At 47.2% G+C, this 115,343-nt stretch carries 95 protein-coding genes, 3 pseudogenes and 1 riboswitch (2 of these 99 running past the window's edge); of the genes and pseudogenes, 24 read left to right on the forward strand and 74 right to left on the reverse strand.

All coding sequences use genetic code 11. The annotated features are described in order from the left end of the window. From isdE to isdC, 5 genes are all read right to left on the reverse strand, one after another. A protein-coding gene (gene isdE / locus NST83_RS20900) for a heme ABC transporter substrate-binding protein IsdE (RefSeq protein ID WP_342415532.1) crosses the window boundary here: on the reverse strand, window positions 1-763 show its 5' portion. The gene continues 173 nt to the left of window position 1, outside the view; the window shows 763 of its 936 coding nt (coding positions 1-763); the start codon lies at window positions 761-763; the stop codon falls past the left edge of the window. Window positions 764-921: 158 nt separating this feature from the next. Continuing rightward, the gene (locus NST83_RS20905; RefSeq protein ID WP_342415533.1) at window positions 922-4,914 is read right to left on the reverse strand and encodes an NEAT domain-containing protein; all 3,993 of its coding nucleotides are present in this window, start codon (window positions 4,912-4,914) and stop codon (window positions 922-924) included. An 87-nt stretch (window positions 4,915-5,001) separates the two neighbouring features. Then, window positions 5,002-5,493 carry an NEAT domain-containing protein gene (locus tag NST83_RS20910; protein ID WP_342415534.1) on the reverse strand — a complete coding sequence of 164 codons (492 nt, stop codon included), beginning with the start codon at window positions 5,491-5,493 and terminating at the stop codon, window positions 5,002-5,004. Window positions 5,494-5,525: 32 nt separating this feature from the next. After that, window positions 5,526-5,993 (reverse strand): NEAT domain-containing protein, encoded by a 468-nt coding sequence (locus NST83_RS20915; RefSeq protein WP_342415535.1) that lies wholly within the window; start codon window positions 5,991-5,993, stop codon window positions 5,526-5,528. A gap of 71 nt (window positions 5,994-6,064) precedes the next feature. Beyond that, complete coding sequence (gene isdC, locus NST83_RS20920; RefSeq protein WP_342415536.1) at window positions 6,065-6,580, reverse strand: heme uptake protein IsdC; 516 nt, start codon at window positions 6,578-6,580, stop codon at window positions 6,065-6,067. A 399-nt stretch (window positions 6,581-6,979) separates the two neighbouring features. On the opposite strand from isdC, the gene NST83_RS20925 reads away from it, so the two are divergent. The 4 genes from NST83_RS20925 to isdG are packed head-to-tail and all read left to right on the forward strand — an operon-like array spanning window position 6,980 to window position 10,108. Further along, entirely contained in the window at window positions 6,980-7,960 is a 981-nt protein-coding gene (locus tag NST83_RS20925; RefSeq protein ID WP_342415537.1) for an ABC transporter substrate-binding protein, read from the forward strand. 3 nt (window positions 7,961-7,963) lie between these two features. After that, the gene (locus tag NST83_RS20930; RefSeq protein WP_342415538.1) at window positions 7,964-8,962 is read left to right on the forward strand and encodes an iron ABC transporter permease; all 999 of its coding nucleotides are present in this window, start codon (window positions 7,964-7,966) and stop codon (window positions 8,960-8,962) included. Then, window positions 8,959-9,750, forward strand: a complete 792-nt coding sequence (locus NST83_RS20935) for an ABC transporter ATP-binding protein (RefSeq protein ID WP_342415539.1) — start codon at window positions 8,959-8,961, stop codon at window positions 9,748-9,750. Before NST83_RS20930 ends, NST83_RS20935 begins: the two co-directional genes overlap by 4 nt. Before the next feature lies 1 nt (window position 9,751). Beyond that, window positions 9,752-10,108: a heme oxygenase gene (gene isdG, locus NST83_RS20940; RefSeq protein ID WP_283653308.1), complete on the forward strand. Its 357-nt coding sequence runs from the start codon at window positions 9,752-9,754 to the stop codon at window positions 10,106-10,108. A gap of 113 nt (window positions 10,109-10,221) precedes the next feature. Here the strand turns inward: isdG and NST83_RS20945 are convergent, their stop codons facing one another. The 3 genes from NST83_RS20945 to NST83_RS20955 form a co-directional block, all read right to left on the reverse strand. Next, a complete protein-coding gene (locus NST83_RS20945) occupies window positions 10,222-11,232 on the reverse strand; it encodes an MBL fold metallo-hydrolase (protein WP_342415540.1) in 1,011 nt (336 codons plus the stop codon). Between the two features lie 310 nt (window positions 11,233-11,542). Beyond that, window positions 11,543-12,574: a cytochrome d ubiquinol oxidase subunit II gene (locus tag NST83_RS20950; RefSeq protein ID WP_342415541.1), complete on the reverse strand. Its 1,032-nt coding sequence runs from the start codon at window positions 12,572-12,574 to the stop codon at window positions 11,543-11,545. Then, the gene (locus NST83_RS20955) at window positions 12,571-13,917 is read right to left on the reverse strand and encodes a cytochrome ubiquinol oxidase subunit I (RefSeq protein ID WP_342415542.1); all 1,347 of its coding nucleotides are present in this window, start codon (window positions 13,915-13,917) and stop codon (window positions 12,571-12,573) included. The genes NST83_RS20950 and NST83_RS20955 overlap by 4 nt, the downstream gene beginning before the upstream one ends. A gap of 464 nt (window positions 13,918-14,381) precedes the next feature. Between NST83_RS20955 and NST83_RS20960 the strand changes: the two genes are divergently transcribed. After that, entirely contained in the window at window positions 14,382-15,515 is a 1,134-nt protein-coding gene (locus NST83_RS20960; RefSeq protein WP_342415543.1) for a virulence factor, read from the forward strand. 122 nt (window positions 15,516-15,637) lie between these two features. Beyond that, a riboswitch (Lysine riboswitch) is annotated at window positions 15,638-15,839 on the forward strand. Between the two features lie 134 nt (window positions 15,840-15,973). Beyond that, entirely contained in the window at window positions 15,974-17,440 is a 1,467-nt protein-coding gene (locus NST83_RS20965; protein WP_342415544.1) for an amino acid permease, read from the forward strand. Between the two features lie 121 nt (window positions 17,441-17,561). Here the strand turns inward: NST83_RS20965 and NST83_RS20970 are convergent, their stop codons facing one another. Together NST83_RS20970 and NST83_RS20975 are read right to left on the reverse strand one after the other, a co-directional pair. Then, complete coding sequence (locus NST83_RS20970) at window positions 17,562-18,902, reverse strand: MFS transporter (RefSeq protein ID WP_342415545.1); 1,341 nt, start codon at window positions 18,900-18,902, stop codon at window positions 17,562-17,564. 52 nt (window positions 18,903-18,954) lie between these two features. Then, a complete protein-coding gene (locus tag NST83_RS20975; RefSeq protein WP_342415546.1) occupies window positions 18,955-20,082 on the reverse strand; it encodes a transglutaminase domain-containing protein in 1,128 nt (375 codons plus the stop codon). Between the two features lie 281 nt (window positions 20,083-20,363). Here NST83_RS20975 and NST83_RS20980 point away from each other — a divergent pair, with 281 nt between their 5' ends. Genes NST83_RS20980 through NST83_RS20990 form a run of 3 tightly spaced genes read left to right on the forward strand, consistent with a single transcriptional unit; the run spans window position 20,364 to window position 22,823 of the window. Next, window positions 20,364-20,609: a FeoA family protein gene (locus NST83_RS20980; RefSeq protein WP_137060284.1), complete on the forward strand. Its 246-nt coding sequence runs from the start codon at window positions 20,364-20,366 to the stop codon at window positions 20,607-20,609. Beyond that, window positions 20,600-22,609 carry a ferrous iron transport protein B gene (feoB, locus tag NST83_RS20985; RefSeq protein WP_342415547.1) on the forward strand — a complete coding sequence of 670 codons (2,010 nt, stop codon included), beginning with the start codon at window positions 20,600-20,602 and terminating at the stop codon, window positions 22,607-22,609. Before NST83_RS20980 ends, feoB begins: the two co-directional genes overlap by 10 nt. A gap of 37 nt (window positions 22,610-22,646) precedes the next feature. Continuing rightward, on the forward strand, window positions 22,647-22,823 hold the full coding sequence (locus NST83_RS20990) for a FeoB-associated Cys-rich membrane protein (RefSeq protein ID WP_342415548.1): 177 nt from the start codon (window positions 22,647-22,649) through the stop codon (window positions 22,821-22,823). 116 nt (window positions 22,824-22,939) lie between these two features. Here NST83_RS20990 and NST83_RS20995 read toward each other — a convergent pair whose 3' ends face one another. The 3 genes from NST83_RS20995 to xylA all read right to left on the reverse strand — a co-directional run bounded on the left by NST83_RS20995 (window position 22,940) and on the right by xylA (window position 27,154). Then, window positions 22,940-24,064, reverse strand: a complete 1,125-nt coding sequence (locus tag NST83_RS20995; RefSeq protein WP_342415549.1) for a transglutaminase domain-containing protein — start codon at window positions 24,062-24,064, stop codon at window positions 22,940-22,942. 192 nt (window positions 24,065-24,256) lie between these two features. Beyond that, a complete protein-coding gene (gene xylB / locus NST83_RS21000; RefSeq protein WP_342415550.1) occupies window positions 24,257-25,780 on the reverse strand; it encodes a xylulokinase in 1,524 nt (507 codons plus the stop codon). A gap of 57 nt (window positions 25,781-25,837) precedes the next feature. After that, window positions 25,838-27,154 carry a xylose isomerase gene (gene xylA / locus NST83_RS21005; protein WP_342415551.1) on the reverse strand — a complete coding sequence of 439 codons (1,317 nt, stop codon included), beginning with the start codon at window positions 27,152-27,154 and terminating at the stop codon, window positions 25,838-25,840. 134 nt (window positions 27,155-27,288) lie between these two features. On the opposite strand from xylA, the gene NST83_RS21010 reads away from it, so the two are divergent. Continuing rightward, window positions 27,289-28,461, forward strand: a complete 1,173-nt coding sequence (locus tag NST83_RS21010) for an ROK family transcriptional regulator (RefSeq protein ID WP_342415552.1) — start codon at window positions 27,289-27,291, stop codon at window positions 28,459-28,461. Window positions 28,462-28,508: 47 nt separating this feature from the next. On the opposite strand, the gene NST83_RS21015 is transcribed toward NST83_RS21010, so the two are convergent. The 5 genes from NST83_RS21015 to trxB all read right to left on the reverse strand — a co-directional run bounded on the left by NST83_RS21015 (window position 28,509) and on the right by trxB (window position 34,403). Further along, on the reverse strand, window positions 28,509-29,966 hold the full coding sequence (locus NST83_RS21015) for a 6-phospho-beta-glucosidase (protein WP_342415553.1): 1,458 nt from the start codon (window positions 29,964-29,966) through the stop codon (window positions 28,509-28,511). A 16-nt stretch (window positions 29,967-29,982) separates the two neighbouring features. After that, complete coding sequence (locus tag NST83_RS21020) at window positions 29,983-30,819, reverse strand: PRD domain-containing protein (protein ID WP_342415554.1); 837 nt, start codon at window positions 30,817-30,819, stop codon at window positions 29,983-29,985. Between the two features lie 50 nt (window positions 30,820-30,869). After that, entirely contained in the window at window positions 30,870-32,753 is a 1,884-nt protein-coding gene (locus NST83_RS21025; protein ID WP_342415555.1) for a beta-glucoside-specific PTS transporter subunit IIABC, read from the reverse strand. Window positions 32,754-33,170: 417 nt separating this feature from the next. After that, window positions 33,171-33,401 carry a glutaredoxin family protein gene (locus NST83_RS21030; RefSeq protein ID WP_044644494.1) on the reverse strand — a complete coding sequence of 77 codons (231 nt, stop codon included), beginning with the start codon at window positions 33,399-33,401 and terminating at the stop codon, window positions 33,171-33,173. Window positions 33,402-33,461: 60 nt separating this feature from the next. Beyond that, window positions 33,462-34,403, reverse strand: coding sequence for a thioredoxin-disulfide reductase (trxB, locus tag NST83_RS21035; RefSeq protein ID WP_137060294.1), 942 nt, complete (start codon window positions 34,401-34,403; stop codon window positions 33,462-33,464). A gap of 281 nt (window positions 34,404-34,684) precedes the next feature. Between trxB and NST83_RS21040 the strand changes: the two genes are divergently transcribed. Further along, window positions 34,685-35,416 (forward strand): ZIP family metal transporter, encoded by a 732-nt coding sequence (locus NST83_RS21040; protein ID WP_137060295.1) that lies wholly within the window; start codon window positions 34,685-34,687, stop codon window positions 35,414-35,416. Window positions 35,417-35,493: 77 nt separating this feature from the next. On the opposite strand, the gene NST83_RS21045 is transcribed toward NST83_RS21040, so the two are convergent. Together NST83_RS21045 and NST83_RS21050 are read right to left on the reverse strand one after the other, a co-directional pair. Beyond that, window positions 35,494-35,952 (reverse strand): MscL family protein, encoded by a 459-nt coding sequence (locus NST83_RS21045; RefSeq protein ID WP_137060296.1) that lies wholly within the window; start codon window positions 35,950-35,952, stop codon window positions 35,494-35,496. 10 nt (window positions 35,953-35,962) lie between these two features. Beyond that, entirely contained in the window at window positions 35,963-36,517 is a 555-nt protein-coding gene (locus NST83_RS21050) for an NAD(P)H-dependent oxidoreductase (RefSeq protein WP_342415556.1), read from the reverse strand. A 134-nt stretch (window positions 36,518-36,651) separates the two neighbouring features. Here NST83_RS21050 and NST83_RS21055 point away from each other — a divergent pair, with 134 nt between their 5' ends. Next, window positions 36,652-37,287, forward strand: a complete 636-nt coding sequence (locus NST83_RS21055) for an HlyD family efflux transporter periplasmic adaptor subunit (protein WP_342415557.1) — start codon at window positions 36,652-36,654, stop codon at window positions 37,285-37,287. 9 nt (window positions 37,288-37,296) lie between these two features. Continuing rightward, window positions 37,297-38,820: a DHA2 family efflux MFS transporter permease subunit gene (locus NST83_RS21060; protein WP_342415558.1), complete on the forward strand. Its 1,524-nt coding sequence runs from the start codon at window positions 37,297-37,299 to the stop codon at window positions 38,818-38,820. Window positions 38,821-38,992: 172 nt separating this feature from the next. On the opposite strand, the gene NST83_RS21065 is transcribed toward NST83_RS21060, so the two are convergent. The 4 genes from NST83_RS21065 to NST83_RS21080 form a co-directional block, all read right to left on the reverse strand. After that, window positions 38,993-40,954, reverse strand: a complete 1,962-nt coding sequence (locus NST83_RS21065; RefSeq protein ID WP_342418014.1) for a heavy metal translocating P-type ATPase — start codon at window positions 40,952-40,954, stop codon at window positions 38,993-38,995. Window positions 40,955-41,018: 64 nt separating this feature from the next. After that, window positions 41,019-41,405, reverse strand: a complete 387-nt coding sequence (locus tag NST83_RS21070) for a hypothetical protein (protein ID WP_342415559.1) — start codon at window positions 41,403-41,405, stop codon at window positions 41,019-41,021. 184 nt (window positions 41,406-41,589) lie between these two features. Continuing rightward, window positions 41,590-41,955 carry a cupin domain-containing protein gene (locus NST83_RS21075; protein ID WP_137060304.1) on the reverse strand — a complete coding sequence of 122 codons (366 nt, stop codon included), beginning with the start codon at window positions 41,953-41,955 and terminating at the stop codon, window positions 41,590-41,592. A 239-nt stretch (window positions 41,956-42,194) separates the two neighbouring features. Further along, window positions 42,195-42,557 carry a cupin domain-containing protein gene (locus NST83_RS21080; RefSeq protein ID WP_137060305.1) on the reverse strand — a complete coding sequence of 121 codons (363 nt, stop codon included), beginning with the start codon at window positions 42,555-42,557 and terminating at the stop codon, window positions 42,195-42,197. A 225-nt stretch (window positions 42,558-42,782) separates the two neighbouring features. On the opposite strand from NST83_RS21080, the gene NST83_RS21085 reads away from it, so the two are divergent. Then, on the forward strand, window positions 42,783-43,646 hold the full coding sequence (locus tag NST83_RS21085) for a LysR family transcriptional regulator (RefSeq protein ID WP_342415560.1): 864 nt from the start codon (window positions 42,783-42,785) through the stop codon (window positions 43,644-43,646). A 477-nt stretch (window positions 43,647-44,123) separates the two neighbouring features. Here NST83_RS21085 and NST83_RS21090 read toward each other — a convergent pair. Continuing rightward, window positions 44,124-44,324 (reverse strand): annotated as a pseudogene (locus tag NST83_RS21090) (tRNA-binding protein); the annotation flags it as partial. Between the two features lie 146 nt (window positions 44,325-44,470). Then, window positions 44,471-44,815 (reverse strand): helix-turn-helix domain-containing protein, encoded by a 345-nt coding sequence (locus tag NST83_RS21095; RefSeq protein WP_250273257.1) that lies wholly within the window; start codon window positions 44,813-44,815, stop codon window positions 44,471-44,473. A gap of 198 nt (window positions 44,816-45,013) precedes the next feature. Between NST83_RS21095 and NST83_RS21100 the strand changes: the two genes are divergently transcribed. After that, window positions 45,014-45,742 carry an SDR family oxidoreductase gene (locus NST83_RS21100; protein ID WP_342415561.1) on the forward strand — a complete coding sequence of 243 codons (729 nt, stop codon included), beginning with the start codon at window positions 45,014-45,016 and terminating at the stop codon, window positions 45,740-45,742. A 179-nt stretch (window positions 45,743-45,921) separates the two neighbouring features. On the opposite strand, the gene NST83_RS21105 is transcribed toward NST83_RS21100, so the two are convergent. From NST83_RS21105 to NST83_RS21115, 3 genes are all read right to left on the reverse strand, one after another. Then, the gene (locus NST83_RS21105) at window positions 45,922-46,071 is read right to left on the reverse strand and encodes a hypothetical protein (RefSeq protein ID WP_158309127.1); all 150 of its coding nucleotides are present in this window, start codon (window positions 46,069-46,071) and stop codon (window positions 45,922-45,924) included. A 264-nt stretch (window positions 46,072-46,335) separates the two neighbouring features. Further along, window positions 46,336-47,424: a DUF561 domain-containing protein gene (locus NST83_RS21110; RefSeq protein ID WP_342415562.1), complete on the reverse strand. Its 1,089-nt coding sequence runs from the start codon at window positions 47,422-47,424 to the stop codon at window positions 46,336-46,338. A gap of 202 nt (window positions 47,425-47,626) precedes the next feature. Beyond that, window positions 47,627-48,160: a DUF1572 family protein gene (locus NST83_RS21115; RefSeq protein WP_342415563.1), complete on the reverse strand. Its 534-nt coding sequence runs from the start codon at window positions 48,158-48,160 to the stop codon at window positions 47,627-47,629. A gap of 299 nt (window positions 48,161-48,459) precedes the next feature. Between NST83_RS21115 and NST83_RS21120 the strand changes: the two are divergent. Continuing rightward, window positions 48,460-49,077, forward strand: a pseudogene (locus tag NST83_RS21120) (aldo/keto reductase); the annotation flags it as partial. Between the two features lie 555 nt (window positions 49,078-49,632). Here the strand turns inward: NST83_RS21120 and NST83_RS21125 are convergent. The 34 genes from NST83_RS21125 to NST83_RS21290 all read right to left on the reverse strand — a co-directional run bounded on the left by NST83_RS21125 (window position 49,633) and on the right by NST83_RS21290 (window position 92,470). Further along, on the reverse strand, window positions 49,633-51,084 hold the full coding sequence (locus NST83_RS21125; RefSeq protein WP_342415564.1) for a PEP-utilizing protein: 1,452 nt from the start codon (window positions 51,082-51,084) through the stop codon (window positions 49,633-49,635). Window positions 51,085-51,357: 273 nt separating this feature from the next. Beyond that, window positions 51,358-53,790: a heavy metal translocating P-type ATPase gene (locus NST83_RS21130; protein WP_342415565.1), complete on the reverse strand. Its 2,433-nt coding sequence runs from the start codon at window positions 53,788-53,790 to the stop codon at window positions 51,358-51,360. A gap of 187 nt (window positions 53,791-53,977) precedes the next feature. Next, complete coding sequence (locus NST83_RS21135; RefSeq protein WP_014278144.1) at window positions 53,978-54,346, reverse strand: metalloregulator ArsR/SmtB family transcription factor; 369 nt, start codon at window positions 54,344-54,346, stop codon at window positions 53,978-53,980. 152 nt (window positions 54,347-54,498) lie between these two features. After that, on the reverse strand, window positions 54,499-55,623 hold the full coding sequence (locus NST83_RS21140; protein ID WP_342415566.1) for an NADH:flavin oxidoreductase: 1,125 nt from the start codon (window positions 55,621-55,623) through the stop codon (window positions 54,499-54,501). Window positions 55,624-55,804: 181 nt separating this feature from the next. Then, complete coding sequence (gene cyoD, locus NST83_RS21145) at window positions 55,805-56,140, reverse strand: cytochrome o ubiquinol oxidase subunit IV (protein WP_137060314.1); 336 nt, start codon at window positions 56,138-56,140, stop codon at window positions 55,805-55,807. After that, window positions 56,141-56,749: a cytochrome o ubiquinol oxidase subunit III gene (gene cyoC / locus NST83_RS21150; RefSeq protein ID WP_137060315.1), complete on the reverse strand. Its 609-nt coding sequence runs from the start codon at window positions 56,747-56,749 to the stop codon at window positions 56,141-56,143. It lies immediately after the preceding gene. Next, on the reverse strand, window positions 56,749-58,725 hold the full coding sequence (locus tag NST83_RS21155) for a cbb3-type cytochrome c oxidase subunit I (RefSeq protein ID WP_342415567.1): 1,977 nt from the start codon (window positions 58,723-58,725) through the stop codon (window positions 56,749-56,751). The genes cyoC and NST83_RS21155 overlap by 1 nt, the downstream gene beginning before the upstream one ends. Before the next feature lie 25 nt (window positions 58,726-58,750). Then, complete coding sequence (gene cyoA, locus NST83_RS21160; protein ID WP_342415568.1) at window positions 58,751-59,725, reverse strand: ubiquinol oxidase subunit II; 975 nt, start codon at window positions 59,723-59,725, stop codon at window positions 58,751-58,753. Between the two features lie 368 nt (window positions 59,726-60,093). Next, window positions 60,094-60,342, reverse strand: a complete 249-nt coding sequence (locus tag NST83_RS21165; protein WP_342415569.1) for a hypothetical protein — start codon at window positions 60,340-60,342, stop codon at window positions 60,094-60,096. Between the two features lie 217 nt (window positions 60,343-60,559). Beyond that, a complete protein-coding gene (locus tag NST83_RS21170; protein ID WP_342415570.1) occupies window positions 60,560-61,906 on the reverse strand; it encodes a GH1 family beta-glucosidase in 1,347 nt (448 codons plus the stop codon). Beyond that, on the reverse strand, window positions 61,903-64,392 hold the full coding sequence (locus NST83_RS21175) for a glycoside hydrolase family 95 protein (protein ID WP_342415571.1): 2,490 nt from the start codon (window positions 64,390-64,392) through the stop codon (window positions 61,903-61,905). The genes NST83_RS21170 and NST83_RS21175 overlap by 4 nt, the downstream gene beginning before the upstream one ends. Before the next feature lie 116 nt (window positions 64,393-64,508). Continuing rightward, complete coding sequence (locus NST83_RS21180; RefSeq protein ID WP_342415572.1) at window positions 64,509-66,203, reverse strand: ABC transporter substrate-binding protein; 1,695 nt, start codon at window positions 66,201-66,203, stop codon at window positions 64,509-64,511. Between the two features lie 75 nt (window positions 66,204-66,278). Beyond that, window positions 66,279-67,181 (reverse strand): carbohydrate ABC transporter permease, encoded by a 903-nt coding sequence (locus NST83_RS21185; protein ID WP_342415573.1) that lies wholly within the window; start codon window positions 67,179-67,181, stop codon window positions 66,279-66,281. A gap of 15 nt (window positions 67,182-67,196) precedes the next feature. Further along, window positions 67,197-68,210, reverse strand: coding sequence for a sugar ABC transporter permease (locus tag NST83_RS21190; RefSeq protein ID WP_137060323.1), 1,014 nt, complete (start codon window positions 68,208-68,210; stop codon window positions 67,197-67,199). A 262-nt stretch (window positions 68,211-68,472) separates the two neighbouring features. Then, window positions 68,473-69,258, reverse strand: coding sequence for a dipeptide/oligopeptide/nickel ABC transporter ATP-binding protein (locus NST83_RS21195; RefSeq protein WP_342415574.1), 786 nt, complete (start codon window positions 69,256-69,258; stop codon window positions 68,473-68,475). Window positions 69,259-69,277: 19 nt separating this feature from the next. Continuing rightward, window positions 69,278-70,078 carry an ABC transporter ATP-binding protein gene (locus NST83_RS21200; RefSeq protein WP_342415575.1) on the reverse strand — a complete coding sequence of 267 codons (801 nt, stop codon included), beginning with the start codon at window positions 70,076-70,078 and terminating at the stop codon, window positions 69,278-69,280. A gap of 1 nt (window position 70,079) precedes the next feature. Continuing rightward, complete coding sequence (nikC, locus tag NST83_RS21205) at window positions 70,080-70,883, reverse strand: nickel transporter permease (RefSeq protein ID WP_342415576.1); 804 nt, start codon at window positions 70,881-70,883, stop codon at window positions 70,080-70,082. Then, on the reverse strand, window positions 70,880-71,821 hold the full coding sequence (gene nikB, locus NST83_RS21210; protein WP_342415577.1) for a nickel ABC transporter permease: 942 nt from the start codon (window positions 71,819-71,821) through the stop codon (window positions 70,880-70,882). The genes nikC and nikB overlap by 4 nt, the downstream gene beginning before the upstream one ends. Further along, window positions 71,818-73,329, reverse strand: coding sequence for a nickel ABC transporter substrate-binding protein (gene nikA / locus NST83_RS21215; protein ID WP_342418015.1), 1,512 nt, complete (start codon window positions 73,327-73,329; stop codon window positions 71,818-71,820). The genes nikB and nikA overlap by 4 nt, the downstream gene beginning before the upstream one ends. 208 nt (window positions 73,330-73,537) lie before the next feature. Next, window positions 73,538-73,954 (reverse strand): cupredoxin domain-containing protein, encoded by a 417-nt coding sequence (locus tag NST83_RS21220; protein ID WP_283653342.1) that lies wholly within the window; start codon window positions 73,952-73,954, stop codon window positions 73,538-73,540. A 134-nt stretch (window positions 73,955-74,088) separates the two neighbouring features. After that, window positions 74,089-74,748: a response regulator transcription factor gene (locus tag NST83_RS21225; protein WP_137060328.1), complete on the reverse strand. Its 660-nt coding sequence runs from the start codon at window positions 74,746-74,748 to the stop codon at window positions 74,089-74,091. Further along, window positions 74,745-75,584, reverse strand: a complete 840-nt coding sequence (locus tag NST83_RS21230) for a histidine kinase (protein WP_342415578.1) — start codon at window positions 75,582-75,584, stop codon at window positions 74,745-74,747. The genes NST83_RS21225 and NST83_RS21230 overlap by 4 nt, the downstream gene beginning before the upstream one ends. A 213-nt stretch (window positions 75,585-75,797) precedes the next feature. After that, window positions 75,798-77,618 (reverse strand): thiol reductant ABC exporter subunit CydC, encoded by a 1,821-nt coding sequence (cydC, locus tag NST83_RS21235; protein ID WP_342415579.1) that lies wholly within the window; start codon window positions 77,616-77,618, stop codon window positions 75,798-75,800. Then, complete coding sequence (gene cydD, locus NST83_RS21240; RefSeq protein WP_342415580.1) at window positions 77,599-79,398, reverse strand: thiol reductant ABC exporter subunit CydD; 1,800 nt, start codon at window positions 79,396-79,398, stop codon at window positions 77,599-77,601. Before cydD ends, cydC begins: the two co-directional genes overlap by 20 nt. After that, a complete protein-coding gene (gene cydB / locus NST83_RS21245; RefSeq protein ID WP_342415581.1) occupies window positions 79,398-80,411 on the reverse strand; it encodes a cytochrome d ubiquinol oxidase subunit II in 1,014 nt (337 codons plus the stop codon). Before cydB ends, cydD begins: the two co-directional genes overlap by 1 nt. Next, window positions 80,398-81,804: a cytochrome ubiquinol oxidase subunit I gene (locus NST83_RS21250; RefSeq protein ID WP_342415582.1), complete on the reverse strand. Its 1,407-nt coding sequence runs from the start codon at window positions 81,802-81,804 to the stop codon at window positions 80,398-80,400. The genes cydB and NST83_RS21250 overlap by 14 nt, the downstream gene beginning before the upstream one ends. A gap of 407 nt (window positions 81,805-82,211) precedes the next feature. Continuing rightward, complete coding sequence (locus NST83_RS21255; RefSeq protein WP_342415583.1) at window positions 82,212-83,852, reverse strand: response regulator transcription factor; 1,641 nt, start codon at window positions 83,850-83,852, stop codon at window positions 82,212-82,214. Beyond that, the gene (locus NST83_RS21260) at window positions 83,845-85,635 is read right to left on the reverse strand and encodes a sensor histidine kinase (RefSeq protein ID WP_342415584.1); all 1,791 of its coding nucleotides are present in this window, start codon (window positions 85,633-85,635) and stop codon (window positions 83,845-83,847) included. The genes NST83_RS21255 and NST83_RS21260 overlap by 8 nt, the downstream gene beginning before the upstream one ends. A gap of 161 nt (window positions 85,636-85,796) precedes the next feature. Next, window positions 85,797-86,378, reverse strand: coding sequence for a peptide deformylase (def, locus tag NST83_RS21265; protein ID WP_342415585.1), 582 nt, complete (start codon window positions 86,376-86,378; stop codon window positions 85,797-85,799). Between the two features lie 750 nt (window positions 86,379-87,128). Next, window positions 87,129-88,103 carry a polysaccharide pyruvyl transferase family protein gene (locus tag NST83_RS21270; protein WP_342415586.1) on the reverse strand — a complete coding sequence of 325 codons (975 nt, stop codon included), beginning with the start codon at window positions 88,101-88,103 and terminating at the stop codon, window positions 87,129-87,131. Continuing rightward, window positions 88,078-89,457: an oligosaccharide flippase family protein gene (locus NST83_RS21275; protein WP_342415587.1), complete on the reverse strand. Its 1,380-nt coding sequence runs from the start codon at window positions 89,455-89,457 to the stop codon at window positions 88,078-88,080. Before NST83_RS21275 ends, NST83_RS21270 begins: the two co-directional genes overlap by 26 nt. A 73-nt stretch (window positions 89,458-89,530) precedes the next feature. After that, window positions 89,531-90,484: a glycosyltransferase gene (locus NST83_RS21280; RefSeq protein ID WP_137060340.1), complete on the reverse strand. Its 954-nt coding sequence runs from the start codon at window positions 90,482-90,484 to the stop codon at window positions 89,531-89,533. A 40-nt stretch (window positions 90,485-90,524) separates the two neighbouring features. Next, window positions 90,525-91,466, reverse strand: coding sequence for a glycosyltransferase (locus tag NST83_RS21285; RefSeq protein ID WP_342415588.1), 942 nt, complete (start codon window positions 91,464-91,466; stop codon window positions 90,525-90,527). A gap of 203 nt (window positions 91,467-91,669) precedes the next feature. Continuing rightward, on the reverse strand, window positions 91,670-92,470 hold the full coding sequence (locus NST83_RS21290; RefSeq protein WP_137060342.1) for a DUF1836 domain-containing protein: 801 nt from the start codon (window positions 92,468-92,470) through the stop codon (window positions 91,670-91,672). A 223-nt stretch (window positions 92,471-92,693) separates the two neighbouring features. On the opposite strand from NST83_RS21290, the gene NST83_RS21295 reads away from it, so the two are divergent. After that, window positions 92,694-94,064, forward strand: coding sequence for a hemolysin family protein (locus NST83_RS21295; protein ID WP_342415589.1), 1,371 nt, complete (start codon window positions 92,694-92,696; stop codon window positions 94,062-94,064). 128 nt (window positions 94,065-94,192) lie between these two features. Continuing rightward, entirely contained in the window at window positions 94,193-94,990 is a 798-nt protein-coding gene (gene bacA, locus NST83_RS21300; protein ID WP_342415590.1) for an undecaprenyl-diphosphate phosphatase, read from the forward strand. Between the two features lie 139 nt (window positions 94,991-95,129). Here the strand turns inward: bacA and NST83_RS21305 are convergent, their stop codons facing one another. The 6 genes from NST83_RS21305 to NST83_RS21330 form a co-directional block, all read right to left on the reverse strand. Next, window positions 95,130-95,456, reverse strand: coding sequence for a thioredoxin family protein (locus tag NST83_RS21305; RefSeq protein WP_044644532.1), 327 nt, complete (start codon window positions 95,454-95,456; stop codon window positions 95,130-95,132). A gap of 207 nt (window positions 95,457-95,663) precedes the next feature. Beyond that, window positions 95,664-96,575, reverse strand: a complete 912-nt coding sequence (locus tag NST83_RS21310; RefSeq protein ID WP_342415591.1) for an aldo/keto reductase — start codon at window positions 96,573-96,575, stop codon at window positions 95,664-95,666. A 211-nt stretch (window positions 96,576-96,786) separates the two neighbouring features. Then, the gene (locus tag NST83_RS21315) at window positions 96,787-97,770 is read right to left on the reverse strand and encodes a siderophore ABC transporter substrate-binding protein (protein WP_342415592.1); all 984 of its coding nucleotides are present in this window, start codon (window positions 97,768-97,770) and stop codon (window positions 96,787-96,789) included. Between the two features lie 12 nt (window positions 97,771-97,782). Further along, a complete protein-coding gene (locus NST83_RS21320; protein WP_342415593.1) occupies window positions 97,783-98,541 on the reverse strand; it encodes an ATP-binding cassette domain-containing protein in 759 nt (252 codons plus the stop codon). After that, window positions 98,535-99,485 carry an iron chelate uptake ABC transporter family permease subunit gene (locus NST83_RS21325; protein ID WP_342415594.1) on the reverse strand — a complete coding sequence of 317 codons (951 nt, stop codon included), beginning with the start codon at window positions 99,483-99,485 and terminating at the stop codon, window positions 98,535-98,537. Before NST83_RS21325 ends, NST83_RS21320 begins: the two co-directional genes overlap by 7 nt. After that, on the reverse strand, window positions 99,475-100,428 hold the full coding sequence (locus NST83_RS21330; RefSeq protein WP_342415595.1) for an ABC transporter permease: 954 nt from the start codon (window positions 100,426-100,428) through the stop codon (window positions 99,475-99,477). Before NST83_RS21330 ends, NST83_RS21325 begins: the two co-directional genes overlap by 11 nt. Window positions 100,429-100,997: 569 nt before the next feature. Here NST83_RS21330 and NST83_RS21335 point away from each other — a divergent pair. From NST83_RS21335 to NST83_RS21350, 4 genes are all read left to right on the forward strand, one after another. Further along, a complete protein-coding gene (locus NST83_RS21335) occupies window positions 100,998-101,675 on the forward strand; it encodes a response regulator transcription factor (RefSeq protein ID WP_137060350.1) in 678 nt (225 codons plus the stop codon). Further along, window positions 101,676-102,593 (forward strand): HAMP domain-containing sensor histidine kinase, encoded by a 918-nt coding sequence (locus NST83_RS21340; RefSeq protein ID WP_342415596.1) that lies wholly within the window; start codon window positions 101,676-101,678, stop codon window positions 102,591-102,593. 110 nt (window positions 102,594-102,703) lie between these two features. Further along, window positions 102,704-103,381, forward strand: a complete 678-nt coding sequence (locus NST83_RS21345; RefSeq protein ID WP_342415597.1) for an ABC transporter ATP-binding protein — start codon at window positions 102,704-102,706, stop codon at window positions 103,379-103,381. Next, window positions 103,378-105,912 carry an ABC transporter permease gene (locus tag NST83_RS21350; protein WP_342415598.1) on the forward strand — a complete coding sequence of 845 codons (2,535 nt, stop codon included), beginning with the start codon at window positions 103,378-103,380 and terminating at the stop codon, window positions 105,910-105,912. Before NST83_RS21345 ends, NST83_RS21350 begins: the two co-directional genes overlap by 4 nt. 110 nt (window positions 105,913-106,022) lie before the next feature. On the opposite strand, the pseudogene NST83_RS21355 reads toward NST83_RS21350, so the two are convergent. Continuing rightward, window positions 106,023-106,474 (reverse strand): annotated as a pseudogene (locus NST83_RS21355) (GNAT family protein). A 236-nt stretch (window positions 106,475-106,710) separates the two neighbouring features. Here NST83_RS21355 and NST83_RS21360 point away from each other — a divergent pair. After that, the gene (locus tag NST83_RS21360; protein WP_342415599.1) at window positions 106,711-107,682 is read left to right on the forward strand and encodes a ring-cleaving dioxygenase; all 972 of its coding nucleotides are present in this window, start codon (window positions 106,711-106,713) and stop codon (window positions 107,680-107,682) included. Window positions 107,683-107,844: 162 nt separating this feature from the next. On the opposite strand, the gene NST83_RS21365 is transcribed toward NST83_RS21360, so the two are convergent. From NST83_RS21365 to NST83_RS21380, 4 genes are all read right to left on the reverse strand, one after another. Beyond that, the gene (locus tag NST83_RS21365; protein ID WP_342415600.1) at window positions 107,845-109,542 is read right to left on the reverse strand and encodes a M3 family oligoendopeptidase; all 1,698 of its coding nucleotides are present in this window, start codon (window positions 109,540-109,542) and stop codon (window positions 107,845-107,847) included. A 223-nt stretch (window positions 109,543-109,765) separates the two neighbouring features. Continuing rightward, on the reverse strand, window positions 109,766-110,575 hold the full coding sequence (gene thiD / locus NST83_RS21370) for a bifunctional hydroxymethylpyrimidine kinase/phosphomethylpyrimidine kinase (protein ID WP_342415601.1): 810 nt from the start codon (window positions 110,573-110,575) through the stop codon (window positions 109,766-109,768). A gap of 163 nt (window positions 110,576-110,738) precedes the next feature. Then, a complete protein-coding gene (locus tag NST83_RS21375) occupies window positions 110,739-112,145 on the reverse strand; it encodes a DNA-binding protein (protein WP_342415602.1) in 1,407 nt (468 codons plus the stop codon). A gap of 284 nt (window positions 112,146-112,429) precedes the next feature. Further along, window positions 112,430-114,373 (reverse strand): bifunctional 2',3'-cyclic-nucleotide 2'-phosphodiesterase/3'-nucleotidase, encoded by a 1,944-nt coding sequence (locus NST83_RS21380; protein ID WP_342415603.1) that lies wholly within the window; start codon window positions 114,371-114,373, stop codon window positions 112,430-112,432. A 239-nt stretch (window positions 114,374-114,612) separates the two neighbouring features. On the opposite strand from NST83_RS21380, the gene NST83_RS21385 reads away from it, so the two are divergent. Next, on the forward strand, window positions 114,613-115,343 hold the 5' portion of the coding sequence (locus NST83_RS21385; RefSeq protein ID WP_342415604.1) for a phosphate/phosphite/phosphonate ABC transporter substrate-binding protein. 238 nt of this gene lie beyond the right edge of the window; 731 of the gene's 969 nt are visible here — the first part of the coding sequence; its start codon is at window positions 114,613-114,615; its stop codon lies beyond the right edge, outside the window.

The following is a 115,343-nucleotide window of genomic DNA, read 5'->3' on the forward strand; positions in this document are numbered from 1 at the left end:
CTTCATCCGGCATCCCGTGTGCAGCACGCAAAATAATATCCGGATTGGACTGTTGCAAAGCTTCTGTATTGTGGGCAATAAATTCAACCTTCTCACCCTGGACTACGTTCGTCCCGCCTGCAATTTTAACCAGATCCCCAATGTAGGAATGCTCGGTAGCCACCAGATAGCTTCCCGGTACTCCCAGCAAGATCAATACTTTAGGGGATTTCTTCCCTTTGATCTTTTGTTGAATCTCGGCTACTTTAGCGTCCAAAGCTCCATTAATCTCCTTTGCCTTTTCGGCTTTGCCGAACGTATCTCCCAGCTTTTGAATTTCTTTTTGCATGTTGGCTAGACTTTCAAAATTCAAAAATTCGGCATTGATCTTCAAATCTTTAAATTTAGGCTCCAGATCATATTTTAGTGTCGTAACCGACAGTACGTCTGTCGGCTTCAACGACATCACCTTTTCCATATCAGGACTCATCGGATTGCCCACATCAGGGACATCCTTATAACGATCAGGCAGCACTTTCGTGCTTGTCGGCTTGCCTGCCAAATCCAGACCCAGCGCATCCGTAATTTCCGTAATGGCTACCGTTGTAGCAACAATACGTGATTGTGCTTTATCGCCGGACGTTGCCACTGATTTCGCACCTTCATGATCGTTCTGTTCGGCCGTCGCCCCTCCCGAGCATCCGGCGAGCAACAAAACCACCAGACCCATCAGCATATAAAAGCAGAACGATTTCCCTTGTACCAAAGCTGTATATCGTTTCATGAAAGCTAAATCACCTCAATTCAAAATATAGAAGCAGCCTGAGCCTCAACTTTTCGGGTAATGAAATGCTGACAAGTCTTGATGCCAGGGCACCAAGACTTGCTTGCATACAAGCTATTCTGTTATTGGAGCAGGTTTGATGCTACTGCGACCTGATATTATTTTGCTTTCAGACTCGCTTCATCAAACTGGAATTGAACTGTATACCAGTGATCATATGGCACGCCGCCAAGAACTAAACCAGGTACAATGACGTGTGTGTAGGCACTGATTTTCTGAGACAAGTCCCCTGCTTCAAATTGAACGACACGCGTATCGCCAGATGTCGAGATGACCTCTACATCTTTCAGGCTACCATTCTGCTCCACTTGTAGAACAGGCATCCAGGAGCTATTTTTCAAAGTAACTTGAATATAACGCTTGTCTCCCTTTTCAATCAATGTAGCAGGCTTGTCGAGGTACCCATCCATGACGGAAGCTTCGCTTGTTTTATCTTTAAAAACGTTGTAATTGATCGTGTATTGCTTCTCGGAAGTGACTGTTTGAGCTGTTTGCTCCACTACAGGTTCCGTTTCAGCCACAGGTGTTGGCGCTTCTGCTGTCTGCTCAGTAGCTGGTGCGGTTGTAGCTGCATTGACTCCCTCACCTTTAAGCGATGCACGGTCAAATTGAATTTGTCCGCCGAACTTCTCATTCACAATAAATTTCTCAGGCAAGTATACCTGTGTGTACACGCTCAGCTTTTGATCCAGATCAGGCACTTCAAAAGCGATGGTGCGCGTGTCACCTTTCGTGTCGGAACCAACAACGGTCGGATTGGCATAACGGCCTTCAAAGTCCGTTTGGAACAACTTCAAAGCCTGATTGTCCGTCACGGTGAGATGAGCCTGCACCTTACCATTCTTCACAATCAGCTTCGCCAGACTCTGTACAAAAGGAGCCACAAGAGAGTCCTTGTCCGTTCCATTCGCCAGCACACGGAAGTTCGCTGTGTACTCTCCATCGGCTAAATTATTTTTCCCTTGTTCTACTTTGTCTGTCTTTTTATCTTTGTAATATGTTACATCGCTAGTATCGAATTTGAATTCAAAATCATATACCTTCTCCACTCGATCCTCAGCCTTGAAGACCATCGGAGCAGCACTCGCTACCTTCGGAGCTTCGTAAACAACCAATTGGCCTTCTACGTTGTTCTTAAAGTCGCTTACGCTAAAACGAACGTTCCTTGTATTACTTGCTGCATCTTCCTGGGTCACTTCTGCGTCTTTGTAGCCTCCGCTTGCCGTATCCCAAATGCGCAATGCCTTCACTTCGTTACTGTTTTGCAGCTTCAGACCTACAAACCGTTTGTCGCCTTCCACGACCAATTGCGCTGGTTCATTGGCAATAAAGCGTTGAGCCGGAGAATTCTCTCCTGTTGTTCCATCCGCTAAAACAATACTGAATTTCAAAACATATTTACCATTAACGAGCTTGTCAAAATCCAATTTCACAATTGGATCTGCGGCTCCAGTAGAGGACGGTTCGACATAGCTGCGAATGGTAGCAGGCTCGAATTGATACTGCACATCATATACGTGGTCATAAGGGATGCCACCCAGTTCCAGACCCGGTACAATGACATGCGTATTTACTGTAACTTTATCCGATAAATCTGCGACTTCAAATTGGACGGTTCTTGTATCTGCCGAGGTCGATTGATCAATAACCTGAGCCTCTGCACCGTTTACCTTGAACGTTTTAATCCAGCTGCTCTTGTCCATTTTGATCTGGATCAAATTTTTGCCGGATTGCTTCAACAGAGTGGCTGGCTTTTGCATATAGCCATCCATTACAGATATTTCATTGCTTCCATTTTTGAGTACGGAGAAATCAATGCTATATTTGCCGTTCTCAGTCCCAGGAGTTGTACCGCCATCCGTTCCTTTCACTGCAATGCTGCTACGATCAAATTGAAGACGAATCTTATGGTCCATCTCATAAACGGTTCCGTTATAGCTGGTACTTACATGAACTTGCGCATTCAGAATAGCGTCCAAGTCTGCCACTTTGAACTTTACAACACGAGTGTCCGCTTTCTTGTCCACATTTACGACATCTGAATCCGTCAACGTTCCGTTTTGTTCCGTTTTAAACTCCGTCACCGTGGCGCTGTCTTTGATCGTAAAGGAAGCTTCATACTTACCCTTTGATACCGTCAGCGTTGCTGGAGACAACAAATATTGCGCCATTGATGATTTTTGATCTTTCGTTGCATGCAATGCATCGAAGTTGATGGAGTATGTGCCGTCCGCCAAAGTCGATGGTGTACCTGGATTTGTTGGTGTCGAATCTTTAAGTGCTACACTATTTCTATCAAATTTGAGACGGATCGTATGGTCCATTTCATAAGGGGTTCCGTTGTAGCTGGTACTAACATGAACCTGCGCATTTAAAATGGCATCCACATCAGCCAATGGGAACTTCACCATGCGAGTATCGGATGCTTTATCCTCACTCACAATGTCCACGTCCGTTAATGTTCCGTTTTGTTCGGTTTTGAACTTTGTAATCGTTGCGCTATCCTTGATCTGGAAGGACACTTCATACTTACCTTTCGTCGCTGTCAGTGTTGCTGGCGACACCAAGTACCGTGCCATCGAAGAGACTTGATCCTTGGTTGCGTGCAGCGCATCAAAGTTAATGGAATACGTACCATCTACCAAAGTCGAAGGTGTACCCGGATCAGGGGTAACATTGCCGTTAAATTGAATTTGAACATTGTACCAATGATCGTATGGTACTCCGCCCAATTCCAAACCAGGTACGATAACGTGAGTATAAGCATTTACTTTGTTAGACAGACTTCTTATTTCAAACTCCACTATGCGTTGGTCACCCTCAGTGGATACCGTAGCCGCTTCTTCATATTTTCCATTCTGCTCTGTTTGGAAGGAAGGAATCCAACTGCTGTTTTTAATCGTCAGTTGAACATACCATTTGTTTCCTTTTTGGACCACTTTAGCTGGCTTTAGAGTATAGCCGTCCATAACGGACATATCTTGCGACTTATCCTTTAAAACAGAGAAGTCAATACTTCCCAATTGCAGAGAAGAACCCGGATCAGGGGTAACACTGCCGTTAAACTGGATTTGAACATTGTACCAATGATCGTATGGTACTCCGCCCAATTCCAACCCAGGCACGATAATGTGGGCATAAGCATTTACTTTGTTAGACAGATTGCCTACTTCAAACTCGATTGTACGTTGGTCACCCTCAGTGGATACCGTAGTCGTTTCTTCATATTTTCCATTCTGTTCTGTTTGGAAAGATGGAATCCAACTGCTGTTTTTAATCGTCAGTTGAACATACCATTTGTTCGCTTTTTGAACCAGTTTAGCTGGTTTTACAACATAGCCGTCCATAACGGAAACATTTTGCGATTTATCTGTCAAAATCGTGAAGTCGAGGCTTCCTGGTTGTAAAGGAACTTCGGGTTCTGGCGATGTTACAGGCGGAGTCGTCTCCTCTGCAACCTTTATTGTAGATGGATCAAATTCAATCGAGTTTTCTCTTTTTATATTTTTGAAATTAAAATCCACATCAATTTTCTGAGTTAAATCATACACGTCAAATGTTACAGATCTTTGATTATACTTGTCTCCTGTTTGGATCAAATCTGAAACATGAGCAGAAATACCTTCTCCATTTTGTTTCAATTCAAAATCTGTTAATAATGGTTCTGTTGGATTATCAATATTCAAAGAAACATGATACGTAGCTTGTCCGACTGACGCATTATACTCTACTTTAAAAGTAGCTGGTTTCACAAAATAGAGAGCTTGTGGTGAATTGTTGCCTGTTTTTCTGTTCTTCACTGCATATTCAATTGAATATTTATTGGAGTCCTGAACGACGCTGGGGCTCTGTACCTCTGCAACTGAAACCACACCTACCGATGGTGCCGTTTCGTTCTCTGTCAGGGTTGTTTCCGCCATACTTGGTTCTGTCGAATATACATCCTCACTCACAGAAGTAGCAGACGCACCAGATTCAGTTGATGTGACAGTATCTTCGGCAGATACAACTGGTGCAGACGGGAACACAACCGAAAGCAGCATGGCAAAGGTCGCTAACATTATTAAGTATTTTCTAAATTGCCTCTTCAAGTGTATTAATCCCCCTACTTAAAATATACTCATTTGAAGCTCTCCCGAGCTTCAAATGAGTATTCAAATCAATACAATGTCTCTGTACTAATTAATCGTATCCTCATCAAAACCAAATTGAACGATGTAATCGTGATCGTATGGCACACCGCCAGTATATTCTTTCGGCACGCTTACGTGAAGTTTAGCGTTCAATAGCGCGGACAAATCGCTCACCGGAAACTCAACCACTCTAGTATCACCGGATGTGCTGACTACAGTTGCATTCACATATTGACCATTTTGTTGTGTTTTGAATTCAGTGACCCAAGCGCTTTTGGTAATCGTCACTCTAACCTTGTACTGACCATTAGCAGCAATCAAGGTAGCTGGCTTCGCCACATAACCGCCTGTATCCATGTAGGAAGGTGAAGTTGTACCATCTTTGTACACTGTGTAATCAATGGTATACGTACCATTAGGCAAAGCAGCATTCGCTTTATTTGCAGAAAACGGAGCTAGTACAACAAATACCAAAGCAGCCATCAATACAGTAAGCATTACTTTTTTCAAATTCATACGGTTCATGATCATGTTCATGTTCTCAGTCTCCTTTTACGTTTTATTGTGGATTAGATTTCGTCGAATTGCAGTTGTACATCATACTTGCCTGTGTAACCAATGACTGGAATCGTGATTTCAGCATAAGCGTTAACTTTGGCATTCAGGTCAGCAACTTCGAATTCCACTACGCGAGTGTTGCTGGCAGTATCAGTGCTTACCACAGTCGCATCTTGCAGTACACCGTTTTGTTCCACTTTGAACGTTGTGATCAGATTGCTGCTTTTCACAGTCAAACGAACAACATTTTTGCCATTAGCTACAATAACCTGAGCTGGTTTCGTTAAATAGCTATCCAGACGGGAGGTTTCATTCGTTTGATCTTTCAGAACGGTATAGTCTACTGCATACGTGCCGTCGGCTGCTGCCGCTTTAGCAGAGAACGGAGCAATAACTGCAAAAACAAGTGCTGTCATGATCAATGCAACGAGTACCTTTTTGAAAGAAAACTGCTCAAAGCGATTCATTACCATATTCATATCTACACACACTCCTCCATTTTTTATGCTTGAATTTATGTTGATTTCATGAACAATAAGATTGCTTGAATTTACTTCTTAGAAGATTTGGTTGATTTCGTTGACTGGACGGCCGCTACTTTTTTGACACTTTTGGAATCAAAAGCGAAGCGAATGGTATAGTCATGATCGTAGTTATACGCAGGGACGGTAACATGAATTTTAGAAATCAGCGGGCTGTTCACAGTTGTAATTGGAAATTGTACAGTACGGGTATCGGTTTTGGTGTCCTTGTGAATGACCTTTGTGTCGATAATTTTGCCTTTGTAATCCACTTTAAACCCGGTTGTCCATTCGCTGTGATTCAGCTTAATTTGCATGGTCATTTGGCCTTTTTTCACATACAGCTTGGCTGGCTTCTCAAAATAATCATTAGCCATGGATACAGAATCGTTTTCGGCCTTGAGAATATTGTATTTAAGCGTGTATGTACCATCCGCCAATTTTGTAGAAGCCATAGCGGCTACCACAGATGATGAAGTTGGCCAAAAGCTCAGCACACTGACCAGCAGAAACACAGCAATCATTGCAGAATAACCCTTCTTCATTTTGACAGCAGTCCCTCCCCACGAGAATATAAGTTAATTGATTATCATTCTCAATTGAATTTTTAAAAAAATAGCTCTTCCTGAGCTTTTCCTCCCCACCTTCCCATCCAGAAATTCGCAAAACCAAGTGAACCCATCACCAATATATCTTACACTTTTCGAAAATGTCAATATGTATTTTCGTGTACATAACCCCTTGATATATGCTATTTTTTAAGAAAAATTTAGGATACCTTCCTCTATACCATGAATCCCATCTACTCCATTTCAGTAAAAAAATTATTTAAAATTTTGGTTTTTTCAATTGACAATTCCTATTGATATTCATTATCATTCTCTTATGCATAAATGAAAATGATTATCATTATTATTTAACTTAAAAATCGCAGGAGGAATGACATGAAATCTTATGTGTTGTGGTCATCCGCAGCGCTTTTATTGGCAGTTACCGGATGTAGTAATGGTACTCCGGCCGCAGATCACAAACCAACCACTGCATCTGTAACTACCACTTCCGGCACAACAAGCGATGCGACAATTCAGGTTACTGATTTTTCAAAACGGACGTTGGCGTTCCAAGATGTCCCTCAACATATCATTGCGCTCAGCAATGGCGATCTGGATATCATATATGCTTTGGGCGGGACAGCCGTTGGCAGACCCAACTCGAATGGACCTTCCGTCGTACCTGCTGCTGAAAACGTTCAACAAGTAGGCTCTACTCATGAGGTCGATCTGGAGAAAATTACGATGCTCAAACCGGATGTCGTATTAGGCAATTACCCTATGAATGAGAAAGATATTCCAGCTATTGAAGGTGTCGGTTCGCAGTTGCTGCTGACAGGGGCCAATTCAGTCCAAGATATTCAGTCGCAAATTACACTCTTCGGGCAATTATTGCACAAGCAGGCTCCGGCCGTGAAGCTGAATCAGCAAATTGACCAACAGGTAGCCACATTACAAAAGGAAACAGCCTCTACCTCCAAACCTAAAGTGCTGCTTGTTTACGGAGCCCCGGCCACATATATGGCGGCATTGCCGAATTCATTAGGGGGAAATATTCTGGAAATGGCTGGTGGTGCTAATATTGCCGCTGATTTTCCGGGGCTGCAAAATTTCCCGCAATACGCGCAGCTAAATACGGAACGCATCGTACAGGCCGATCCTGACTACATCCTGATTATGACCCACGGCAATACGGAAGAGGTCAAAGCCGCATTTATCAAGGAAATGCAGGAAAATGCAGCTTGGAGCGGAATCAAGGCGGTCAAAAACAATCAGGTCGAGGTATTACCCTCCGATCTGTTCGGAACCAATCCGGGCACACGGGTTACTGAGGCACTGGATTTGATGCACCAAAAGCTGTATCCGGCGAAATAAGCGATGAACAAACTACAACGCGCCAGAAGACGCACCATCGCCTGGATTACGCTTCCGATCCTGCTGATAGCTGTATCCGTGTACGGCCTGGCTTACGGATCGGTGTCGATTCCACTACGAGAAATCAATCAGGTTTTGCTACATCATGATGACTCCACCTATCGCACGATCCTAATGGATCTCCGGCTGCCCAGAGTATTAGTGGGTCTGCTCGTAGGAGCCTGTCTGGCAGCTGCGGGAGCACTTCTTCAAGGAGTCATGAAAAATCCACTGGCTGATCCTGGCATTATTGGTGTATCGGCTGGTGGTGGACTCGCTGCGGTCATCACGATGGTCATGCTTCCACAGCTTAGCTACCTTCTTCCGGTAACTGCCTTTTCGGGAGCCTTCCTGACTGCTGTTGCAATTTACCTGCTGGCTTGGGATCGGGGAGCCTCTCCCGTCAAAATCGTATTAGCGGGTGTTGCGATCAACGCACTGCTGGGCGCGGTCATGAACGGCGTGATGGTCATGTACAGCGACCGCGTGCAAGCGGTTCTCCCTTGGCTATCCGGCGGATTGAACGGACGAAGCTGGCATCATCTGGAGTTCATGGCGCCTTACGCCATCATTGGCTTAATCGCCTCCCTGTTTGCGATCAAGCCTGCCAATTTGCTGCTGCTGGGCGACGATTCAGCGCAACTGCTCGGACAGCGTGTAGAGCTTCAGCGGCTGCTCATTATCTTGCTCTCTGCCCTGCTCGCCGGTACGGCAGTCAGTGTAGCGGGGCTGATCGGTTTTGTAGGACTGGTCGTTCCTCATGTTATCCGCCTGCTGATCGGGGAGGATTATCGCTTCCTCCTTCCCCTTTCCATTCTGGGCGGCGGGACACTGGTCGTACTGGCGGATACGGTGGCACGGTCCTGGTTTGATCCGATTGAACTGCCTGTAGGTATTTTGCTGGCCGTCATCGGAGCGCCGTTCTTCTTAATCCTGCTCAAGAAACGGGGGAATTTCGGATGACAGCCATTCAGGGTGAGCATATCTCCTTGCAGCGCGGGTATTTCAAGCTGGACGATGTAAACATTACCTTACCCACCGGACAGCTCACCGCAATTGTCGGGCCCAACGGTTCGGGCAAATCCACGCTTTTGCGGATTATTACACGGCTGCTCAGGCAGGATCAGGGACAGGTTTCTGTACTGGGCAAGCCCGTGCAGGAGTACAGGCGGCGTGATTTTGCCCAAACGATTACAATGCTGCCGCAAATGAAGGATATGCTGCCGTTATTAACGGTTCGTGAGCTGGTCGCTTACGGAAGATCCCCTCATGCCAAAGGCTTGAGGACACGGCATACCGGACAGGATCATCATATTGTGGACCATGTCATGGAAATCACAGGCATGAAGCCCTATGCGGATCGGATGTTCCATACTCTATCGGGAGGTGAACAACAAAAAGCGCGAATTGCAATGGCTTTGGCCCAACAAACGGGCATTCTTTTGCTCGATGAACCTACCACTTTTCTGGATATCGCCCATCAATTTGAGGTTATGGATATGCTGAGGCGTATTAATCACGAGTCCGGCTTAACGATTGTTATGGTACTGCATGATTTGCAGCAAGCTGCGGCCTATTGTCATCATATGATTGCGCTTAAAAGGGGACGAATCGCCATGGCTGGCGAACCCCGTCAGATTTTGACGTCTGCTTTTCTTCGCGACATTTATGAAATGAACGCTACTATCAAATTTGAGGATGGCTATCCGGTCATTATACCGACCATACCACATCATTCAGGAGGAATTTAATATGATTATTGTTACAAACACATCTAAAATCACCCCGGGCAATGCCCACCTGCTCATCGAACGCTTTAACAAAGAAGGTAAAGTGGAAAAAATGGAAGGCTTCCTCGGTCTGGAGGTACTGCTCACTGAAAACACAAAAGATTATGAGGAAGTAACGATTAGCACACGCTGGAAGGAAAAAGAAAACTTCCAAGGCTGGACCAAAAGCGAGGCCTTCCGTGAATCACACAGCCACCGCCAAATTCCGGACTATATTTTAGAAAATAAAATTACATTTTATGAAGTCAAAATCGTGCGGCATCCCATTACCAACACCGATTCCGATTCCTTTCTGGTGAACGATACCGAAGCGGTCTAAACCTGTAACACAGCGACAGACTTGTCTGCCCGCACCTTGTCACTCATTCAAACCAACCATAAAAAGCGACTCCGCAGACCATTGTCCGCAGAGTCGCTTTTTATATGGAATTCTCAGATTGCAGTTGAACAGCGGCTTTGAATTTTCAGCGTCTCACCGTGTCCCAGTATATGAATGCGCTCCTTGGCGATGCCCAAGCGTTCACGCTCCGCTTCGAGACGATCCAGCGCCTCTCTCGGCGTATCATCCGCCAGCTTAAAGGCTCCGTAATGCATCGGGATCATCTGATCCGCGCCGCAATCCACGAACCCCTGCAACGCCTCCTCCGGTGTCACATGCTGCGAGGTCATGAACCATTCCGGCTCATACGCGCCAATCGGCATAAAGGTCAGGTCAATGTCAAAGCGCTCGCCAATCTCCTTGAAGCCGCGGAAATACCCGGTATCTCCCACAAAGTACAACGTCGGTGCAGCTGCTGTATCTGAAATAGAATTAGTATGCGATTCGGTGACGGACGTGGCAGAGCCGATCACCTGCTGCTCACTTTGCAGCACATATCCACCCCAATGCGAAGTATTCGTATCAAACGGCGTACGCCGCGTCCAATGCTGAGCCGGGACAAACGTGAACCGCACCCCGCCTACCGTAACATGCTCCCACCATTTCAGCTCATGGCAGTTACGGAAGCCTTTGCGGACCATTTTCGACTTTAACCCCGAAGGTACGAGCATCAGCGTATCTGCACGATACAATTTGCGCAACGAATCCATATGCAAATGATCATAATGCGAATGAGACAGCAGAATGATGTCCAACGGCGGTACATCCTGAATGCGGATGCCGGGCGGAGCCAGTCTTTTGTCCAAAGCCATACGCTCAGCCCACACCGGATCCGTAACGATGTTCAGTCCGAGATATTGAATGAAAAAGGTTGAATGCCCTACCCAGGTCGCCGTCGTCGTGTCCCGGTTACTGTGCAAAAATTCCAGCTCCGGGGGATGGTTCGGAACAACGAACGTATAATCCTTCGTTTTGCTGCGGCGCTCCTGCCGCCATTGTCTGAATTGCTTGAGAGTTTTATCCGTATTGACATGATCCATGTTGTTAAAACGAACTTTGGGCATGATGTAACTCCTCCCCTGATGGACCCGTTCTCCAAAAAGCTCGAAGCGGCTCAATTCATTTATATATTACACGTGAGTGTGAACATCCAATGATGCAACATGCTGGTGTATGTAAAGTATAATTCAATCCGCCTTTTACATGCAAAAATGGACCCTCCCCATCAATCAGGAAGGGCCATCTCAGATGCTGCTGTCAGTCCTGTGGATTTTTAAAGCGTGCCGAGTACATAAACAGAAACACAATCGCCACCACAATAATAATAGGCGACTCATACATGATCGTAAAATGCTCGAAAGCAGCCATTTGTACTCACCCTTTCTTCCCCGCTTGTCCTCGCACATAATCCGCATCGAACAGGAACAGTCTCAAGATCAGGATCAGTGACGGGATGAGCACCAGCAGCCCCGCACTAAACGCCGTAATCAATGCATACGCCATGGCGGAGTTCGTAAAGCTGTGATGCACATTAATGTAGGGATACAAAACATACGGCAAATGCGAGCGACCATAACCATACCAAGCAAATGCAAATTGCAGCATGACCAGAATAAAGGAGGTTCCGAGATAACGCCGCCGCCATACCAGATAGACAGCTCCGACAAAGCAGACGAAGGAGGCGACAAACATCCATGCCATATTCAGCATATTGGCGAAATGGTCTGGATTTTGTTTGTTAATCTGAAAAAATGCGAGCAGACTCGCCACAATCGTAGGACCGCTCCAGAATAGCGCGTACCCGCGCACGATTTCAAAAGCAACCTTGTCTCCTGCCCTTTTGGCATAATAGGACAGAAACATCGCCGAGATATACAGCACACTCACCAGCGCCAGGAAAATAACCGCCCACGTATAGGAGTTGCTTAATAACTCACCCCATCGCAGATGAACACCTGTGCTGTTCTCCACAATAATACCGCCTTCCGAAATGGCGAGAACCGTCGACAGCGCCGCCGGAATGAGCAGCCCTGTCGCGCCGTACAATGCCATGTAGACGATATTATTTGTACCGGAATGCCCATACGTGTTGTACGCATAGTACACCCCGCGGATCGCGAGAAGCACAATGGCAATACTGCCGGGAACGAGCAACGCTGTGCCATAGTAATAAGCCGCATCCGGGAAGAAACCATTCAGTCCCACCACGAAAAAAATGAGAAATACGTTCGTTACCTCCCACACCGGCGATAAATACCGCTGTATAATGTTGTGGATTTTGTTCTGGTGACCTGTCAGCACACTGTAAAAGCTGAAAAAGCCTGCGCCAAAATCAATAGATGCCACAATCAAATAACCGAACAGGAAGGTCCACAAAATGGCGATACCGACAATTTCATAGCTCACTTCCCTTCAACCCCTTCCAGACCCAGCTGCTTTAGTTCTTCCACTGCATCTTTATTTCGGAACAGCTTGCTGAGAACCTTAATGGCTGAGAAGCACAACACGAGATACAAAATGATAAACATCACGAGCATCCATCCCACACTGGTGGAGGTGGTCGCTGCTTCGGACACCTTCATATAGCCGCGCAAAATCCACGGCTGCCTGCCAACCTCCGCGAACATCCAGCCCAGCTCAATGGCTACCATAGCCATCGGCCCCACCAGAATGAGCGCCAGCAGCAGCCATTTGGGGTATGGTTTACGACCTGGCAGACGCTTGCGAATCAGATACAACAGTGGAATGACGAGAATCAGCACCCCGGTGGTGATTTTGAGATCGAACATATAGTGGATAGACAACGGCGGTCGCTGATCCACAGGATAATCATTCAAACCCTTAACTTCTGTACTGGGCAGATTCCCGGCCAAAACACTAAGCGCATAAGGCACTTTCAAGGCGTACTTGATGTCTCCGTTCTTGTCCATATAACCGCCATATACGAAAGGAGCGTGCGTCATTGTATCAAAATGCCATTCGGCAGCAGCCAGCTTTTCCGGCTGATATTTGGCCAGAAATTTACCGGAAGCGTCTCCGATCATCACGGTGCTGATGGCAAATACAATGGTGCAGGTGGCGGTCAGCTTCAGCGCTTTTTTGAAATACGGGTGGTTGCGCCCCCGCAGCATACTATAGGCAGCTAATCCCATCAGCAGCCCAGCACTCAACGTATACGAGGAAGCCAGCACATGAGAAACTTTGGTCGGCGTGGCCGGATTCAGCATGGCCTGGATGGGATGAATATCTGTCATGACTCCATTTTTAAGTGTAAAGCCTTGAGGCTGGTTCATGAACGAGTTCACAGTTGTAATAAAAACCGCTGATGCAGATGAGGCAATCGCTACCGGAATAAGCAGCATCAGGTGAAAATATTTGCTTTTAAACCGATCCCAGGTGTACAAGTAGATACCCAGAAAAATGGCTTCAATGAAAAAAGCAAACGTCTCCAAAAACAGGGGCAGCGCAATCGCTTGTCCAGCCACCCTCATAAAGGTAGGCCAAAGCAAGCTGAGTTGCAATCCAATGGAAGTACCTGTGACGACACCTACGGCAACGGTGATGACAAACCCCCGCGCCCACCGTCGGGCCAACAGCGTATAGTGCGGATCACCAGTTCGCAGCCCGCGCCATTCCGCGAGCGCAATCATCAAAGGTACGCCAACGCCAATGGATGCAAATACAATATGAACAAACAGGGTAATTCCGGTCAACATCCGGCTTAGTAATACGGGGTCCAGTGAAGACAAATGGTACTCACTCCTTCATTTCACATTTTAAACAGAAAACACCTGCATATATTCCTTTGGATTATGATCTAGGGAGTCAGGCGGGCTATACTTTTAATGACTGCGTACAGCATAATAGCCGCTATCACAATACACACAATAATGAGCGTCCTTTCCTGCTTGCGGAACATGGGAACGCCTCCTTTACTCGTCGTTTGGAGCATGGGGAGAACACATCTTAGTCTAGCTAAATTTTGTTATTTTTAACCATGCTGCCGTTATAAATTTAGCAGGATTCCATTTTGGATATTGCTATGTGCAGTCCAATCGTTCTGGGCAGCTACTTTTTAGCCTCATTAGTGTGAGATTTATCATTGTATTTTCATCAAAATGACGAACTCTCTCTTTGGAGACATTCGTGGAATGAGGTACAATACAGATAAGCTATATATGGAGAACTTTTGAATAGGAGGCTGTACCGCGCTATGAAAATAACATCTATCGAGCCAACTCCCAGTCCGAACACCATGATGCTGCATCTGGATGAACGGCTGGAAGCGGGCATTCGCAGAACATATACACGGGATAATGAACGCTCCGCTCCCCCCTTTATCCGGCGTATGCTGGGCATTGAAGGAGTCAAAAGCGTGTTTCATACGACGGATTTTGTAGCCCTTGACCGCAAAGGGAACGCAGATTGGTCCACCATTCTGGGTCAGGTTCGGGACCAGCTAGGCGAGGAAGGCGCAGACGCCAATTGGGAATTGCCGGAGGAAACCTCCGGGGAAGCGTTTGGTGAGGCACAGGTGTTTGTGCAATTTTTCCGGGGCATTCCGATGCAAATCCGGGTCAAGGCGGGCCAGCAGGAGGAACGGATTTCCTTGTCCGACCGTTTCGTGCAGGCCGTAACCCGGGTAGCCAGCGCGACGCTGATCAAGGAGCGCAAGCTGAGCGATTACGGCGTCCGCTATGGAGAGCTACCGGATATCGCGCGCGAGGTGGAGCAGGAGCTGGAGGCAGCCTTTCCGCAGGAGCGGCTGGAGCAGATTATCCAGCAGGCGATTGCCCACGGCGCGGACAACAGCGAATTCGTGGAGGAACGCCGCGAATGGAGTGATGCCGAGCTGGAGCAGGCCCTACAGCACGAGGATTGGCGTACCCGCTACGCCGCGCTGGATCGGCTGGAGCCGACGCCCGAGCATTTGCCACTCATCCGCCAAGCGCTGCATGACGACAAAATGCAGCTACGGCGGCTGGGGGTCGTCTATTTGGGCGATCTGCGCACACCGGAGGCGATGGAGCTGCTGTTTGAGGCGCTGCGTGATCCTTCAGCGGCCGTACGCCGTACGGCGGGCGATACGCTGTCGGATATCGGCGACCCGGCGGCTACCGGAGCTATGATCGGAGCCTTGTCGGATAACAGCAAGCTGGTTCGCTGGCGGGCTGCCCGTTTTTTGTACGAGGTCGGCACCGAGGACGCGCGTGACGCGCTGGAGAAGGCTGTAGATGACCCCGAATTCGAGGTCAGTCTACAGGCCAAAATGGCGCTGGAGCGCATTGAGTCAGGCGAGCAAGCCGCAGGTACGGTTTGGCAGCAGATGGCCAAACGCAACTCTTGATTTATGATTTTAGGACTGGACCTTCAAAAAATTGTCGATTGTCAGAAGATGTACAGGTACGCTATACTTTAGTTTGCTATACAATAACATATCATGTCATACACCTCATCAACCCTGTTTTATGATGAGGTAGAGGTCGCGGATGTAATCAGTACACCGGAGGAGACGCCAAGAGCCGTCTGTGATTCCTGTGGAAAGGTACACCCGCCGAAGTATGCGGAGCCGACTCTTTGTAATACTCCGAATGCTGGGGCTGCTGACCGAAAGGAGCAGAACTGTCACGCGATGTCCTAACACAGACACGTGTGTTGAGCTATCTTGTTATAGAAGAAGGTATGGTGCGGAATGCATAGACAAGTCCGCAGGCGTATTCCCTGCGGTCTTTTGACGTTTGTAATCCCCCTCCTTCAGGCTCTTGCCCTGACATGAAATACCATTTCATGAAGGAGTGTTTGAACGTGCAACACAAAGCAACACCTGCCGCAACCTTGCGGAAAAGTCTCAAAGCCCGGCATATGACGATGATCGCCCTCGGGGGCTCCATCGGAACAGGCCTGTTCCTCGCCAGTGGAGGCGCGGTTGCAGAAGCCGGACCCGGAGGGGCCTTGCTGGCTTATGCAGCGGTCGGCCTCATGGTTTACTTCCTGATGACCAGCCTCGGTGAGTTGGCTACGTTTATGCCTGAATCCGGCTCTTTTAATACCTATGCTGGCCGCTTCGTCGATCCGGCCTTTGGTTTCGCCATGGGCTGGAACTTCTGGTACAACTGGGCCGTGACAATTGCCGCCGAGTTGGCAGCAGCGACCGTGCTGATCAAATACTGGTTTCCCGAAAGTCACTCCGCCTGGTGGAGTTTGTTATTTCTAGCCGTGATCTTCGCGCTGAACGCGCTGACGGTCAAAGGCTACGGTGAATCCGAATACTGGTTCGCCATGATTAAAATTGTGACCGTGGTTATCTTCCTGACCGTGGGTGTGCTGATGATCTTCGGCATTATGGGAGGTCCAGCGATTGGCTTCGCTAACTTTACTGTGGGCGATGCCCCGTTCCACGGCGGATTTTTCGCTGTATTGGGTGTGTTCATGGCCGCAGGCTTTTCCTTCCAGGGAACCGAACTGATCGGGGTAGCCGCCGGAGAGAGTGAAAATCCGCGTGAAAATGTGCCGCGCGCCATCCGTCAAATCTTTTGGCGTATCCTGTTCTTTTATATTCTGGCGATTCTCGTCATTGGCTTGATTATTCCGTACACCAATCCGAATTTGCTGCGGGGAGATATCAGTGACATCGGGGTCAGCCCGTTCACACTGGTATTTGAAAAAGCGGGGCTTGCCATTGCCGCCTCCGTCATGAACGCCGTTATTTTAACTTCTGTATTGTCGGCAGGTAATTCCGGAATGTACGCGGCAACACGTGTACTGTACGCTTTGGCACGGGAAGGCAAAGCCCCCCGTTTCCTCGGACGTATCAATCGGCGCGGCATTCCCATGAATGCACTACTGATCACGACCGCTGTCGGTATGCTGGCCTTCCTCGCCTCCCTGTATGGGGACGGTGTGGTCTACAACTGGCTGCTAAACGCTTCCGGGATGTGCGGATTTATTACATGGGTTGGTATTGCTGTCAGCCATTATCGTTTCCGCCGTGCCTTTACAGCACAGGGTCGCAGTCTGAGTGAGCTTCCGTACAAAGCCCGCTGGTTCCCGTTTGGTCCCTTGTTTGCCTTCGCACTGTGTATCATCGTGATTATCGGGCAAGGTGCCGATGCCTTTACCGGGCAAGCCATTGACTGGAAAACGATGATCGCTACGTATATGAGTGTGCCGCTGTTCCTTCTTCTGTGGCTCGGCTACAAATGGATCAAGCGTACCAAAATCGTTCCACTCAACGAGTGTGATTTGGACCCGGATGCGTCTTCCGGTAAATAAACAATAGTAAAAAAGCCCGTCTCCGGGCATATACAGGTGGAAATTCGGATGAACGGTCCTATGGATCGGATCAGGTTCATCAGCATCTTCTACCTGATATGTGGAGACGGGCTTTTTTCTGTTATTCGGAAGAAGAAGCTACCGGAGCTGTCAAAGACATAGACAAGGCACGACGGCTTAAAATGCCATAAATCACAGCAATCAACGTCAGCAGTGCAGAAAACAAATACAAATTAACGATGCCCAGATGATCTGCAATCCAGCCCATTAGCAATAGTGATATGCAGAACGTCATGCTCGTTAGTGTAGCCTGTGCGGACAGCACCTTGGGTAAATCGTGTACAGATACGCTCATTTGCATCATCGTGCGGCGGGATACGACGGACATTTCCGCAGGCAATCCCATCAACAGCACGATCAGCAGCGTCAGCGGCGGTAATGTGTTAAGCGCATACCAAGCCGTTAACAGTCCATAGCAAGCCATCCCTGCCAGCATCGCGGGCAGCAGTCTGCGCTGCAAATACTTGACACTAGCGAGAACAATGATCCCGCCGCCAATCGCGCCTGCAAAATACGCCGCATTAATGTATCCCCACCATGCCTCGCTTTTGTGCAACACCTGCTGAGCGAAGGCAAGCGTGAATGCTCCTACCCAAACCGAACCACCCAGCAGGTCGATCATATCCATAAAAATAAGAGCCTTGAGCCTTCGGCTGGCTCCGATGAGGCTCCAGCCTTCACGCAATATTTCCTTTTTGCGCTTGGGAGGTAACACCGGACTCTCCGACTCCGGGCCATACAGTGTATCTTCCAACTGTGCGGGGGATGTTGAAGCCAGTACGTCTCCGCTTTGCACCCGAGTTCCGGGTTGCAGTAAATAATGGGCTTTACCCTCTAGCGGATCACGGATCAAGCTGGTAAAGATCAGGGCCACCAAATATAGCCCACAAGCCACCAGCAGTGTTTTTTCCGAGCCTATCATGGCTACCAGTACACCGCTAAGCCCCCATCCAGCCAATTGCACGGTCTGATCGCTGACCGATACGAGACTGTTTGCCCGCATCAGCCCTTCCCCGGACGCAAGGCGCGGAATCAGCGCATTACGTGCAGGTGTGGTCCAACCGTCCAGAAAGGACATCGCTGCTACCAGTGTAAACACAAGCACCCATACCGGGTTTGTGCCCGCTGACCACAAATGCCCCAACAGGAGAGCGAAGAAAGCCAGTTGGCCAAATTGGGAAACGAACAGAATAAATGGAAGCTGGAACCGGGCCAATATCAGCGGTGCTAAAAAGCCGCTAATCATCTGTGCGGCCATTCGCAACAACGGAACGAGAACAGAGGAAAAAATCGAATCCGTTTCATGAAACACCAGAGAAACCAGTGCCATGATATAAAGAATATCTGCCGCATTCGACATCGTCTGCGTGCCGAGCAGATAAGTAAAGGAACGCTTATGCATATGAATAAAATACTCCCTTATAAATGTAGCTTTTTATATTGCAGCAAAATGATCAGGTCCATTTCAGAGTTACACGGAGATTTCCGGTGCTGCCTAAATCCGTGATCTGATAGGAGATGGTTTTTAACCCGAGCTGATACAACGATTGTAAATCTTCTTTGAGACTTCGCTCTGTCCCTTGATAGCCAAAGGTAAGCGTGGCCCCTCCCTTATTGATCTCTTTGCGAACCTGCTCCTTGATTTCGGCGGATGATTTAACCAGACCCTTGCCATCTTGCAGCGTATATTCCAGGTTATTGTACAGCTTTTGGTACACAGCAGCCTTGGGTCCGCCCGCAGCGACCAATCCCGACAATGTCTGCCGATACGATGTGTTCGCCTGAGGATACTGTTTAACCCAGGAGTGATCCCGGCGCATTTCGGCATCAGTCAGCAGATAATACGAAGTGCTTACCTCGTTGCCACGATCCGGGGTCGGATCATCCCATGTCGTATCCATGTGGTACCAATGTCCATCCAGTAAAACAAGATTCCATGCATGCAACTGGCCCCCTGCTCTTCCCTCTACAATCTGGTTGGTAATCCCGGAGCGTTCTAGCATTTTGTAGGCCAGCAAGGAATAGCCCTGACACACCGTGCTCCCGGTTTTCAGGCCATCGTATGCCGTGTACTTTTGCTGGGTTTCATCATATTTCAAACGAACCACGATCCAGTCATGAATGGCCTTCACCTTCTCATGATCCGTCATCCCCTTCGTAATGATGTCCCCCAGCACAGCTTTAACCGTGTTATCCACATATGCGGTCTGCTCCTTCGTCTCCCGGTAACTCAGACGAATCGTAACCTCGGCAGACGTGGTTGTGCCTGTATAGCTGAATGCGTAGCTTTTGATCGTATAATTCACATACGGATCACTCTCCATCGCCTGCTTGATGGCTGTCTGTAGCTGCTGCTTGAGACCGTTCACCCGCCCTTGATATGTAAAGGTCAGCGTTTCACTCCGCGTAGCCATTGCCTGTAAGAGCTTATTTTGAAGCTGCTGTGACGAAACGGATGGAGCTGGCTTGACCGACGCAGCATATACATTGTTCCCCCACTCCACAGCATGTGGCAGCAACACAGCCAGCACTGCACCTGCCGCCAGGCATTTTATAAGCCTAACCCCGATTTTTCTGTTCATACAGAGCGTTCCTGCCCTTCTTAGCATAATTGTAAACAGCTCTATCTTACCATAAAAACAGCTGATCCAAGCGCTCTAGTTTTGTCGGTTACAGGCGGGCAAGAATCTGGATAAAGACAGGTTTTGACACAATGCTTATCTCCCCGGCTGAATAGGCAACAGACAGGCTATACCGTTCACAGAGAATTTTATCACAGCAGCTTGGCACTCCTTATGATATGGTACTGGCATCGGAAATCATTGATATTGATTCTCATTCTATATTAGAAAGGCTGAGCACCATGCCAGAATGTATCTCGCTCCTTCGTACTCCACCGGGTCAACCCGTGCGGCTGCAATCCCTTGCCTCTCTTCACCCCTCATTGCGCCGACGCTTAACGGACATGGGGATTGACGAAGGTTCCATTATACGGTTAAAAAAAATCAGTCTGTTGGGCGGCCCTATTGTCATTGAATGCAACGGTCAACTGGTCGGCCTCCGTCAAAATCAGGTAAAACAACTGGAGGTCGCTCCTTCATGGACATGATCGCTCTATTCGGTAATCCCAACACGGGGAAAACCTCTTTATTCAACAAGCTGACTCGTACGTATGCAGAGGTAGGGAACTGGTCCGGGGTTACGGTGGAAAAGAAAACAGGTCTGCTGCGCGACAAGTCTGCCGTTTTGGTGGATTTGCCAGGGGCCTATTCCTTGCTTCCACTTTCGCTGGATGAAGGTATCGCTACCCGTTATTTGCTGGAAGAACCGCCTGCGGCTTTGATTAACATCGTGGATGCCTCCCAGCTCCAGCGTAATCTGTACCTGACTGTACAACTGCTGGAATATGGCCGTCCGCTCGTACTTGGCTTAAATATGACCGACGTAGCCGATGCCACGGGCCTTCTAGTGAACAAGGAATTGCTGGCTGATCAATTGAACGTTCCCATCATTCCCATGGTGGCACGCACGGGCAGCGGCAGTAAGCAAATGCTCGCATCACTTCGAGAGGTACGACGCTCGCCAAATTCCTTCCAGTTGGATTACGGCCCTGCCGTCGAAGCCGCCATCGCAGATATTTGCAGCTTGCTGACGAATACATCTGTGCCAAACCCTCGGTGGGTAGCTCTACAGTGTCTGGAAAACAATCCTGTCGTTATGGAATGGATGACAAATGAGGTACAGCGTGAAAAAGTAACGGATCGCATCCAGCGTTGCGAGAAAGAACTTCTCCGTGAAGGCTATTCGGCTACTCCCGCTCAGCATATCCGTTCTGTACGTACAGCGTGGATCGCTGATCTGTGTACAAAGGCGCTCGACACGTCCAAACTCAAACCGCACAGTCTGACAGACAAGCTGGACGCACTGCTAACCCATCGGTATCTGGGGATTCCGATCTTTTTGCTGCTGATGTACGCTACCTTCAAGTTCACCTTCGATTGGGCCGGTACTGTTCTTTCAGATATGCTGGACGGATTTTTTTCAGGGACACTAAGCAGTTGGATTTCTGAAGTGCTCGTTCACTTGAACGCGTCCGCTTTTACGCAAAGTCTAGTCGTGGACGGCATCGTGGCGGGAGTCGGGGGCGTGCTCGTTTTTCTGCCTCAGATCGCTATTTTATTCCTTATTATTTCGCTAATTGAAGACTCCGGGTATATGGCACGGGTCACGATATTAATGGATCGTCTCATGCAAGCTGTGGGCTTGAACGGGAAAAGCTTCATCCCCTTTATTATCGGCTTTGGCTGTAATGTTCCAGCCATTATGGCAGCACGCACGATTGAACAGCCTAGAGAACGCCTCATTACGACGTTGCTGGTACCCTTCATGTCCTGCTCTGCCCGCCTGCCAGTCTATGCCTTGTTCTCAGGTGTATTTTTCCCAACACACGCGGCAAGCATCATCATGCTAATGTACGTGCTAGGAATCACCGTGTCGCTCATACTAGCCAAAATTTTTTCCAAAGTATCCATTCTGTCGGGTGAGCCTTCCCTCTTCATCGTGGAGCTTCCCCCTTATCGAGTGCCGCAAGCTCTTACACTGTTTCGCAGCACGTGGGAAAAGGTCAAGGGCTTCGTCCGCAAAGCTGGAACCATTATTCTCGCAGGGTCCGTCGGCATCTGGCTTTTGTCCAATTTTGGTCCGCAGGGCTTCGGTGCAGAAATGAATGACAGCCTGCTCGCCACTATTGGAGGATGGTTTGCTCCACTGCTGGCCCCTCTCGGCTTTGGCACCTGGCAAGCAGGTGCGTCCCTGCTCACAGGCTTTATGGCGAAAGAAGTCGTCGTATCAACGATGAATATCATTTACCACGTTCCCGATATGCAGGGACTGGAACTGCAAGTCAGCCATGCCTTTACGCCATTGGCCTCTTTTAGCTTCATGGTGTTCATTCTGTTGTATGTGCCATGTTTGGCTACGGTAGCGGTCATTCGTAAAGAAACCCTTTCGTGGCGCTGGACCGGATTCTCCGTGATCTATCCTTTGACCGTTGCGTATCTCATTGCCGTTGTCATCTATCAGTGTGGCAGATTATTAGGTTGGGGTTAAGTTAGAGACTTATGAAAATAGAAGGAAGGTGGATTCCGTGATCAATATCATCATTTTACTGGTGATTCTCGGTTATAGCGCGTGGGTGTTGGTACGCTTTTTGCGAAAAAGCCGTCAAGGTGCCTGTGCGGGGTGCTCATCAAGTAAGTCATGTCCGGGCTGTACCGGAAGTTCTATGAATGAGGATCATACGAAAATCAAAAAAAATATCTAATCCCAACCCACATCAAATATAAAAGCTGCTTCGGATCATCCTGCAACCGAAGCAGCTTTTTTATATTTTATATCAGATAAAAGTAATATAATTCTTCGTTCTTGATATGCCCCTTCTTATCGTGTCCAAGTTATACTTACACGCAAGTTCCGTGTGCTTGGCACTACGGTATATTGATAATTCAGATTTCTGATACCTAGCTGATACAGTGGAGTCAAATCCTGTACTAATTTTCTTTCCGTCCCCTGATAGAGAAAGGATATCGTGGATTGCTCATTGAAGATAGCCTGTCGGGTCAATTCCAAAATCTCACGCGCAGATTTAGGGGCGCTATCACCAGACGATGCATATTTCAGGTCATCATACAGTTTTTGATACGCATCCGTCCTGCTACCACCCTCCGCGATCAGTCCTGCCAAGGTCTGCTGGTACGATGTGTTAGCGGCTGGATATTTGTGAACCCATATATGATCCTGACTCAATTCATCATCCGTCACCAAGTAGTAAGACGTATTTACCACATTAGCGCGATCTGGCACAGGATCATCCCAAGTCGTATCCAGATGGTACCACTGACCATCAAGTAAAACCAGATTCCATGTATGGTCCTGTCCACCTGCAACCCCTTGCACTATACGGTTCTCAATTCCTGCGCGCTCCAGCATTCTGTATGTGAGCAGCGAATAACCCTGACAAACCGTACTGCCGGTGGTCAACCCTTCGTAAGCTGTGTACTTTTGCTGTGGAACATCATATTTTAAATTTAAAACAAGCCAGTCATGAATAGCCTTCACCTTCTCATGATCAGTCATGTCATTCGTAATAATGTTACTGAGAACGTCCTGAACCGTATTGTCCACATAATCCGACTGCGCTTTGGACTCCCGGAAGTTCATACGTAGGGTCACATCAACGCCTGTAGATGTACCCGTATAATTGAATGTGTAGGTTTTGAGTATAAAATTTACATATGGGTCACTTTCCATCGCCCGATTGATCGTATTTTGTAATTGCTCTTGGAAGTCTCTCATGTCACCGGTGTATGTAAAAGTAAGTAATTCATTACGCGCAAGCATAGCTTGCAAGATTGTGCCCTCCAACTGCTGTACTGACGACGCTTGTTCGGCCTTGACCGAAGCTGCGGATACACTTTCCCAAATCATAGTCTGTGGCAGTGCGGTAGCCAGAGCGGCTCCAACAACCAGACATTTCACTACCTTAACCCCTATTTTCCTGTTCATATAAAATGTCCTTTCTATTCTATTTAAAGTTATAAACAGGTATATATTACCACGAATGACCATTTGATAAAAAACACTATTTTCCAATTTTAAAAGAAAGATACGTTTAAAATGAAAAAGCGGCTTGGGGTCTATCCTGCACCCGAAGCCGCTTTTTCATTTCATATGAAGTTTGTGAGAGGTTTGCAGTATTCAGCGATATTCCGCCAAACGTTCATTTAGCTCCCTCGTGTGCAGGTAAACTTCTCGATACAGCTCATACAGACCTTCATATCGAGCCACACGTTCCGGGTCTGGCGAGTATCTGGCTGCTTCACGGAGAAAAGCTTCCGCGCATGCTTGCAGGGATTCAAACCAGCCGCTACCGTAAGCAGCCAGCATCGCCGCACCCAAGGCAGGCCCTTGCTCGCTTTCCAGCTTGATGATATCCGCGTTAAAAATGTCTGCCTGCATTTGCAGCCACGCCTCATTACGCGCACCGCCGCCGATGGATATGACCTCGTTCACCGCTTTGCCCGTTCCTCGGAGAATATCAATGGATTCCTTGAGCGAAAATGTAATTCCCTCCAGCACCGCCCTTGTAAAATGCGCGAGCTTATGCCCCGCATCCATCCCGATAAAGCTGCCTCGAATGGTGGCATCCGGATGAGGGGTACGTTCACCGACAATATAAGGCGTAAACAACAGCCCTCGGCTACCCGGCTCAATCGAATTGACATCCTCCAATAGCGCATCAAAAGAATGCTCCGGCGCAAAGGTATCCTTAAACCACGTCAGGCTGTACCCGGCTGCGAGTGTAACTCCCATGATATAATAAGCATCCTGCTCACTATGATTAAAAAAATGCGCCCGACCCTGCACATCAATATCCTTACGTTCCTCATAGGAAAGCACAACACCTGAGGTGCCGATGCTGCACAAGGTGCGACCTTCGCTCAAAATGCCTGCGCCAATCGCACCACATGCGTTGTCTGCGCCCCCCGCATATACCTTCGTTGCAGGCGAAAGTCCGCTCTGCTCCGCGATCTCCGGCAGCAGCGTACCTGTCTGGTCAAAGGATTCCACCAGCGGCGGGAGCAGAGACGACGGCAGTTCAAAAGCAGCAGCGATCTCCTGACTCCACTGCTTTTGAGCAACATCCAGCAGCAGCGTGCCCGCAGCATCCGAATACTCCATCGCCAGCTTTCCTGTCAGACGGAGCCTTACATAATCCTTCGGCAGCATAAAATGGGCTGCACGAGCCAGCACGCCCGGCTCATGCTCCTGCACCCACAGCAGCTTAGGCAGTGTGAAGCCCTCCAGCGCGCGATTGCGTGCGACGCTCAGCAGCACTGGTCCGAGCTTTTCTTCAATGCGACGACATTGTTCCGTTGTGCGCGTGTCATTCCACAGAATAGCCGGACGAAGCACCTGGCCGTCCTTGTCAGTCAGCACAAGCCCGTGCATCTGTCCCGAAAAGCTAATGCCGTCCACGGCATCTGCATCGCTGATTCCGGCCTTCTCAACTAGCTGCTTCAGTGCTGTTAGCGTACCACGAACCCAGTCCTCAGGATGCTGCTCGCTGTACCCTGCCTTGGGCTGATGGAGTGGATAAGACTGGGAGGTTTCATAAGCTACCTGGCCCTTGCGATTGACCAGCACTGTTTTGACTGCGCTGGTACCCAAGTCCACGCCGATGACATAGCGCTCCTGCCCCTGTTTCTGCATTTCCTGCATCGAAGTTCCTCCTTTCCTGTTACCCTGTAGACGCTGTCTCATGTATAGGTTCTGGCATTAATCCGCCAAAATGTATTGATTTAATGTGGCTTTCAGATACTCCTGACGACCGGATACGTTTTTACGTGGTGCTTCGTTCGCCAGTGCATATTCAGCCAAAGAAGCAAGCGTTGCTTTACCGGATACGATGTCTGCTCCAATACCTTCTTTAAAGCTGCTATAGCGCTTCTCAATAAAGTCCTCGAACACGCGATCCTCGATCAGTTTGGCGGCTACTTTCAGGCCTTTCGCATACGTATCCATACCTGCGATGTGCGCAAGGAACAAGTCTTCTGGCTCAAACGATGCTCTACGCACCTTGGCATCAAAATTGATACCGCCACGGCCCAAGCCCTCATTTTGCAGCACTTCATACATGGTCAGGGTTGCATCATACAGATCAACCGGGAATTCGTCCGTATCCCAGCCCAGCAGCAAATCTCCCTGATTGGCATCCAATGATCCCAACATACCGTTAATCCGTGCTACACGCACTTCATGATCAAAGGTATGACCCGCCAAAGTCGCATGGTTAGCCTCCAGATTGAGCTTGAAATGCGAATCCAGATCATATTTTTGCAGGAAAGCAATCGTCGTTGCCGCATCAAAATCATACTGGTGCTTGGTTGGCTCCTTCGGCTTCGGCTCGATCAGGAACTGGGCATCAAAGCCAATTTCCCGCGCATAGTCTACGGCCAGATGGAACATCCGTCCCAAATTGTCCTGCTCCAGCTTCAAATCTGTATTCAGCAGCGTTTCGTAGCCTTCACGACCTCCCCAGAACACATAGTTGTCCGCGCCCAGACGTTTGCCCACTTCCAGGCCTTTCTTTATCTGGGCCGCTGCGTGTGCGTATACATCTGCATTGCAAGTCGTCGCAGCCCCATGCAAGTAACGTGGATGGCTGAACATATTCGCCGTGTTCCACAGCAGCTTTTTACCCGTTGCCTTCATATGCTCCTCAATCAAATCCACGATGGTATCCAGATTGCTATAAAATTCCTTCAGCGACGCGCCTTCTGGTGCAATATCCACATCATGGAAAGCAAAATATGGCAGGTTCAGCTTATCCAGCAGCTCAAAAGCAGCTTCCACACGGGCCTTCGCCAAATCCAGCCCGGTGAATTTGGACCATGGGCGTTCCGCTGTCTCTACCCCAAATGGATCGGAGCCGCCTGCAACGAGTGTATGCCAATAAGCCATGCTAAAACGCAAATGCTCCTCCATCGTTTTTCCCGCTACAATTTCCTGAGGATTATAAAATTTGAACGCAAAAGGATTGTCGGATTGCTTGCCCTCAAAATTAATTTTAGATACCTGCTCGAAATAAACCATTATAAGTTCCTCCTTTATAGTAAACGTTTACAAAAATGATTCTAGCACAGCCAAAAGACTTTGTCTATTGCTTAAACTAAGTTTGTTTTTATGATATACTATTGGGAATTACACCAACAGGAAGTGAAAAGATCATGAATGTCACTGGCGATCAGGCGCTTGTCAAAAAGCTGAATAAATCCATTGTGCTGGAGCGTATTCGCCTCCATGCCCCCCTGTCCCGGGCGCAATTATCCAGTCAAACCGGGTTAAATAAGGCTACCGTCTCCAACCTGGTGGCGGAGCTGATCACCGACGGGCTTGTATATGAAACAGGATTAGGTGAATCGAGCGGCGGGCGCAAGCCTTTAATGCTGCTGTTTAACAGCCGTGCGGGCTTTGTTCTCGGCATCGAGGTCAGCGTGCAGTATATCAAGGGCGCTCTGACCGATTTGGCAGGAACCATTGAAACTGAGCTTACCTTCCCCCTTGCGCAGCATGATCCTGCTTTTGTTATGGAGCAGATTCAAAAACTGGTTCAGGAACTGATGCAGACAGCCCCTCAATCCCCTCACGGTATCGTCGGTATTGGGCTAGGGGTGCCGGGTATGGTGGATGAATCGGGAACTGTTTTGTTCGCACCCAATCTGGGCTGGGAAGAGGTTCCGCTGCGGCAACAGCTTGAGGCAGAGCTTGGACTTCCCGTAGTGGTGGATAACGAAGCCAATGTCGGTGCGCAAGGCGAGCTGTACTATGGTATGGATAGCGATCACCGGCAGCTGGTGCGGGATCTGGTCTACATTAGTGCAGGGTCCGGGATCGGAGCAGGGATTATCATTGACGGCAAGCCGTATCAAGGAGCCTGGGGGTACGCCGGAGAGACAGGTCATATGTCCATTGACTGGAACGGGCGGCTCTGCTCCTGCGGTAGCCGGGGCTGCTGGGAGCTGTATGCCTCGGAGAAGGCGTATGCGGCATCCACTTTCAAGCTGCCCGCACACAGTACAGCCGAATTACTGTCGTTTGCCCTGCAAGGTGATACGAATACGTTAAGCGTCTATCGTGATATCGGGCGATATTTGGGCGTGGGCATTACCAACATTGTGAACAGCCTCAACCCTGGAATGCTTATCATCGGCGGTCCACTGGCGGAAGCCAGACCATGGCTGGAACAGAGTATGCGTGAGGTGATTGATGAACGTGCCTTGCCCTATCACCGACGGGAGCTGCAAATCCGTTTTTCCACGCTTGGCAGCCGTTCGACCATGCTAGGCGCTGCCTATGCAGCGACAGCCCCTTTTCTCGGGCGTGTACGGGTATCTTTGTAAAAAAAGGCGTACAGGAACATTAAAGTTCCTATACGCCCATTTTTTTCTTACAAACCGTTATTGGAGATCACATCTTTATACCAGTAGAAGCTTTTTTTTCGTTTTCTTTCAAGCGTTCCGTTACCGTCGTTGTCTTTATCCACATATATAAATCCGTATCTTTTTTCCATTTCAGATGAGGAATAGCTGACCAAATCAATAGCCCCCCAACTGGTGTAACCCATCAGTTCAACCCCGTCCAGAATGGCTTCATGCATTTGTTCAAAATGAGCACGGAAGTAATCAATACGGTAATCATCCTGAATACTACCGTCTTCCTCCACCTTGTCGTACGCTCCCAAACCATTCTCTACAATGAACAATGGTACTTCATAGCGGCTGTACAGCTCGTTAAGAGAAAGTCGCAAGCCGACCGGGTCAACCTGCCAGCCCCAATCACTCGTTTCAAGATAAGGATTTTTAACGCCGCCAATCGTATTCCCACTGACTTTTTCCATGCCTTCACTATCTGCACTGGCAACGAGCGACATATAGTAACTAAAGGAAATGAAATCCACCGGATGCGTTTTTAAAATTTCATCGTCTCTCTCAAGCTTTTCAATCACGATCCCCTTTTCATGGAAGAAGCGTTTCATATAATGCGGGTACGCACCACGAACCTGTACATCTGTGAAAAAATAGTTAAACTGATTCGCTTTAAACGCTGCAAGCATATCCTGCGGATTACAGGTGTGCGGGTACGTCGTCAGCCGGGTTAACATACAGCCGATTTTCGAGCCGGGAACAATTTCGTGACAGTATTTCACAGCCAAAGCACTAGCCACAAATTGATGATGCAACCCCTGATAAACCGCCTGCTCTACATTTTCAAAGCGTTCCGGTATAATCCCACCGCTCGTAAACGGATGCCGAACGATACTATCTATTTCATTAAAAGTGATCCAGTGCTTTACTTTATTTTTGTATCTTGTAAACACGGTTTTACAAAAATGAATAAAGAAATCTACAACCTTCCGTTGGGTCCAGCCCCCGTAATGATTGACAAGATACATCGGCATTTCGTAGTGAGACAGGGTGACAAGCGGCTCGATTCCATTTTTATGCATTTCATCAAACAGCCGATCATAAAATTGCAATCCAGCCTCGCTGGGCTTGTCCTCATCCCCGTTTGGAAAAATGCGCGTCCATGCAATAGATACCCGCAACGTTTTAAAGCCCATTTCACCAAACAATGCTAAATCTTCAGGATAGCGGTGATAGAAATCAATTCCCTGGCGTTTGGGATAATCATGATCTGATGTGTCCTGCATCGCCTTTTGGATATGTTCCTCGGTCATTGAATTGTGTTTTTTGTAATCACTTTTGCTAACATTCCTTTTGTAAATAGCCATATCTGCTGTAGATATCCCTTTACCATCGACATTCCAGGCTCCTTCTACCTGGTTCGCGGCTACAGCTCCTCCCCATAGAAAGCCTTCTGGAAATGTTCTTTTGATCTCTGTCACATCTAACTCCTCCTCTTTAATTTCTGCTCATGACTCGTTTTAAGTGAATAATCAGGTACATTAGTTCTTCGTCAGGAATAGAAAGCTCAAATTTGGCTCCAATATACTGTTGAATCGTTAACGCGCACTTCTCTTCTTCTGGATACTTGTTCACAATCTGGCTCATTAATTCCTGGTCTTGAGAATCCAACATTTTATGTTCAAGTAATCTCTGAACAAAAAATTGAAGGTGCGTTAAAAACCGTGAATAGTTGATGCTGTGGGTATCCAGTTCGATTTGGTAATGGATTTTAATGATGTTCAAAATGTCTTTGACCGTATTGGTCATCAATAAAACTTGGTTCATATTGTTATCGGTCTGTTGAGCGTTGACCAGATGAAAGGCGATATTCGCCGCTTCCTCTTCAGGCAGCTTGAGACCGATTCGCTTTTCAATCAAGGTGAGCGCATACAGACCAATGCCAAACTCTTCCGGGTAAAACTTTTTGACCTCCCAAAGCATCCGGTTCTGAATCGTCATGTGGTCTTTAAACCGTTTGGTTGCCATAAACAGATGGTCTGTCAGGGAAATATATAGATGTTCATTCAAGTGACTGGATAGAACGCTTTTGGCATAAGATATGATTTCATCTGCCATAATCAAATACTCCTTGGGAGTTTCCTTCATTAAGGCTGTCAAATCGGAAGACATACTTTCATTTTCAAGAACATATATCTTTTCGATCTCGTTCTCATCGACGAAGTCACCAGGTTTGCTTTTAAAGCCGATACCTTTCCCCATCACGATAATCTCTTTGTGATCCTCACGTTTGGCAAGCACAATACTCGTATTGAGAACTTTTATTACTTTCATATCCAACGACCTCTCACTTTCCAGGCTTGATTCCCCCAACAAACACACTGTTAAAGTACAGTAATCAGAGGCTTCTCTGGCCCTGTCTTTCCTGAATTTTCATGACTCATGATCTCCAGATAGTCCGGCGTATTGGTCACAATAATTGGAGTTATCGTATCAAATCCCGCCTTTTGTATGGCTTCAAGCTCGAATTCAATCAGAAGCTGTCCATGCTTAATGACGTCACCTTCTTGCACATGCACCGTAAAATGCTGGCCCTTCAGCTTAACGGTATCCAAACCAATATGAATGAGCAGTTCTACGCCTTCAACAGATTTTAAGCCTATGGAATGCTTGGTGCGGAACACAGTTTCCACGGTGCCGTCAAAAGGTGCGACCACTTTTCCGCTACTTGGTTGAATAGCAATCCCTTTGCCCATGGCTTCCTGAGAGAACGCTTCATCCTTTACCTGCTGCAAGGGAACAACGCTGCCCTCCATAGGTGCAAAAATAACGATTTTGGACTTGATGCTCTTACCTTGTGCTTGAGCAGGCTCGGGACGAGATTCTGTTTTGACCGGTTCGGTAACCGTATCCTTAAATCCGATCACGTATACTGCTATAAACGTCACAACGATCGAAATGGCCATCGTAATGAGCGCATACACCAGATTGGAGTGATCTTCACTGATAAACATTGGCAGTGATGCAAAACCAGGACCCACGGCGGCATAAGCTTTTAGATTCACAAGTCCGGCAAACAATCCGGCAACACCAGCTCCAATCATGCAAGCGAACAGTGTTTTTTTCAGGCGTAAATGCACGCCGTACAAGGCAGGCTCTGTAATTCCGAATACCCCTGAAATACCTGCGGACAAAGCGATTTGTTTGAACTTGGGATCTTTTGTTTTCAGCGAGACGGCAAACGCACCAGCGCCTTGTGCCATATTGGAAGCCAACATGGCAATCAGTACCAATGTTTCATATCCTGGTGAAGCCAGCGCAGCAAATATGATAGGATAAAATACTTTGTGCATGCCGAACATGACGATTAGCGGCATCACGATAGACATCAACACTACCGTAAGCCAGCCAATTCTTTCCTGAATCCAGAATACACCGTTTGACATCCCCAAGCCCAGATACGTCCCCAGCGGCCCTAAAGCAATGAGAGCGACAGGCGCGACAATCAGAATAACGATTAATGGTTTTAAAAATATTTTCACAGGTCCAGGAGAGATTTTATCAGCAAATTTCTCAATATAGGACATGAACCATATGGTCAAAATAATGGGAATAACAGAGGTGGCATACTGTACCGACGCTACGGGAAGGCCCGCAAATGTGACTGCCTTCTCACCACCTAACAAACTGATTAAGTTTGGATGAAGCAGCACGCCCCCAAGCAGTACGGATACGAAGGGATTGGTCTTGAATTTCTGTGCGCTGGAGAAAGCCAGCAGCATAGGCAGAAAATAAAATGCCGCATCCGCGATTACACTTAAAACCATGTACGTTTGGCTTTCCTTGCTCATGATTCCGGTTACTGTACACAGCAAGAGCAATGCTTTTAGCATCCCTGAAGCGGCAATGGCCGGGATAATAGGCTGGAAAATACCTGCGATCATGCTAGCAAAGGTATTAAACAATCCCTTAAGGCTTCGGTCTGCCTTCACTTTTTCGGCTTCATCCGAGGACGATTTATCCGGGTCCAGCAATTTGACCAGCTCATTGTAGACATAGCCTACATCATTCCCTATGATGACCTGATATTGTCCACCGCTATTCACGGCCCCCATAACCCCGTCCAAGGCTTTAATTTCATCTGTTTGTGCCAATTCCGGTTTACGGAGCGTCATTCTCAATCGAGTAGAGCAATGAATGACACTGTTAATATTATCGTTCCCACCCACTTTATTAAAAATGGCTTGTGCGATATCTTTGTAATTCATGAGTTACACCTTCCTTCTTAAAATAGAGAACAAAAAAAGACCTAAAAAGGGTAGGGAAAAATATCCTACCCAATCTAGGTCTTGCCTGCCGAACAGTAACACGCCTGTATTGGATAATCTGCTATTTAATTAAGAGGTACTGATTGATTGTTACTTCTACAATGATGAACTGTTACATAAAGCAACCCGGGTTTTAAGCGCTTACAATTCAAATATAACACCAACCAGCAATAGATGCAACGTTTTTCGACAAAATTCTCCTAATGGTAGGGCCACAGGGCAAAGGGTGACGACTGCTCTGTAACTTAACAATTGTTGTCGTTCAAAATTAGCAATAAGGCCCCCATCGCAGTCTGTACCTGCGACGAGGGCCTTATTGAAATCATATGACGATTTGTGAATCCGCTGTGAAGCTGATTAAGCGTTCAATACTTTTTCAAACTTGGTTTTGTTCATGCCGGAAATACGTTCTTCTCCGATCAGGGTCAATGGAACGGCACGAATGCCCATGTCCCAAACTTCTTGAGCGAAAGCATCATTGGTTTCGATGTTGCGCTCTTCGTACTCTACGCCCTTCTCAGTCAAATAGCTTTTCACTTGACGGCAATGCGGGCAGTGTGTAGATGTGTATACAATTGCTTTTTCCATGAATATCACCTCATCAATTATTTTTGTAGAAATTATATTTATTCATACTTAAACGAAATATTACAGTGCCAGTGCGCTGTGCTCCAGACTTTCGATGTATTTCTCGCTGTCCATAGCAGCCATGCAGCCGCTGCCTGCTGCTGTAATCGCTTGTCTATAGCGTGTGTCCTGGACGTCGCCACAAGCGAATACGCCAGGTACGTTTGTTTCGGAAGTACCGGGATTTACGACGATATAACCGTTCGCATCGGTTGTGATTTGGCCCTTGAGGAAGCCAGTATTTGGATGATGACCGATCGCCACGAATACGCCGCTAACTGTAATGATTTCCTCTTTTCCTGTTTCATTATTCAATACTTTCAAGCCAGTTACCCCGTTCTCGTCAGCAATCACTTCTACAGGAGTACGATTCAGTGCCCATTCGATTTTAGTGTTTGCACGAGCACGATCCTGCATAATTTTGGAGGCGCGCATTTCTTCACGACGATGCACCAGCGTTACTTTGGAGGCAAAACGTGTCAGGAAGTTTGCTTCCTCCAACGCCGAGTCTCCACCACCAATAACAACAATTTCTTTACCACGGAAAAAGAATCCGTCACATGTTGCGCAAGTGCTCACGCCACGTCCAATGTTATCCTGCTCACCCGGAATACCCAGGTATTTAGCAGTCGCACCTGTGGAAATGATCAACGTATCTGTAACCAATTCGCCCAAGCCCTCCACATCCAATGTGAACGGACGAGCGGCTGTGTCGACCTTGTTCACCCAGCCTGTGCGGAATTCAGCACCGAAACGCTCTGCTTGCTTACGCATATTATCCATCAGATCGGGTCCCATGATTCCTTCGGGAAAGCCAGGGAAGTTTTCAACATCTGTTGTTGTAGTCAATTGTCCGCCCGGTTGTGGTCCTTCAATCACCAGTGGACTCATATTTGCGCGTGCCAGATAAATAGCAGCTGTTAAACCGGCAGGGCCGGTACCTATAATAATGGACTTGTACATATCTTTGTTCCTCCTAAAATATGATAAGAATGATATAGCGAGTTTTCGGTACCGGGAGATGGGCTAATGCATATACTCTAAAAGTAGTTCTGCCAGACGCTCATTCAAAAATGTGGACACCCGGATCTTGCAAAAACGGTTCACATATTTAATATCTTTTTATGACTTAGACTGATTCTAAATCCTAATTCCATTATGCGGAAAGAGCTGCAAACAGTCAAATGAAGTTTTCATGAAGCGAACCTTAAAAATTAATCAGGTATGGAGGGATTATCCCGATTATGAGTGACATGTTTGTAGGCAGCCTTATTTCTGCCCTGTCCACCGGGCTCGGTGCCGTGCCCATACTGTTTATGCGTAAAATTACGCATCGTCTTCGTGATGTACTGTTGGCTTATGCTGCGGGGATCATGACTTCTGCATCTGTGTACAACCTCATTCCCGAGGCCATCCATCATTCCAACTGGTTCGTGTTGTCTGCGGGAATTTTACTCGGCTGTCTTGTGCTGCTGGTGATGGAAATGTATATTCCACATGCCGATCTGGAGAACCCGGATTCCAAAACCTTTCATCTGGAATCCAAATCTTTTCTCATTATCGCGGCTATTACACTACATAATTTGCCTGAGGGACTTTCCGTTGGAGTCAGCTATGCGAGCGAAACTCAAAATCTTGGTAATCTCATTGCCTTTTCCATCGGTCTGCAAAATGCCCCGGAAGGCTTTATCGTCGCTCTATTCCTCGTGAATCAAAACATTGGTCGCTTCAAGGCATTGGGCATTGCCACCCTCACCGGGGCCGTTGAAATTATTACAAGTCTGATTGGATTTTATTTGAGTAGTTGGGTTCATGGACTGGTTCCTTACGGTCTTGCCTTTGCCGCAGGAGCGATGATGTTTATCGTCTACAAGGAGCTGATTCCCGAAAGCCACGGGGACGGTAACCAACGTATCGCAACCTTCTCTTTTATTCTTGGTCTGATTACGATGATTGGTCTAACCGAATGGCTATAGCCGTGTATCACTAAAAGGCTGCCCTCTGCCTGTAGTCCAGACAGAAGAGCTGCCTTTAGGCATGTCTCGTTCGCGCTTCATTTTTTTCGGTTCATAGAGCGCAGCGCTTCACGATATTGCTCATCCTCGCTTTTGTGCGTCTCACGTTCTTCATGGTTATTTCTATGCGGTTCTTCCTTTTCTTCGCCCTTTCCGGCAAATCCGCGTAAAGCCGCCCGATAGTCCTGATCCCCGTAGGAATCTTTGGTGTGTACGCCAGCTCTCATCGGTCTGGTATTGGGATCTACGTCAGGCTCCTCATGATGAATCTCCGCCTCTGCAGCCTTATGGCGCGTCTCTCGCGTAGAATCAGGCTCCGGCAACTCCCTCGCCTTGGGCTCCACTTCCACCGGATAAGGACGTTTACTTCTTTGCCGTGAACCCTCATCGGACGGGCTGACCGCTTTTTTGGGAGAGGGTTTACGCGCCATTTTCGTGTTGAATACCAGCAAAAAGATAAAAGCAACCGCAGCTACTACGATAAAAGCAATGGTCATAAGCGGCCTCCTATTCTCTGCCAGCGCTACGGTACCGTCCCGCCGTCTCAGCGACCCGTTGGCCCAAAGACCGACCAAGTGCAAGATCATCACCCGTTGGGAAATTGGGCGGACCGTTCGGGTCTGTCTCCACCGGACACGTCACCCCTACACCGTAATAGGAGCCGTAAAGTGCATTTTCCGTAATATTGGCGGGCAGCCCAACGATAATCATGCCTTGATGCAGCATCGGAGTAATCAAATTCAGCAGTGTGGATTCCAAGCCGCCATGAACAGTAGCGGTTGTACAGAATACCGCGCCGATTTTATCTATTAGTTTGCCCTGCGCCCACAGATATCCGAGCTTATCAATCCAGCTTTTCAAGCCACTGCTGATCGTCCCAAAATGACCCGGACATCCCCAAATGATCGCGTCCGCGTTCACCAGTTCACTCACATCGGCTTCATCGACATGCTTCAGCAACACTTCCGTGTGCTCATGGTGTGCGCCTTCTGCAATGGAACGAGCAAGACGCTCTGTATGGCCATTTTCACTGTCATATACAATCATGATTCTGGTCGTCATTATGCGCATCATCCTTTGTCAGCAAAATCATCCTTTTCACATGCGCTCTTATCCTTCCCCAAAATCCCTCTGAATATTTTGTGAAACTTTTGGCGCATACTTTGAAAATCCAAGAACTAGGGAGGCATGTACACATGAATTCACGCGCCATATTGGTCAACCTGCTGGTTATCATCATTATTCTGGCAGGGGGGGGAGCCGCCGCCTATTACTACAATCAATCCGCTAACTACATAAAAACCGACAATGCCCAAGTGAGCGGACAAGCGGTCACCGTTGCCTCTCCAAGCGCGGGCAAGCTTACAGGCTGGAGCGCTGAAGTCGGTAAAACCTACACGGCTGGAAGCACACTTGGCAGTGTAGAGGGGGGCGGAAGCCGGGTTAGCATTACTATTCCAACCGATGGCACCATTGTGCAGCAATCTGCGGTCAACAACTCGATTGTTGGGGCGGGTACGCCTTTGGCCAAAGCTTTTGATCTGAACAATTTATGGATTACCGCCAATATAGACGAAACGGCAGTGCAGGACCTTCAGGTGGGGCAGACGGTAGATGTATATATTGATGCATACCCCGACACGTCCCTAAGCGGCAAAATCGAAAAGATCGGTTTGGCGACGGCCGCCACCTTTTCGCTGCTCCCTACCTCCAACACCACTGCCAACTACACCAAGGTGACGCAGGTCGTGCCTGTTAACATTTCCATTCAAGGCTACAAAGGACTGGGCATTATCCCGGGCATGAGTGCAAGCATCAGAGTACACAAGTAGGAGGCTGTCATGGAACCAAAAATGTCCATCGGGCGCATCCTGTCCGTACTGCTGTTAGGCGCCTTCATTTCTATTTTGAATCAAACCCTGCTGAATGTGGCGATTCCGCATTTGATGAACGACTTCAATGTATCCGCAACTACCGTTCAATGGCTATCCACCGGATATATGCTGACCAACGGGATTTTGATTCCGATTACCGCCTTCCTGATTGAGTCGTTCGGGACACGTGCGCTGTTTATTTCCGCGATGGGGCTATTTACTGCCGGTTCTGTCGTCTGCGCCGTCAGTACCGGCTTTGCGCCTATGCTGGTCGGACGCATCATTCAGGCCAGCGGAGCGGGGATTATCATGCCAGTGGTTATGAACGTGTTCCTGACCGTATTCCCCCCGGAAAAACGGGGGGCAGCCATGGGGACGATGGGCATCGCCATGATGTTTGCCCCGGCTATCGGGCCGACTTTATCCGGCTGGATCGTAGAGCATTACAGCTGGCGGCTGCTATTTTTACTGGTCATTCCGCTGGCGATTATTGATATTCTGTTTGCGATACGCTGGCTGAAAAATGTATCCAAGCTGACGTATCCGCATTTTGACCTGCTGGGAACGATCTTTTCGACTCTTGGCTTTGGCTTCCTGCTGTATGGCTTCAGTTCCGCTGGAGACAAGGGCTGGAGCAGCAATACAGTAGTGCTCACACTCGCTGCTGGGCTCGTATTTATTGTATTGTTTGTCGTACGCGAGCTGAATATGAGGCAGCCCATGCTGGAGTTCCGTGTGTTTAAGTATGATATTTTCACGGTATCCACATTGGTGGGCGCTACGGTCAATATGACGATGTTCGGCGGGATGCTGCTGTTACCGATCTATCTGCAAAATATACGCGGCTTTACACCGCTGCAATCCGGTTTGCTGCTGTTGCCCGGCGCACTGCTGATGGGTGTCATGTCACCGATATCGGGAGCGATTTTCGACCGAATTGGTGCGAGGCCACTGGCGATTATCGGGTTGATCATTACGGCGGTCACGACATGGGAATTCAGTCTGCTGACGGATGCCACGACCTATGGACACATTATGATCATCTATACGATTCGCAGCTTCGGGATGTCATTGTTAATGATGTCCGTACAGACAGAAGGGCTGAATCAGCTTCCTCCCCATCTCGGCAGCCACGGTACAGCCATGTCCAATACAGTACGGCAAATTGCCGGGTCCATCGGCACCGCATGGCTCATTACGGTGATGAGCAGCCGGGCTACCATTCATTTGGCGGATTATGCGAATGTGGCTACCACCGCCAATGTTCCTTTAACCGAAGGCGTAGATGAGCTGGGGCAAACCCTCGCGCAAACGGCTGGAGTTTCGACGGAAACTGGCTCGGCGCTTGCGTTACAGCAGGTATATCGAAGTGCTGTCACAGAATCGACGATCCACGGCATTAACGATGCATTTATCATTGCTACCGGAATCGCGCTGGCAGGCCTGCTGTTTTCCCTGTTCTTACGCCGGTCTACACCTCGTCGGAGGTAAAATTACAGCCTATAATAGTTGAACCAAAGATGTACATGATTCGCCACTGAGCGGTCAGATGGTACTTCCCATCGCCGTTGGGCTAGTTCATCTTATAGTGATGATTTCCGTGGATACGCAAAAAAGGAGCATTCACCCCTGTCCTTTAAGGGATGTGAATGCTCCTTTCCATTTATGACCGCAGCAGGCGCAAGCCGTTCAGAATGACAAGCAACGTGCTGCCCTCATGCCCGATAACGCCAAATGGCAAAGCGATATCTTGCACAAAGTTGCTAATGATAAGCAGTAAAATGACACTTACGGCGAAGATCATATTCTGCTTGACCACCCGTTGTGCCTTGCGTGCCAGTGCTACCGTCGGGGCAATCTCTTCGATGCCATCGTTCATCAGCACCACATCCGCGACCTCCAGTGCGGCTCCACTGCCATGCATACCCATGCCCAGTCCGACCGTTGCGGCAGCCAGTGCCGGAGCATCGTTCACACCGTCGCCGACCATGACGACATGCCCGTACTGCTCCCGAAGCATGCGAATATGACTGACTTTGTCCTCCGGCATCAGACCAGCGTATACCGCATCGACTCCGGCCTGCGCCGCGATCACGGCGGCGGTTTCCGGGCGATCTCCGGTCAGCATGACGACCCGGATGCCCTGCGCTTGCAGGCGTCTCACCGCCTCCTGCGCCTGTGGCCGCAGCTCGTCGCGCAGTGCCAGCATCCCGGCAATCCGGTCATCCGCGAGGATAATGGATACGGTTTTACCCTCGGCTTCCAGCCGGGCACGTGTTTCCACCCATTCCGGCTCTGCCAGCGGACTAGCGTGATCCAGCGCATCCGTGCGCCCGATTTTCCACCTCATCCCGTCTACCATGCCCTCCATTCCCCATCCCGTCAGGGACTGTACTTGCTCCACTGCGGGAAGCTCTCGCTGCCCCAATTCGGCTTCAGCTTTGGCTACAATCGCTCGTGCCAACGGATGCATGGAGTAGCTTTCTATTGCCGCAACAATGCGTAACAGCTCATCGGCATCGTAGCCTGTGGCGGTAATCCAGTCTGTTACAACAGGCGACCCGATGGTCAGCGTACCTGTTTTGTCAAAGGCGACGACAGATGTCAGCGCCATATTTTCCACATGCGCACCACCTTTGAACAGGATGCCCCGACGGGCACGGTTGGAAATAGCCGACAGCATGACTGGCATAATGGACGACACGAGTGCGCATGGTGAGGCCACAACGAGAAATACCATTGCCTTGTAAAATGCCGCTGCCCACGTCCATCCCAATACCATTGGCGCACCTGCAATAACAATCAGCGTAACCGCAACAACAATTCGGGCGTAAATCGACTCGAACCTTTTGATAAAGCGTTGGGAATCGGGGACCTCAGTCTGCGCTTCCTCCACCATACGGATGATTTTTGAAAATAGAGTGCCTTCGGAGGAATGACTAACCTCCACATACAGCACGCCTTCCCCGTTAATGGTGCCCGCATATACCTCGTCACCTGCCGCTTTGTTCACCGGAATGGATTCCCCGGTAATAGATGCCTGATTCACCGCCGAAACGCCCTTGGAAATCCGGCCATCCGCCGGAATCAGTTCGCCCGGCTTCACCAGCAGCAGATCCCCCGGCAGCAGTTGCTCAATGCCGACCGTTTCCGTCCCCTCGCTTGACAGACGCAAAGCCGTTTCCGGCTTCAACGCCATCAGCTCGGAAATATCCTTGCTGCTGCGCTCGGTGGTATAGCTCTCCAGCGCACCGCTGAGAGCAAAAATGAAGATCAGCATTGCTCCTTCATTCCAATAGCCAATAGCCGCAGCCCCCAATGACGCTGCGATCATGAGCAGATTAACATCCAGATCACGTTCACGGATCAGCGTCTCAATGCCTTCTCTGGCTTTAGACCAGCCACCTAGAGCGTAGGAAACCACATACAGGATGACCGCCAGCCATTGCGACCAATGCGAGACGCCCCATGCCATCAGCATAAGCGTTCCACTGCCCAGGGCAGCCTGCATCTCCTTGTTTTTCAGCATGCTTTTGAGCTGGAATTGCGGCTTGCGATTCGGGCCTGGTCGTCCGCTTCGATTAGAAGGAGACAATGTCTTTTGAATTCGTTGAACTGCTTGCATCATGTCACGTTCCTTTCCTTTTTTGTTCTTTGTTATTGCACCTCATTGAGAATGATATCCATTGTTAAGTGCCTAAAAATAGCACATGCTGCTTCGGGAAGCCCGAAGCAGCATGTTTAGCAATGAGAATGATAATCATTTTTGCATTTATACAATTATTTTGGTTTAGAGAAACTTTTGCTTTATTATAACCCTTTTCTTCTCCAGTTGTAAACAGGAGTTTACCCCAGTGCCTTGATGCCGAAGCTAAGCTTCGGAGACGTTCGCCATGCAACCAGGTCGCATGCAGCTTCTCTTCGATTTGTGCAGCCTGTTCTTGGGTCCATTTCCCCTTCGGTAGCGAAGCTTTGTGACGATGCTCGTAAGCTTGCTGAGAGCGTCCGGCTTCGTAAGAATTTTGCGTGGCATTCCGACAGATTTCCCGGCAAATGGTGGCATGATGTCTTCCCAATCCTTGCCCAATGGCTCTTGCACTCTGGCCTTAATAAAAGAAACAGCGGCAGCCATGGACAAGAAGGCCAACCAGAAATCTCTGGTTGACCTAATAATACGAAATAAAGTCCTAGACTGCCGCTGTTTTATTCAACTAACGTTTCCGTTACTTTAACGATGTAATCGAACTGAAGCTAAATGCATTAGATCCAAATATCATTGACTGCTGTTAATTCTGACTCAGTCTCGCCAGTGTTTACTACGCCCCTGGGCTCTACCAACATGATATGACACTCCTGGTTAGCGAAAGTTTTGTGTTCGACACCCCTTGGTACAATAAACATCTCTCCTTGGGAAATCTTTACTTGGCCATCGCGGAAATCGATGAACATCTCCCCTTCGAGCACGATAAACACCTCGTCGGTATCTTGATGATCGTGCCATACAAAATCCCCATCTATCTTGACCAATTTAAATTGATAGTCATTCATTTCACCAATGACTTTCGGAGACCAATGTTCATTGAACTTAGATAATTTCTCATTCAGATTAATAGATTGGTAATTAATATTAATCTCTCCTTTTTATTGATATTCAATATACCATATTATTGACTTGGTTTGTTGTTAACTACCCTGCCCTTTAGTTGAATGCGGCGGATCTCTAAAGGAGAATCAGCCGCTAACATATAGTTTGCTTCTATTAAGAGGTTTTAGACTATTGGTTCAAATAGCGTTTCCCATTAGTTGAATCATTAGCTAAGGATCGAATCAAAATCAGTATAATTATTTCATTGATGAGCGCTTCATCAAATTCGTTGAGGAATCGAAACGGTTCGTTCATTCACCACATTTCCCGTGTTTAGAGTAGTTTTGGGTTCGATTAATAGTACATGGACCTCTTCTTCAGCAATTGGCTGATGTTCAACTCCTTTAGGTATAATAACAAACTCCCCTTCATTAACAGCTATTTCACCGTCTCTCAAACGGATTAGTAGTTTCCCTTTCCATACGAAGAACATTTCGTCCTCGTGATCATGGTGATGCCAAATGAATTCACCCTTGATCTTTACCATTTTTACGTATGAATCGTTTAACTCTCCGCCTATTCTGGGATTCCAATAATCAATTATTTGCAAAAATTTATCTTGTACATTGACCTTCGAAATCATGAGATTCCCTCCTCATTATTGGTAACGTGTGCTGCATTTTGCCCCGGCTAGAATCTCCTTTTTCCCCATTCACCTCCTCATCATCAGATAACGAGATACTCAATCACTTGGCTTTGGTGTAAATCTCTCTTATTCACTAAGTTTACATACTGCGATGCATCACGTAAAATTAAAAAATAGTGTATAGATAATCAAATTTTGTGATGCAAAAAGGAGAGAGTTGTTTTGGACATTAGATCTTTGGAGGTATTTAAGGCAGTAGCAATTGAACAAAGCATTACAAAAGCTGCTGAGAAATTGAATTATGTACAGTCCAACGTTACTGCACGAATACAACGTCTTGAGCAAGAGTTGGGCGTTCCTCTGTTATATCGATATCATAAGAAGGTATCCTTAACGCCTGCAGGACGTGAACTGTTGCCGCATGTAAACAAGTTGCTTTACGATTTCGAGGAAGCGATTGAGGCAGTTAAGCTTTCTTCTGCCCCGCGGGGAACCTTGCGCATTGGAGCTATGGAGTCAACTGCTTCTACACGATTGCCATTGATTTTTGCACAATATCACAAGAAATTTCCACAAGTAGAATTAAGCTTATATATGGCACCTACTGTAGATCAGGTTAGTACCATTCTCAAATATAAGGTAGACGGCGCATTTGTGGATGGGCCAATTCTTCATCCGGAAATTGTTGAATACCCTGTCTTTGAAGAATCTCTAGTTTTGATTACAAGCTACTCTCCGGAACCATTCCAATTAGAATCGATTTTACATGAACCACTGCTTTCGTCATTCGAGCATTGCATCTATTTGGGACGTTGGCAGCGATGGCTAGAGGACAATGGCTATGCTCCTATGAAGGTGATGGAATATGGCACTCTAGAGGGTGTCCTTAAATGCGTTGAAAACGGGTTAGGAGTCACCGTCTTACCAATATCTATGGTTGAATCACGGATGCAGGGAAGACTTAACTGTCATCCATTACCGGAACCGTACAGAACAGTGCCCACTGTGTTTATAAGGCGTCGTGACTCGTACATGACCAGTGCTCTCTCACAATTTATGGAGCTGGTGGGCATAACTAATCTGTGATTTGTTGCTATTTGCCAACTTAGAGTATTATTCGTAGGTATAATGACTTGTCCCAGAATTTCCCTTAATTTTTATCTTTATCTTAGAAAATGGAAGTGATTGATGAACCCAATGTTACTATCTTCTTCATGCATTACTTCATTATCCATCACCTATATTTGAACAGATTTAAACAATGAATAATGCATATAAACCATATATTACTATGGTAAGTCACTAAAAATAACTGCCCGTTAGTTGAGAAAACGGCATCCACTTTATCGGTTGCCGTCTCTTTGTGTTTATTGAGCTATCGTTCCCCGTTAGCTTAATGACCTCAAATATGAAAATTTCTAAAGAGTCCATATAAGAACGAACAATTCCAATTACTGTATAATTGAGAACAAGAGAGGGTGGTAATAACAAATCATACAGGGTTATTTAAGAAATTAAAACCCACCGTAAGGCTGTCGCCTTGCACGGTGGGTTTTGCCTTTATTATCTGATTTGCGTTCCGTTGGGTAGATCGAAATCCGGCTTCAACAGCACGACATCTCCCTGTTCAGGCAGTCCGCCCAGAACCAAAACTTCCGAATTGAATCCCGCTATGCGGCGCGGTGGAAAATTGACGACGCCTACGATTTGTTTTCCGACGATATTTTCAGCCGCATATCTCTTGGTGATTTGCGCACTGGAACTCAGTTCGCATCTTACATATTAATTTCATCCGCATTCACTGAAACAAATATAAAGCACCAGCTTCAAAGAGATTCTTCTTTGGTTCGTCATATCTATCGGCAGAGAGTAAGTATACGGCTATCCACTAAGACTTCCCGATCGCAGACTTAGGATAGAAACTCTTTTCCCCATACTCTTATAGAATCGATGATACTCGACAATTTATTTCCTTGTTCAGTGAGGAAGTATTCTACTTTGGGTGGCACAGTGTCATCTACTATCCTCTTCACAATTCCATCCGCCTCGAGTTCCCTGAGTTGTAAAGTCAGCATTCGTTGTGAAATCCCTGGTATTAATCGTTTAAGTTCATTAAATCTGACCGATTTTTCGGATAAAATGTCGATAATGATTCCCTTCCATTTTCCTCCTATCATATGTAAAGCCATTTCAACAGGGCAGGCCCTTATAACCTCTTCACTGCAATCGCCATATTCTTTTAATCCATATCCCATATTGCCACTCCATTCATTAAGTTACAAAAATGTGCGTACTTACAAGTATCAATCCTTTCCACTATATTAACTATATCAGAATTGAAAGGAGATATGTCTCGATTACAATGAGAGAATCTAAATAGCAGTGACAAATATAAGAATTAAATACATTTTCGTAGGTACAGGTTTTAGAAAATAGATTAGGGAGGCAATTTTATGAATAAATCCAAGATCGTATTAATTACAGGTGGCAACAAAGGTATTGGTTTTGAGACAGCAAGACAATTGGGAAACATGGGGTATGAGATTTTAATAGGAGCAAGAAGCGAAGAAAAAGGACATGAGGCCGTAACGTTTTTAGAAACGGAGAACATTAAAGCTAAAACGGTGGTTCTTGATGTCACAAACCCCAGCTCCGTTCTCTCCGCAGTAGAATGGATTGAACAAGAATATGGATACCTTGATATCTTGATTAATAATGCAGGCGTGTTTTTTGAAGGCAACACACCTCCAAGTGAACTGGAACTGTCCGTTCTCAAGAATACATATGAGACAAACGTTTTCGGCGTATTTTCTGTCACTAAAGCAATACTTCCATTGCTCAAAAAATCTTCTGCCGGAAGAATCGTAAATCTTTCCAGCGGATTAGGTTCCTTAACTTTGAATTCAGACCCAACGTCGGAATTTTATAATGTGAATTCGCTCGCCTACAATAGTTCCAAAACGGCTGTAAATGCTTTAACTGTTTTCTTTGCTAAAGAATTAAGAGATACTCCTATTAAAATCAACTCGATTTGCCCTGGATTTACAGCTACCGATTTAAATGGTAATAGTGGCTATCGCACAGTCGAACAAGCAGCTTCCAGTGTAGTTAAGCTTGCCACAATCAATAATGATGGTCCAACTGGTAGCTTTTTTGATGAAAATGGAGTTGTGCCTTGGTAAAAACACAGGGAATAAGTTAGCTTTAATATCCAAAAATTCCGATATAAATATTTCTAATACATCGAATAGATTCTCTGTGTAGTCAACGGCTATAAGGACTTGTTCATGTCCACTATCGGCAATAGGGCTATGTTCTTTCTCCTCTGACCCGAGTGACGAGCATTCGAAGTTGCCATACCTTAGGCGGAAGCCGTCATATCATGAATAGTTATTGGTTTCCCTGCAACGCCAATCCAATCTCCCAAAAGAGTTAATACTTGAACGTGTAGTTTGTTCACATCTTCTAAGCATGTAACAACATTAACATTGCCAAATCTAACTTCACTCATGTTTCTTCCCTCTCTTTTGTGGTATGTGTTAAATTATTCAGAAATGCATAATTTGACAAGGCTAAGTATTAATAGAGCTCTATAACTTTGCAATCAGCGTTCTACAATCCAGTATTGTAATTTTATATTGATTGCTAAGTTGAATATGTATTTAAACTAACCTGCCCGTTACTTCAATGAAAACTAGGGAACAGCTGCAACGGCAATCTGCTCCCTGGTTATTCCACTAACGTTTCCCGTTAGCGTAATGTCCAGTTAATTGTATTAGTCTCCGACTCTTCGAAGATTAAAGATTAGTTTGACAAGCACATTTGCTTGATCGATCGTCTGTTTGACAGTTGCAGCGGCAGAGCGATCAGTGGCTAACCGAAGACCTTGGCCCGCCCAGAGTGACATGTACTCAGAGTTATTCGCTTTTGCAGCTGCCTGGCGAATGTCCCTCGTCATTGCGTTTTGAATTGGGTAGGCAGGAATTTTTCCGGGATACCGATGCATGTCATTCATAAATTCTGTTCGAATACCTCGTGCGGCTTTGCCAGAGTACACGCGAGTAATTTCGGTGCAATCCTCATTTTCTGAAAGAATCTTCTGTTTGTACGTTGTATGAGCACCGCTTTCGGGACACGCCAGAAAGGCAGTTCCCATTTGTACGGCGGCGGCTCCTAATGCGAGGCTTGCTACAAGCCCCCTTCCATCCATGATGCCTCCCGATGCGATGACTGGAATTGTTACATGATCCACGATCTGTGGAATAAGAGCCATGGTGCCTATCTGAGTGTCGGAAACGCTCTTCAAGAATGTGCCGCGATGTCCCCCAGCTTCACTTCCCTGGGCTACAATTGCGTCTACACCAGCCGCTTCCAATTGTTTGGCTTCTTCAATTGTTGTTGCTGTACCAATTACAATTGTTCCACGCTGCTTCATCGTTTGGATCACATCTTGCGGTGGTATGCCAAAGGTAAAACTAAACACCGGGATTTCTTCATCCAGTAATACTTGCACCTGCTCTTCAAACGACTCCGAATATTTCTGGATCGCTGGATTTTGTGCAATGCCAAGTTCGACGCGATAAATATTGAGGTGATCTGCCATTTGTCCGATCGTTTCTTCCGATTCTACTAGTTGCTCAGGTACAAACAAGTTGACTCCAAACGGCTGAACCGTTAGTTGTTTGATCTCTCGTATCATGCTCCGGAGTTGTTCTGGTGTTAAGTATCCGGCACCTAAGTTGCCTAGACCCCCGGCGTTTGAAATTGCTGCTACCAATTCAGGAGTCGTAGGTCCACCTGCCATCGGCGCTAGGAAGATCGGGTATTGAATTTTGAGGATACGTGTTAATTCTGTCTCAAGCATTTTTGAAAACCTCCTATTGTTGAACCTATAATGGAATCTTCATGATTTCGATTAATGCGAATTTCAAAGAAGTTTGTTACTCCATCTATTTAAGGCAGCCACCAAACTATCCTGCCCGTTAAGTTAACAAAAGAATAAGGAACTACCGCAAAGGAAGCTCCTCAACTATCGTTTCCCGTTAGAATTCCTGTAGAATGAATCATCAATGATACTGGCCTGTAATGTGCTCATTCGCATCTTTCAGTGTTTTGGAGAGTAACACAATTTGCCCTGCATGATATCCGTAGTGTGTCGCAACCTGAACAAGAAGCTGGCTAATTTCTCTCGCTTCATAGGTTTCATCCTCTGAAGCGCTAACCCGAAGCATTCTGTTCCAATCCTCGTGGTCATAGCGGATTGTAACTTCTCTTTTTAAATCCTCATCAGACAAAACTGATAATATACTTACCGATTCGGATCGTGTCCTCATAAGAACGCTAATCAACTCACCTTTCGATATGCCACCTTCAGAATTAAATTCTCGAGTACGTTCCCGAATGAATGGTTTGTTTCCGATTGCACTTATGAGGTTCTGATATTCGTTACCCGCTAAATGTAAGCAAAGATTACCGATGCTGTTCATGGAATCCTTCATTTTCTTCCAAATCAAATCATCATCAAGCGGGTTTATGCTCTTTATAATTCGATCGAGCTGCTTGTCCATGTCTTCGAGTACATTCTTTATTAGGTCTGGCATGACCATTTCCCCCTCTGTAAACTTATTTTTATTATTCGTTAAACTCTGGGTATTTCCTTTAATTATCCTGCCCGTGGGACTTGATCCCGAGCGCTATAATGTTCACCCCTATTTGTCATGACCATGATTGAGGCTGGTTGGGACTTTACATCCCCGGTAAATTTACATGAAGGAGAGATCAGATGAACCCCGTTATTGGGCTAGACATTTCTAAAGAAGAAAGCCACGGACAGGCCTTTTTAGATCGTGGAAAACCATACAGAGGGACCTTTCATTTCTAACATACGTGTGAAGGACTTGAGAAATTGCTTCAAGCTATTCGAGACGTCGAGCATGTATCTGGATATCGTCCTACGTTGATTCTCGAAGCAACCGGGCACTCCCAAAGCCCCGTCGTTCAGTTCTTGGAGGAGCATCACTATTTATTCATTGTTATCCATCCGCTCATTTCAAATCGGCTTAGAAAATCCAATCTTCGGAAAGTTAAAACGGATGCCGCGGATGCGGAGAAGGAACTCCTCCCCTACAGCCAGAAACAGGGCATCGGCGTGATTGCCTATAGCCCGCTAGCCTCGGGTCTACTCTCCGGAAACTACAACGCGGACACCCGATTTGACAAACAGGATTGGCGCTCCAAGTCCCCATCCCATTCCGGAGAAGGCTTCAAGCAAAATATCGCGGTAGTCGGGCAGCTCAAAGAAGTGGCGGCGGACCTCGGCATTACAGTCGCCCAACTGGCCCTCGCTTACGTCCTCGCTCATCCGGCTTTAACGAGCGCGCTCGTCGGCGTCCGCAAGCCTGAACATATCCAGAAGTCGCTGCCGGCCGTGGATGTTAAACTCGACGATGCCGTGCTGGCTAAGATTCGGACCATTGCAGCGAGCGCCGCAAGAATCATGATGCCGATAAACGAGTAAACCAGCAAATACAACGCAGATAGGTATCTGCGTTGTATTTGCTGTTCATAAAAATCATTACAGAAACAGGAAACGACTAGTAGGTACCCAAAGTTAGCAATGATACAAAAACGAAAAGAGCTGCTAGAGTAAAAAAGACAATGGAAATTCTAGAGTTATTCTTCCGCTCTTTAATTCCATAGGCACAGCAAAAGATAGCCATAGTGAATTGGGCACCACTTCGGCAATAGGCATTGCTCACAAAAAATATGCTGCTAAATTCGATTACTAACTGCGGTAAGAGCTAGTATATTAAACCATAAAGGATTTTTTCGAAATTGTTTATACATAAAGGTTTCCCTCCACCATTCCAACGAGATATCTTATATGGGCATAATATTTTTTCTTCTATTCTCTCTGATATTATAAGTGACGGATTGTAAAAATGAATCCTTAAATTACAGACTTTATTTCTTCCCATCACCAAGAAAAAAGGATATCCGCGCAACAGCGCAGATATCCTTTCTATACAGCTTAAGCATCTTTTTATGAAATGAAATTCGCGTTACATTCGGGCTACAAGGGAAAATGCTGTGCTTGGTTATGCGAGGTGTTGGAACCATATTCCCCCTCTAGGTCCTGTAGCAATGCGTAACGTGCAGCCGCAAGACGCGCGGCGATAGCCCCCGTTTCCGGGCAAATAATGCCAGTCAGCCTGCTTGCCCATATACCGGCTCCATCCAATAGCGTATGGACTTCGTCAAACGCAGCCCATACGGGAAGTTTGGGCTTCACGCCCCGGATGGCCTGTGTCATGCGTTTTATCGTATCGCTCGTCCCCTCATGACCGCCGACAGACAGATCGGACAGATCCGCGTCCACATCATATGAAGGAAACCGCGTAGCTTCCAAAATCACCGCATCGGCAAAACGTGCCATATCTGCTGCTTGAGCCGCCTGCTTGATCTGTTGCGCTTTCACTTCCCGCAAGAGATTGGCGCGGGCAGACTCATAGGACTGTTTGACCTGCCCGTTCCATGTTTGGCTGACGTTGAGCTTGGAGGACGCATCCACCGTCAAAAGCACGCCTATCCGATATGGAATGCACCGCAGGCGGCCGCATAAGGTCTGCTCCGCAACGCCGTCGATCCAGTCCCGGGCTGCCCGGAATTGGTTCACGTCAGCAGGATTGCGTACCACAATCTCTAACTGTGGTTCTCCACCCTGCTCCACGTTTCGCAACGCTGCACGCAGCAGCGCCTCCAGTTGCATATCTTGCAGGCTTCCGATGCCCACTGCATTATGCTGTTCGATCAAGGCGATTGTGAGTGGTGAACCGTTCAGAGACTCGAACAAGCCTTCATACTCTGTTTCCAGCAGCCCGATAATTCGCCGGGACAGATGCTCACACAATCCAGGCAAGCCAGATGCCTGATTAAAGGCTTTGTACGTATCTGATGCACGGGAGCCTGGAATAAGGAGGGGGGCAGATTCCCCGTCAGGACCATGAATCGTATGCCCGGACTCTGCCGCGTCCAGATAGGCACGGCATAATTCAGCCACACGGCTGGACGACTGCGAAAAGGGGCCGTGCAAAAGGCTATAGCCATCAAGACTGCCCATACTTAGCCCTACCGCTGACTCCTTGCTTGTATAATTCACCTGGACAGGATCATCAGCATAGATACGTATGAATGTACGCCTGTATTCATCGCTCCACTCCAGTAGTGTGCTCATCGCCTCCCTGTTATCGTTGCCCTTATTCAACAACGTTTCCCCAATGAGCTCGGAGTCCGCAGCCAGCAACGCCTCCTCTTGACTGATCCTGCCCTGTTCGGCTAATCCGACCAGCCAGCCCAGCGGGTCTTCCTCCTGTGAGGCAGATACTTCACTGCATCCTGCGAGCACTGACTCAATAGCCAGTCTCTGTGCAGCAGCGGCCTCACTCCCCGACTCGGGGCCATCGCAATCCAGACTGTTTTTTTCACTCAACAGTTCTGCGAATACATACATCAGTTTAACCTCCATGCTACAAATCCATCCTTTCTCCCGTCAGCAAGTTGGCACACACAAATTTGAGTATCCCACCAGAAAAGAAAACGCTTACCTATCAGACGTCGAGTAGAATTCAAATAAGCCTCACCTGTAAGGTCTCTACCTTAACGTATTAGGCGCACCCCACATTTATACATATCTGTAGAACGACAGGAAAACATAGATTAAACCACAGCTTTGAACGAAAAAAAGCCCTCGGATTCCATAGGATGAATACATCCGCTGATAACCCGAGGGCACTATTTTTTATTCGAAAGAACGCACTTTCAGTACACGCATAACATTCAGAACGGCAAGCAATGTTACACCCACGTCGGAAAATACAGCCTCCCACATGGTAGCAATACCGAACGCACCCAAAGTGAGAAACACGGCTTTGACACCTAGCGCAAATATAATATTCTGCCATACGATGCGTCGTGTACGCTTGGCGATATGAATCGCTGTAACCAGTCTCGAAGGCTCGTCGTTCATGATCACGATATCCGCCGCCTCAATCGCGGCATCTGAGCCCAAACCGCCCATCGCTACACCTACATCTGCCAGTGCCAGCACAGGGGTATCATTAATCCCGTCGCCTACGAACAAAATCTTGTCGCCCGCCTTTTTACTTGCAGACAGTTGTTCAATCGCTTCGGCTTTATGCTGGGGTAACAGTTCTGCACGTACTTCATCCAGACCCAACTGTCGTCCAACGGCCTCTGCAACCGGCCGATTGTCACCTGTCAGCATGATTGTTTTCACTATACCCAGTTTTTTCAGTGAAGCAATCGTTCGTGCCGCGTCCTCCTTGACCTCATCCGAAATCAGGATGCATCCAGCATACGTTCCGTCTACAGCCACATGAACGACCGTTCCTTCATCCATCGTTCCTGCACGTTGTGCATCGTCAAAAGCAACTTGCTCCCGCTCCATCAGCTTCGCATTCCCGGCCAACACCAGGCGACCATCTATCTGCGCTTGAATCCCATGACCGGAAATCTCGCTATATTGCTGTACCCGCTCGGCTTGAAGCTCCTTGCCATAGGAATCACGCAGGGATGCCGCAATAGGATGCGTGGAATGCAGCTCCGCAAAAGCAGCCGTTTCCAGCAGACTTTCCTTCGTAAACTCCCCGGCAGGATAAATGCCTGTTACACGGAAAACCCCTTTGGTGAGTGTACCTGTTTTATCAAAAACAGCATATTTCACATGGTTCAGTGCTTCAAGATAGTTCCCGCCTTTAATCAGCACACCTGAACGGGAGGCTGCCCCGATGCCGCCAAAGAAGCCCAACGGAATGGATACGACCAGCGCACATGGACAAGAAATAACGAGGAAAACAAGTGCACGATATACCCAATCTGCAAACTGCGCTCCCGGTACGACGAGTGGCGGAACAACTGCCAGCAGCAGCGCAACAATAACCACAACAGGAGTATAGTATCTGGAAAACTTGGTGATAAACTTTTCGGTTGGCGCTTTTTTGGCGCTCGCATTTTGCACTAGCTCCAAAATTTTGGCGACTGCTGATTCGCTGAATTCCTTGCTAACCTCTACAGTTAAAAGTCCGTTTGTATTTATAAATCCGCTCATCACACTGCTTCCCGGCTCCACGGTACGAGGCACGGATTCACCCGTCAGCGCCGAGGTATCCACATGCGATTTTCCGTCTACAACCTTACCATCCAGCGGAATCTTCTCGCCCGGCTTGATTACTATCAGATCACCTACACGCACATCCTCGGGTGACACCCGACGTACGGAATCAGCCGTCTTCAGGTTGGCATAGTCCGGTCGAATATCCATGAGGTCGCTGATAGATTTGCGCGAACGATTAACCGCAATGCCCTGGAATAGCTCACCGATTTGATAAAAGAACATGACGGCTACGCCTTCCGGATATTGCCCAATTGCAAATGCGCCAACCGTAGCCAGCGTCATCAGGAAATATTCGTCAAAAGCCATTCCTCGTACCAGACTGCGCACAGCCTGCAAGACTACATCTCCACCAACAATGATATATGCCAGTAAAAACAGTGCCAGCTTGCCTAGGCCCTCTACAGGCAACCACCAGGCAACAGCCGCAACGACTGCACCGATAGCCAAGCGTGCAATCATGCGGCGTATACCGTCTGTACCGTGGTCATGTGTATGCCCGGCGTGGCTGTCATCTCCATGCGAATGTGAATGAGCATGTGCGGCGTCACCATGATCATGTACATGTTCGCCATGATGGTGGCTACCATGGGCATGAACTTCCTCAGCATGTGCTTCATGACTATGAGTATGACCCGTGTGGCTGTGAGCTCCATGTTGTTGGCCGTTCTCATGCGTATGTCCTTCATTATGCGTATGTCCTTCATCATGCTCATGACTATGGGTGTGCTCCCCTGCGGTTCCTGCCTGCGCTGCACCCGCCACTCTGCGACTGTTCTCACCCGAGCGTCCCCGGGCGCTTTTTACGATCATTCGGACGTGAGGCTCCAGTCTGTGAACCTTCCGTTCCGTTTGACGAAGGATCTCCTCTTTTTGATCCGAGCTTGCTGTCATCGTCAATGTTTTCGTTACAAAATTGACCGAGCAATCAAGCACACCTTCTATTTTACTGACTCCATTTTCAATCTTCAGAGCACAGTTGGCACAATCCAAGCCTTCCAAAATCCATTCGTGCCGTTCCGTTCTTTTCAGAGCATCCATAATCATTGGCCTCCAATTAACTATATATGAGCAACTGTTCATATATTATTTATTAAACTCATTATATTCAGTATCATGAGTAAAAGTCAATGATAATAGCCCCTTTCCGCCAAATAAATCTATTTCATCGGATAAACACCAAAAGAGCGCCAATCGCTTGGCGCCCTGCTTTGTTTCTATCCCAAAATTATTGATGTGAAATGTGCTGGTGGGTTTGCAAAAATATCTGCTCCACATGATTATCATCCAGCGAATAAAACACCGTTTTGCCTTCCTTGCGCCGTTTGACAATGCGCAGATTGCGCAAATAACGAAGCTGGTGAGATACCGCAGACTGTCCCATATTCAACACCTGGGTCAGATCATGCACACACAGCTCCTTCTGAGCCAAAGCGTAGATTAGCTTGATCCGTGTCGGGTCACCCAAGGCTTTGAACAGCTCCGACATTTTGTATGCGATGGAATCCTCAACAAGAGAAGATTTTATGTGTTCGATTTCTTTGTCTGAACCGTGACAAGCCGGCTCGCAATCCAAAGCTTCCGTTTCAGAATTCATCCTTTTCACCCCGTGTATTTCGACTTGATGCTCCTATTATAGCAAATTCGTAGAATTTACGAATAGCTTATATTACAGCTTGCCCTGTAACGGAGAATTTTCGAGTCTCAATGCCTCGGTATCACACCCTATAAAGTTGTGCTAAGTAAAGCTTAATTCAACGTTTTTAATGCTTCATCACTGTAAGGCACGAGTTCCTCTATCCGGTTATCACGTAGCTTAACCGCAAACGCCGGGTCAACCAGCAAAGCCCGTCCAACCGCGACCAGATCAGCTTCCTCTCGCTCTACTTGTCCAACAAGTTGTTCTAATCTTGCCTGTACGCTACTCGAATGATCGGTCTGGCTGTTATTGTTTTTTTCCAGTTCACTCAAAAAAGCCTTCTCCAAACCAATGGAGCCTACAGTAATAACCGGCTTGCCTGTTAGCTTTTTGGTCCAAGCAGCTAAATTTAGATCAGACCCTGCAAATTCCGGTTCCCAAAAACGGCGGCTTGAGCAGTGGAATACATCCACCCCGGCCTTCACCAATGGAGTCAGAAACTGTTCAAGCTCCTCCGGTGTCTGTGCCAATTTCTCTCCATAATGGTACATCTTCCACTGGGAGAACCGCAGTACAATTGGAAAATCTGGACCCACTGCACGACGACAAGCCTCAATGACCTCCACCGCAAACCGAGTACGCTGGGCCAAATTGCCTCCGTACTGATCTGTACGCTTGTTGGTTTTATCCCAGAAAAACTGGTCAATTAAATAGCCGTGTGCTCCATGAAGCTCAATGCCGTCGAAACCCACCTGCTGGGCATCGGCTGCGGCTTGGGCATAGGCTGCGATAATATCAGCAATCTCGGCCTCCTTTAACGGCTCAACTACCTTTTCACCAGCAGGAGTGATACCGGACGGACCGACGGGTAATGCCTCGGGATTAGGCTGGTTAGCCGCGCCTATTTTCCGGGCCGCACCCACATGCCAGAGCTGCGGTATAATCTTGCCACCCGCTGCATGGACCTCCTCGACTACCTTCGCCCACCCCTTCAATCCCTCACCATAAAAAATAGGAATGCTCGTATGCTCCACGGCTGCGGGATGATTAATAGCGGTTCCCTCGGTAATAATCAATCCGACTGCATTTTCCGCACGGCGACGATAATACGCGGCCACCTCAGGGCCTGGGATACCTTGAGGAGAAAAATTCCGTGTCATTGGAGCCATAACAATCCGATTGGGAAGAGATAAATTACCTGCCTTAAAAGGTTTAAATAGTATATCTGTATTCATTATTTTCATCCTCCGCTCTCAACTAGAGTTATTGTTTTCACCCTACTGTTATACAATTCCATTTTACACATAAATAAACTTGAGTTCAAGTAGCCACAGTTTATTTCTCCAACACGATACTCACAAAAAAAAGAGGAAGCGGCCCTAAGCTGCTTCCTCTTACCTAATTAGTTTGTACTTATTATTGTGCTACCATGTTGTATTCCATAATCCAGACAGAACCGCCAACAACGGTCAGCAGGATGACTACACCGAAAATCAAAGTCATGACATTCCAGCGCGGTCCATTACTTTCACGGATATGCATGAAGAAGAATAACTGCACCAGAAATTGCAGCACTGCTGCGACCAAAATAACAACCATAGTTGAAGTGCGGCTCAACATATGATTCATGACCACACCGAGAGGAATGATGGTCAGTACGATGGACAGAATAAATCCGATTACATAGGATTTCACTGAACCGTGAGAATCATCATGACCATGCGAACCCGCTCCTGATTGATGCTGTGCCATCTACATCACCCCCATCAAATAGACGACTGTCAGCAAGAAGATCCAGACAGCGTCCAAAAAGTGCCAATACAAGCTCAATGCCGAAACTTTGCCCTTCGTCTCTGGAGTTAGCCCGCGTTTTTTCAACTGAAACATAAGGCCGATCATCCACACCAGACCTAACGAAACGTGAAGTCCGTGCGTACCGACCAATGTGAAGAATGCCGACAGGAACGCGCTCGTTCCAAAATTGGCTCCTTCGTGTACCAATTCAACAAACTCGTAAACCTCAAAACCGATAAAGCCAAGACCCAGGATTGCCGTCACGATTAACCAGTTGATTAATCCTTTCATGCTTCCTTTGTTCATGGCCAACACAGCCAGACCGCTTGTGAAGCTGCTTGTGAGCAAGAGGAACGTTTCTATGATAACGCCCGTCATGTTAAACAGCTCTGCGCCCCCCGGTCCTCCAGCTGTGCTGTTCCGAAGGACGACGAAGGTTGCGAACAAGGTACTGAACAGGATTACGTCCGTTACAAGAAAGATCCAGAAACCAAGCATCTTCAATTCTTGTGGATCGTGATGCCCGTGGTCATGATCATGGCTGTGATGTGCTGCTGCTTGTGCCATTATACAGACCCCCTTATTGCCGCTTCCGTGCGTTTTACTTCATCCGCAGGGATGTAGTAGTCGCCATCGTACGAGAAGAAAGAACGACAAATCATACAAATCGCAACGCCGATCAGACCCGGAATATAGAAGAACGACCATCCGAATACAAAACCGAAACCTGCGATGAAAAAGAATACCGACATAATGAATGGAATCGCCGAGTTTTTCGGCATATGAATCGCTTCAATTGGCGGTTGCTTTCTGAAAATTCCTTTTGCGCGTTTGTCTTTCTCTGCCCACCAGTCATCACGTTCTTCTACTTGTGGGATGGTAGCAAAATTGTATTCCGGTGCAGGTGAAGGGATCGACCATTCCAACGTATGACCATCCCAAGGGTCGCCTGTTGTATCCTTCAGCTTGCGGAAATTTTTGATACCCAGAAGAATTTGAAGAACCTGGAACAAGAAACCAATACCCATCAGGAATGCTCCAACGGTTGATACAAGGTTAAGCGGCTGCCAGCCAGTATCCCAGCCGTAAGTGCTCAGACGACGTGTCATACCCATCAGACCGAGTGAATATTGTGGAATGAAACATACATAGAAGCCGATATTCCAGAACCAGAAAGCCCATTTACCCGGCGTTTCAGGCAGAGTGAAGCCGAACATTTTAGGCCACCAGTAGTACAGACCTGCCAGATAGCCGAACACTACACCGCCAATCAGAGCGGAGTGAAAGTGAGCGACCAGGAAGTAACTGTTATGGAACTGGAAGTCCGCAGGCGCTACAGACAACATGACGCCCGTCAAACCTGCAATCAGGAAGTTCGGAATAAAGGCGATTGCCCACATCATAGGTGTCTTAAATGTAATCTTACCCCGATACATCGTGAACAGCCAGTTAAACACTTTAACCCCTGTCGGTATTGCGATAACCATTGTCGAAATGGCAAAGAATGCATTAACATCTGCGCCTGATCCCATCGTGAAGAAGTGATGCGCCCAGGTGAAGAAGGACAGGATAGCAATCATGAACATGGCGTAAACCATGGATTTGTAGCCAAACAATTTCTTTTTGGAGAATACGCTGATGACCTCGGAATAAATACCGAAGGCAGGTATAACTACGATATAAACCTCAGGGTGACCCCACATCCAGATCAGGTTGATATACATCATTGGGTTACCACCGAAATCAAGTGTAAAGAAATGTCCTCCTCCGAAGCGGTCAAGGAACAGCAAAGCCAATGTTATCGTCAGAATCGGAAACGCGAAAATGATGATAACACACGATGAAAATACGGACCACGTAAAGACAGGCATTTTCATCCATGTCATACCAGGTGCGCGCATTTTAATAATGGTAACAATAAAGTTAATCCCCGTAGCCAATGAACCTATACCAGAAATCTGTATACCCCAGATATAAAAGTTCTGACCAACGCCGGGACTAAATTGCAGCTCCGAAAGCGGTGGATAACTCAACCAACCTGCGTCCGGCGAACCGCCAATAACGAAGGACAGGTTGAATAGCATCGCTCCCATAAAGAACAGCCAGAAGCTCAGCGCGTTCAGGAAAGGAAACGCAACGTCACGCGCACCAATTTGAAGTGGTACCGCGATGTTAAACAAACCAAACATCAATGGCATCGCCATAAACAAGATCATGATCGTGCCATGCGTTGTAAAGATCTGATTGTAATGCTCAGGATGCAAAAGTGTAACATCCGGTGTAGCAAGCTGCAAACGCATCAACAATGCATCCACGCCTCCGCGGAACAGCATCAAGATGGCTGCGAGAATATACATAATACCGACTTTTTTATGGTCAACGGTAGTCAACCAGTTTTTCCAAAGCCAGCCCCATTTTTTGAAATAAGTGAGCACAAACACGATCCCGATCGTCGCAAGAGCAATAGAAACGTCCGCTCCATAAATCATTGGGTCTCCAGTAACGAAGAAAGTGGATGCAAACTCTTTTATTTTGTCAAGCATTGGGGGCCTCCTTCCCTATAATCATTTAATTGTGTCCGCTCATATTCATATTACTCATGGTGCCTGTATCAGTGCTGCCAGACTTGGAAGAACCTTCTGTGGATGCTCCACCATGTCCGCCATGAGGATTAGGAGCTCCTTCCACTACATACTTGGTCACAATATCCTGGAACAAACCGTCTGGAATCGAAGAATACTCGTCAGTCTGGGAAAGGCCTGGTTTGGCAAGCGCCAAATAGCCATCCTTCGTAAGCGGCTTGGATTGCTTCTTAATGTTAGCGACCCAGTTTTTATAATCTTCATCCGACTGAACCTCTACATCAAAGCGCATTTGTCCAAAATGCTCACCGCTGAAGTTTGCGCCCGAACCAAAGTAAGTTCCTTCCTGATCAGCCTGCAAATGCAGCTTCATGGCCATGCCTGACATGGTGTAGATCTGGCCGCCCAATTGCGGAATCCAGAACGAGTTCATCGGCGCATCAGCAGTCAGTTCGAAACGGACCGGAACGCCTTTAGGAATGTGAATCTCATTGACTGTAGCAATACCTTCTTCCGGATACATAAAGAGCCATTTCCAGTCCAGTGCAGTTACTTGGATGGTTACTGGCTTTTGTGTGCTTGCCATTGGCTTGGAAGGCTCCAGCAAGTAGGTATATCTCGCAGTGATAACCGCAAGAATCAAGATGACAACAATTGGAATACTCCACCATACGGTCTCCAGTTTTTTACTGTCGTCCCAGTGGGGTTCGTACTTCGCCTTGTTATCCGGTGCGTCGCGATAACGCCAAATGATGAAAAAAGTCAAAATCATGACCGGTACAATTAGAAGTGCAGCCATAGACGTTGAAAGAATGATCAGCTCTTTTTGTGCTTGCCCAATAGGTCCTTTCGGATCGAAAACAACGTATTTTCCGCCAGCATAAAAACACGTCCAAATGAGCAATGCTACCGTGAGCACGGTCAAAACCAACGCAATAATCGCTTTTGGTTTTTTGTTCATGTTGTTCCCCTCTCCTTAAATAATAAATTACTCAAAACTTAAGAACTCCTGTAATGTTGCCCCTATATAAGATATCAGAAAAAAGGGGACTTTTTTTATTGTTAACAGAATTGTCGATTATTTGTCCGTTTTTTGTGAAAAACCTCTCTAAAAATAAAATTTCTCTTGCAAATTCAAAATCTACTATTACTACAAAGGTGACATAAGTAAAAAATATATCGAAGCATTCCAAGGAAGAAAGACGGCTTGTGGCTGAAGTTTGTTCTTGCGATGTAAGGAAGCAAAAAACGGGGCTCCAGACAGTTTATTGTTTCATACTGTGCGAAGACCCACGTTGTTGTTTTTCTATAGATGTTTTTTCAGTTGTATTAACTGCGTCCCTTCTCCTGATCATCCTTCTTGCGGGCAATGACCAGCCCTTTTCCGATCATATAAATAAAAAATCCGCCAACGACACATCCAATACCCACCATTAAGTATATATTACGATCACTTAGATTACCTAAGTTGAACAAAATAAGAATAATGCCTACAATCCAAGCGAGCCAGGCGATGACAGACACCGAGCGGCTCATTTGCTTTTCGTTCGATCCTGATTCTCTAAAATTCGAAGCCATATCCTCCACTCCCTCTGGTCTAAAATTGTTAAACAGCCCTCTTCTGGTATTTTTGTCAGTATGCACAATCCCTGTGTTTTTATTCTTAATAGTCTCGCCATACTTATAACAACCTGCAATTTTTTCTTGGGTATTATTACCCCAGAGGGCTTGTTGTTCAAACAAAAGGGAGTGGAGACAGGCCAATGCCCGCTTTAGTATCAAAGTTCATTTTCTTTTAACGTCTGGTCTCCAGCCAGTTGTTGCTTACCACATTTCGATACCAGTGGTAGCTTTCCTTGGGGGTGCGGACCATAGTGCGGAAATCGACATGAATCATGCCGAATCTCATACTGTACCCTTCCGCCCATTCAAAATTGTCCATGAGCGACCATGCCATATAGCCTTTGACGTGAAGGCCATCATGAATTGCCCGATGTACCTGGACCAAATGCTGCTGCATGTAGGAAATACGACGGTCATCCTGAATCTTGCCATTTACGATCTCATCGTTGATACAAGCCCCGTTCTCTGTAATGTAAATGTCAATGTTGCCGTACTTTTGCAAATAATGCAGGACCTCATACAACCCGCGCGATTCCACCGGCCAACCGATATCCGTGACGGGCAATCCCATGTCAATTTCTTCAGATTGGAGAAACCCGGCTTCGGGATTAAAACGATTGACCGACATAGCGTAGTAATTGATACCGATCAGATCAATAGGTTCGCTAATAATGTCCATATCTCCTTCCTGAATAGGTACGGTAGCTCCTTGCATAGCAAACCAATCTACCAGAAACTGAGGATACGAGCCTTGATAGATGGGCTGGAGAAACCAGTCACTATGCAGGGAAACCGTACGCGCGCAAGCCGCTTTGTCTTCCTCGGAAGTGCTATAGGGCACGGCCCATGAGACATTCGGCGCTATCCCGATCTGACCGCTGGTGCCTAACTCGCGGAAACGACGTACGGATAGGCCATGCGCAACCAGCAGATGATGTCCAACGTTGATGGCTGTCTGGAGATTTGTCAGACCAGGGGCATGAACCCCCAGCATATTGGATAAAAATGCGATGCACCAAGGCTCGTTAAACGTCAGCCAATGGTGTATTTTTCCGTGGAACTCACGGAACATCGTCTCCGCATACTGGACAAATGCCTGAATCGTGCGACGGTTTTCCCATCCTCCAGCATCTTGAAGCACCTGCGGCAGATCCCAGTGGTACAGCGTACAAAACGGCTCAATTCCATTGTCGTTCAGCATATCTACTACGCGATGATAATAGTCCAATCCTTCTTGATTGACTTCGCCGTCACCACTGGGGAATATACGCGGCCAAGACACCGAAAAACGATATGTACGAATGCCCAGCTCCTTCATCAGCCGGATATCTTCTTCGTAGCGATGATAGCTGTCACAGGCTACATTCCCGTTATCTCCGTTGAACACCTTGCCAGGCGTATGGGCAAAGGTATCCCAGATGGACAAACCTCTTCCATCCTCCTCATAGCCCCCCTCGATTTGGTAGGCTGCCGTTGCCGTCCCCCACATAAAGTCCTGCGGAAATTGAAAAATGGTCATATTGGCTCTTCCTCTCCATTAATAATAATCGTATGTCTGTCCGTAATTTCCTGCACTTTGGTAAAATTCCATGACAAAATGAATCCTCCATGCTCCGGATCAGGCTGAGCCTGCCGAGCATCTGCGCTAAACGGATGAGCACTGCGAATCGTGCAGCCTCCCGTCGGGGAGGCTGCGGTAAGTTCCGCGCGGACGAGCCTGGAACCGGACCATTCCATGCCAACCGTTATCCCGCTATGCCCCCGCAATCCGTTGACCCGCCCTTCCGACCATGCTGAAGGCAGGGCAGGCAGCAAGGTCAGCTCACCCGGACGGCTTTGCAGCAGCATTTCCGCGATACCCGCCGTCGCTCCAAAGTTGCCGTCGATCTGAAAAGGCGGATGAGCGTCGAATAGATTGGGGTAGGTCGAGCGCGACAGCAACGTGCGAACATACCGATGCGCTGCTTCGCCATCCTCCAACCGCGCGTACAGGTTAATCAACCAGGCGCAGCTCCAGCCAGTATGGCCTCCGCCATGATCGAGCCGTCGGCGCAGCGATATGCGGGCCGCTTCCGCCAGCTCCGGGGTATCGCGAACATGAATTTGTCGGCCGGGGTACAATCCATACAGATGCGAAACATGTCGATGCCCAGGCTCCGCTTCCTCAAAATCGGCAAACCATTCCTGTAGTTGTCCGTGACGACCGATCTGATAAGGCAGCAGGCGTTGCAGCGTTTCTTCACAGCGGTTGCGGAACTCATCATCTAATTCCAGCAATTCCGTAGCCTGAATGCAGTTGCTCAGCAACTCCCGAATTAACGTCATGTCCATGGTGGAACCCATGGATATGCTGCAATGCTCTCCATCCGGGGTTATAAATTTGTTTTCAGGCGACGTAGACGGAGAGGTCACCAGCCAACCGTCTGGACCTTCCACGAGCCAATCCATACAAAAGGCGGCCGCTCCCTTCATCAGCGGATAAGCTTGTTCCGCCAAATAAGCCGTATCCTGAGTAAACAGATAACGTTCCCATAAATGGGCGGTTAGCCAGACACCCCCGAGCGGCCAAAATGCCCAACTGGCATGGCCGCCTGACGGTCCGGCATACCTCCACACATCTACATTGTGATGGGCCGTCCAGCCTTGCGCTCCATAATAGATCGAAGCCACTCTGCGCCCTGTGCGGCTGACTTCTCCAACCATGTGCAGCAAGGGTTCATGGCACTCAGCAAGATTGCATATTTCCGCTGGCCAATAGTTCATCTGGGTATTAATGTTCGTTGTATAATCACTGTTCCACGGCGGCTGTACATGATCATTCCAGATGCCCTGGAGATTGGCGGGCTGACTGCCCGAACGCGAACTGGCTATCAGTAAGTAGCGTCCATACTGAAACAGCGTTACCTCCAAATCCAGGTCTGCCTGACCTTCACGGTACTGCTCCAATCGCAAGTCAGTCGGAATTTGTCTCTTTGTACTTGGGTCCGTCCTGCCTTCATCCCCAAGCTCTAACTCCACGCGGCCAAACAGCTCCCAATGATCCTGCTCATGCCGATGCCTCACCTGCTCGTATCCAAGCGAGACCGCTCTAGCCAGCGTAACTTCGCATACGCCTGCCGATTCCGTAGCATCAATGTCCGGTTGAGTATCGAATCCCCGGAAGCCGGTAGCTGCCGCCAAATACACCGTCAGTTTATCCGCGCCCGCTACACAGATCACTCCGTCAGCCCCCCTCGTCAGGGTTCCCCCCTCGGCGATAATCCGTGCCTGAATTGCAAAAGCCATCCCCAATTCATCCTCATAAACAACCGACTGCGGATGATAGCCATGATAATCAGACTCCACATGACTGGGCGCTCGCCCGGTCAACGTAATTAAGTCCCTCTCTGGTTCACCTGAAGAGTCATCTTCTTTATCACTATCCCATTCGGATGAATCACCAAAATGTGCATCATCACCTGCCTCGGCTTCACAAGAATGCGGCGTAGTGATACGTACGGTTGCATTAATTTTGCCTGGCGTATCCGCAGTCAGCCTTACCATAATGATTCCATCCGGCGCACTGGCAATGACTTCACGGGTATAACGAATACCGCCACCTTGGAAAGTGACCGCAGCCGTTCCAGTCACCAAATCCAGTTCGCGTTCATACTCCACGATTGACCCAAGTCCCTCCTGAGTAATCCACAAATCGCCCAAAGGCTGATAAGCCTCCGTATCGCGCCCCAGCATGTTCGCATTGATCAGATGTTCAGCAGCCTCGTACTTTCCATCCGCAATCAGCTCCCGGACGGGCTTCAAATATCGCAATGCATCATACTGAACGCCATCCCTGGGAAATCCAGACCAGAGCGTATCCTCGTTTAATTGCAAACGCTCCTCCCCGATTCCGCCAAATACCATAGCACCCAGCCTCCCATTGCCGACAGGCAATGCTTCCTCCCACACCTTGGCAGGCTGGCGATACCATAAACGCAGAGATTTCTGCTGTTCGCGTTGTATCACATCAAACCCTCCCCCATTGAGATTAAACAGAGCGCCAATCCCATATTGACCACAAGGACAAGCGCTCTGTCATTCAGACACCCCATCATTTTGTTGCGTCTCGTTTAGTCAGATCGCTATTTGGAAGCCTTGCCGCTCCACAATTCCACTCTGTCCTTCACTAATTGAGTATATTGTTGTTCCATTTGTACCGCTCCAGCGGCATCCAGCTCTTTAAGCATGTTGTCATAAACAGCGTCAAAATTGGTGGTCGGGGCCAAAATAGCCTCCGGTATACGCTTACGGATAATATCCGTCGTTTTTTTGAACGTAACATTATAATTGGATTCATTGTCTGTCGTCAGGTTATAGGCTGCGCCCCAAGGCTTCACATCAAATTCTTTCTCGCTCGGGAACAGCTCCTTCCACGTTTTTACGCCATACGCCTTGAGCGACTCCTTTTCCGGCTCCGAATAGCTTGCGATAATTTGTTCTGGAAATTTGGTGGTGTAATAATTACCAGTAGGGTCCTTTACACCATCACCGTAATGCCCACTGATCAACGTGTATAGCTCCAGCCCGGTTGTTTTGTTGAAATTGGTGGCGTTGTTCGTTTTTTGCTCCAGCACATCAGCCGGAATGACGCGTTTGCCGTCTTTGATTTCATACTGCTTTCCTTCGATTCCCCAGTTCACCAGCACCTGTCCTTCATCGGAGGCTAAAAAATCAAGGAACTTAATAGCCCGCACCGGGTCCTTGCAGCTCTCGGTAATGCCTACACCGTAGCCGGACATAAAGCCTGTATCCTGAAAGGAATGATCCTTATATTCCTCCGAAAGTGTGACTGGGAAATGTGCATAGCTGGCATCCGCCTTGCCTGACGTTTTTAACGCATTTTCAGCTTCCAGGTAGCCCCACTCCTGGTCGATTAGACCGAGAACACGCCCGCTGGCGATTTTAGATTTGTATTGGTCACTTTTTTGTACAAAGGATTCCTTATCCAGCAGCCCCTCATTGTACATGTGGTTTAACCAGCGAAAATATTCTTTTTCCACCGGGCGCTTGTAATGGAGCTTGGCTTCAAATGTATTGGGATCAATATTATATTCTCCATCGTCTGACGCTCCGGTCGTCTGGTAGGCAGGATTGGTTACCGTAATCATGATTCTCCAGTCATCTGCATCCAGCGTAAGGGGAATTGTCTTTTTACCGTCAATGGTTGGATGCTTGGCTACATAGGTTTTGAGTACGTTTTCATAATCCTGCAATGTTTTTACCTTCGGATATCCCAGCTCCTTAAGTACCCTGTGCTGGATTTCAAATCCACCCGTCGCATCAAAGTTCTTCTGTCCCACACCTGCATACGTAGGGATGACATAGATGGCCTGATCCTTGTTGCTGTATTTCAGTCGATTCATGTAGGGGCCGTACAGCTTTTTGAGATTCGGCGCGTGCTCGTTGATTAGATCGGTTAGATCAATCATAGCTCCGGCATCCACCAGCTTGCTGACATTCGCTTTGGCAGAAACCAGATCCGGGTACTCTCCACTCGCTGCCATCAAGGAAATGCGATCATTCCCGCCCCCGCCGCTGACATCAAATTCAGCATTCAGGGTTACACCTGTTTTTTTCGTAATTTCCTTTCCTATTTCATCCTTCATTCCGTTCCATAGCGGGCTTGGGTCGGCTCCAAAGAAGCTAAACGTAATCGGATCGGTTCCGCTGGATGAGCCTTCCTTCGCTGCATTTTGGCTCCCGATACAACCTGCCAGTGCAGCAAGTGATATCGCAAGCAGGGGAATAAGTGCAAATCTGGACCAGTGTTTTTTCAAGTTCAAAACCTCCTATGTTCTTATGATGACTTCGTCTGCAAAATAGCTGTTACTTTACCACTGGGGATCTTGCTTTTATGATTTCACCGCGCCCAGGGTCATGCCGCCTACAAAATACTTTTGCAGGAACGGATACACCAGCAGGATGGGGAGCGTGACCGTGATCGTAATTGCCATTTTGATCGACTCTGGTGAAATTTGTGACATTTGCTTCGCCATATCATTGCTGTTCGTCATACTGGAGCCACCTTGCTGCGTGCTTTGTAATACCTTCATCAGCTCAAATTGCAGCGTCGTCCATTGCGAGGCTCCTCCATTATACAAATACGTATCAAACCACGAATTCCACTGATTTACCGCCAAAAAAAGAGCAATGGTCGCCAGAACAGGCTTGCACAATGGCAAAATAATTTTCCAGTAAATTGTAAAATCATTCGCCCCATCCAGCTTGGCGGATTCCTGAAGCGCATACGGCAAACCATCCATAAAGGAACGAATAACAAACACATTAAATGCGCTAATCAGCCCCGGAAAAATATACACCCAGAACGAACCCAGCAAATGCAGATCACGCATCAAAATAAATAAAGGCACCATCCCACCGGAAAAATACATCGTCAACGCCAGAAACGTTGAGATAAATTTACGGGCGCGGAAATCGACCCGACTCAGTGTAAAAGCGAGCATGGATGCGCAAACCAATCCCAGCACCGTACCGATCAGCGTACGCAGAATAGATACCTGCAAGCCACGAAGGAGACCGTCATACTGGAAAATCGTCTTGTAATTTTCAAGTGTAAATTGGCGAGGCCATATATAGATACCACCACGAACAGTATCCGTCGAATTGTTCAGTGAAATCGCCAACACATTCAAAAACGGATACAACGTCACGACCACAATCAAAGCCATCAGTACATAGTTGAACAGGTCAAACAGCTTTTCAGATCGGGTCGCATTAAAAGCCTTTGTCGTCATTTCGCATCTCCCTCCCTACATGATGCTTTCTTTGGTCAGTTTTTTGAATATACCATTTGCTGTAAACAACAGCAGGATGCTGACCAATGAGTTGAAAATACCAATCGCCGTCCCATAGGAGAACCGCCCCAAATTAATCCCGTAATTCAGCGCGTACAGATCCAGTACCTCGGAATAATCCGTCACCAGACTGTTGCCGAGCAAGAACTGCTTTTCAAAACCGTTGCTCACCAGATGCCCAATCGCCATAATGAACAGAACCGCAATGGTGGAACGGATGCCGGGCAATGTAATATGCCACATCTGTCTCCAGCGACTTGCACCGTCCACACGCGAGGCTTCATACTGCTCCTGGTCAATTCCGGTAATGGCGGCTAAATAAATAATTGTATTCCAACCCGTCTCTTTCCATATATCAGAGGCGGTCACAATATACCAGAACCAACTCCCCTTTGCCATGAACTGAATCGGCTCATCCACAATATGAAGCGCTATCAATATATCGTTGACGATCCCTCCGTCGATGGACAGCATTTTCGTAACCAATCCGGCAACAACAACCCAAGATACAAAATGCGGGAGATAGGATACGGTCTGCACGAATCGCTTGAACAACATCCCCCGCAGCTCATTTAGAAGGATGGCAAAAAAGATTGGCACTACAAAACCAAAGATAATCCCCATCAGGCTCATCGCCAGCGTATTGCGCAGCACCAAATAAAAACGTTCGTCCTGAAATAGCTCAATAAAGTTATCCAGCCCCACCCACTTCTGATCCAAAAAGGATTTGGCCGGCTTATAATTTTGAAACGCCATCGTCCAGCCCCACAGCGGAAGATAACTGAAAACAAACACCCATATGACGAAAGGAATGGACATAAAATAAAGGTACTTTTGTTGCTTTACACTGTCCCACATGCCTTTTTCTCCACGCCCGCGCTTCGGTCCGCGCACCTTGCGTGGTCTGCCCCGGTTAGACTCAGGAATCGTAGCACCAGCATTGGAAGCGGTTTCAGTTGATGATTCCATAACAAGCTCCTCCTTGTATGTAGTTACTATTATCATACTTGGCTGGCTTGAAAGCGGATACCCAACGAATTAGGAGAAAAATCAGTTCAAAATTAGATATATGAGGGGTTGGGATTTACATGGGGTGCCACTACGCATGCGGATGGTGCTTCCCATCGCTGTTGCTTGTACAGCACCATTCCGCCTGCTCCGTTTTCCGTGTGAATTTTCAAGTTAAACTATAGAATACAAAAAGACCAGCAATGTAAGCTGGTCAAACTTCTCAATCATATTCTGCAACTAATTGGCGAGTATACGGATGTCTGTCGGGAGCAAAAAGTTCCTCCTTTACAAACTCGTCCACCAAACGGCCTTCGTGCATGACTAGAACCCGGTCACACATATATTGCACCACAGGTAGGTCATGGGAAATAAACAAATACGAAAATCTCAGTCTGCCCTGTAGCTCCTTGAGCAAGTTTAGCATTTCTGACTGAATTAAGGTATCCAGGCCGGATGTTGGTTCATCCATAATAATGAGTGCGGGCTCCACGCTGATAGCTCTTGCCATGCAAAGCCGTTGCTTTTGCCCGCCGCTGATTTCATGAGGATATCTATCCAGCAATTCAGGTGATAAGCCCACATATTCCAGCAATTTCACTGCTATTCCTCTTCTGTCTGAACTACAGTCTTTCAAAAAAGATGGAACCTTTCGTTCCAGTTGATCCAGTGGCTCCATCACGGATTCCAGTAAACGAAACCTTGGATTTAGCGCCGCAGAGGGATTTTGAAATACGGCCTGCATCTGTCCTTTATAACGTTTTAACGACTGCCTGTTGCCTGCTTGAACAGGAGTTCCCTGAAACCGGATTGTTCCTCGATCTATAGTTTGCATAAGCATAATACAGCGTGCCAAGGTGCTTTTTCCACTGCCGCTTTCTCCGATCAGACCCACACATTCACCCGCTCGAATCGTCAACGATACCCCGCCGAGCACTTGTCTCTTTTTGCGGTAAGATTTATGCACGTCCTCCACGACTAAAAGTTCAGGTACAAGTTTCGGGTTCATAACGATGTTGTCGCCCTCTCTATATGGACTCATGCACGGATTTCATTGATGGGCGCAAGGATGGAATAGCTTCAATCAGCCTTCGGGTGTAGGGCTGCTTCGGGTTGTTCAACAATAGCAATGTGTTCCCCGACTCCATAAGCTGCCCTTCTCGCATTACGGTGACTTGATCGGCGTAGCGCTTGACGTTTCTCAGATCATGCGAGATGAACAAAATACCGCATTGGGTGCGTTCTTTTAAGTCTGAAATGATCCGCAAAATTTCGTTGGCATTCGTTTGATCCAATGCTGTCGTAGGCTCGTCCATAATCAGCAGCTTGGATTCCAGCATGATGGCAACGGCAAGCGATATCCTTTGTAGCTGCCCACCGCTGAGCTGAAATGGATAACGGTTGTATATTTCATTCGGTAACCGAACGTGTTCGAGGACTTGCTTGATGCGCTCTTTGCGGCTTTTGCGTTCTATCACATGATGTGCTTTTAGCGTTTCGTCCATTTGTTTGCCTATCGTGATAAACGGCGTAAACACGCTGGCATAGTCCTGAAAAACATAAGCGATTTCCTGCCCGCGAAGGCATTCTCTTTCTTTCTTGGACAGCGTGAGTAACGAGCGTCCGCACAATTCGATCTTACCCGATTCTATCCAGACCGTCGCAGGAAGCAGATCGCCAATCGACAGCGAGGTCATGCTTTTCCCACTACCGCTTTCACCAATCAGCGCATGGCACTGTCCCGCGCCAATAGATATATGAAGATCACGTACGATCAAGCCTTGCTCAGACCTCAAATGCAGCCCGGTTATTTCCAGAATGTTCATCATTTCATTTCCCCCGTGGCCTTAGTTCAAGTTTGTCCCGTAGCTGATCCCCAATCAGATTGGATAAAAGAACGAACAGCATAATGGCCACCCCCGGAATAACCATCGCCAACGGAGAACTGTGAAAATAGGCCCGTCCCTCATTCAACATCGCTCCCCATTCGGGAGTAGGCGGCTGTAGCCCAAGTCCAATATAGGATAGAGCCGCGATCATTAAAATGATTTTACCCAAATCCAGTGTGGCTACGACCACAATTTCTCTGAAAGCCGCTGGCAGCAAATGCCGGAAGACCAATCGAATCGTCGGCACCCCGCTCAAGCGGGCACTGTAGATATAATCCTTCTCTTTTTCAGCCATCAGGCTGCTTCTCACCAGACGAGCATATGCCACCCATTTTACCAATACAATCGCAATCATCAGGTTGACGACACCCGGCCCGAGCAAGCCCGTCAGTACAATCGCAATCAAGTAATCGGGAAAAGCCAGAAAGGAATCCGACACCCGCATGAACAATCGGTCTACCCCTTTGCCCATAACCCCTGCAATGACCCCGGCCGGAATGCCAATACCAAGAGACAGGAGCAAAATCAATAAGCTCGTGCCAACCGTATTCCTTCCTCCGTATACCACCCGTGACATTAAATCTCTGCCCAATCCATCCGTACCCAGCCAATGCTCACCACTTGGGGATTGAAGCCTTCGAGTGAGCGAAACGAGTAACGGATCATTTTTCATAAACTCAGGCAGGATGAACAATGCAGCTATTCCACCGATAAACAACCATAGAGGAAGTCGGGATGTACTCAATGTCCTCCCTCCTTCAAGCGGATTTCAGGATTTACGTATCCTACCGTTACATCCGTCACCACGTGAAGCAGCATAATGATAGCGCCCATAAATAAAATGTATCCCTGAATCATCGGGTAATCCCGGTTATGAATGGCTTCTACAATAAATTTCCCCAGACCCGGATAGGCGAATATCGTTTCGACCACGACACTCCCACCCAACAAGCTTCCGACACTAATGCCAAACATAGTCACTACGGGAGTCAGGCTATGGCGACACGCATGTAGCCAAAAAATACGCTTTCTTCCAATCCCTCTCGACCTTGCACCCAGAATAAAATCCTGACTCAAGCTATTTAACAGGCTGGAACGAATAAGACGTACATATACCGCAGCCATTGTCAGCCCCAGTGTCAGCGAAGGCAACACCAGATGCATCAAAGTACCATCCCCCATGGATGGAAAAACTGACCATCGCACCGAAAATCCCTCGATAAGTAAAAGTCCTAGCCAAAAGCTGGGGATGGACGCTCCCATAATCGCGAGCACCCGGCTGACCTGATCAATCCATTTCTTGGGATATAAAGCTGAACAAGCGCCCAACGGTACCGCAACTCCCATCAACACTACAATGGAGGTACACGACAGAAGAAGCGTCGCCGGCATCCTCGTCCATATTTCTTCTATGACCGGACGATGTGTCATGTAGGAGGTTCCCAAATCCAAACGAATGAATTTAGAAAGCCATTCCCCATATTGCACGATAATCGGCTCATTCAGCCCCATGATCTCCCTTTGAATTTCCACTTGCTCATTCGTAAGAGCCACATCATCCACACGCAGCAGTTGTCGGACAGCGTCTCCCGGAGCAAGCTTGATTCCCGCGAAGCTGATGAGCGACAGAAGAAAAATAAACAGGAAAAACTCGATCAGCCTTTTCCCAAGCATTTGAATCATTTGGCTTCAACGTCCAACTGGTTGGTAAGCATGTAATATTCGCTTTTGCCGGTAACCCAGTTTTTCACACGGGCATTGTATACAACCAGCGTGTTCGGATGCACCAGATAGGAATAGTACGTCTGCTCATGAATTCTCGTGAGCGCTTGAGATATTAGTTCATTCCGTTTGGCTGTATCTACGGTTTGATCTAACTGGTAAATCAATTTATTTAACAACTCATCGTTTATTTTTCCAAAATTCAGCGTACCATCTGGTAGAAACGATACATTCAAAAAGTAGCTGGCATCACCACGAGGCGCAATCAACGGACTGTACATGCCCAGATCCCAAGTCGTATCGGTCATCAAGTAGTCTTCGTAATTTTCAACCTGCTCGATTTGCAGTGTAATGCCCAATTGCTGGGCTTCCGATTGCAACGCTTGTGAGAAGATAGGGAACTCGGCTCTGGATGCGTAAGTCACCAGCTTTAAGGTTAACGGCTTCCCGTTTTGTGTTACTTTGCCGTTTTCCACCTGATACCCGGCTTCCTTAAACCACTTGAGTGCTTCTTCAGCCCCGGTCTTGCGGGTTGGATATTCCGGTACAAACGGGAAATCCGGTAAAAATGGACCTTGCGCAACCGTAGCCTGTCCGCCCATAATAGCGTCCTTCAGCTCCTCACGGTTGACCAAAGCATCAAATGCCTTGCGCAAATTCGTATGTTGAAACAAAGGTTTTTTCGTGTTAAATATCAACTCATGGGTACGCAGGCTAACCACTGAATCCAGCTTGAGCTGATTGTCTTGCTTCATTTTGTCCATGCTTTCAACAGGTGGACGATAGACGATATCTGCATCACCGGATAAAATGGCGGATAAACGTGCATTCGCATCCTCGTTAAAAGCAAAAACCACCCGATCCAGCTTGGCCGCCCCACTCCAATATGCATCATATCGGGTAAGCTTTAATGATGTGCCTGCGGTGAAGGATTCTACTTGGAAGGGCCCTGTACCGATTGGCTTTTTATCCGGATCGGCTGCTTCTGTATCCAGAATGGCTGTGTTGGGATGAACCAGTTCGGATGGGAACTGAGGGAATGATTCTTCCGTCACCACATGCAGCGTTTGGCCGGAGGCCTCCATGGATTTAATTCGCAATACCTGCTTAACCCCCGGATTCAGCTCTATTGAGCGTTCCAGCGATTGCTTAACCGTCTCTGCGGTCAGTTTTTTTCCGTTTTGAAAGGTTACACCGTCACGAATCTGAAACTCCCAGTTTTGCCCGTCTTTACTCGACCATTGGGTAGCCAGCCATGGCTGGATTTTTACGTTCTCGTCCAGTTTAACCAACGTTTCTACGACACCCGCTCTTAACGGAGTATAATCCAGACTGGGATCAACGGTCTGACTAGCAAAGTTAAACAGGAAGGTCAGCTCTTTCTTGGGCTGCTGTGTTGCTTGCGTAGAACCCTCTTGCGGGCTAGAACAAGCAGCCAGTAAGACTACGGTCAAAAGCATACATACCATTGGGATAAGCCTGTATTTATTCATATTTCCCCTTCATTTCTCTATCGTTTCCTTCTATTTTACCTACCTTTGGCTTGTCATGACCTGACCCACTTGAGCTATATATTCCCTATAACCTTGAACACTTTGTGACTATTATCATAGATACCTTGTATTAAGGCAAAAAAATAGCCTCCCGGCACAAATGTGCTGGAAAGCTGGTATTGATCTATTTTACCGTGATCGTTCCATAGAACATGTACATACCGCAGTTATACTCATATACACCCGGTTTCAGGTCCTTGACCGTAAAATAATTATTTTCGTGGTCCATAAAAACGTCCATTCCAAGCTTCAACGATTGTACTTCGTCTATACAAGTAAACGATGTCGATCTCTTAAAATTAATTTTAGTCGGGACACCCGCTTTTATTTCAATATTTTTAGGATAAAAACCGTCTCCCTCTACATTGACCGTAGCAATTTCATACTTGGCTTTGTCCGGCTCTTCTTGAACGGTTTTAGGTTGGCTAGCCGGAAACGACGACACGCTCCCCTGAAAATAAAACAACACAAACCCGCCCACGATCAGCGCTACAAAGCCAATCAGCATCAAGTGCCAATGCTTAGAGATAAATGTTTTCATTCAGATCATTCCCCTCCAGTTGACCGTTCACGTGAAACACGCCAACTCTAACCAGTATACAAAAGTTAATCAAAATTTAAAATACCTCATTCGAGCTATATTCTGAGCTACATGGTATCAAAAACCAAAAGGGCCTATGGCCTAAATTTAGGATCATCAGGAACAAGCCCCATTTCCAACGCGTATCTCGTCAGTTGTACACGGTTCTGAACATGCAGCTTCTGCAAAATATTTTTCAAATGGTTTTTTACTGTGTACTCGGAAATACCGTACTTTTCGGCGATTTCCTTGTTCGTCCACCCTGCGGCCACCCCATATAAGATATCCTGTTCTCTTGAGGTAAGACGGACCTGTGGCTCCTTTTTCGCGGTTATGGTGACGTCTTTCAAGATTTGAAATGCCAGCTCCCGGCTCAGTGGCGCTTCCTCGTTCACAATAGAATGCAGGTATTCCAGCCATGTGGAGGGTGCTATATTTTTTAACAGGTAGCCTTGGGCACCCCGTTTCAAAGCTTCAAGCAGATGAATCATGTCATCCGACACAGTAATCATCACTATTTTGACATATGGAAACATGAGCTTAATCCGCTGTGTAGCCTCCAGACCGTCCATTCCAGGCATCGAAATATCCATCAGGATCAAATCTGGAAGCCATTGCTCGGTAAACTCAATTGCTTGTTCACCGTTGTCTACCACACCAATGACTTCAAAGCTTGGATCCATGGACAATATTTCACAGATCGCTTCGCGGGCATGAGCAGAATCGTCTACGACCAGTACTCGGGTATGCGTCATTTGCGTTCTCCTTCTTTGGATATTTCCACGATGGTATATGAAGAGTCCGTCAGAAGCTGCAATGTCCAGTTCATATCTTCCGCTCTTTCCTTCATGATATTTAAGCCGTATCGGTCTTTAAACTGAAAAGCATCGCTCGTAAAGCCTTTGCCATTATCCTTGACGGTGACTTTCCATTGATCGTAATTACCTTCTCCAATAATCCAGCCCTTGGAAGCCCTTGCGTGCTTTTCAATATTGACCACCGCCTCACGAATACAGGCCAGAAGCTCTACTTTCTCTTTTGGAGTCAGCGCATCATCGGGAATCGTCCACTGAATATCTACATACACAGGGATTTCATGAATCATTTGCTGCACCTTGTAGTCCAATGATTCGTTGGTTGCCAGCATCTCATCAGTGGTCGGATCAAATCGTAAATTAGCAATTGCCTGACGAACATAGCGGTTCACTTCGTGGACAGTCTTTCTGACTTTATAAATATCCTGACGATGCTGCTCCTGATCTTCGTTATGCTCCAGGCGATCCATTTTGACGGACAATAAAAAAAGCGATTGGGCAATCCCGTCATGCAGCTCCCTGGCAAGATCCTCTCTGGCTTCAAGGGCTGCCTTGGCCGCGCGTTCGTGTTGCAGCTCCATCTGAATACGTTCCAGCATATGAAAAAGCTTGGTTAACAGCGTCACACTGACCAAATACAAGAGAACCGGAGTCAGCCAGTTGCCCAGGTCCATAGATATATAGGGGAGCAAAAATTGGTGTCTCACATATTCCCAGGCCCCTACCGTTAGCGTAGGTACGAATAGAATCATCCATTTAATTTGTTTATACGTCATACCGTCCTCCTTGCAGCACCACTTGCACGAACAAACTAAGCAGATCAGTGATACCCACCATTCCGAGTGTCTTTATGCATCCCAAGCATAACTTTTTTGCTGTTTTAGAACAAGATCCATCCTACAGCAGATAGAAAAGAAAAAAAGCCGACATATTCATGCCGACTCCAATGTGTATGTTCATTTTACCGAAGCTTGGTCTTCTCTATTTCTTTACAGACCCGGATGATCCAGCTCATACAGGTTGCGGTATCGGGGTTGCTCCTGCCAGAGCTGCTCGTGACTGCCTCGCATGGATATGCCGCCCTGCTCCATAAAGATCACCTCGTCCATATGCTCCATTCCAGTCAGATGATGTGTAATCCAGATGAGCGTTTTGCCCTCCAGCACACGAAACATCGTCTGCATCAGTTCCTGCTCTGTTAGCGGATCGAGTCCTACGGTTGGTTCATCCAGCAGAACAATGGGGTGATTTTGAAGCAAAATCCGCGCCAGCGCAATTCGCTGTCTTTCTCCACCGGAAAAGCGCAGGCCCGTTTCCTGCATCCGGGTGTCATAGCCATCTGGTAAAGAATCAATTAGCGTTGCCAGTCCCACCTGCTGGGTTACTACACGAACCTCTTCCAGCGTAGCATCGGGCCGCGCCAACCGAATATTGTTCGCTACCGTTGTATCGAACAAATACGGTTGCTGGTTTAACACTGCAAATAGGCTGGAATACGCCCCGCCTGTATACACGGGCGCACCTGCGACAGTGACGCTCCCTTCATCCGGTTGCAATGCCCCCTGAATCAGATTCAGCAGGGTGGACTTGCCCGCACCGCTACGACCAAGCAGTGCAACCTTGCCTCCTTGCGGCACACGCAGGGAAATGTCGCGCACGCTCCATTCTTGCGTTGCTGTATAGCGGTAGCTCACGTTGTTCAGCAGTAGCTCGTTTGAGTTGCCAGATAGCTGGGCAGTCACATGTTCCGCCTCTATTTTGTCTACTGTGCCTCCTGCTGCTTGCTGCCCTGCTTTCACAGAAGCCGATGCCGAAAACGATGTAGATGTAGCATGTGTAGGTGTATTCTTCTCTGACCCTTTCAGGCGCCGAAGCGAATCCTGATATTCCGGCGCATGGACCACCGCTTCTCCAGCGCGGACGAAGGCATCCAGCAACGGAAAAGCAACAAGCGCAAAGGATGCCAACCATGTTGCCTCTATGCGGTTCTCCACTACCAGTCCTCCAGCCCATACGGTCATCATCACAATTCCGCCACCTACGACGCACTGTGCGATCCAATGAGAGCGCCATTCGCCCCGCCGAAGTGAATTTTCCACTACAGCAGCCTTGTTTTGCCGTTGGGCGAAGGAAGCCAGAAAATGTCCAGTCCGCCCGCTCAGTACCAAGTCACTCATACCAAACAAAGCATCGGTCAGCTCCTGATAGGCTGTATTCCGTTCCTGCTTGAACGTTCGCCGTTTGGCGAGCGAGGTCCACAGCGAGATGGCCGGGGCGATAAAAAGTAAAAATCCGCAATACAGTGCCATCATCAGGGCAAAGGTTCCGTCCATCCATCCGAGTGCTGAAATCCCCAGCGCATAGATGAGCAATGCCGATATCGCGGGCAGAACCAGCTTCAAATATATGTTTTGAAGCTGCTCAATATCCTCGGCCAGCAGACCCAACAGATCCCCTGTGCGAAACTTGCTGCGAATCATAAGTGCTTGCGGTTCTACCGCCCGATACAGCCGCACCCGCATACGGGACACGAGACGCAGAGCGGCATCATGCCCCACCAAGCGTTCCAGATACTGAATGACTGCTTTACTAAAGCCGAACGTCCGTACAAGCACAATCGGAACGTACACCATCAATATATTTTCCGGTTTTAAAGCCGAACGGGTAATCAGATGACCGGACGTAAAGAGCAATGCGCCTGCACATCCAATCGCCAGAGCGCCCAAAAGCGCCGCAGCCAGAAAGGCCCAAAAATATTGTCTCAGATAAAATATAAACCAGCCTTGGCCGCTATTGTCCGTGGCTCGCATATCGTCCGCCCCCTCCTTCCGTCATTCCCGTCAGCAAACGGTAATAGCCTCCCTTGCGGGCAACCAGTTGCTTATGTGATCCTGCTTCCTCCAGACGACCTTGATTCATCATCCAGACACAGTCCATATCCGGCATCCAATGGAGTCGATGCGTCGCAAGAAACACTCTTTTATGTTGAAAAACAGATAAAATCGTCTGTTTTAGCTCCCATTCCGTCTCAATATCCAAATGTGCAGTCGGCTCGTCCAGCAAAATCACCGGACGGTTGCTCAGCAAAGCACGCGCCAACGCTATTCGCTGTGCCTGTCCTCCACTCAGCGTCCGGCCCGCTTCACCAATCGGCTCATCCAATCCATTCGGAAGACCATCCATCAGTTCACGCAGTCCAACCGCGTCAATCGCCCATTCCACTTGCTCGTTGGATGCCTCCGGTTCATAAAACCGGATATTATCCGCCAAGGAAGCGCTGAACAGGTACGGATGCTGCGGAATATAGGCAATATGACGCTGCCATTCGGCTTTGTTATCACCAGCCAATGCCCACTCATTCACGTTCAGCTCGCCCGAGGTCGGTTCAGCGAAGCCGCCAAGCAAACTGAGCAGCGTTGTTTTGCCTGCACCGCTGGCTCCGACAATGCCGATCATATTCATATGCGGCTCAACACTCGCGGATATGTGGTCAAGTCGTGCGGAACCGTCCTCATTGAGAAGGCATATATCCTTCAACCTGATCGTATCCTGTCCCGTGATATTTAGGGCATTGCCGTCACCCATAGCATTGTCTGTGCGCCCACCCCCCGTAAGGATATCCACGGAATCTGTTGGCTGAGCCGCTTCATTCTCTGTACCGAGAATGGAGCGCATTGCACCCCAAGCCTCCTTGCCATCCAGCGAGGCATGATAGTCCGATCCCAACTGGCGTACAGGCATAAAATATTCCGGGGCCAGAATGAGTACCGCAAGTGCCGCTTCCAGTCCCACCGATCCGCTAATCAGGCGCAAGCCCAAGCCTACCGCCACAAAAGCGACCGATAGCATACTAAAAAAATCGAGCGCAAAAGAGGACAGAAACGCGACCCGCAGTGTACGCATCGTAGCCGTGCGGTACTGGTCGCTGACCTTCCCGACCGTTGCTCCATGCTCCCGACTACGGCCCAAAAACCGCAGCGTCTGTAGGCCGCGCAACGAATCCGTGAAATGATGCGACAACAGACGATAGGAGCGCCACTGTTTATCTGCCTGCTTCCGCGCCGCCAAGCCCAGCAGGATAAAGAAGCCAACCAGGATCGGCATCGTAGCCGTCAAAATCACACCTGAAATCACGTCCAATGTGAAAACAGACACAAGCACAAGTATTGTCACACACATCATGTCAATCATACGCGGAATGGACAACTCCAAATACGTGCGAAAACGATCCACTCCGTCCAGCGCCAACGTCACCAGCTTGCCACTGCCTTCCTTGGCAGCAAAAACAGGTCCTCGCTCGAACAAACGAGCAAGCAGACGCTCCCGCAGGGAAGCGCCTGATGCTTCGGCAAAGCGGCCTGCTGTCCGACGTTGCAGCCAGATCATCGTATGCCTCGCCGCAAAAGCCGCGAAAAACAACGCCAGTGACGGCCATGCCATCACCAGCGGATGTTTATCAAATAAAATCGTAACCGCCTTTGCCAAAAAGATCGCTTGCGCAATCACAGCGGCCCCCTGGGCCAGGGAAAGGGCGGCCAGCAGCAGCATTACCGGCCGAATGCCCTTTAATCCAAACCATGCTTTATCCATTAGTATTCCAAATGATCCTTTTCACTGAGACGCTTATGAAAAACAAAATAGCTCCACGCCTGATAAGCCAGCACAAAGGGTAAAAGCGTTGCTGCAACAATCGTCATGGCTTTCAGGGTGTAATGACTGGAGCTTGCATTATAAATCGTCAAATCAAATGCACTGTTGATCGAGCTCACCATAAACCTCGGGAACAAGCCGACGAACAACGAAACGAATGTCAGCAAAATGATAGCTCCCGTCATCCCAAAGGCCCAGCCTTCGCGGCGTTGTTTCAGGAAATACCATCCCAGCACATAGGCGACGATCCCCACTGCAACTGCGGCGTACATATAAGGGCCACGACGTGCGAATACATCTGTTGCAAAATAAGTCCATACCACCATACCCGCGAGCAAAACACCTAATATCGGAAGGAATTTTGACGCAATCACACGAGCACGATCTCGTACTTCTCCAATTGTACGCAGGGAAATAAACGTCAGCCCATGCATCAGGCACATCCCAACTACAGTCAGTCCAATCCATACCGTATATCCGTTAAACACATCCGAGAATCCGGCTTTTAAGTCCATGTTTTGCTGAATAGGTACACCCTTTATCAAAGCCGCAAAAGCCATACCGAACAGCATCGGCGGCAGAAAGCTGCCAATCAGAATGCAGGCATCCCATGTTCCGGTCCACCATTTTCCTTCTGCCTTGCCCCGGAATTCAAAGGAAACTCCGCGTAAAATCAATCCAAGCAGAATAAGTACAAATACCAGATAATATCCGCTGAACATGGTCGCATACCAGTGCGGGAAAGCCGCGAACATCGCACCTGCTGCTGTGATCAACCATACTTCGTTAGCATCCCAGAATGGACCAATTGTATTAATCATCAAGCGTTTTTGTTGATCGTTACGCGGCACCAGACCTGTAGCCATACCCACGCCAAAATCAAAGCCCTCCAGGAAGAAGAAGCCAGTAAACAGCACAGCAATTAATAAGAACCACAAATCATTTAACGACATTGGTGTCACCCCCTTGAGCAAATGGATCATGGATTACCGTTTCCTGATGTGGTTCGATATCCGGACCTTTGCGAGCCGTACGGACAAACAGGAACGCCAGCACACCCGTTAAAATTAAATACAATGCGGTAAACGAAATCAGCGAGAACAGCACTTCCCCTGCCACAACGGTAGGCGAAACGGAATCTTTGGTTTGAAGTAAACCAAAGACCGTCCAAGGCTGACGCCCCACTTCTGTCATGATCCAACCCGCAGTATTCCCAATGAATGGAAGTGATATGCCGAGCATCATCAAACGGAAGAACCAGCGATGCGAGCCCTCCAATTTTTTACGGAATGTCAGATAAGCTCCGTACAAAGCAAGTGCAATCATGGCACATCCGGCCGCAATCATAATGCGGAAGCTCCAAAATGTAGTACGTACCGGCGGAATATAATTACCAGGGCCGTAAGCTTTTTCATATTGTGCCTGAAGCTCATTCATCCCCAAAACCCCGCCGGACAGCTTGTTATAGGACAGCAAACTCAAGAGATAAGGAAGCTTAATTTCAAAGCTGTTTTCCTTCTTTTCAGGGTCAATACCTGCGATAACCGTCCAAGGGGCCGGATCACTACTGTTCTCCCATAACCCTTCACTGGCAGCCATTTTCATTGGCTGTGTTTCCACCAAATATTGAGCCTGTCCGTGACCAAACATCGGGATTAACATCGAACTAATCAATGCGACAATAATACTTACTTTGAAAGAAGGCTTGAAAAAGTCCAGATTCTTTTTGTGCATCAGCTTCCATGCGCTAATACCTGCCACGAGAAAAGCGCCTGTCGCAATAGCTGCAAACAATGTGTGAGGAAACTCCCACAACAGCTGTTCGTTCGTCAACAGAGCGAAAAAATCTTTCATTTCTGCGCGACCATTATGAATCTCGTATCCTACTGGACGCTGCATGAATGAGTTGGCTGCCAAAATCCACAGGGCGGACAGCATCGTACCAATGGATACCAGCCACATACAGGTTAAATGGACTGCTTTGGACAGCCGTTCCCAGCCGAATACCCACAATCCGATAAAGGTTGATTCCAGGAAAAAGGCAAGCAGTGCCTCAATCGCCAGCGGCGTACCGAACACATCTCCAACAAAACGGGAAAAGTCAGACCAGTTCATCCCGAACTGGAACTCCTGCAAAATCCCGGTGACCACGCCTACTGCAAAGTTAATCAGCAAAAAAGTTCCCCAGAATTGAGCCATTTTTTTGTACAAATCATTTTTTTTGATTACATACATGGTCTCCATAATCGCCACCAGCAACGACAATCCAATGGAGATCGGCACATAAACAAAGTGAAGAATTGTTGTGGTTGCAAACTGCAACCGTGCCAATTCTAATACGTCCATGATGTTATTCCTCCCCCTGCGCTTCTCTTAAGAATGAATATTAATAATTAGGTTCTGAAGCCTTCCTTCATCCTTGTGATAGTATTCACATTATTACATATGGAACGATCACTTTTTATGAATAGCCCCCTCAGGCATCTTCATTACGGAATCTCATGACCCGGCTTCAGAATATCATCATTATATAGAATAGATTTGAAAGAAATAGAATCGAAAGTGTGAACATCATGTCAAAGCTGTGTCGTAATGATGGCGAATTTATGAAAACAGCTCAAATCTTCTAGTTAGTGTGACATTTTCGATTGATCTATCCAAATTTTTTCCATGAAAAAAGCCTCTCTTCGTTCGGAGACCTTTGCTCCGACATCCACAAGAGAGACTTCATCAATTTAACCCACGGGAATCCATCAACTGCCATCCGTCCCTCTGTTCTTCTGAACCCGATTACGATAGGAGGAAGGCGACATCCCCGCATATTTTTTGAATTTGCCGTGAAAATAATCGGCATTGGCATATCCGACACGTCCTGCCACCTGATGCACCCTAATCCCCTGTGCAAGCAATTCCCTTGCCCGCTCGATCCTCACCTTGTCCAGATAGGCGTTAAAAGCTTCGCCTGTATGACTTTTGAACAATTTGCCCAAATAGCCGCTGTTGTAATTAAACATATCCGCCAACATCTCCAAGCGCAGGTTCTCATCATAATGGCTATGAATGAAATCAATCAATTGTTTCATGATCGTTTCCTTACCACCTGGATCGGTCTGACCAATCCATTGCAGAACATGCTCCTTCGACCGATCCACCAGCTCTCCCAAGGTTGAATAGGCATAAACATCCGTAATCAAGCGGGAATGCTCTTCCAGCACCATACGGCTCTGTTCCTGTCCAGCCGCATACTTGTTCAGCGCTAAGGTAAATGTCTGTGCAAACGCCGCCTTGATTTCAGCCTCTGTACGATAGATCTGTGGAAATTGGACCTCCATTTCCTTCAATACACGTATTGCAGCTTCACGATTGGACATATCCAGCGCGTAGTACAGCTTCTCTGCATAACGCATGGGGTCTGAGGCTTTGTCAGTCGTTTCGCACATTCCCTCGTCCGAAGTTTCCAAAACGTGCAGGTCACTGGTAAGCATCACCCTTTCCGCCCGGAAAAGAAAAGTACGCTCCAGTAGACGCAGCGCCTGTTCAAAAGAGCTCGGAATATCATGAAGTCTTCCCACCGGATCGCCAGCAGCTACGTATATTTTCGTTGCCCACGGCTTTAGCGCCTGTCGCCAGGAAGCCAGCAACTGAACAGCATTTTCTTCTGTGTCCACCGTGGCGGGAAGTAGCAAGCCTGTATATATTCCTGCCTCAAATACAATTCCCCTACCCTGCTCCCGGCACATTTCCGTTAGGCACAGCTTTGCTGCCGACTGCCGGGCTTGCCGATCCCAGTCGGGTATCCGAAGATCCAACAGTACGACCTGATAGCTTCCCCAATCCAGAGGGGGTGGCGCTGGAAGCTGGCCAGGATGTTCAGCTTGCTCCGTTCCTCCGTTGAGAGGGTCGCTGTGTTCCAATGCACCACGATTAGCCCGATCTTCCTGAACCGGAAACAGCAGGATTTCGATCCAATCGCGTTCATGGACAGGTGGGCTTCCCCACTTGCCGTCTTCTTTTTCGCTCTCAATGCTTCGCCGTACCCGTTTCAGCTCTGTCGTCATTTCTTCTTCGTCCACAGGCTTCAATAAATAACCATCTACCCCAAAGCCCATCGCCTGCCGCGCATAATCAAAGTCCGCATATCCGCTTAAAATAAGAAAATGAAACGGCTCACCGTTCATTTCGCGTATGCTCCGTATGACCTCCAGCCCGCTCATCCCCGGCATCCGTATATCGACAATGACCAGTTCCGGCCGATGCTCCTTAAATTTATCCAATGCCTCGCGCCCGTTCTCTGCTGTATCTACAATATAGAAGCCGCAGTCTCTCCAATCAATGATGGAGGTCAATCCTTCACGAATCGCAGGCTCATCATCCACAATCATCGCTTTATACATTCGACTCCTCCTCGCTGGGTATTGAAAAGGTTACGGTTGTTCCGGCCTGCGGTACGCTCTCCATATGCAGACCATAGTGTTCACCATACATCAGCGTCAGACGCTGGTGAACATTGCGCAGACCAATACTGCTCCCTTCCGGCTCTTCCGTACCTGTGATACGGTCAAGCAGACGGGACAGCTGTTCTGCCTCCATGCCAACTCCATCGTCGGCTACTTTTATTCGCAACTCTCGTAGCTTCATCGAAATATCGACTTTCACGGTAACCGGTTCTTCCTTGTTTTCCAGGCCATGAATAACTGCGTTCTCCACCAGCGGCTGTATAATTAATGGAGGAATGGACATTTCCTCAGCGCTTTCTTCCAGATTCACTTCATAGATCAAACGATTTCCAAACCGGAACTGCTGAATTTGTAAATAGGATCGCACCATATCCAGTTCCTGACGCACTGTCGTTTTACCGCTTCCAATCTCCAGATTCCGCCGCATCAATCGGCCAAGCAAACGCACCGTTGTGGCAATCTCCGCCTCCCCGTTGAGATGCGCCTTCATTCGAATAGACTCCAGCGCATTAAACAGGAAGTGCGGGTTAATCTGACTGGCCATCATTTTCAGCTTGATATCCTTTTGTGCCATTTCGAGCCTGTTGTTTTTCTCACTCGCTTCATACACCTGCCCCATCAACTGGCGGATGCTGGCAACCATATAGTTGAAGCGGCGGGACAAGTCCCCGATTTCGTCCATCCCCTCCACGCTCGATACGACATGGAAATCCCCCGCAGCCACCTTACCTAGCTCATGGCTCAATCGCTGTAGCCGTTTGGTGAGCAGCCAGGAAATCATCGTAATAAGAACCAATGCCATCACCAGCACCGCAAGAACACATAATGCGCCGATCAAGCTGATCCGGTTCGCTCCCTGTACAATGTGTTCCGTCGAAAACACCGAAATAATCGTCAATCCGCTCACACTGGAGGCTGGCAACAGCTCATCCACAATAATGTTCGAGGATTTCCCGTTTATTTTTGCTTCATATATCCCCTTCCCCCTACCCTGTACATCAAAGCCCAGATGCAGATCCACCAATGTTTGACCCACGGACTGTGTATGGGTAGCCGCGACCACAATTCCGTTACGATCCACAATCAACGTTTCAAACGGTTCCTTGCTGAGCATATGGTTCAGCTCCGTCTGACTCAGTGCAATCATCAAAACTCCCTTGGTATTGTATTCGGGAAAGGGAATTTGCCTCACCAAACTCAGTCGATTTACCGGGTTGTCCTCTTTATCTTGAATATAAAACCAGTTAATCGCCGTCCCCTTCAAGGCCGTCTCAAACCACTTCTGCTGCTCAATGCCAGAATCTACAGGGATAAATTCCAGATTATTAACAAGCGTCGGATTATACGCATAAAACCGGATGGTCGCAATCTCTCTATACTGCTGTACATACTCATTAAAGTCCTTGTATTGATGATACGCATTCATCAGCTCTACCATGCCCGAATAACGGCGATTCGCCATCTCCCTCAGCCTTTTATCGAACATCAGCCCATTTGAAATATCCGTGGGTACTCGCAGTAAATTTGCAGTCTGGCTCTTGATCTTTTCCACATTATTTACCGTTTGGGCAATCGCACTGTCCAAAGCCTGCTCCCGCAAATAAAACGTGGCACAGCCGCCCACCACCAGTACCGGGATCATGACAATCAGCACGTAGGAGAACAGCAGCTTATTTCGCATACGCATATTATTCATCAGATATCGAACTCCACGATACATGCCATCCCCCCAGTTAGATAAGCGCTTACATTAATATGTATTACTTACTCACCGCATCACGATATACATGATTTCAGTTTAAAGCTTCGCAACATCTATATCTATATTTTTGCAAAATAAAAATGTGGCGAACGGAGTCACCACACTTTACGGATCATGAACTATTCACGCACAAAGGGCTCGATATGCACACCCTGCGGCAGCTTTTGAGGATCGTCCGGGTCAATATGGTCATAGAACATAATGCCATCCAAATGGTCCATCTCGTGCTGTACCACAATCGCCGCATAGCCTTTGAAAGTCAGCAGTTCCTGCGTTCCATCTGGCAAATGGGCCTTAATGCGAATTTTTTCATAACGCGGGACATATCCAGATATGTAACGATCCACTGACAAGCAGCCTTCGCCCTGTTCCAAATAAATCATGGACGTCGAGTGGCTGACCAGCTTCGGATTAAACAGCGCATACTCCACCGTTTTGTCTCCATCCTGATAATAGACAGCACACATCCTTTTGTTCAGACCGACCTGGTTGGCTGATAATCCCACACCCGGACGCAGTTCATAACGGGTTGCCATCTCTTCATTTTGACTGTTTTTCAAATAATCCATCATCCACCGCATCTGTTGAAGATCCTCTTCACGCAGCGGCAGGCATACCGGATCAACCTTCGTACGCAAAATCGGTTCCCCTTCACGTACGATATCCTTCGTGAGAAGCATGTCCATCGGTAGATTGCTCATTCGTCAGCCTCGATTCATTTTAATAAATATACTTTCGTGTGATCCTGCGAAATATGGGTAAAATTCTCGGTTTTACTTCAAGTTTTATCCCATAAATTATATCTATTCATGAAATGAATTGTCAAAATAAAGCGGTATTTGGAGTAAGGCCAAAATTCATCCCGTTAAACATTCATAAGCTTAATTGTTCACCAGGTTAACCAGTTAATCTATATCACATATTTATGATGAAAGAAGGTTATTCTATTGAATTTTAGCAAAAAGAAAGCAAGTCAATTGTTAGTTGCTTTTATGGCACGGCAGGATTTGCTACTCTATTAAGCATTATAGATACCTATACAGGATCCGTTGAAGACGCTGTGTTGGAAGGCTGTAAGGCACTAGGTATGTCGGATACGGTGGCTTGGTGGGTGACAAAAACCTTAATGGCGTTTGTTTTGTAATTTGAGGAAAATACCTTTTAAAAAAAATACTGCGAATACAACTAAAAAAACAATGATTATAGCGGTTAATAACATTCCTATTCCGGTCCAAAAACCGTAGTGAAAAACATTTTTTACATTAATATACATTATTTATTATAAAAACGAAAACCGAGTTGCATCAGTAATAGAAGAATATATCTTTTCTATATCTATTTTCCTCATTCTACAAAAAGAACCCAGCAAAAAAACTCCTACACTAAAAAGGTTCGGAGTTTTTTTGCCGTTTTACAGTTTCGAAGTTACCTCTCCGCAGCTTTTCCCTACATTAAGACGGCTGTTCCAGTGCATCCGGTGTATCGCTGAACAGCTTCGCCTTGGGATTAGGCTGTGTCCAGGTGTTATAATACTGCGAGTTTTTGCCGTACGAATTATCAATGACGACATGCGGCATATCGAGCAGGCAGGCCAGAATATGACCGTGCAGCCGCGAGGTGCGCACCTCGCGGTAAGAGCTGAACAGCGTAACCGCCTTGTTCATAAGGTGGTCGGTATACTTGTACCAAAAGGTACGCGTAGGCAAGGGACCGCCGATTTTTTTATCCAGACGGTAAAACTTCTGGAAGTAGACGATCCCTTTCACTTCCAGCGGAGTGAACAGAGTGTCCCAGTCCAGACGGTGGGCGGCATCTGCCTCGTCGTCGAATTGCTTTTGCCCCCCTACGGTTTCAATATCCGTACGCAGGAAGTACAGTACGTCCTTGACCGTTTCTGTCGTCGGCTTCAACGGCCAGAGCTGGTGCGCCATATCCGGGCATAGCGTGATGCTGCACTGATTCAGTTTGTCCTTGGCCCACGTATAAGAGCGTGTGTCCCGCACAAACATATGTAAATCCGGGTGACCATTGAATAACGCAGCGACCTCATCGGCCTTCTGTTCAGACTGGAAGTGGATCGTCTGTGGCATGATTACAATGCGGTGACTCGGAAAATCCCGCACGATACGTTCCCGCAAATTTTGGTGATTTGGATATAAATCGCCGAAATTGCCGCCTCCATGACACACGATAATCCAGTCGGCCGGAATTTGGAGCTGATCGGGAATATCCATAGCACTGTAACGGGCACGAACACGAATACCGTTATCCTTGAAGAACGCCTCGGTGCCTTTCATGATGAGTACGTCCCCACCGTTGTTATACACGGGGTAGTCAACATAAATGATGTTCGAGCCTTGGGGGACTACGTCGAGAATGACGCTCAGCTTATTTTTCAGTTTAGCCATGGGATGCGAATTCGGCATCTTTCAGTTCTCCCTTCCTGCGCTTCTTTTGTATGGTCTGAATAACAAATGTGATATCACTCTTATCAAAAATAATCCGTGATAACGGAACATCGAAAAACATCGGGAATGAAAACAGCGAGAATGCCAACCGTACACAAGCGCCTACGAGCAGAGCAATGGCAATGCCGTCCAGACCGAAGATCGGGGTACAAATAAAAAACAGCCCGACAGTAATCGCATATGCCACAATTTGCCGAAACAGCACCAGCCCTGGCCGCCCCAATGCGTTGAAGGCCGAAGCCAGAATCCAGGAGCCGCCTCCAATGATGCACTCCAGTGACAGCAGGTAGAAGGTTAACGATGCTTCCAGAAAAGCGGGGCCATACAGCAAGCCCAGCAAGTATCGTCCAATGAACAATGCCGGCACGATGACGATCAGCATAGCAGCCATGGAGATGCGAAAAGCACGACCGACGGTTTCGACAATTTTGCTGTGCTCCATTCCGGTCACCTTCGGAAAGGTTACATTCGTGACGGCATTTTGCACCACATTGAAGACACGCGACAGAGCATAGACGACAGAGTACAGACCAAACGCCTTGGGGGACAGCAGCGCCACGATGACGATTTTGTCTGTTTGTGTGGACAATGTCCCCATCAGCTCCATCCCGTAGACTCTCGCTCCATAGCTATAATAAGGGCGGAGTACCTGGCGGCTGGTGAACGGGCGGAAAGCACGCAAATTCATATGCTTGCGCAAACGGAGGAACGCCCAGACCAGCGCAAGGAAGCTCGCGGCAAAATTAACGGCCCCCGCCAGTTGCACATTGAGCAGCCCCATCAGCCACAGCGTCACCAGACCGATGAAGTTCAGCAGCGGATAATAAAACAGCAGCCCATTATATACGCTAAACCGATCCAGCCCTTGCGATAATGCTGTTGTCAGCGCCGTAAGCACCGCCAGCGGTACCGTAGCCGCACAATAAAGCTGCGACAGATGGACAATATCCGCACCATAGCCATTCAGCCACAGCGGCATACATATCCAGGCCACCGCACCCGCCAGCAAGCTGGCAGGCAACTGAATCCACAGCGACAACGCCAACAATTCTTCCGTCGTACCTGTTTTCTTCTTGAGGTTATAAATCAGCGACGTTGGCAAGCCAAAGCTCAGTACGCTGCCGATCAGCGTAGGCCAGAACAGAACTGCCGCCAGTTCTCCTTTCCCCTCTACTCCGAGCATGCGTGCGGTCAGGATGGAGGTCAGGGTCGTCACGATCAGCACGAAAAAATTGTTGAAGCTCGTGCGCATGATCGTTTTGGCGAGACTGTCCCCCGTGAATACTTTCCTTGCTGCTGTCCATGTGCTCATGTTACGTCCAACTCCTGTTCCTTATTAAGCCTCTCGTCTCTATGTTCACATCGCGTCTCCTGCCGCACCCCCGTCAGCCCGCCGTTTTTTTGGAATTGCGCTCAGGTAGTTGGCCTCCGCCCATAGGCTCCTTCTGACTTGAAAAAATCGCCTTCAGCGCTCTTCTATAGCCTTGAATGGCAGTATGATTTTTCTTGGGCTTCTCTCTCAAAATCTGATACAGCGTCGTCCAATATAGCGCAGCATAGCCAATCGGCCCGGATCGCTCATCCCGCAGCAGATGAATATGATTCATCACCCGCATATAAGTAACCTGCTCCATATTGTCGCGCGAGGACGGCGATTCGTGGTGAAGCAGCGTAAGCGCCGGGTTAATGTACAGCGAGCCGCTTTTCATGGCAATTCGTGAAAGTAACAGGTCTTCCCCCACACTATAGCTTTGCAACCAAGGTACCGGCTCCAAACTGCGAATCGCCTCACGACGAAATGACATATTACAGCCGTGAAAAAACTCGGTTCGAAACGTCTTTTTCGCCTTGTGCCAGTTGTACATCGAGCCAGACTGACCGCTAAGAGACAACTTCCCTTTGGACAAGGACTGTTGGAATGATAACAGGCAACGAATGGTTCCCATGAAGCTGTTACTCATTCCCTGCGCAATCCCGCCGACACCAGCGGCCTGCGGATAAGCCTCATAGGTGCGTAGCAACTCGTTCAAATAGTTATTCGGCAGTTCAACATCATCGTCAAGAAATAAAATGATATCCCCCTGTGCCAGCTCCACCGTTTTTACACGTGAAAGCCATAAGCCCGGCTGCTCCTTGCGATGGTATCGGTAGGTAATCCCCGCTCTGCCCAATTGACGCTTATAGCGTTCCAGCACATGCTTGGGCAGTTCTCCATCATCAATAATCCACAGCTCGGTTTTACATGCCTCCGGTGCCCCACCCATAGCTATTGAATTGATGCATCGGGTCAGATCGTCAACCCGATTTCGGGTACACAGGGCAATGGACAAGCTTAACATCATACTCCCCCTTTATCCTGAAAATGTGTGTGGAATCAGATTACTGAACCGCCTGGCCTAAATAATCGTTATATTTTTGCTTGCGCGGATTCAGAATGAACAGCACCCCCTGCTTGTATCCTTCTGCGGCATTAAAGTTACGGCGTAGTATTTCCTTGAACATCAGATAGGACAAGGTCCATAAAAGCGCCCCGTACTGAATGGCTCCCGCCTTTTTCAGAGCAAGGAAATAATAGTGATTGATCGCTGTAGCCTTGGCTACTTTGCCCGCCTTATCGCGCGAGCTTGGAGATTCGTGATGAATGATCGTTAAGTCGGGATTGATAACCAGCTTGCCGTAACGGCTCGCCAACTGACACATATACAAATCGTCAGCCACGGCATAGCTGGTCATCCACGGATACGGCTTCATATCCCGAAGCGCATCCCGACGGAATGACATGTTGCAGCCATGAAAAAATTCCGTGTCAAAAACCTCCGTCGCTTCTCCCCAGCGCAGCAATGAACCTGCCAGACTACTGGGCGAAAGCTTGCCGAGAGACGGAGACATCTGAAATGTCAAAATGCCCAGCAGCTTCCCTGCCCGGCTCGAATGTAGTCCCTTTGCAATCCCTCCAACCCCCACAATCTTTTCGTCCTGATTATAGGTATCCAGCAAGCGCCGGATGTAGAGTTTATCGTCCAATTCGGCATCATCGTCAAAATACAGCACGATATCATACCGTACGAGAGACAACGCTTCATAGCGGGACAACCAAACGCCGGGACGACTTTTTTTATGATACTTCAAAACGCCTTGAGGCAAGCCGGATACCAGGTCACGGTACAGCTCGACCTGTTGGTCGGAAATATCGCCGTCATCCACAATCAGCAGTTCGACAGCCGTATGCTCCAGTTGCTGCTGTCCTGCAATAGATTGTATACAGCGTGTCAGATCCTTGATCCGATTGCGGGTACAAATGATAATGGAGACATCGGACATGCCATTACCTCCTGTGTGTATCCAGAATGCTTTGGAAGAGATATTCAAAGTTTTTCCAATTGCTGGATGATATATGTTTATTGTATCTTTGACAGCGTTTGAGTGTATATACCTCTTTTGTATACTTTTTCAGTCTCCAAAAGGGTAGACAATCCTCGAAAAAGGGCAAAAAAATAGGATCGGCTTTTAGCGCCAATCCTAATCTACCCTTGAAAGTCCAGAAACAACGTCGCATTTACATACCTGCGTGCCATGGACAAAAAATAACTATTTTGCACCGATACCGCAGCTACCAGCAATGTATTCCGAACGGCTTGACACTGGTTAGGGGTCAAATGCTGCAAACGGCTGGTGTATTGATCTGCCGCCTGAATCAGCAATTCCTCTGTCGCACCCTCCTGACGCTGCTGCACTGTAGCAGAATTCCAGTTTTCTTTGGCAAGCCCGCCCCCTGCCACATCCAGCAGTTGATCTCCATTCGCATCCAGCTCCTCAAACAAGGTTGAATAAGCAGCGTACAAATCGACCGGCTGGATTAGATCATCCGTATCATCCTCCGGCTGCTGGAACAGGATATGAAATAACTGACGGATGGATTCAAAATCAAGGCACGATTTCAAATCCTCCACAATGAGCAGCAGTGCGGCCTGGTTGACTGAATATTTTTTACCGATCTTCGGCGATCCGAGAAATTCCTTGAAGTCGCGTTTGACCCAATTTTGCATAGAGGCCAATGAAACATGGCTATATTCGACCAGTTGACCAAGAGAAACAATCTCCTGTAGCGAAAAAGCTGCGCTGTGCTTGCCCTTGATAATTTTATCCAGCACAGGCGTTACCTCAGTGTACAAAAATGTCGGCATCGTGCTGCCGGGACGGTCCGGATGGATATGGGTGCGTCTCCAGGCATCCTGAAGAACGGCCAACGGCTGCAATTCGCGGCGACCTTCCATCGCCAGCAGCAAATGGGCCATATCACGGCGTGTGAGGGTAAAAGACTCCATCTGCTTTCCTCCCTTTAAACCATTTCAAGTTCATTTGAACTCATCATACGCCCATAAACTAGGCTTGTAAAGTGAAGCAATGATCCGTGCGGGTTCTGTTTTGCCTTATTTTCCGTGCAAATTGGAGACAGGTGACCTGCTATGATTGGATATGAACCTTGTATATTTGCTTTTAAGTTCTTAAAATAAGTTCAAGTGAACTTAAAATGGAGTTCATTAAAAATTGAACGAAAAAGGGATGAGTGAAAATTATATGGGTATAGGTGTCAGTCTATTTTTGTTCGCGGTGTTGATTATATTTAGTGCTTTCTTCGTGGCTACCGAGTTTGCGATTATTAAAATCCGTTCCAGCCGGGTCGATCAGCTGGTCGTGGAAAATCGGAAAAACGCACTGGCGCTACAAAAGGTCGTCAATAATCTGGACGGCTACTTGTCTGCCTGTCAGCTTGGTATTACGATCACAGCGTTGGGACTCGGCTGGCTCGGTGAACCGACCGTGGTCAAATTGCTGGAGCCTCTTTTTCAACAGCTCAACATTAATGGGGAATTTTCACATATCCTGGCCTTTATTATTTCATTTGTCATTGTAACTTACCTGCATGTAGTTATCGGTGAGCTGGCTCCCAAAACGCTGGCGATCCGCAAAGCAGAAGCCGTAAGCTTATTGACCTCCCCGGTCATCGTATGGTTTAACCGGATTATGTATCCGTTTATCTGGCTCCTGAACGGTTCGGCCAACCGTCTGGTTCGTCTGTTTGGTCTTCAACCGGCAAGCGAGCATGAGGAAGCCCACTCTCAGGAGGAAATTCAGATCATTTTGTCCGAAAGCGTGGAAAGTGGTAAGATCAATAACACCGAATATGGCTACGTGAATCGTATCTTTGCTTTTGACGAGACCGTTGCCAAAGAAATTATGGTGCCACGTACAGATATGGTATGCTTGTTTACGAATCGCTCGCTGAAAGAAAACATGCTAACCATTCACGAAGAGCAGTATACCCGTTTTCCGGTAGCGACAGAGAGTAAGGATCAGATCATCGGTATGATTAATACCAAGCAATTGTTCCTTGAGTATGACCGCAACCCTGAGCTTGATTTCCATAGTCTGATTCAACCGATCCTGACCGTTCCGGAAGTGATACCCGTCAACACGCTGCTCAAACGCATGCAAAAGGAGCAGGTTCATATCGCCCTTCTCGTCGATGAATACGGCGGAACCTCCGGTCTGATTACCATCGAGGACATTTTGGAGGAAATTGTTGGCGAAATCCGTGACGAATTTGATAAGGATGAACGGAAGGAAATCGAGAAATTAACGGAGAACAGTTATTTGATGGATGGCAAGGTGATGCTTTCCGATCTGAGTGATCTGACTGGCTTGACGTTGGACGATGAGGACGTGGATACTGTCGGAGGGTGGGTGTATAGTCGGGTTCCAGAACCGAGACAGGGCAAGGAATTCATAGAAGGTGATGTGAAATTTATCATTCGTGAAATGGGTAAAAATCGTATTCGACGGGTGGAGATTATTCTACACAATGAATCTCCTGTATCTGAGTTGGAAGCGGAATCGGACACTTTTTCCCGGGAGTGAACCGCTGTGACCTGAGTGGCCTGCACTGTGCACTTGACACTTGCGTTCACTCCTACTGAAATGACATACTTCCAGGGCAAACGGCTTAGGCCGTTTGCCCTGCACGCGTGTAAGGAGGAACTAGTAAAGTGGATATTTTATCATCTATTATTATGGGTATTATTGAAGGGCTGACAGAGTTTTTGCCGGTCTCTTCGACGGGTCATATGATCCTGACGGCTGATCTTCTGGGGTTAAACACGGAGAATGATACGGTCAAAACGTTCGAGGTTATTGTGCAGTTGGGTGCTGTGCTGGCGGTTGTTGTATTGTACTGGCGCAGGTTCCTGAGCTTATTTGATTTCAGACGCAGAATCTCTAGCCAGCCGCGTCTGAACCTGCTACACATTATTTTGGCCATGATCCCTGCGGGTGTGATTGGCGTGCTGTTCCGTGATGTTATCAAGCAATACCTGTTTGGCCCTCAAACTGTTCTGTACAGTCTGGTCATCGGAGGCTTGCTCATGATCGCGGCTGAAAAATTCCATCCACCCATTAAATCGCATACGGTGGATGACATTACGTATAAACAGGCTTTTACGATTGGCTTGTTCCAGGTCCTGGCTTTATGGCCCGGCTTCTCCCGTTCAGGCTCAACCATGTCCGGGGGCCTATTCGCCCGTGTAAGCCATACAGCAGCCGCTGAATTTACATTCTTGGTTTCTGTTCCAGTCATGCTGGGCGCATCGGGCATTGATATGATCAAAAGCATGGACCATCTGTCCATGAGCGATTTTCCGGTGTTCGCGGCAGGCTTTATCACTGCCTTTATCGTCGGAATGCTGGCGATCAAAACGTTCCTAGGTCTGCTCAAACGCTTGAGCCTGACTTCATTCGCCATCTACCGCTTCGTACTGGCGGCTGTGTTCTTCTTCATTATTTTGTAAGCTGTTGTTTGTTGCCGCAAAGCCTTCATGCTTTTCAGCAATAACAGCTCGTTTCGTATGACAAAAAAGGGTTATCCCATGGCTGACAAATCAAGCCATGGGATAACCCTTTTTCTATTTCAGCATTTTGCATCATTCATTATTGCTTTGATTCCAACGTGGTCAGGTATTCGGAAATTTGTGCTGGCGTCTTGGCATATTTGCTGTGCAAATGAGCAATTTTTTCGCCGTTACGGAAAACAAGCAGGCTCGGGATTCCACGCACCTGATTTTCCTCGGCAATCGGCTGGAATTTCTCAGCATCAAGTGCAAAGAAGCGCTTATCTGCATTTTCCTCGATAATGCCACCCATAAATTTATCCAGTGTCTTGCAATCCGGACACCAGGTTGTATCAAATTTTACGACCGTCAAGCCGTCACCGTTAATCAAATCCTGATACTGCTGCTGTGATTCGATGCGTTCCATTTGTTGGTTCCTCCTAAAGTATATTTATGAACGTCTCCATATTCAAATATGGATTATAAACCTGAGCTTATTCTTATATTGTAATGATTCTTTCATATATTGCAACTATGGCAAGTACACGTTCAAAAGTATGAACCAATTTATCGGTTGGCAAATCGCATTTCCGACCGTGTGACAAAGATTCCCTCTGTCCTGCCTGTACTTGTATCAGCGGTATTGCGCATCATAGCGGTTAGCCCGGCTAATCTGCTGTAGCGCCTCCCGCTCCTGTTGGGTTAATGGCGGGAGACTTGCTGCTGCGATATTATGCTCCAATTGTCCCAATGAGCTTGCACCCGGGATGACAGCCGCGACAGCCGAATGAGACAGGCTATAACGGATCGCCGTCTGCCCCATGCTGCGCTCTGCCCCCGTGAACGTCTTTAATTGCTTGCGTACGTCCAGCAGCTCCGCCTCTTCGTAGTCCAGATATCCCTTGGCTGCCTTACCCTCTCCTTCGGCGGTCAATACGCCGCTGGCGACAGGCCCGCGTGCAATGACACTGATTCCTCGCTCCTGAAGCAAGGATAGTACCTCTTCCTCTGCCCGACGGTCCAGCAAGCTATATTGATTCATGACGCTGACGATATTGGAACGCTCGACATATTCACGGATGACGTGAGGACGAATCGAGGAAATGCCATAATAACGGATGACCCCCTCCCTTTTGAGCTGTTCAAAAGCCTCAATCGTTTCGTCGATGGGATCATCAATCGTCCCTCCGTGAAGCTGATACAGGTCGATATAGTCCGTCCCCAGGCGGCGCAGGCTTTCTTTGACCGCAGACAGGATATATTCTTTGGACGGGTCCCACCCCCAGCCCTCCTGGCCCGGCATACGCCGATTACCGACCTTGGTCGCCAAAACAACGTCTTGTCGCCGTCCACGGATCGCTGCACCCACGATTTCCTCATTACGTCCGTGATGGTACAAATCCGCTGTATCCAGCAGGTTCACGCCCCGATCCAGCGCTTCATGGATCAGGTAGACACCTTGCTGTTCCTCCGTACCGACCGACATACAACCCAGGCCAATCTCTCCTACCAGCAAATCCGAAGATCCCAGACGATTTTTCTTCATATATGGGTTCCCTCACTTTCAATAACGTGTAACATCAAATTTTGAGTATTACTCTATTATACGCAAAAAATAACCCCAAAGGGCATAGAGACTCCACGATCTCCAATCCTTTGGGGTTATTGCACAAAGTCCATATTCCAATCGTGCTATCGGAACAAACACTTGATGACCTTTCACCGTATGCAACTCTACATCGTGTACATGTTATCCATTACAACGCGGCGTCAATTTCCTTGATCATTTCCGATACGGATTCCAGACCATTACCTGACAGATACCAGTAGTTCGGGTCAAGATACACAATATGGCCGTTTTTAAATGCATTGGTTTTCTTCACCAGTTCATTCTCAATCGTTTGTTTGCCTGTGACCTGTTCCTTGCCTTCCTTTACCACAACAGCCCCACGGTCAACGACAAAGATGTAATCCGGATTTTTTTGCTGTACATATTCAAATGAAACCTTTTGTCCATGGGTGGATACTTTAATGTCAGGATCTACAGGAGTGACGCCCAGAGCGTCATGAATGATACCAAAGCGGGATTGCTCGCCATATGCGCTCAAGCTACCTTCATTCGTCAGTACAATCAGTCCTTTGGCTTTGCTCGCTACAGCCTTGTCATGTACGGCCTTGATGGAGCTATCAATCGTAGCCAATTCCTGTTTGGCAGCATCCTCTTTATCAAAAATTTGACCCAGTGTTTCAACGTTTTTCTTAAAGGAATTCACAAAATCCTTGGTGTCTACAGCCAACGAAATGGTCGGTGCAATTTTGCTCAATTCTTTGTACGCATCTGCCTGTCTGCCACCAATGATGATCAATCCAGGAGAAAGATCGCTGATTTTCTCGTAATCTGGTTCAAACAGCGTACCTGCACTTGCATATTTGGAATCTTTATATTTGCTCAAATATGTAGGAAGATCCTGCTGTGCTACTGCGGCAACATCCACACCCAGTTTATCCAATGTGTCCAATGCACCAAAATCAAACACAACAACATTTTTCGGATTAACCTTCACTTGAACCGGATTTTCATCCAGTGCATGCTTGACTTCAATGGTTTTGGGCTCGGTTGTTGCGGCAGATGATGAATCGTTTCCAGTTGCTTCCTGAGTGGCTGGAGCCGCTTTGCCACAGGCTGACACGATCAATACCAGCGCCAGTATTAGCGTTAAAAACATCATATTTTTCTTCATTTTACATTCCCCCTATGTGAAATAAACGCAAATTTTATGATCACCGATCTGTTGGATCGGAATATTCATATCGTACAAATCCTTTAATACCTGACTATCAATCATTTCGTCAGCAGTTCCCTGCTTTAACAGCCTGCCGTCCTTCATCCCCACGATATAGTCCGAATAGCAGGAAGCAAAGTTAATGTCGTGAAGCACCACCAGAATCGTTTTGCCGAGATCATCCACCAAACCGCGCAGCGTCTTCATAATCTGAACCGAATGTTTCATATCCAGATTGTTCAGCGGCTCGTCCAACAGTATGTATTCCGTGTCCTGAGCCAAAATCATCGCAATAAAAGCCCGCTGTCGCTGTCCACCGCTCAGCAAATCAATATGCTTGTCCTTCATATCCTCCAGCCCCATGTAGGCCATGGACTGCTCGACCATTTGGCGATCCTTGCTGTTCAATCTGCCCTGGGAATACGGAAAACGGCCGAAGCTGACCAGTTCCTTCACGGTTAAGCGGATGTTGACATCATTCGTCTGTTTTAAAATGGATATCTTCCGGGCCAGCTCCTCACTTTTCGTCAGACTCACGGATTGCCCATCAATAAGGATTTCTCCCTCATCACTGTCTGTCAGACGACTGATCATCGACAACAATGTGCTTTTTCCCGCGCCGTTGGGTCCAATAAAGGAAGTAATGGTGCCTTTCGGTACGGTGACGGATACCTGATCCACCACATTTTTATGCCCGTAGCGTTTGGATACGTTTATGACTTCTACCATGATTTATTCTCCCGCAGCAAAAGGTACAGGAAGTACACCCCCCCGATAAAGTTAATAATGACGCTGACCGTTGTCGATAAGTCAAATACTCGCTCTGCCAGCAGTTGGCAGCCTGCCAGGGCAATGACACTGACACAGATAGAAGCCGGAATAAGATAACGATGCTGATAGGTTTTCATCACCTGATAGGCCACATTTGCCACAATCAACCCGAGAAAAGTAATCGGCCCGACGAGCGCCGTGGAAATGGAGATGAGAATCGCCACGATCACCAGCAACCTTTTGATAATAAAACCGTAAGGGAGTCCTAAATTAATGGCATGTTCCCGTCCGAGCGACAGCACATCCAGATACTTGATGAACCTCCACGCATAAGCGAATACGAGCACTAGAATCACGACGGACAGCCACAGCAGCTCGGTGTTCACATTGCTAAAGCTGGCAAAACTTTTGTCCTGAATTTTGGCATATTCGTTCGGATCAATCAGCACTTCCATAAAGGTAGATAAACTGTTGAACAGCGTGCCGAACACCAGACCGACCAGCAGAAGAACATAAATCCCGCGTCCGTCCTTACGAAAAATTAATTTGTACAATAAACCCGCGAACAGCACCATCAGTCCCACAGATAATAAGAAATTCAGCTCTCTGCTGGTCGAAATGAACGGTACGGAGCCAAATGCAAACACAATGGTTGTCTGAATCAGCATATACAGTGAATCCAGTCCGATAATGCCCGGGGTCAAAATCCGGTTGTTCGTAATCGTCTGGAAAATAACCGTTGCAAAAGCAATCGAGCCACCTGTCAGGATGAAGGCTGCGATCTTTTTCAATCTTCGTGGCAACGCGTAGTGCCAGGTATGCGGAAGATCTATAAACACGAAAGCAGCAATCAACAGAAGCGCGGCAGCGGCTAATATGCCAATTTTAAATTTAGGATTCATAGGCCCTTCTCCTCAACAGCAAATACAAGAACAACGCGCTCCCGATCACACCAACCGTAAGCCCTACAGATATTTCATACGGATAAATGATGACCCGTCCCAAAATATCGCAAAACAGCACAAAGACGGCGCCCAAGGTCGCGGTGTGGGCCAAACTTTTTTTTAGATTATCGCCCATATACATGCTAACCAGATTCGGTACAACCAGCCCCAGGAAAGGGATCGTTCCCACGGTCAATATGACTACGGAGGAAACCAAAGCCACGATCACCAGACCGACATTGACGGTGCGCTTGTAATGTACGCCCAAATTTGCCGCAAAATCCTCGCCCATGCCTGCAATTGTGAAACGATTCGCATATATGTATGCCAATGCAACCAAAGGAACACTAAGATACAGCATCTCATAGCGACCACTCATCACCAGTGAAAAATCACCCTGCATCCAACTGGAAATGCTCTGGATCAGATTGTATTTATAGGCGAAAAAGGTTGTCACCGAATTCAAAATGCCCCCGAACATCAAACCGACCAGCGGGATAAATACCGGGTCCTTGAACCGGATTTTGTCCAGTATTTTCATGAAAATTAGTGTCCCCGCCAGAGCAAACCCGAAAGCGGTCAGCATCTTCGTCCAAAATCCAGCCGCTCCAAACACCATAATGGCCATCAGCACACCTAATCGTGCCGCGTCCATCGTCCCTGCGGTGGTGGGCGATACAAATCGGTTCCGGGTAAGCTGCTGCATAATAAGCCCACAGATACTCATACTCGCTCCTGCGATGATGATGCTGATCAAACGGGGGAGTCTGCTAATCAGGAGTACCTGCGCCTGATCGTCGGTTAAGTGGAACAAATCAAGTGGAGTTACATCATGAACACCGATAAAAACCGAGGCGAAGGCCAGTACCAGAAAAGCCAGTATTAAATAACGCAATTTCATGTTCTAACCAAGGGAGCCTGTTCTCCAACAACCTGTACCAAGCTTCGGCCCTGTCCTCCCATCCAATAATGATAATCATTATCAAAAATTAACTAGCATAAATTATATCAGTCAAATCGTATCTGTCAATTTTTTTGAAAGGAGTAAAATTAAAAATAAGGAATTTTTGGGCCACAAACTTTTTTTATTAGAAATAAGTGCTGTTTAATCTTTATAATGCAGATGTTGCTATGTAAATGAAAAAGAAGAAGTATCTCTGCCTCTTCTTTTCGTGGTTAATTGTTAATTTTTGAGTTTTTCAGAATAAACTTTATGTTACCCACTACCACCATGCGGAAAGATATGGACTACAAATATTAGAGTCGATGCCATCATTTTATTATTTCAGTGATGCCTTCGCTCTTTTATGAAGAGTTTCCGAACAGTCCAGATAAACAATGAGCAAATCAGAGCAATATCCTGTAAACTGGAAGTAGAATATTCCTATGACCCCCTTTAACATTTTACTGTGCGCTGCTTTCGAAACCCCAGCCCGGTGGCACGATTTTCAAAAAAATAGGAGGAAAACGATGAATCACATATTAATCGTTGAGGATGATATAGCTTTAAGTAATGGTATTGTTCTGGCTCTTAAAGAACCTAACAACGTATTTGTGCAAACATATAATCTTGCTACTGCAAAGGAACAATTGGCAAGTGCTACTTTTGACCTAATGATTCTTGATCTAAATTTGCCAGATGGAAACGGACTAGACTTTTTAACTGATATTTGGAGAACAACAACTTTACCAATCATCATTCTGACTGCACATGATATGGAAACGGATATTGTAACAGGTCTCGAGTTGGGTGCCGACGACTATATCACCAAACCTTTCAGTCTGATGGTATTAAGAGCTAGAGTGGGCGTTCAGTTAAAGAAAATCAAGCGTGATCTTGCAGAATCCTTTCAAATAGATGCCTTTTCCTTTTCCTTTGAAAAGATGGAATTTGTGAAAAATGGTACACCTGTGGAGCTAAGTAAAACCGAGCAGAAATTACTCCGCCTCTTAATTGTTAATCGAGGGAATACCGTTACCCGCGATCATTTGGTAGACAGCATCTGGACAGACGGTGCTGAGTATGTAAGCGAAAATGCCTTGTCAGTCACCATAAAAAGGCTACGTGACAAGCTAGAGGATATCCCCTCCTCACCCCAGTACATTAAGACCGTGTATGGGATTGGTTACACATGGGCGGTGAAATGATTGACTACCCTGAATTATGTATGTTTTGGAATTGCTATGACTGCTCTTGTCGTTGCTGGGGTTGTCATTCTTCTATATCGTAGAAACGTACATAAAACAATAAAAACTATTGATCATATGATTGAAGCTGCTATTAGTGGCGAGTTTTCGGAACGTGTTTTTGACGAATCTGCTTTATCAGCAGTAGAGGCTAAACTTGCGCAATTCCTTTCTATTTGCTCTGTTTCCTCGAAGAATTTGTTAGCAGAAAAAAATAAAATAAACGAGCTCATTTCTGACATCTCACATCAAACGAAAACACCTGTTGCTAATATCCTCCTATACTCACAACTGCTTAGTGAACATGATTTGCCGGAAGATAGCTCCTCTTGTTTAAAAGCTCTGTGTATACAAGCTGAAAAACTGAATTTCCTTATCCATGCGTTGGTGAAAATATCCCGGCTCGAAACGGGAATTATTAAGGTATCACCAAGGCAGGAGCCTGTTCAAAAGCTGTTGGATGTTGCATTAGAGCAAATTATGCCGAATTCAGAAGCTAAAGAGATCACGATTGCTATGAAGGGTACAGCAATTCAGGCTTCCTTTGATTTAAAATGGACGGTTGAGGCAATCTATAATATTTTGGACAATGCCGTCAAATATACAGAGACTGGCGGGAGCATTGTCATAAAAGTGATTGCGTATGACTTATTTTGCCGCATTGATATTACCGATAGTGGAATAGGGATTGCAGAAGAGGAACACAGTAAGATTTTTAAGCGTTTCTATCGCTCACAAACTGTGAACTCAAAGGAGGGGGTTGGTATTGGCCTGTTTTTGTCGAGAGAAATCATTGCGGCTGAAGGAGGATATATCAAGCTACAATCGAGTCCAGGTAACGGGTCCACCTTCTCCATTTTTCTCCCTATAGACAAATAATTCTTTCAATATTGTTAGATTTTAGAAAGATTGTGGAAAGATTGATGTGGTACAGTCTGTATTGCGGTTGGCTGCAATACAGACTATTTTCTTTATGGAGGAGAAATTTAATGACTCTATTAAAAACTCAAGATTTAAAAAAACATTACAGCAACGGAGATACGACTGTTCATGCACTGGATGGGGTGAACCTGGAGATAAATCATGGAGAATTTATCGCAATCGTTGGTACATCCGGTAGTGGCAAGTCTACCTTGCTGCATATGCTAGGTGGACTGGATCGGCCGACAAGCGGAAATGTCACGATTGATGGTAAGGATATCTTCTCTCTCAAAGATGAAGAATTGACCATTTTTCGCAGACGAAAGATTGGCTTCGTGTTTCAAAACTACAATTTGGTACCCGTCCTAAATGTCTATGAGAATATTGTACTACCGATTCAATTGGACGGCAAAGAACCACACCAAGCCCATGTAGATAAAATTGTAAACACTTTGGGACTTAACCATAAACTAAACAATTTGCCGAGTAATCTATCGGGCGGACAACAGCAACGTGTAGCTATTGCAAGGGCGCTGGCAGCAAAACCTGCTATTATTCTGGCAGATGAGCCCACTGGAAATTTGGATAGCAAAACAAGTTTGGATGTGATGGGACTTATCAAAGTATCCAGTCAGCAGTTCCATCAAACGATCGTAATGATTACCCATAATGAAGAAATTGCACAAACAGCGGATCGGGTCATTCGTATTGAAGATGGTAAAATTACCGGCGGTGACAGCAAATGATCAAATTAAATAACAAAAAAATTATCCGTAATTTATCAGACAAGAGCCTGAAAATGAATAAAAACCGAAACATTATCGCCATTGGTGCCATAGTCCTAACTGCCTTGTTGTTTACAACATTGGTTACGATGGGGCTTGGCGCAGTAGAAAGTCTTCAACGAGCAACCATGCGTCAGGCTGGTGGAGGTGGTCAGGCTGTACTCAAATATATCAATGATGAGGAGTTTAATCATGTTAAGAATCATCCGTTGATCAAGGAGATAGCCTATAATCGCTTGTTAAGCGATAAGGTTACAAATCAAGAATTATTAAAACGTCATACGGAGTTCTGGTTTTATGATGATATAGGGATGAAACTTGGCTTTATTGAACTTAAAGAAGGTCACAAGCCTATGACTGAAAATGAAGTAATCGCTGATTCCAAAACGCTGCAATTAATGGGCGTCCCCTTAAAAATAGGCGCACCCATAACACTAAAGCTTGAAATTCGTGGCAAAGAACTACAACGTGGATTTGTCCTATCTGGCTGGTGGAAAAGTGATCCTGTGTTTAACGTAGGGCAAATATTGGCCTCCAAAGCTTATATAGATGCCTATGCCCAAGAATTACAAAGCACCTATAAAAAAGATTATAGTCAGACAGGACTGATCAGTGCATACCTCATGTTTGATAACAGCTTTAATTTGCAAGGAAAACTCAACAAAGTTATTACGGAAAGCGGGTATTCCCTTGACAAAAATGCACCGAACTATATTGCAAGTAATGTGAACTGGTCGTACCTTTCGACGAATTTTAGTATGGATATAGGAACTATTATTGCACTTGCTTCCGGTCTGGTCCTGATCATATTTACTGGATATTTAATCATTTACAACATTTTTCAAATCTCAGTAATACAAGATATCCGATTTTATGGACTCTTAAAAACAATAGGTACAAGTGGAAGACAAATCCGACGTATCATTCGCAGACAAGCATTAATTCTTTCCGTGATAGGGATTCCTATTGGGCTAATTGGAGGCTTCTTTGTTGGTAAATCGCTTTTGCCCTTTATTATTAATATCACTAATTATGCTGACTCGGGCATTACAGTATCGCCTAACCCATGGATTTTTATAGGATCGGCCCTATTTACACTTGTGACCGTGTTTATAAGCACCTTCAAACCCGTCAGAGTTGCATCCTCTGTATCGCCCATTGAAGCTGTAAGATATACGGATGGTAACACCAAGGATAAGAGCAAGCTAATAAAATCAACCAAAGGTGCAAAAATACACCTTATGGCTCGTTCCAATTTGGGCCGCAATAAAAAGCGTACGTTCTTGGTAGTTATTAGTCTTTCCTTGAGTCTGGTGTTACTAAACACAGCCTTCACCCTCTCCCAAAGTATAGACATGGACAAGTTTTTGTCCAAATTTAACGATACTGATTTTCTAATTGCTCATGCTGAATATTTTCAAGAGGATTTTACTGGTTTTGAAACCAAACTTACAGAGAGCTTCATTAAGGCTGTACAGGCTCAGCCCGGTTTTGAAGAGGGTGGCCGCTTATATGGTGATCCAAAGATGTTCACTATTGAAAATATAAAAGGCGCCACAAAAAGTGACGATAATACAGATGCTCGCGGTAACTTCATTTCAGAAGTGTACGGACTAGAAGATTTACCGCTGCACCAATTGCAATTGGTTGATGGTGAACTTGATAAGGAAAAACTGGATTCTCGTAAGTACATCCTAGAAGGAGTCGTACTAGACGATAATAGCAGCCCAATGATGGAATACGCCAACTATCAAGTAGGTGACAAAGTGACTTTCCATAGTTATGTGGGTTCAGCAAATACGTCACTGGATAAAATAAATACAACACATGAATTTATAGTGCTTGGTCATGTAGGTATCAAATCTACCAATTCTGATCGAAACTCAAACTATAACTTCTATCTCCCGGCGGGAGTATATAGGTCGCTTACGAAACACCCCACTTTAATGAGCTATGCATTTAATGTGTCTTCGAATCATGAAGAAACCATACAAAGCTTTTTGAAAAAGTATACCGAAACTACAGAACCAATGATGAACTATCAGTCCAAAATTACATCAAAAAACGCGTTAGCAGGTATGCAAACTACTGTTATGATGATTGGCGGCACACTCAGCTTGATTATAGGCTTAATTGGGCTCCTTAACTTTATAAATGCGATTCTAACCAGCATACTAACTCGTCGCAAAGAATTTGCTATGCTTCAGAGCATAGGCATGACTAAAAAGCAACTCCGAGGAATGCTAATCTACGAAGGATTGTATTATGTACTCGGCACAAGCATATTCTCCATATTATTAGGAATCCTATTTTCCATTTCGATTGTAAAACCCTTCAGTAGTCTATTATGGCTGTTAAGCTATCACTTTATGATATGGCCACTTTTAGTCTTATTACCTGTTCTGCTTGTTCTTGGAGTAGGTATTCCTCTAATTCTCTATTCTTTAAATAATAAGCAGAGCATCGTGGAACGACTTCGAGAGTCAGAGTAAATGTATTGTATATAAGAAAAGTCTGCCCTTAAGGCAGGCTTTTCAGTTTTTCTTTTTTAGTCGCCTCAACATGGTTTATCTATACATAAGATAGCAAAATAAACTAGAGCTTACGACTCCCACTCTTCCCTCAAAAGCCCCATTCGGATCGAATCATAATACTGTCCATTATAAAATCTACACTTTCGAAGCCGGGCCTCCAAGGTCATCCCCAGCTTCTCCCCAACCTTCATCATCCGATGGTTTCCTGACCAGGTTGTAAAGCCTACTCTTACTAGAGGTAGTGTATTAAATAAATGCGTGATCCACAGTCGCAATGCTCTGGTACCAAACCCACCGCTCCAATACTGCGAATCATAAATACCAATTCCCATCTCAAGCCATTGGGAGGGTTGATGCTCCCAATAGTAGCTAACCGATCCAATGATCTTACCTTCCACTTCAATGAGCCAAAAGTCATCTTGTTCAACTCGCTTTTCCTTATCTTGGAGATAATCGTCCAAAGAGCCTGTAAGTCTTCTTCTATAACGGGCCTAATCGTTAAATCCTTGTCTGTATACATTCGAATATACTCCTTTATAATAAAATTCTTATTCCATGTTGGACTTTATTGTATCTGCTTTTGCATGATTTCGAATTTCTATTTTCGTTCTTCTTTGCAGCAAGATATGTAATTCGAGTTGACAAACAATCCTAAATGATATATCTTAATATCAAGATAATAAATATAGAGGAAAGTTTATGACTGTTTATTTTGCTTTTACTTGCTAATCATATAAAACCAAGGAGGACAATGACATGAAACTGTTAGGATTGCATCACGTTTCGGCGATTACGGCGGCAGCGGCTAAGAATGTTGATTTTTATACTCAGGTAATGGGACTTCGGCTCATTAAGAAAACGGTGAATCAGGATGATGTTAGCGTCTATCACCTCTTTTATGGAGATGAGCGCGGAACGGCTGGCACCGAAGTCACTTTCTTTGAGATTCCGCATGCTGGGCAAACTCGTACGGGGAATAACAGCATTTCGGCACTTTCCCTGCGTGTACCGAATGACAAGGCGCTGGATTACTGGAAAAACCGTTTCGAGCAATTGGATGTAAAACATGGTGAAATTACGGATCAAGCGGGGCGTTTGGCGCTTTCATTTGAGGATTTTGAAGGGCAGCGCTTCTTCCTGGTTTCGGATGAGCATGACAACGGAGTGCGGGGCGGTACGCCTTGGGAGAAAAGCCCTGTGCCTGCTGAATACGGTATCGTCGGACTTGGCCCGGTTCATCTGACCATTCCCAAAGCGGAAAGCACGATCCTCATTCTGGAGCAGGTGATGGGCTTCCGCAAAAAAGGCTCCTATCCTTCCACCGTTGCGGGACAGCCTGATGTGGTCATCTATGAAACCGGCGAAGGCGGTACCGGGACTGAGGTTCATCTGGAAGAACGCAATGATCTTCCACAAGAGCGCCCGGGACGAGGCAGTGTGCATCATGTAGCCTTCCGTGTTGCGACTGAGGAAGAGCTTAGACAGTGGGTTGATCGTATTAACCAACTGCAAATTTCCAGCTCAGGGTTCGTGGATCGCTTTTACTTCCGTTCATTGTATTTCCGCGAGCCGAATGGCATTTTGTTTGAATTGGCAACCGATGGACCCGGCTTTGATACAGATGAAGAACTGGAGTTTCTGGGTGAATCGCTGGCGTTACCGCCATTTTTGGAATCGCGCCGCGCTTCCATTGAAGCCAACCTCAAACCGCTGAACACCAAGCTTTAATAGAGCTCTATTTGCTCTAAAAGCACACAAAGCCGGGACTTCTACATCATGTAGAGGGTCCCGGCTTTTTTCATGCAACAGCTCTGTTTCCACCCAAAAGGACAGCTCCTCTGCAAGCCTTCCAGCCTTTACAGGTAAGCGAAATGCCCTTTTTGGTTAAGCTTACAGCTTTTTATCATCCACACTGTTCAGCCATGCTTCGATTTCTCCGATTACAGAGGCGATACAGCCATCCTGGAACGGCGAGATTAGTCCAGCCAGCTCAACCAATCCGGTAAAAGATCGACTTCCCCCGGCACGGCACAGCTTCAAATAATCTTCCCACGCAGCTGTCCGGTCGATACTCATGCGCTTCCAGAATTGAAACGCGCAGAGTTGCGCGAGTGTATAGTCAATATAGTAGAACGGGGATTGAAAAATATGCCCCTGTTTGTGCCAGAACCCGCCCTGCTCCAGATACTCATTGCCTGCATAGTCCAAATGCGGTTTATACTTGCGTTCAATGGAGCGCCATGCGCTTTTACGTTCGGCTGGCGTCCAGTCTGGATGTTCATATACTGCATGCTGAAATTCATCCACCGCTACGCCGTAAGGCACGAACAACAACGATGAGGACAAATGTTCAAAGTGATATTTATCCGTATCCTCCTCGAAGAACAGCTTCATCCAAGGCCATGCGAAAAATTCCATGCTCATGGAATGAATTTCAGCCGCCTCCATGGTTGGCCAGTGGTACTCGGGGATTTCAAAATGTCGACTTTCATACACCTGGAAAGCATGACCTGCTTCGTGCGTCAGCACGTCGATATCACCGGATGTACCATTGAAATTGGAGAAAATGAACGGCGTGCCATACTCGCTCAAAAACGTACAATAGCCTCCGCTTTGCTTGCCCTTTTTGCTAGTCAGGTCCATCAACCCACGTTCGATCATAAAACTGAAAAATTCATGAGTTTCCGCTGAAAGCTCCTCATACATACGGGCTCCATTACGAATGATCCACTCCGGGTCGCCTTTGGGTGTAGGATTGCCTGACAAAAAGTTAAAGCCTTCATCATAATAGCGAAGCTGCTCCACTCCGATCCGCTCGCGCTGGCGTTCCTTGAGCTTGGTTGTCAGTGGAACAATATGCTTCAGTACTTGTTCACGAAAATTGGCAACCATAGTCGCATTGTAATCCGTACGTCCCAAACGGGCATAACCCAGCTCTACAAAGTTATCGTAGCCCAGCTTGTGCGCTATGCGCGTGCGTACCTTAACCAGTTCATCGTAAATTCGATCCAGCTCATCCTCATGCTCGCTCATAAATTGATACTTGGCCTCAGAGGCCTGTTTGCGTGTCTCCCGGTTTGTAGCCATTTCAAAAGGCAGAAGCTGCGACAATGTACGTTCTTCTCCCTCGAACGGGATCTTCGCTGAAGCAATCAATTGAGAGTATTCGGAGGTAAGCTTATTTTCCTGCTGCATATCCTCAATAATATCCGGGTGGAAAGACTTGAGTGAAACCTCGGCGATACTGAAAAGCTGGCTCCCCCACTGGCTCTCTAGCTCGGATCTGAACGGCGAGTCCACCAATGCCCGGTAGTAATCGGTTACATACTCCTGAATGACCGGTGTGAAATCATCAGCGTACTCTTGCTCTGCTTTGTAAAATGCGTCCTCCGTATCAATGGAATGACGAACCTCCACCAATTGCAATTGCGTTTCCACGTTACTGCGCAGCTTATTAATGGCATGAATGACTTCATTTTGACGCTCTACGCTGTCCGCTTCACGAAACTGCTGCAAAAGCGTTTTAAACCGCTGTTCAATTTCAGCTTGCTCTGGTCGGCTGTAAGCCATTTGGTTGAATACTGTCATTGCTTCGAATCCTCCCTAAATTTAATAAATCTGATGCCTATTATACAGTACGATTAGAGTAAACTGGAAGATATAATTCCAAAAAAATACAACGTCAAAAGCCGCAATACCATGTATTGCGGCTTAAAACTCTAGCCTAACGCTAAATATATCGTAGATGCACTCCCTATAGCAGTCATTTGAGGAGTTTGCAAAATCCTGATTTTATAAATGCATTCATGCTTTACTGATTTTGCAAACGATGTGCCGCATGCAGAGTCGGGCCGACGAATTCGTTCAGCTTGAAGCTGCCTTCAATCGCCTGTGTAATAAATTTTTTGGCCTGATCCACCGCTTCACGTACGGTCAGTCCCTGGGCCAAGCCAGCCGTTACTGCTGCCGACGTGGTGCAGCCTGCACCATGGGTGAAGTTTGTTTTCACAACATCCGCCTCGAACCAGTCGAAGGTAATTCCGTCATATAACAGATCCATCGCTTTACCTGCGCGAATTTTGCCACGGTCCTTGATCAGCACGTGCTTCGCCCCGCGCTCATGGATAATCGCAGCCGCTTCCTGCATCTGTTCCAGCGTCGTAATCGGTCCATTCTTCGCCAATTGCGAAGCCTCGAACAAATTCGGAGTTACCAGGTCAGCGCCTGGAATCAGAAATTCCAGCATCGCTTCTGTATTCTCCGGCTGAAGCACTTCATCCGTACCTTTGCAGACCATAACCGGATCTATAACGACCCGTTTAAGATCGTACTTGCGCAGATGGCTGGCAACCAGCTCGATAATATCAACGGAACCGAGCATACCCGTTTTCATGGCGTCAAAGCCGATGCCTTCCAATACCGTACGTAGCTGTGCTTCTACCACATCCAGCGCAACAGGATATACAAGATGGTCCCAGGTTTTGGGGTCCATGGCAACTACCGTTGTCAATACATTCATTCCATAAACGCCAAGCTCCTGAAAGGTTTTCAAGTCTGCCTGAATACCAGCGCCGCCGCTGGTGTCGGAGCCAGCTATCGTTAATGTTTTGGGAATCGTCATTTTACATGCTCTCCTTCACTTACTGTGCTGCATTTATCCTAATCCCGCATGCGAAACTTGTCAACGCGCAATGCGTTTAGTAGCATTAAAAAACGAGAACGTTCCCTTTTGATAGAGAACATCCTCGAAGGAATAGGATTGATGAAGGTTAGAATTACAAAGATTACATATATCCGCCGGTACTGTGATCATAGGCATGATTCTTTTCATTTTCACGCACGCCCAGGCAAAACTTCTGATACAGATACTGCTGTTCCAGGGTAGAAAAATTCCGGTGCTGCTCAAACAAAGCCATGCAACCGATAATATGCTCAGTGTAGCTATTGTCTACAGACAACTGTAAGCAATGCAGTGTTTGCTCCAGTCCTTCCGCATAATCGCCCTTGCGAAAATGATATTCGGCATACACCTTGCAAAACGAGGCGAAGCGGAATGCATTAAAATGCTTTCGGTAGTGAGTGTCCCATTGATCCGGGGCAAGCTCCCAGAAGCTCTTGAGTTGCTGGCTGAATAGCCCCAGCTCGGCATCCACAAAATAACCGAACCTGTTCGCTGATTCAAGCAGCGTATTCAAGCCTTCCAGCGTTTCGTCCGGATGCTCGCGCAAATACGTAATATATTCATAAATTGCAGAGGTATTGCCCATTTTAATTTCGATACAAAGCCGATTGCCTTGAGCATAAACTCGATGCATGTCCACTACTTTCTGGCCTTCCTCGTCCAATCCTTCAAACCAGCTCAAATCTGCATACCCATCTATCCATTTCTTGGATTCCTCGTACCTGCCCTGAAACTCATAACAGCTGGCCTTGAGTAGATGACCCTGTGCATAATAGTAGACAAGCGGCTTGAGCAACTCCAGATGCTCATCTCCAAAGCGATTCCGATTGCGGTATAGCGCCTGAGCCAATTCTCGCAGCTCGTCTGCATACATTTCCATCTCGGACCATTGCATTTTTAACGCAAACACTTGAGATAGCATATGTAAGCCTTCCAATGCGTATGTTTCCGGCAGACGACTACGGTACAAATGGAATTGCACAGCAGCCTTCAAGCTCCGCTTGTTATCCTTGATCTGAATCTGGAATATACGGAAATAGCTGATCGCTAACCGCTCGGAGTGGGTATATTTCTCACTCTCGATGACGCAATTGTACAGAAGCATGGCGGCTTCATATCTGTTGTCCTCAAACATGGCTTCTGCGGTCTCAAAAATAGCCGGAATGTTCGATAAATCATCCATCAGATAGCCAAGTACGCTGCAAATACATTCCAGCTTGTTCAGCTCTGAACAGCGGAGCAGAAACGGACGTAACCTCCTCCAGTGCGGTAAGGAATGAATAAAACATTCATCCACATACATCTCGAACAAGGCCCCTTCCTCCAATCCCATAGCCCCAGTAATCAGGTCAAGCTGATTAACAGAAATCGGCCGTGGGGGATTCCGATTAAGTATACCGCTAAGTGTACCCGGATTTACCTTGGAAGCGTCTGCGAAACATTGCATGGAAATACCTTCACGCTGAATATACTTTTCAATTTCTGCACGAATCGTGGTGTTTTTTTCCAAAGGGACACCCCCTCCATCAAATGATGGTGACTTTTTCTTTACCTTTTAAACCAAAATTTGTTTAATCAAAGTATATGTCTAATTATAACGGAGGTCAATAACTTAAACTCGACTCAGGGCATATAAAATTACGAATTTCGTACGATTTCAAATGATCCGTGTGCAAAAAGACCGCCCCCGCAGGGACAGTCTTTGCTCATCATTTGATGCTATAGGCTCATAAAGAATGGAAATTAGTCCGCTTTACCCCGTTGGATATGTTGTCATGTATTTGTTCAAAAAATTCAGGATCGCCCGAAATCCAGGGCAAATTTGGCGTATCCCTCTGCGGTCAATCCTTCATAAAGCAACTCTGGATAGGCTTGCGCGGCATCTGTTGCTTGCGGTGAGGTCAGGAATGTCACGTGCGGGCGGCCCGGCCATGGTGAGAGGGACCAGTGACCGTCTGCTTTGGGCGCCAACGTCTTCATATGCCGCACATATTCAGTCAGCACATGCCGATTTTCATCCGGTGAAGCGAGTACGATTCGTTCCCCACCCGGATTGACCAATGTAGAGGAAAACGCACGATAATTGTTCGTGACAACCAAATAGCTTCGCTGCATATCCATCGGCGCTCCATCCAAGGACATATGAATGATTCTGTGCGCATCTGGTTCCTTCAATATTCCAGCAGCATCATATCTGGCGGGCTGCGTCACATCAATCTGATACCTAATCCCGTCAATGATATCGAAGTTAAAGCTCGGAAAATCCGAATCAATCAGCTCTTGCTCCTGTTCTGCATAAGGATCAATTTGTCGGAATTGTCCAGCAGACCATTCGAGCCATTCCCGAATTTCTCCCCCGGTCAGTTGGACGACATGCAGCGTGTTTGGAAAATTGTACAGATCAGCGATATGCTTGATCGCCAAAGTCCCCTCTGGAATATCGGTATAATGCGAGGGACCGTATCTGCCGCCTGTTTTAAAAGGAGCCGCTGCCGACAAAACGGGCAGACCTTCGTACTCACTCCCCTGCATCTGCTGCTTCACATACCAAATTTGCGCGTCGTTCACGAGTTGAACGGAAGCATCGTCCATCACCTGGGCAAAAAAGCTGTTTACTGCTAACGTCGTCTGGCCAACAGGTGCGCGAATATAGTCCAGTGTTTCGGCATGCTCTTCCGCAACCGCCTGCTGAATGGCAGTATCCGGCTGCACCAGTGCTTGCTTGCGTACGGGATCATACACCGGACGTACCTCTGCAGAAGAGGCAGCCACTTGCCACGCTCCGTCTATAAGGGTCAGGTCCAGATCTATGACACCCAGATGATCTCCCCAAAAGCCCGGCTCTACCGCCGGAATATCATGGATGGTGCCTCGCTCCACGTCAACACCCGTTTTACCAACAAACGAAGGGCCGGGGAATACTTTATGCGCATGACCAAACAAAATAGCGTCGATCCCTTCTACATTGCTCAGATGCAGCACCGCATTTTCCATATATGGCGTTTCAGGAATATCTTCGAAGCCCGCGTGAGGCATGGCAACAATCAAATCGGCGCCCTCTGCCTTCATTTGAGGAATAAACCGTCTTGCAGTCTCCAGCATATCCTTGACGATGATTTTTCCTTCCAGCCACGCCTTGTCCCATTGCATAATTTGCGGAGGTACAAACCCGATAATCCCCACCTTCAACAGGTGTTTGCCGCCTGCTTCATCCTCCACCGTCTTATCCAGTATCAGATAAGGTGTAAAATAATTTCGTTCTTTTTCTACGAATGTATGGCTATCTGTAAAAATATCTGTCTCCACCTGCATATAGATGTTGGCATTGATATATGGAAATTCCGCTCCTTGAATGCAAGTCTGTAAATATTCCAATCCATAGTTAAATTCGTGATTTCCAATATTGCCCGCTTCGTACCCAAGCAGATTCATCGCTTTGTAGGCGGGATGCACGGCGTCCGGGTACTGTTGGAGACGCTGCACAGCATAATCCCCCATCGGATTGCCTTGAATAACATCCCCGTTATCCAGCAGCAGGTGGTTAGGTGCTTCGGACCGAGCCGCCTGAATTAGACTGGCTGTTTGCGCAAGACCGTACTGTAGCGTTTCCCGATCCGTATAATAATCGTAATTCCACAAGCTGACATGCAGATCGGTCGTAACCATAATACGAAATTTCACCCTCACAGGACATTGCGTCTGCTGTCGTACCTCTTTATTGATATCTGAAATATCCAATCCTGTTCTCTCCCTCAGCTTCGGTCTTAGAGCTTGAACAAGTCTAACAGGGTACTGTTAAGAGAATGTTAAATGAACAGAAATGAGAGAGTATAAGATATATTTTACATACTTTTTACCAAAGTCAGGAATGGTTTTTACCCTAGTGACCGGACTAACTGTTAAGATTCTGTTTGTCACAGAATTTACAGACTTTTTCAATTTTATTTTCGTTATTACTATTTTAGGGGGAAATTATTTTGTTTAAAAAAGCACTGACCTTGTGCATGACTTTCACACTGGCTGCGGGTCTCGCAGCATGCGGCTCCAATGCGAGCAATAATAACAGCGCGTCTACTCCAGGCACAGATGGCACGAAAAGCGAAAGCACAGCCTATGTTCCTACAGAGTTAAAAGTGCAGTTCGTTCCTTCCCAAAATGCAGATACGCTCGAAGCCAAAGCCAAGCCGCTCGAAAAGCTACTGGGCGACAAGCTCGGAATCCCGGTAAAAGTAACCGTGTCTCCTGACTACAACACGATTGTGGAAGCCATGTCCTCCAAACAGGTAGATGTAGGTTTCCTTCCACCGAATGCCTATGTTCTGGCACACGATAACCGTAAAGCGGCTGACTTGCTGCTGCAAGCCCAACGCTACGGCATTGAAGACAGTACAGGCAAGGATACAACTGAAAAAGTAAACTTTTATAAATCCATGATCGTGGTGAAAAAAGATTCTCCGATTCAAAGCCTGGCTGATCTGAAGGGTAAAAAAATTGGCTGGCAAAATGTAACCTCCTCCGCAGGCTATGTGTATCCTGCAGCAGAGCTGAAAAAAGCCGGCGTGGACCCGGACACGGATGTCCAGGGTGTAACGATCAAAGGCCATGATGCCGCTATTCTGGCGCTACTGAACGGTCAGGTTGATGCTGTAGCTGTTTTCCAGGATGCACGCAACACGGTAAAGAAGGAAATTCCGGATGTATTTGAAAA

Origin of the sequence: Paenibacillus sp. FSL R10-2782 (genome assembly GCF_038592985.1) — a bacterium.
GTDB classification, from domain to species: Bacteria; Bacillota; Bacilli; order Paenibacillales; family Paenibacillaceae; genus Paenibacillus; species Paenibacillus terrae_C.

Bases quoted from the DNA above. Each gene is read 5' to 3' on its own strand.
- NST83_RS20910 (WP_342415534.1), bottom strand. From the start codon at position 5,493: ATGAACATGATCATGAACCGTATGAATTTGAAAAAAGTAATGCTTACT.
- NST83_RS20915 (WP_342415535.1), bottom strand. From the start codon at position 5,993: ATGAATATGGTAATGAATCGCTTTGAGCAGTTTTCTTTCAAAAAGGTA.
- isdC (WP_342415536.1), bottom strand. From the start codon at position 6,580: ATGAAGAAGGGTTATTCTGCAATGATTGCTGTGTTTCTGCTGGTCAGT.
- NST83_RS20925 (WP_342415537.1), top strand. From the start codon at position 6,980: ATGAAATCTTATGTGTTGTGGTCATCCGCAGCGCTTTTATTGGCAGTT.
- NST83_RS20930 (WP_342415538.1), top strand. From the start codon at position 7,964: ATGAACAAACTACAACGCGCCAGAAGACGCACCATCGCCTGGATTACG.
- NST83_RS20935 (WP_342415539.1), top strand. From the start codon at position 8,959: ATGACAGCCATTCAGGGTGAGCATATCTCCTTGCAGCGCGGGTATTTC.
- isdG (WP_283653308.1), top strand. From the start codon at position 9,752: ATGATTATTGTTACAAACACATCTAAAATCACCCCGGGCAATGCCCAC.
- NST83_RS20945 (WP_342415540.1), bottom strand. From the start codon at position 11,232: ATGCCCAAAGTTCGTTTTAACAACATGGATCATGTCAATACGGATAAA.
- NST83_RS20960 (WP_342415543.1), top strand. From the start codon at position 14,382: ATGAAAATAACATCTATCGAGCCAACTCCCAGTCCGAACACCATGATG.
- NST83_RS20970 (WP_342415545.1), bottom strand. From the start codon at position 18,902: ATGCATAAGCGTTCCTTTACTTATCTGCTCGGCACGCAGACGATGTCG.
- NST83_RS20975 (WP_342415546.1), bottom strand. From the start codon at position 20,082: ATGAACAGAAAAATCGGGGTTAGGCTTATAAAATGCCTGGCGGCAGGT.
- NST83_RS20980 (WP_137060284.1), top strand. From the start codon at position 20,364: ATGCCAGAATGTATCTCGCTCCTTCGTACTCCACCGGGTCAACCCGTG.
- feoB (WP_342415547.1), top strand. From the start codon at position 20,600: ATGGACATGATCGCTCTATTCGGTAATCCCAACACGGGGAAAACCTCT.
- NST83_RS20995 (WP_342415549.1), bottom strand. From the start codon at position 24,064: ATGAACAGGAAAATAGGGGTTAAGGTAGTGAAATGTCTGGTTGTTGGA.
- xylB (WP_342415550.1), bottom strand. From the start codon at position 25,780: ATGCAGGAAATGCAGAAACAGGGGCAGGAGCGCTATGTCATCGGCGTG.
- xylA (WP_342415551.1), bottom strand. From the start codon at position 27,154: ATGGTTTATTTCGAGCAGGTATCTAAAATTAATTTTGAGGGCAAGCAA.
- NST83_RS21010 (WP_342415552.1), top strand. From the start codon at position 27,289: ATGAATGTCACTGGCGATCAGGCGCTTGTCAAAAAGCTGAATAAATCC.
- NST83_RS21020 (WP_342415554.1), bottom strand. From the start codon at position 30,819: ATGAAAGTAATAAAAGTTCTCAATACGAGTATTGTGCTTGCCAAACGT.
- NST83_RS21025 (WP_342415555.1), bottom strand. From the start codon at position 32,753: ATGAATTACAAAGATATCGCACAAGCCATTTTTAATAAAGTGGGTGGG.
- NST83_RS21030 (WP_044644494.1), bottom strand. From the start codon at position 33,401: ATGGAAAAAGCAATTGTATACACATCTACACACTGCCCGCATTGCCGT.
- trxB (WP_137060294.1), bottom strand. From the start codon at position 34,403: ATGTACAAGTCCATTATTATAGGTACCGGCCCTGCCGGTTTAACAGCT.
- NST83_RS21040 (WP_137060295.1), top strand. From the start codon at position 34,685: ATGAGTGACATGTTTGTAGGCAGCCTTATTTCTGCCCTGTCCACCGGG.
- NST83_RS21045 (WP_137060296.1), bottom strand. From the start codon at position 35,952: ATGACCATTGCTTTTATCGTAGTAGCTGCGGTTGCTTTTATCTTTTTG.
- NST83_RS21050 (WP_342415556.1), bottom strand. From the start codon at position 36,517: ATGACGACCAGAATCATGATTGTATATGACAGTGAAAATGGCCATACA.
- NST83_RS21055 (WP_342415557.1), top strand. From the start codon at position 36,652: ATGAATTCACGCGCCATATTGGTCAACCTGCTGGTTATCATCATTATT.
- NST83_RS21060 (WP_342415558.1), top strand. From the start codon at position 37,297: ATGGAACCAAAAATGTCCATCGGGCGCATCCTGTCCGTACTGCTGTTA.
- NST83_RS21065 (WP_342418014.1), bottom strand. From the start codon at position 40,954: ATGCAAGCAGTTCAACGAATTCAAAAGACATTGTCTCCTTCTAATCGA.
- NST83_RS21080 (WP_137060305.1), bottom strand. From the start codon at position 42,557: ATGATTTCGAAGGTCAATGTACAAGATAAATTTTTGCAAATAATTGAT.
- NST83_RS21095 (WP_250273257.1), bottom strand. From the start codon at position 44,815: ATGGGATATGGATTAAAAGAATATGGCGATTGCAGTGAAGAGGTTATA.
- NST83_RS21100 (WP_342415561.1), top strand. From the start codon at position 45,014: ATGAATAAATCCAAGATCGTATTAATTACAGGTGGCAACAAAGGTATT.
- NST83_RS21105 (WP_158309127.1), bottom strand. From the start codon at position 46,071: ATGAGTGAAGTTAGATTTGGCAATGTTAATGTTGTTACATGCTTAGAA.
- NST83_RS21110 (WP_342415562.1), bottom strand. From the start codon at position 47,424: ATGCTTGAGACAGAATTAACACGTATCCTCAAAATTCAATACCCGATC.
- NST83_RS21115 (WP_342415563.1), bottom strand. From the start codon at position 48,160: ATGCCAGACCTAATAAAGAATGTACTCGAAGACATGGACAAGCAGCTC.
- NST83_RS21125 (WP_342415564.1), bottom strand. From the start codon at position 51,084: ATGGAGGTTAAACTGATGTATGTATTCGCAGAACTGTTGAGTGAAAAA.
- NST83_RS21130 (WP_342415565.1), bottom strand. From the start codon at position 53,790: ATGGATGCTCTGAAAAGAACGGAACGGCACGAATGGATTTTGGAAGGC.
- NST83_RS21135 (WP_014278144.1), bottom strand. From the start codon at position 54,346: ATGAATTCTGAAACGGAAGCTTTGGATTGCGAGCCGGCTTGTCACGGT.
- NST83_RS21140 (WP_342415566.1), bottom strand. From the start codon at position 55,623: ATGAATACAGATATACTATTTAAACCTTTTAAGGCAGGTAATTTATCT.
- cyoD (WP_137060314.1), bottom strand. From the start codon at position 56,140: ATGGCACAGCATCAATCAGGAGCGGGTTCGCATGGTCATGATGATTCT.
- cyoC (WP_137060315.1), bottom strand. From the start codon at position 56,749: ATGGCACAAGCAGCAGCACATCACAGCCATGATCATGACCACGGGCAT.
- NST83_RS21155 (WP_342415567.1), bottom strand. From the start codon at position 58,725: ATGCTTGACAAAATAAAAGAGTTTGCATCCACTTTCTTCGTTACTGGA.
- cyoA (WP_342415568.1), bottom strand. From the start codon at position 59,725: ATGAACAAAAAACCAAAAGCGATTATTGCGTTGGTTTTGACCGTGCTC.
- NST83_RS21165 (WP_342415569.1), bottom strand. From the start codon at position 60,342: ATGGCTTCGAATTTTAGAGAATCAGGATCGAACGAAAAGCAAATGAGC.
- NST83_RS21170 (WP_342415570.1), bottom strand. From the start codon at position 61,906: ATGACCATTTTTCAATTTCCGCAGGACTTTATGTGGGGGACGGCAACG.
- NST83_RS21185 (WP_342415573.1), bottom strand. From the start codon at position 67,181: ATGACGACAAAGGCTTTTAATGCGACCCGATCTGAAAAGCTGTTTGAC.
- NST83_RS21190 (WP_137060323.1), bottom strand. From the start codon at position 68,210: ATGGAATCATCAACTGAAACCGCTTCCAATGCTGGTGCTACGATTCCT.
- NST83_RS21195 (WP_342415574.1), bottom strand. From the start codon at position 69,258: ATGAACCCGAAACTTGTACCTGAACTTTTAGTCGTGGAGGACGTGCAT.
- NST83_RS21200 (WP_342415575.1), bottom strand. From the start codon at position 70,078: ATGATGAACATTCTGGAAATAACCGGGCTGCATTTGAGGTCTGAGCAA.
- nikB (WP_342415577.1), bottom strand. From the start codon at position 71,821: ATGATTCAAATGCTTGGGAAAAGGCTGATCGAGTTTTTCCTGTTTATT.
- nikA (WP_342418015.1), bottom strand. From the start codon at position 73,329: ATGGTATGTATGCTTTTGACCGTAGTCTTACTGGCTGCTTGTTCTAGC.
- NST83_RS21220 (WP_283653342.1), bottom strand. From the start codon at position 73,954: ATGAAAACATTTATCTCTAAGCATTGGCACTTGATGCTGATTGGCTTT.
- NST83_RS21225 (WP_137060328.1), bottom strand. From the start codon at position 74,748: ATGACGCATACCCGAGTACTGGTCGTAGACGATTCTGCTCATGCCCGC.
- NST83_RS21230 (WP_342415578.1), bottom strand. From the start codon at position 75,584: ATGACGTATAAACAAATTAAATGGATGATTCTATTCGTACCTACGCTA.
- cydC (WP_342415579.1), bottom strand. From the start codon at position 77,618: ATGCGAGCCACGGACAATAGCGGCCAAGGCTGGTTTATATTTTATCTG.
- cydD (WP_342415580.1), bottom strand. From the start codon at position 79,398: ATGGATAAAGCATGGTTTGGATTAAAGGGCATTCGGCCGGTAATGCTG.
- cydB (WP_342415581.1), bottom strand. From the start codon at position 80,411: ATGTCGTTAAATGATTTGTGGTTCTTATTAATTGCTGTGCTGTTTACT.
- NST83_RS21250 (WP_342415582.1), bottom strand. From the start codon at position 81,804: ATGGACGTATTAGAATTGGCACGGTTGCAGTTTGCAACCACAACAATT.
- NST83_RS21255 (WP_342415583.1), bottom strand. From the start codon at position 83,852: ATGTATAAAGCGATGATTGTGGATGATGAGCCTGCGATTCGTGAAGGA.
- NST83_RS21260 (WP_342415584.1), bottom strand. From the start codon at position 85,635: ATGTATCGTGGAGTTCGATATCTGATGAATAATATGCGTATGCGAAAT.
- def (WP_342415585.1), bottom strand. From the start codon at position 86,378: ATGAGCAATCTACCGATGGACATGCTTCTCACGAAGGATATCGTACGT.
- NST83_RS21270 (WP_342415586.1), bottom strand. From the start codon at position 88,103: ATGCCGAATTCGCATCCCATGGCTAAACTGAAAAATAAGCTGAGCGTC.
- NST83_RS21275 (WP_342415587.1), bottom strand. From the start codon at position 89,457: ATGAGCACATGGACAGCAGCAAGGAAAGTATTCACGGGGGACAGTCTC.
- NST83_RS21280 (WP_137060340.1), bottom strand. From the start codon at position 90,484: ATGTTAAGCTTGTCCATTGCCCTGTGTACCCGAAATCGGGTTGACGAT.
- NST83_RS21285 (WP_342415588.1), bottom strand. From the start codon at position 91,466: ATGTCCGATGTCTCCATTATCATTTGTACCCGCAATCGGATCAAGGAT.
- NST83_RS21290 (WP_137060342.1), bottom strand. From the start codon at position 92,470: ATGGAGTCTTTTACCCTCACACGCCGTGATATGGCCCATTTGCTGCTG.
- NST83_RS21305 (WP_044644532.1), bottom strand. From the start codon at position 95,456: ATGGAACGCATCGAATCACAGCAGCAGTATCAGGATTTGATTAACGGT.
- NST83_RS21310 (WP_342415591.1), bottom strand. From the start codon at position 96,575: ATGAAGAAAAATCGTCTGGGATCTTCGGATTTGCTGGTAGGAGAGATT.
- NST83_RS21315 (WP_342415592.1), bottom strand. From the start codon at position 97,770: ATGAAGAAAAATATGATGTTTTTAACGCTAATACTGGCGCTGGTATTG.
- NST83_RS21320 (WP_342415593.1), bottom strand. From the start codon at position 98,541: ATGGTAGAAGTCATAAACGTATCCAAACGCTACGGGCATAAAAATGTG.
- NST83_RS21325 (WP_342415594.1), bottom strand. From the start codon at position 99,485: ATGAATCCTAAATTTAAAATTGGCATATTAGCCGCTGCCGCGCTTCTG.
- NST83_RS21330 (WP_342415595.1), bottom strand. From the start codon at position 100,428: ATGAAATTGCGTTATTTAATACTGGCTTTTCTGGTACTGGCCTTCGCC.
- NST83_RS21335 (WP_137060350.1), top strand. From the start codon at position 100,998: ATGAATCACATATTAATCGTTGAGGATGATATAGCTTTAAGTAATGGT.
- NST83_RS21345 (WP_342415597.1), top strand. From the start codon at position 102,704: ATGACTCTATTAAAAACTCAAGATTTAAAAAAACATTACAGCAACGGA.
- NST83_RS21350 (WP_342415598.1), top strand. From the start codon at position 103,378: ATGATCAAATTAAATAACAAAAAAATTATCCGTAATTTATCAGACAAG.
- NST83_RS21360 (WP_342415599.1), top strand. From the start codon at position 106,711: ATGAAACTGTTAGGATTGCATCACGTTTCGGCGATTACGGCGGCAGCG.
- NST83_RS21365 (WP_342415600.1), bottom strand. From the start codon at position 109,542: ATGACAGTATTCAACCAAATGGCTTACAGCCGACCAGAGCAAGCTGAA.
- thiD (WP_342415601.1), bottom strand. From the start codon at position 110,575: ATGACGATTCCCAAAACATTAACGATAGCTGGCTCCGACACCAGCGGC.